106 protein-coding genes, 2 tRNA genes and 2 pseudogenes (1 of these 110 only partly in view) are annotated in these 111,750 nt (G+C 65.5%); 50 read left to right on the forward strand and 60 right to left on the reverse strand.

The genetic code is table 11. The annotated features are described in order from the left end of the window. Nucleotides 1–752 precede the first annotated feature (752 nt). Nucleotides 753–1,127, forward strand: a complete 375-nt coding sequence (locus MKK50_RS17960; protein WP_499024254.1) for a response regulator — start codon at nucleotides 753–755, stop codon at nucleotides 1,125–1,127. Nucleotides 1,128–1,607: 480 nt separating this feature from the next. On the opposite strand, the gene MKK50_RS17965 is transcribed toward MKK50_RS17960, so the two are convergent. Then, nucleotides 1,608–2,168 carry a recombinase family protein gene (locus MKK50_RS17965; protein WP_499024255.1) on the reverse strand — a complete coding sequence of 187 codons (561 nt, stop codon included), beginning with the start codon at nucleotides 2,166–2,168 and terminating at the stop codon, nucleotides 1,608–1,610. 1,133 nt (nucleotides 2,169–3,301) lie between these two features. Continuing rightward, a complete protein-coding gene (locus tag MKK50_RS17970) occupies nucleotides 3,302–3,541 on the reverse strand; it encodes a hypothetical protein (RefSeq protein WP_499024257.1) in 240 nt (79 codons plus the stop codon). 143 nt (nucleotides 3,542–3,684) lie between these two features. Between MKK50_RS17970 and MKK50_RS17975 the strand changes: the two genes are divergently transcribed. Continuing rightward, nucleotides 3,685–3,879, forward strand: coding sequence for a DUF3606 domain-containing protein (locus tag MKK50_RS17975; RefSeq protein WP_499024258.1), 195 nt, complete (start codon nucleotides 3,685–3,687; stop codon nucleotides 3,877–3,879). Nucleotides 3,880–3,889: 10 nt separating this feature from the next. Here the strand turns inward: MKK50_RS17975 and MKK50_RS17980 are convergent, their stop codons facing one another. From MKK50_RS17980 to MKK50_RS17995, 4 genes are all read right to left on the reverse strand, one after another. Beyond that, a complete protein-coding gene (locus MKK50_RS17980) occupies nucleotides 3,890–5,386 on the reverse strand; it encodes a tyrosine-type recombinase/integrase (protein ID WP_499024259.1) in 1,497 nt (498 codons plus the stop codon). Between the two features lie 257 nt (nucleotides 5,387–5,643). Beyond that, nucleotides 5,644–5,868: a hypothetical protein gene (locus MKK50_RS17985; protein ID WP_499024261.1), complete on the reverse strand. Its 225-nt coding sequence runs from the start codon at nucleotides 5,866–5,868 to the stop codon at nucleotides 5,644–5,646. A 671-nt stretch (nucleotides 5,869–6,539) separates the two neighbouring features. Continuing rightward, the gene (locus MKK50_RS17990) at nucleotides 6,540–6,725 is read right to left on the reverse strand and encodes a hypothetical protein (RefSeq protein ID WP_499024262.1); all 186 of its coding nucleotides are present in this window, start codon (nucleotides 6,723–6,725) and stop codon (nucleotides 6,540–6,542) included. A gap of 129 nt (nucleotides 6,726–6,854) precedes the next feature. Next, nucleotides 6,855–7,121: a PC4/YdbC family ssDNA-binding protein gene (locus tag MKK50_RS17995; protein ID WP_499024263.1), complete on the reverse strand. Its 267-nt coding sequence runs from the start codon at nucleotides 7,119–7,121 to the stop codon at nucleotides 6,855–6,857. Between the two features lie 75 nt (nucleotides 7,122–7,196). On the opposite strand from MKK50_RS17995, the gene MKK50_RS18000 reads away from it, so the two are divergent. The 3 genes from MKK50_RS18000 to MKK50_RS18010 all read left to right on the forward strand — a co-directional run bounded on the left by MKK50_RS18000 (nucleotide 7,197) and on the right by MKK50_RS18010 (nucleotide 9,098). After that, the gene (locus MKK50_RS18000; RefSeq protein WP_499024264.1) at nucleotides 7,197–7,541 is read left to right on the forward strand and encodes a hypothetical protein; all 345 of its coding nucleotides are present in this window, start codon (nucleotides 7,197–7,199) and stop codon (nucleotides 7,539–7,541) included. 8 nt (nucleotides 7,542–7,549) lie between these two features. Further along, on the forward strand, nucleotides 7,550–7,789 hold the full coding sequence (locus tag MKK50_RS18005) for a hypothetical protein (protein WP_499024265.1): 240 nt from the start codon (nucleotides 7,550–7,552) through the stop codon (nucleotides 7,787–7,789). Between the two features lie 181 nt (nucleotides 7,790–7,970). Then, on the forward strand, nucleotides 7,971–9,098 hold the full coding sequence (locus MKK50_RS18010) for a hypothetical protein (RefSeq protein ID WP_499024266.1): 1,128 nt from the start codon (nucleotides 7,971–7,973) through the stop codon (nucleotides 9,096–9,098). 307 nt (nucleotides 9,099–9,405) lie between these two features. Here the strand turns inward: MKK50_RS18010 and MKK50_RS18015 are convergent, their stop codons facing one another. Continuing rightward, entirely contained in the window at nucleotides 9,406–9,732 is a 327-nt protein-coding gene (locus tag MKK50_RS18015) for an HGGxSTG domain-containing protein (protein WP_499024267.1), read from the reverse strand. 47 nt (nucleotides 9,733–9,779) lie between these two features. Beyond that, nucleotides 9,780–10,829, reverse strand: coding sequence for a site-specific integrase (locus MKK50_RS18020; protein ID WP_499024268.1), 1,050 nt, complete (start codon nucleotides 10,827–10,829; stop codon nucleotides 9,780–9,782). A 395-nt stretch (nucleotides 10,830–11,224) separates the two neighbouring features. On the opposite strand from MKK50_RS18020, the gene MKK50_RS18025 reads away from it, so the two are divergent. After that, nucleotides 11,225–11,995, forward strand: coding sequence for an AbiU2 domain-containing protein (locus tag MKK50_RS18025; RefSeq protein WP_499024269.1), 771 nt, complete (start codon nucleotides 11,225–11,227; stop codon nucleotides 11,993–11,995). 36 nt (nucleotides 11,996–12,031) lie between these two features. Here MKK50_RS18025 and MKK50_RS18030 read toward each other — a convergent pair whose 3' ends face one another. The 10 genes from MKK50_RS18030 to MKK50_RS18075 all read right to left on the reverse strand — a co-directional run bounded on the left by MKK50_RS18030 (nucleotide 12,032) and on the right by MKK50_RS18075 (nucleotide 16,514). Then, entirely contained in the window at nucleotides 12,032–12,199 is a 168-nt protein-coding gene (locus MKK50_RS18030; RefSeq protein WP_499024271.1) for a hypothetical protein, read from the reverse strand. 278 nt (nucleotides 12,200–12,477) lie between these two features. After that, nucleotides 12,478–12,723 (reverse strand): hypothetical protein, encoded by a 246-nt coding sequence (locus MKK50_RS18035; protein WP_499024273.1) that lies wholly within the window; start codon nucleotides 12,721–12,723, stop codon nucleotides 12,478–12,480. 121 nt (nucleotides 12,724–12,844) lie between these two features. Next, nucleotides 12,845–13,150: a hypothetical protein gene (locus MKK50_RS18040; protein WP_499024274.1), complete on the reverse strand. Its 306-nt coding sequence runs from the start codon at nucleotides 13,148–13,150 to the stop codon at nucleotides 12,845–12,847. Between the two features lie 59 nt (nucleotides 13,151–13,209). Then, nucleotides 13,210–13,857 (reverse strand): nucleotide-binding protein, encoded by a 648-nt coding sequence (locus MKK50_RS18045; protein WP_499024275.1) that lies wholly within the window; start codon nucleotides 13,855–13,857, stop codon nucleotides 13,210–13,212. Nucleotides 13,858–13,919: 62 nt separating this feature from the next. After that, the gene (locus tag MKK50_RS18050; protein WP_499024276.1) at nucleotides 13,920–14,057 is read right to left on the reverse strand and encodes a hypothetical protein; all 138 of its coding nucleotides are present in this window, start codon (nucleotides 14,055–14,057) and stop codon (nucleotides 13,920–13,922) included. Continuing rightward, entirely contained in the window at nucleotides 14,048–14,371 is a 324-nt protein-coding gene (locus MKK50_RS18055) for a hypothetical protein (RefSeq protein WP_499024278.1), read from the reverse strand. Before MKK50_RS18055 ends, MKK50_RS18050 begins: the two co-directional genes overlap by 10 nt. After that, on the reverse strand, nucleotides 14,362–15,099 hold the full coding sequence (locus tag MKK50_RS18060; protein ID WP_499024279.1) for a hypothetical protein: 738 nt from the start codon (nucleotides 15,097–15,099) through the stop codon (nucleotides 14,362–14,364). Before MKK50_RS18060 ends, MKK50_RS18055 begins: the two co-directional genes overlap by 10 nt. Next, nucleotides 15,096–15,503 (reverse strand): hypothetical protein, encoded by a 408-nt coding sequence (locus tag MKK50_RS18065; RefSeq protein ID WP_499024281.1) that lies wholly within the window; start codon nucleotides 15,501–15,503, stop codon nucleotides 15,096–15,098. The genes MKK50_RS18060 and MKK50_RS18065 overlap by 4 nt, the downstream gene beginning before the upstream one ends. Before the next feature lie 70 nt (nucleotides 15,504–15,573). Continuing rightward, nucleotides 15,574–16,107 (reverse strand): hypothetical protein, encoded by a 534-nt coding sequence (locus MKK50_RS18070; protein WP_499024282.1) that lies wholly within the window; start codon nucleotides 16,105–16,107, stop codon nucleotides 15,574–15,576. A gap of 104 nt (nucleotides 16,108–16,211) precedes the next feature. Beyond that, a complete protein-coding gene (locus tag MKK50_RS18075) occupies nucleotides 16,212–16,514 on the reverse strand; it encodes a hypothetical protein (RefSeq protein ID WP_499024284.1) in 303 nt (100 codons plus the stop codon). Nucleotides 16,515–16,908: 394 nt separating this feature from the next. Between MKK50_RS18075 and MKK50_RS18080 the strand changes: the two genes are divergently transcribed. The 7 genes from MKK50_RS18080 to MKK50_RS18110 all read left to right on the forward strand — a co-directional run bounded on the left by MKK50_RS18080 (nucleotide 16,909) and on the right by MKK50_RS18110 (nucleotide 21,391). Continuing rightward, the gene (locus MKK50_RS18080; protein WP_499024286.1) at nucleotides 16,909–17,199 is read left to right on the forward strand and encodes a hypothetical protein; all 291 of its coding nucleotides are present in this window, start codon (nucleotides 16,909–16,911) and stop codon (nucleotides 17,197–17,199) included. Beyond that, nucleotides 17,196–18,014 (forward strand): GNAT family N-acetyltransferase, encoded by an 819-nt coding sequence (locus MKK50_RS18085; RefSeq protein WP_499024287.1) that lies wholly within the window; start codon nucleotides 17,196–17,198, stop codon nucleotides 18,012–18,014. The genes MKK50_RS18080 and MKK50_RS18085 overlap by 4 nt, the downstream gene beginning before the upstream one ends. Further along, nucleotides 18,014–18,208: a helix-turn-helix transcriptional regulator gene (locus MKK50_RS18090; RefSeq protein WP_499024288.1), complete on the forward strand. Its 195-nt coding sequence runs from the start codon at nucleotides 18,014–18,016 to the stop codon at nucleotides 18,206–18,208. Before MKK50_RS18085 ends, MKK50_RS18090 begins: the two co-directional genes overlap by 1 nt. Nucleotides 18,209–18,308: 100 nt before the next feature. Beyond that, nucleotides 18,309–18,551: a hypothetical protein gene (locus MKK50_RS18095; RefSeq protein ID WP_499024290.1), complete on the forward strand. Its 243-nt coding sequence runs from the start codon at nucleotides 18,309–18,311 to the stop codon at nucleotides 18,549–18,551. Between the two features lie 1,383 nt (nucleotides 18,552–19,934). Beyond that, nucleotides 19,935–20,201, forward strand: a complete 267-nt coding sequence (locus MKK50_RS18100) for a helix-turn-helix domain-containing protein (RefSeq protein ID WP_499024292.1) — start codon at nucleotides 19,935–19,937, stop codon at nucleotides 20,199–20,201. Nucleotides 20,202–20,356: 155 nt separating this feature from the next. Next, nucleotides 20,357–20,608, forward strand: coding sequence for a 3',5'-cyclic-nucleotide phosphodiesterase (locus tag MKK50_RS18105; RefSeq protein WP_499024293.1), 252 nt, complete (start codon nucleotides 20,357–20,359; stop codon nucleotides 20,606–20,608). Between the two features lie 369 nt (nucleotides 20,609–20,977). After that, complete coding sequence (locus tag MKK50_RS18110) at nucleotides 20,978–21,391, forward strand: DUF1236 domain-containing protein (protein WP_499024294.1); 414 nt, start codon at nucleotides 20,978–20,980, stop codon at nucleotides 21,389–21,391. Nucleotides 21,392–21,676: 285 nt separating this feature from the next. On the opposite strand, the gene MKK50_RS18115 is transcribed toward MKK50_RS18110, so the two are convergent. Then, the gene (locus MKK50_RS18115; RefSeq protein ID WP_499024296.1) at nucleotides 21,677–23,317 is read right to left on the reverse strand and encodes a methyl-accepting chemotaxis protein; all 1,641 of its coding nucleotides are present in this window, start codon (nucleotides 23,315–23,317) and stop codon (nucleotides 21,677–21,679) included. A 509-nt stretch (nucleotides 23,318–23,826) separates the two neighbouring features. Here MKK50_RS18115 and MKK50_RS18120 point away from each other — a divergent pair. Further along, nucleotides 23,827–24,090, forward strand: a complete 264-nt coding sequence (locus MKK50_RS18120) for a hypothetical protein (protein ID WP_499024298.1) — start codon at nucleotides 23,827–23,829, stop codon at nucleotides 24,088–24,090. Between the two features lie 95 nt (nucleotides 24,091–24,185). Here MKK50_RS18120 and MKK50_RS18125 read toward each other — a convergent pair whose 3' ends face one another. Further along, the gene (locus MKK50_RS18125; protein WP_499024299.1) at nucleotides 24,186–24,308 is read right to left on the reverse strand and encodes a hypothetical protein; all 123 of its coding nucleotides are present in this window, start codon (nucleotides 24,306–24,308) and stop codon (nucleotides 24,186–24,188) included. Between the two features lie 142 nt (nucleotides 24,309–24,450). Here MKK50_RS18125 and MKK50_RS18130 point away from each other — a divergent pair, with 142 nt between their 5' ends. Next, nucleotides 24,451–24,705, forward strand: a complete 255-nt coding sequence (locus MKK50_RS18130) for a hypothetical protein (RefSeq protein ID WP_499024300.1) — start codon at nucleotides 24,451–24,453, stop codon at nucleotides 24,703–24,705. A gap of 218 nt (nucleotides 24,706–24,923) precedes the next feature. Here the strand turns inward: MKK50_RS18130 and MKK50_RS18135 are convergent, their stop codons facing one another. From MKK50_RS18135 to MKK50_RS18145, 3 genes are all read right to left on the reverse strand, one after another. Continuing rightward, on the reverse strand, nucleotides 24,924–25,313 hold the full coding sequence (locus MKK50_RS18135) for a hypothetical protein (protein ID WP_499024302.1): 390 nt from the start codon (nucleotides 25,311–25,313) through the stop codon (nucleotides 24,924–24,926). Between the two features lie 133 nt (nucleotides 25,314–25,446). Then, nucleotides 25,447–25,665, reverse strand: coding sequence for a hypothetical protein (locus tag MKK50_RS18140; protein WP_499024303.1), 219 nt, complete (start codon nucleotides 25,663–25,665; stop codon nucleotides 25,447–25,449). 11 nt (nucleotides 25,666–25,676) lie between these two features. Beyond that, nucleotides 25,677–25,931: a hypothetical protein gene (locus MKK50_RS18145; protein WP_499024305.1), complete on the reverse strand. Its 255-nt coding sequence runs from the start codon at nucleotides 25,929–25,931 to the stop codon at nucleotides 25,677–25,679. A 139-nt stretch (nucleotides 25,932–26,070) separates the two neighbouring features. Between MKK50_RS18145 and MKK50_RS18150 the strand changes: the two genes are divergently transcribed. Next, complete coding sequence (locus tag MKK50_RS18150) at nucleotides 26,071–26,526, forward strand: LexA family protein (RefSeq protein WP_499024307.1); 456 nt, start codon at nucleotides 26,071–26,073, stop codon at nucleotides 26,524–26,526. Then, nucleotides 26,523–27,941 carry a Y-family DNA polymerase gene (locus MKK50_RS18155; RefSeq protein WP_499024309.1) on the forward strand — a complete coding sequence of 473 codons (1,419 nt, stop codon included), beginning with the start codon at nucleotides 26,523–26,525 and terminating at the stop codon, nucleotides 27,939–27,941. The genes MKK50_RS18150 and MKK50_RS18155 overlap by 4 nt, the downstream gene beginning before the upstream one ends. On the opposite strand, the gene MKK50_RS18160 is transcribed toward MKK50_RS18155, so the two are convergent. Then, nucleotides 27,890–28,768, reverse strand: a complete 879-nt coding sequence (locus tag MKK50_RS18160; protein ID WP_499024311.1) for an SDR family oxidoreductase — start codon at nucleotides 28,766–28,768, stop codon at nucleotides 27,890–27,892. The two genes, MKK50_RS18155 and MKK50_RS18160, sit on opposite strands and share 52 nt — an antisense overlap. Nucleotides 28,769–29,014: 246 nt before the next feature. On the opposite strand from MKK50_RS18160, the gene MKK50_RS18165 reads away from it, so the two are divergent. The 4 genes from MKK50_RS18165 (at nucleotide 29,015) to MKK50_RS18180 (ending at nucleotide 33,115) form a co-directional block, all read left to right on the forward strand. Continuing rightward, nucleotides 29,015–29,911, forward strand: coding sequence for a LysR family transcriptional regulator (locus MKK50_RS18165; protein ID WP_499024314.1), 897 nt, complete (start codon nucleotides 29,015–29,017; stop codon nucleotides 29,909–29,911). Between the two features lie 102 nt (nucleotides 29,912–30,013). Then, nucleotides 30,014–31,099: a carbon-nitrogen hydrolase family protein gene (locus tag MKK50_RS18170; RefSeq protein WP_499024315.1), complete on the forward strand. Its 1,086-nt coding sequence runs from the start codon at nucleotides 30,014–30,016 to the stop codon at nucleotides 31,097–31,099. A 139-nt stretch (nucleotides 31,100–31,238) separates the two neighbouring features. Beyond that, a complete protein-coding gene (locus MKK50_RS18175; protein ID WP_499024316.1) occupies nucleotides 31,239–31,535 on the forward strand; it encodes a DUF485 domain-containing protein in 297 nt (98 codons plus the stop codon). Nucleotides 31,536–31,546: 11 nt separating this feature from the next. After that, nucleotides 31,547–33,115, forward strand: a complete 1,569-nt coding sequence (locus MKK50_RS18180; RefSeq protein ID WP_499024318.1) for a sodium:solute symporter family transporter — start codon at nucleotides 31,547–31,549, stop codon at nucleotides 33,113–33,115. Nucleotides 33,116–33,200: 85 nt separating this feature from the next. Here MKK50_RS18180 and MKK50_RS18185 read toward each other — a convergent pair whose 3' ends face one another. Next, a complete protein-coding gene (locus MKK50_RS18185; protein WP_499024320.1) occupies nucleotides 33,201–33,905 on the reverse strand; it encodes a DJ-1/PfpI family protein in 705 nt (234 codons plus the stop codon). 50 nt (nucleotides 33,906–33,955) lie between these two features. Here MKK50_RS18185 and MKK50_RS18190 point away from each other — a divergent pair, with 50 nt between their 5' ends. Beyond that, the gene (locus MKK50_RS18190; protein ID WP_499024322.1) at nucleotides 33,956–34,981 is read left to right on the forward strand and encodes a GlxA family transcriptional regulator; all 1,026 of its coding nucleotides are present in this window, start codon (nucleotides 33,956–33,958) and stop codon (nucleotides 34,979–34,981) included. 189 nt (nucleotides 34,982–35,170) lie between these two features. Here the strand turns inward: MKK50_RS18190 and MKK50_RS18195 are convergent. Further along, nucleotides 35,171–35,480 (reverse strand): annotated as a pseudogene (locus tag MKK50_RS18195) (hypothetical protein); the annotation flags it as partial. Between the two features lie 308 nt (nucleotides 35,481–35,788). Here MKK50_RS18195 and MKK50_RS18200 point away from each other — a divergent pair. Further along, entirely contained in the window at nucleotides 35,789–36,754 is a 966-nt protein-coding gene (locus tag MKK50_RS18200; protein ID WP_499024323.1) for a hypothetical protein, read from the forward strand. Between the two features lie 224 nt (nucleotides 36,755–36,978). Here the strand turns inward: MKK50_RS18200 and MKK50_RS18205 are convergent, their stop codons facing one another. Both MKK50_RS18205 and MKK50_RS18210 read right to left on the reverse strand, forming a co-directional pair. Next, on the reverse strand, nucleotides 36,979–37,452 hold the full coding sequence (locus MKK50_RS18205; RefSeq protein WP_499024325.1) for a hypothetical protein: 474 nt from the start codon (nucleotides 37,450–37,452) through the stop codon (nucleotides 36,979–36,981). Beyond that, the gene (locus MKK50_RS18210; RefSeq protein ID WP_152276472.1) at nucleotides 37,439–37,681 is read right to left on the reverse strand and encodes a hypothetical protein; all 243 of its coding nucleotides are present in this window, start codon (nucleotides 37,679–37,681) and stop codon (nucleotides 37,439–37,441) included. The genes MKK50_RS18205 and MKK50_RS18210 overlap by 14 nt, the downstream gene beginning before the upstream one ends. A 305-nt stretch (nucleotides 37,682–37,986) precedes the next feature. Between MKK50_RS18210 and MKK50_RS18215 the strand changes: the two genes are divergently transcribed. Next, a complete protein-coding gene (locus MKK50_RS18215) occupies nucleotides 37,987–38,643 on the forward strand; it encodes an SOS response-associated peptidase (RefSeq protein WP_499024328.1) in 657 nt (218 codons plus the stop codon). Between the two features lie 39 nt (nucleotides 38,644–38,682). Continuing rightward, a complete protein-coding gene (locus MKK50_RS18220; protein WP_499024330.1) occupies nucleotides 38,683–39,312 on the forward strand; it encodes a hypothetical protein in 630 nt (209 codons plus the stop codon). 69 nt (nucleotides 39,313–39,381) lie between these two features. Here the strand turns inward: MKK50_RS18220 and MKK50_RS18225 are convergent, their stop codons facing one another. From MKK50_RS18225 to MKK50_RS18270, 10 genes are all read right to left on the reverse strand, one after another. Next, entirely contained in the window at nucleotides 39,382–39,879 is a 498-nt protein-coding gene (locus MKK50_RS18225; protein ID WP_499024332.1) for a hypothetical protein, read from the reverse strand. A 505-nt stretch (nucleotides 39,880–40,384) separates the two neighbouring features. Next, nucleotides 40,385–41,218, reverse strand: coding sequence for a hypothetical protein (locus MKK50_RS18230; RefSeq protein ID WP_499024334.1), 834 nt, complete (start codon nucleotides 41,216–41,218; stop codon nucleotides 40,385–40,387). Further along, entirely contained in the window at nucleotides 41,218–41,880 is a 663-nt protein-coding gene (locus MKK50_RS18235; protein ID WP_499024336.1) for a Gp138 family membrane-puncturing spike protein, read from the reverse strand. Before MKK50_RS18235 ends, MKK50_RS18230 begins: the two co-directional genes overlap by 1 nt. A 24-nt stretch (nucleotides 41,881–41,904) precedes the next feature. After that, nucleotides 41,905–42,675, reverse strand: coding sequence for a phage baseplate protein (locus MKK50_RS18240; protein ID WP_499024338.1), 771 nt, complete (start codon nucleotides 42,673–42,675; stop codon nucleotides 41,905–41,907). Then, entirely contained in the window at nucleotides 42,675–43,274 is a 600-nt protein-coding gene (locus tag MKK50_RS18245; RefSeq protein ID WP_499024340.1) for a DUF6889 family protein, read from the reverse strand. The genes MKK50_RS18240 and MKK50_RS18245 overlap by 1 nt, the downstream gene beginning before the upstream one ends. Then, a complete protein-coding gene (locus MKK50_RS18250) occupies nucleotides 43,274–45,121 on the reverse strand; it encodes a phage tail tip lysozyme (protein WP_499024344.1) in 1,848 nt (615 codons plus the stop codon). Before MKK50_RS18250 ends, MKK50_RS18245 begins: the two co-directional genes overlap by 1 nt. Before the next feature lie 121 nt (nucleotides 45,122–45,242). Next, complete coding sequence (locus MKK50_RS18255; protein WP_499024347.1) at nucleotides 45,243–46,178, reverse strand: phage protein; 936 nt, start codon at nucleotides 46,176–46,178, stop codon at nucleotides 45,243–45,245. Further along, nucleotides 46,178–46,738: a phage tail assembly chaperone gene (locus MKK50_RS18260; protein ID WP_499024350.1), complete on the reverse strand. Its 561-nt coding sequence runs from the start codon at nucleotides 46,736–46,738 to the stop codon at nucleotides 46,178–46,180. The genes MKK50_RS18255 and MKK50_RS18260 overlap by 1 nt, the downstream gene beginning before the upstream one ends. After that, nucleotides 46,722–47,054, reverse strand: a complete 333-nt coding sequence (locus MKK50_RS18265; protein WP_499024353.1) for a phage baseplate plug family protein — start codon at nucleotides 47,052–47,054, stop codon at nucleotides 46,722–46,724. Before MKK50_RS18265 ends, MKK50_RS18260 begins: the two co-directional genes overlap by 17 nt. Before the next feature lie 320 nt (nucleotides 47,055–47,374). Next, nucleotides 47,375–47,881 (reverse strand): Arc family DNA-binding protein, encoded by a 507-nt coding sequence (locus MKK50_RS18270; RefSeq protein ID WP_499024355.1) that lies wholly within the window; start codon nucleotides 47,879–47,881, stop codon nucleotides 47,375–47,377. A 127-nt stretch (nucleotides 47,882–48,008) separates the two neighbouring features. Between MKK50_RS18270 and MKK50_RS18275 the strand changes: the two genes are divergently transcribed. The 7 genes and pseudogenes from MKK50_RS18275 to MKK50_RS18305 form a co-directional block, all read left to right on the forward strand. Continuing rightward, nucleotides 48,009–48,227, forward strand: coding sequence for an excisionase family DNA-binding protein (locus MKK50_RS18275; protein ID WP_499024357.1), 219 nt, complete (start codon nucleotides 48,009–48,011; stop codon nucleotides 48,225–48,227). Between the two features lie 290 nt (nucleotides 48,228–48,517). Continuing rightward, nucleotides 48,518–48,748, forward strand: a complete 231-nt coding sequence (locus MKK50_RS18280; RefSeq protein ID WP_499024360.1) for a hypothetical protein — start codon at nucleotides 48,518–48,520, stop codon at nucleotides 48,746–48,748. Continuing rightward, nucleotides 48,745–50,142 carry a replicative DNA helicase gene (locus MKK50_RS18285; RefSeq protein ID WP_499024362.1) on the forward strand — a complete coding sequence of 466 codons (1,398 nt, stop codon included), beginning with the start codon at nucleotides 48,745–48,747 and terminating at the stop codon, nucleotides 50,140–50,142. The genes MKK50_RS18280 and MKK50_RS18285 overlap by 4 nt, the downstream gene beginning before the upstream one ends. After that, nucleotides 50,139–51,056, forward strand: a complete 918-nt coding sequence (locus MKK50_RS18290) for a DUF1376 domain-containing protein (RefSeq protein ID WP_499024364.1) — start codon at nucleotides 50,139–50,141, stop codon at nucleotides 51,054–51,056. Before MKK50_RS18285 ends, MKK50_RS18290 begins: the two co-directional genes overlap by 4 nt. Further along, nucleotides 51,053–52,249, forward strand: coding sequence for a winged helix-turn-helix domain-containing protein (locus MKK50_RS18295; protein ID WP_499024366.1), 1,197 nt, complete (start codon nucleotides 51,053–51,055; stop codon nucleotides 52,247–52,249). Before MKK50_RS18290 ends, MKK50_RS18295 begins: the two co-directional genes overlap by 4 nt. Beyond that, nucleotides 52,246–52,518: a helix-turn-helix transcriptional regulator gene (locus MKK50_RS18300; RefSeq protein ID WP_499024368.1), complete on the forward strand. Its 273-nt coding sequence runs from the start codon at nucleotides 52,246–52,248 to the stop codon at nucleotides 52,516–52,518. Before MKK50_RS18295 ends, MKK50_RS18300 begins: the two co-directional genes overlap by 4 nt. 140 nt (nucleotides 52,519–52,658) lie before the next feature. Continuing rightward, nucleotides 52,659–53,546: pseudogene (locus tag MKK50_RS18305) on the forward strand (tyrosine-type recombinase/integrase); the annotation flags it as partial. 152 nt (nucleotides 53,547–53,698) lie between these two features. Here the strand turns inward: MKK50_RS18305 and MKK50_RS18310 are convergent. Together MKK50_RS18310 and leuC are read right to left on the reverse strand one after the other, a co-directional pair. Continuing rightward, nucleotides 53,699–53,783, reverse strand: a tRNA-Leu gene (locus MKK50_RS18310). Between the two features lie 151 nt (nucleotides 53,784–53,934). Further along, the gene (gene leuC, locus MKK50_RS18315; protein WP_253369307.1) at nucleotides 53,935–55,344 is read right to left on the reverse strand and encodes a 3-isopropylmalate dehydratase large subunit; all 1,410 of its coding nucleotides are present in this window, start codon (nucleotides 55,342–55,344) and stop codon (nucleotides 53,935–53,937) included. A gap of 274 nt (nucleotides 55,345–55,618) precedes the next feature. Between leuC and MKK50_RS18320 the strand changes: the two genes are divergently transcribed. Together MKK50_RS18320 and MKK50_RS18325 are read left to right on the forward strand one after the other, a co-directional pair. Then, nucleotides 55,619–56,593: a 2-hydroxyacid dehydrogenase gene (locus tag MKK50_RS18320; RefSeq protein WP_499024371.1), complete on the forward strand. Its 975-nt coding sequence runs from the start codon at nucleotides 55,619–55,621 to the stop codon at nucleotides 56,591–56,593. Further along, entirely contained in the window at nucleotides 56,590–57,486 is an 897-nt protein-coding gene (locus MKK50_RS18325; RefSeq protein ID WP_499024373.1) for an AprI/Inh family metalloprotease inhibitor, read from the forward strand. The genes MKK50_RS18320 and MKK50_RS18325 overlap by 4 nt, the downstream gene beginning before the upstream one ends. 63 nt (nucleotides 57,487–57,549) lie before the next feature. Here MKK50_RS18325 and MKK50_RS18330 read toward each other — a convergent pair whose 3' ends face one another. Together MKK50_RS18330 and MKK50_RS18335 are read right to left on the reverse strand one after the other, a co-directional pair. After that, nucleotides 57,550–58,302: a sulfite exporter TauE/SafE family protein gene (locus tag MKK50_RS18330; protein WP_499024376.1), complete on the reverse strand. Its 753-nt coding sequence runs from the start codon at nucleotides 58,300–58,302 to the stop codon at nucleotides 57,550–57,552. A gap of 44 nt (nucleotides 58,303–58,346) precedes the next feature. Beyond that, complete coding sequence (locus MKK50_RS18335) at nucleotides 58,347–58,595, reverse strand: hypothetical protein (protein WP_499024378.1); 249 nt, start codon at nucleotides 58,593–58,595, stop codon at nucleotides 58,347–58,349. Nucleotides 58,596–58,768: 173 nt separating this feature from the next. Between MKK50_RS18335 and MKK50_RS18340 the strand changes: the two genes are divergently transcribed. Further along, nucleotides 58,769–59,731, forward strand: a complete 963-nt coding sequence (locus tag MKK50_RS18340) for a LysR substrate-binding domain-containing protein (RefSeq protein ID WP_499024381.1) — start codon at nucleotides 58,769–58,771, stop codon at nucleotides 59,729–59,731. A 346-nt stretch (nucleotides 59,732–60,077) separates the two neighbouring features. On the opposite strand, the gene MKK50_RS18345 is transcribed toward MKK50_RS18340, so the two are convergent. Next, a complete protein-coding gene (locus tag MKK50_RS18345; protein ID WP_499024383.1) occupies nucleotides 60,078–60,740 on the reverse strand; it encodes an ankyrin repeat domain-containing protein in 663 nt (220 codons plus the stop codon). Between the two features lie 855 nt (nucleotides 60,741–61,595). Here MKK50_RS18345 and MKK50_RS18350 point away from each other — a divergent pair. The 6 genes from MKK50_RS18350 to MKK50_RS18375 all read left to right on the forward strand — a co-directional run bounded on the left by MKK50_RS18350 (nucleotide 61,596) and on the right by MKK50_RS18375 (nucleotide 77,077). Further along, nucleotides 61,596–65,552 carry a protein kinase domain-containing protein gene (locus MKK50_RS18350; protein ID WP_499025111.1) on the forward strand — a complete coding sequence of 1,319 codons (3,957 nt, stop codon included), beginning with the start codon at nucleotides 61,596–61,598 and terminating at the stop codon, nucleotides 65,550–65,552. Then, on the forward strand, nucleotides 65,552–67,378 hold the full coding sequence (locus tag MKK50_RS18355) for a methylation-associated defense system protein MAD7 family protein (protein WP_499024385.1): 1,827 nt from the start codon (nucleotides 65,552–65,554) through the stop codon (nucleotides 67,376–67,378). The genes MKK50_RS18350 and MKK50_RS18355 overlap by 1 nt, the downstream gene beginning before the upstream one ends. Beyond that, nucleotides 67,375–72,363 carry an ATP-binding protein gene (locus MKK50_RS18360; protein WP_499024387.1) on the forward strand — a complete coding sequence of 1,663 codons (4,989 nt, stop codon included), beginning with the start codon at nucleotides 67,375–67,377 and terminating at the stop codon, nucleotides 72,361–72,363. The genes MKK50_RS18355 and MKK50_RS18360 overlap by 4 nt, the downstream gene beginning before the upstream one ends. Before the next feature lie 467 nt (nucleotides 72,364–72,830). Further along, nucleotides 72,831–74,942: an AAA family ATPase gene (locus MKK50_RS18365; RefSeq protein ID WP_499024389.1), complete on the forward strand. Its 2,112-nt coding sequence runs from the start codon at nucleotides 72,831–72,833 to the stop codon at nucleotides 74,940–74,942. Then, complete coding sequence (locus tag MKK50_RS18370) at nucleotides 74,939–75,835, forward strand: HNH endonuclease family protein (protein ID WP_499024392.1); 897 nt, start codon at nucleotides 74,939–74,941, stop codon at nucleotides 75,833–75,835. Before MKK50_RS18365 ends, MKK50_RS18370 begins: the two co-directional genes overlap by 4 nt. Before the next feature lie 414 nt (nucleotides 75,836–76,249). After that, entirely contained in the window at nucleotides 76,250–77,077 is an 828-nt protein-coding gene (locus tag MKK50_RS18375) for a hypothetical protein (RefSeq protein WP_499024395.1), read from the forward strand. 397 nt (nucleotides 77,078–77,474) lie between these two features. On the opposite strand, the gene MKK50_RS18380 is transcribed toward MKK50_RS18375, so the two are convergent. From MKK50_RS18380 to MKK50_RS18400, 5 genes are all read right to left on the reverse strand, one after another. Next, entirely contained in the window at nucleotides 77,475–77,678 is a 204-nt protein-coding gene (locus MKK50_RS18380; protein ID WP_499024398.1) for a MerR family transcriptional regulator, read from the reverse strand. Between the two features lie 74 nt (nucleotides 77,679–77,752). Beyond that, entirely contained in the window at nucleotides 77,753–78,481 is a 729-nt protein-coding gene (locus MKK50_RS18385; protein WP_499024400.1) for a hypothetical protein, read from the reverse strand. Nucleotides 78,482–78,606: 125 nt separating this feature from the next. After that, the gene (locus tag MKK50_RS18390) at nucleotides 78,607–79,440 is read right to left on the reverse strand and encodes an ArdC family protein (protein ID WP_499025113.1); all 834 of its coding nucleotides are present in this window, start codon (nucleotides 79,438–79,440) and stop codon (nucleotides 78,607–78,609) included. Nucleotides 79,441–79,810: 370 nt separating this feature from the next. Beyond that, nucleotides 79,811–80,311 (reverse strand): hypothetical protein, encoded by a 501-nt coding sequence (locus MKK50_RS18395; RefSeq protein ID WP_499024402.1) that lies wholly within the window; start codon nucleotides 80,309–80,311, stop codon nucleotides 79,811–79,813. A gap of 455 nt (nucleotides 80,312–80,766) precedes the next feature. Beyond that, nucleotides 80,767–81,981, reverse strand: coding sequence for a PGN_0703 family putative restriction endonuclease (locus tag MKK50_RS18400; RefSeq protein ID WP_499024404.1), 1,215 nt, complete (start codon nucleotides 81,979–81,981; stop codon nucleotides 80,767–80,769). A 642-nt stretch (nucleotides 81,982–82,623) separates the two neighbouring features. Between MKK50_RS18400 and MKK50_RS18405 the strand changes: the two genes are divergently transcribed. The 3 genes from MKK50_RS18405 to MKK50_RS18415 all read left to right on the forward strand — a co-directional run bounded on the left by MKK50_RS18405 (nucleotide 82,624) and on the right by MKK50_RS18415 (nucleotide 94,106). Next, nucleotides 82,624–87,150 carry an NACHT domain-containing protein gene (locus MKK50_RS18405; protein ID WP_499024406.1) on the forward strand — a complete coding sequence of 1,509 codons (4,527 nt, stop codon included), beginning with the start codon at nucleotides 82,624–82,626 and terminating at the stop codon, nucleotides 87,148–87,150. A gap of 367 nt (nucleotides 87,151–87,517) precedes the next feature. Continuing rightward, a complete protein-coding gene (locus MKK50_RS18410) occupies nucleotides 87,518–92,416 on the forward strand; it encodes a P-loop NTPase family protein (RefSeq protein WP_499024408.1) in 4,899 nt (1,632 codons plus the stop codon). A 37-nt stretch (nucleotides 92,417–92,453) separates the two neighbouring features. Continuing rightward, nucleotides 92,454–94,106, forward strand: coding sequence for an LA2681 family HEPN domain-containing protein (locus MKK50_RS18415; protein WP_499024411.1), 1,653 nt, complete (start codon nucleotides 92,454–92,456; stop codon nucleotides 94,104–94,106). Between the two features lie 904 nt (nucleotides 94,107–95,010). Here MKK50_RS18415 and MKK50_RS18420 read toward each other — a convergent pair. From MKK50_RS18420 to MKK50_RS18440, 5 genes are all read right to left on the reverse strand, one after another. Continuing rightward, complete coding sequence (locus MKK50_RS18420) at nucleotides 95,011–95,715, reverse strand: hypothetical protein (protein WP_499024414.1); 705 nt, start codon at nucleotides 95,713–95,715, stop codon at nucleotides 95,011–95,013. Nucleotides 95,716–95,732: 17 nt separating this feature from the next. After that, the gene (locus MKK50_RS18425; protein ID WP_499024416.1) at nucleotides 95,733–96,122 is read right to left on the reverse strand and encodes a hypothetical protein; all 390 of its coding nucleotides are present in this window, start codon (nucleotides 96,120–96,122) and stop codon (nucleotides 95,733–95,735) included. A gap of 77 nt (nucleotides 96,123–96,199) precedes the next feature. Beyond that, nucleotides 96,200–96,685, reverse strand: coding sequence for a hypothetical protein (locus MKK50_RS18430; RefSeq protein WP_499024418.1), 486 nt, complete (start codon nucleotides 96,683–96,685; stop codon nucleotides 96,200–96,202). 77 nt (nucleotides 96,686–96,762) lie between these two features. Continuing rightward, entirely contained in the window at nucleotides 96,763–97,224 is a 462-nt protein-coding gene (locus tag MKK50_RS18435) for a hypothetical protein (RefSeq protein WP_499024420.1), read from the reverse strand. Nucleotides 97,225–97,339: 115 nt separating this feature from the next. Further along, nucleotides 97,340–98,371, reverse strand: a complete 1,032-nt coding sequence (locus tag MKK50_RS18440; protein WP_499024423.1) for a hypothetical protein — start codon at nucleotides 98,369–98,371, stop codon at nucleotides 97,340–97,342. A gap of 124 nt (nucleotides 98,372–98,495) precedes the next feature. Between MKK50_RS18440 and MKK50_RS18445 the strand changes: the two genes are divergently transcribed. Then, nucleotides 98,496–98,735 carry a helix-turn-helix domain-containing protein gene (locus MKK50_RS18445; RefSeq protein WP_499024425.1) on the forward strand — a complete coding sequence of 80 codons (240 nt, stop codon included), beginning with the start codon at nucleotides 98,496–98,498 and terminating at the stop codon, nucleotides 98,733–98,735. Between the two features lie 46 nt (nucleotides 98,736–98,781). Here the strand turns inward: MKK50_RS18445 and MKK50_RS18450 are convergent, their stop codons facing one another. From MKK50_RS18450 to MKK50_RS18475, 6 genes are all read right to left on the reverse strand, one after another. Next, entirely contained in the window at nucleotides 98,782–100,533 is a 1,752-nt protein-coding gene (locus MKK50_RS18450; protein WP_499024427.1) for a DUF6538 domain-containing protein, read from the reverse strand. A gap of 115 nt (nucleotides 100,534–100,648) precedes the next feature. Beyond that, nucleotides 100,649–100,722: transfer RNA gene (locus tag MKK50_RS18455), tRNA-Gln, on the reverse strand. 224 nt (nucleotides 100,723–100,946) lie between these two features. After that, nucleotides 100,947–102,134, reverse strand: coding sequence for a glycosyltransferase family protein (locus tag MKK50_RS18460; RefSeq protein WP_499024429.1), 1,188 nt, complete (start codon nucleotides 102,132–102,134; stop codon nucleotides 100,947–100,949). Nucleotides 102,135–102,315: 181 nt separating this feature from the next. Beyond that, a complete protein-coding gene (locus MKK50_RS18465; RefSeq protein WP_253369393.1) occupies nucleotides 102,316–103,134 on the reverse strand; it encodes a glycosyltransferase family 2 protein in 819 nt (272 codons plus the stop codon). Between the two features lie 94 nt (nucleotides 103,135–103,228). Further along, entirely contained in the window at nucleotides 103,229–103,990 is a 762-nt protein-coding gene (locus MKK50_RS18470; protein ID WP_253369395.1) for a LuxR C-terminal-related transcriptional regulator, read from the reverse strand. 193 nt (nucleotides 103,991–104,183) lie between these two features. Beyond that, entirely contained in the window at nucleotides 104,184–104,834 is a 651-nt protein-coding gene (locus MKK50_RS18475; protein ID WP_499024434.1) for a response regulator transcription factor, read from the reverse strand. 691 nt (nucleotides 104,835–105,525) lie between these two features. On the opposite strand from MKK50_RS18475, the gene MKK50_RS18480 reads away from it, so the two are divergent. After that, nucleotides 105,526–106,740 carry a sensor histidine kinase gene (locus MKK50_RS18480; protein ID WP_499024436.1) on the forward strand — a complete coding sequence of 405 codons (1,215 nt, stop codon included), beginning with the start codon at nucleotides 105,526–105,528 and terminating at the stop codon, nucleotides 106,738–106,740. 1 nt (nucleotide 106,741) lies between these two features. Next, complete coding sequence (locus tag MKK50_RS18485) at nucleotides 106,742–107,452, forward strand: response regulator (protein WP_499024439.1); 711 nt, start codon at nucleotides 106,742–106,744, stop codon at nucleotides 107,450–107,452. Between the two features lie 394 nt (nucleotides 107,453–107,846). Here the strand turns inward: MKK50_RS18485 and MKK50_RS18490 are convergent, their stop codons facing one another. Next, entirely contained in the window at nucleotides 107,847–108,407 is a 561-nt protein-coding gene (locus MKK50_RS18490) for a TetR/AcrR family transcriptional regulator (RefSeq protein ID WP_253369402.1), read from the reverse strand. Nucleotides 108,408–108,627: 220 nt separating this feature from the next. Here MKK50_RS18490 and MKK50_RS18495 point away from each other — a divergent pair, with 220 nt between their 5' ends. The 3 genes in view from MKK50_RS18495 to MKK50_RS18505 are tightly spaced (at most 56 nt apart) and all read left to right on the forward strand, a layout consistent with a single transcriptional unit that may run on beyond the window. Further along, nucleotides 108,628–109,791, forward strand: coding sequence for an efflux RND transporter periplasmic adaptor subunit (locus tag MKK50_RS18495; protein WP_499024441.1), 1,164 nt, complete (start codon nucleotides 108,628–108,630; stop codon nucleotides 109,789–109,791). Further along, entirely contained in the window at nucleotides 109,788–110,939 is a 1,152-nt protein-coding gene (locus MKK50_RS18500) for an efflux RND transporter periplasmic adaptor subunit (RefSeq protein ID WP_499024442.1), read from the forward strand. Before MKK50_RS18495 ends, MKK50_RS18500 begins: the two co-directional genes overlap by 4 nt. A 56-nt stretch (nucleotides 110,940–110,995) precedes the next feature. Continuing rightward, a protein-coding gene (locus MKK50_RS18505) for an efflux RND transporter permease subunit (RefSeq protein WP_499024444.1) crosses the window boundary here: on the forward strand, nucleotides 110,996–111,750 show its beginning. Its footprint extends 2,308 nt past the window's final position; 755 of the gene's 3,063 nt are visible here — the first part of the coding sequence; it begins with the start codon at nucleotides 110,996–110,998; its stop codon lies off the right edge, out of view.

A 111,750-nucleotide genomic window follows, 5' to 3' on the forward strand; every position in this document is an offset into this window, starting at 1 on the left:
CGACCCTGCGAGACCAGAACATCCACTTGGCGCAGCTTGGCAACAATCTCTTCAGCCGTATGCTTCTTCCGTCCCATGAAACATCCTCCACATGGCTCGAAGCCATACCTCAGGGAGGACCACTTTTCAGGAGGCAGGCCATTCCGGCGTGCCCAAGTGCCCGTCCAAGGTCCGTGTCCAAGACCCGCGGAGCATCTTCGATTGTATCGCGCCGTACGACGCCCCTGAGAAGTAAGCCGTGGAAGCACCTGGGCAGGCTCGCGGTTGGGGACGGCTACCAGCGCAGAGCGCTCATCACGCCAACAACCCCGAAGATCATCAGGACCGCGACGCCTCGGGCGAGAAGCTGGAACCCCAGGCGGCGCCTAAAGCTGTCGCTACGGTAGGTCGGTAATAGCCGCTGAGCCGCAAGGGTGGCGACCACACAAAGAGCAACGACGAGCCCGATAGACAAGAGTTTCATTTGATAGACTGTGCAATCCGGTGGCGTAAGTCTTCCTAGCCTGTTTACAGCCAAGCCGCCACGCTCAGGTCACGCGGACTACCAGATGCCTCGCCTCGCGCAGTCTTATGTACTGGTGGGTGTCCTGAAATTCCAGGAGACCCTCCGCGGCTCCCCGCGCGACCGCCGGAACGCATCGTCCTGCCCCCCTGTTCTCTCCCCGAAATGGCGCGCTCACAGCCGCTCCGCCGTAGGGTCGATTGGGATGGACATGGTTGGAGGAAGCGCGAGCAAGCCAGTCGCGGTGGTCGTGGACGACGACTTCCTCATCCGTATGGACGTCGCCAGCACCCTCGAAGATGCCGGCTTTGACACGCTCGAAGCCTGTGACGGCGACAAAGCCATAGACCTCTTAGCGGACGTCTACGAGCGCGTGGAGGTGCTGTTCACGGACGTCCAGATGCCGGGCAGTCGAGACGGCCTCGCCCTGGCCCGTGAGGTGTCTAGGCGGTGGCCGAACATTGGCATCGTGGTCGCATCTGGGACCAGACGTCCGGGGCCGGATGAGTTGCCCGAGAGTGCAACGTTCATCGGCAAGCCGTTCAGCGCGGAAACCGTCCAAGAGCACCTCTGCAAGGTGCTGCCTAACGAGCGCCGGCCGGAACCTCTCCGCAACCGGCCATAGCGCGGGAACCTGTGCCAGCTCTCAAACGCGAACTGGCTCTGGCCCGAAGTGCGCCATGAACCTCAGGCCATCCCACAGGTCGATCCCAGCGCCCCGCTTCATCGCCGTGGTGAGGGAAATCGCTTCGTCATCATTGCGAGCCGCTAACGGCCCGCTCGCCACCACCCTGCCGTCATCGGTCAACGTGATTGTGCGGTAGGCGGTTGGCTCCTCAGTCGCGATGGGAGGATGCACGACAAGGGACATATTGATGCTCCTTTCCAAGCAGGCGGGAGACACGTCTCTTTCTGCCGCTGGCTCCCATGGTTGTGACCAGCGGTGCCAGCAACCTACGCCTTTCGCTGTGAGAGGCCACTACTTGGATTAGGCGAACGGTGGCCTTTCGCTGCTTCTCAATGGCGCACTGGCGGCCTTCAACGCGGGCGTGAGGCTTGCCGCTCAGTTCCTCTCCGCGGGCCTGTAGCGCCCTCCCAAGCCCCTCTACGCGGCAGGGACGGCCGGGTTCAGCGCCCGATGCACGGACCCCTTCCCGATGCCCAGCTTCGCCGCGATGGCACCCATGCTCATGCCCTGGTCGGCAAGCGCCTTGATCTCCTCTGAGCGTGCCCGAACGGTCGGCTTCCGGCCCTTGTAGGCGCCCTCTGCCTTGGCCTTCGCGATGCCCTCGCGCTGGCGCTCCAGCATCATCTCACGTTCGAACTGAGCCACCCCGCCCAGCACGTTGAGCATCAGCTTGCCGGTGGGCGTCGTGGTGTCCACGCCCAGGTCCAGGATGCGGAGGGCCACACCTTTGGCCTCCAGGGTCTCGATGATCTTCCCCAGGTGGACGACGCTACGGGCGAGGCGGTCCAGCTTCGTGACCACGAGAACGTCCCCGTGACGGGCGAACTCAAGGGCCGCTTCGAGCTGCTTCCGAGGGGCCACGGAAGAGACCTGTTCCTTGAACAGCTTCTCGCATCCCTGGGCGGTCAGGTCCCGGAGCTGGGCCTCGAAGCCGGCGTCTTGGTCCAGCGTGGAGGTGCGGGCGTATCCGATGAGCATGAGGGTCGTTCCGGGTCCAAGCGTTCCACTAGGTTCCTAGACATATGACCATTAGCCGTTCCGAAACGCAAGACCATTCTTTTGGAACCTCTCCGTTGATCCGCTGGAACGTTCCGCTGGAGCAAGGTCTATTGGAACGCTGGGACCGCACAGTATCGTCATGGTGCCGGCATCAGATAGACGTGATAATCGGCGCTCTCGACAAGCATCCCGCGGCTCGGCATGGAGGGAAGCAAGGTGTCTCGACAGAGACCCAAGCTCTCTCCCTCAGGATCAACACGTTGCGCAACCGCGTCCGGCGGACATTCACCGTCGAAGCCAAGTCGAGTGGCACAGCCCGCTACGTCTCCATTCCCTCCAAGCAGCCCCGAGTGCCACGAAAGCGGGACGGACAGCCTGAAGTGGAAACCTTGTGGCCCTCGCTCGATGGTGTCGCTCCCGCCTCACAGGACCTCGCTAAGGCCGCCCCGGAGCATCGCCGCATCCTGCCGAGCCTCCTCATAGCGGAGGTGCATGAGTCCGAACCGGAGGCCGCTGTTGATCCTGAGGAGCTTCCTCGCGTTCACCGGGTCCCATCCCCCATCGCCCCAGCCGAGAGCGCTCCACGTCGCCGCGGCAGGCCCCGGAAGGTGCCAGCCCAGGAAGCCGTTGAGGTGGGCGGTGAGGTGGTCGAGCAAGCGGCCCCGCAGCCTGCACAGCTCGTGGTAGAGACAGCCCCCATCATCGTCAGTCGGCGCCGACCGGATAGGGCTGGGAGCGAGAAGCTACGCCTCGGAGAGCGGTGGAAGCGGCGCCTGCCCATGGCGTGCTGGTAGGCCGGCAAGGGCCGTAGGGCGCCCCTCCGTGCTACGGCTCGGGTCTCGTGAGGGGATGAGCCGGGCCACTCTCCGCGGGCGCTCACGTGCCGCTGAACGCGCCTGTGCGGGCGTGCTCGATGCCGCGGGTGGGCGCGTGCCTGGGCGGGCGGAGGCGGGCACCCCAGGGGGCACGGGGGGATTTCCGCGCGTGCCGATTGATCGATGCCCTCTCAGATTTTTGCTCGAAATATTTTGGGGGTTTTCTACGGGGCGCATACGAAAACGCCCGCACTCTCGCACGGGCGCATCGCAGTCATTCTACGGGGAACCGGGCTTCTAACGGTTCTTGTCCTTCGTGGTGCGGCTGTCCTGGGTCTTGTTGCCATCGGCAGCGGGGTTCGCACCGGGAATTGAGGAGTTCGGGGTTGATCCGGCCTTGTCACCCGACTTCATCTTATCGGCTTCCTTCGCGGGGGATGCGCTGTTCTCGGGGGTTGATGAGCCACTCTGCGCAGCGGCTGAGCCGGCGAGCGCCATAGTCAAAGCCGCGGCGGCAATAAGAGCTGTCGAACGCATCCGTTTCTCCAAAGATGATTGCTCACCTACAACTCAGCGCCCCATCGAAGTTTCCGGGGAAATTTACGGCTATGCTTTTAATATACCCATATTGATTTTGCGCATTGCAATCAGTCCGATGACCCAAAGTCACTCTCTACCGTTTGCATCTTCTGACAGACCCACGTGCATCGGAGCGGCGGTTTCATCTACGAGGACCGCTCGACCTCAGCGAACGCAAAGCCGTCGAGTTCTGGATGAAGCGATGGGGCGTCACTCAGGACCAGCTCACCGCCGCACACCGAAAGGTCGGCCGCATGACCAAGGACATCGACGCTGAGCTGGGCAAGAAGCGGTAGGCGACCAGCGTCAGTGAGGCACCGGAATGCGCGCAATGGCATCCCTCATTGTCGCGAGCGTGACCGTCCCATAAGCCTTCGCGACGCTGTCCGGGGCGTGCCCCACGATGGCATCTGCCACGCTGTCGTTGATCCCCGCCGCGCGCGCGAGGGTCTTAAAGCGGTGCCTCCAGGCATGTGACGGGTCCTTCCGGTTCGCGCGGCCGGTCTCCAACCCCAACTCCTTGACCCAGCTCGCAACGTTCTTCGCCACGATCTTATGGGACGGCTTCTTCGCGTCCGCCTTGCGCCGCTCAGCGTTGAAGAAGAGGGGGCCTTCGCGATCCCCGACGAAGGCCATGAAACCGGCTTCGAGCACGGCCGGATGCAGCGGCACGGTGCGCTCTGAGCCGGCATTCTTCACGGACCCAGCCTCCGCCGTGATGCGGACAGCCGGGATGCCGTCCTTCGTGATGACGTCTTCGCCCCGAAGCTGAGCCATCTCTCCGACTCGTGCGCCTGTCGTCGCGCAGAGGAGGGGGAGCCAACGAATGGCGGGGCGATTCTCCTGTGCAGCGGCGTTCAGGATGGCCGCTGCCTCAGCATCATCGAAGCCTTGCATCCGGTCCTGGAGGCGGACCTTGAAGGCCACCGCAACGCCTGCCGCGGGGTTGGACGAGACGCGGACGTTCTTCGCGCCCCACTCGAAGGCAACTCGGAGGGCCGCAAGCTTGCTGTCGTTGATGGTCTTTGGTGAGCCGCCCGCGGCAACTAGGGCGTCCTTCCAGCGGACCACATCGGCCTTCGTTACCTGCCCAGCATCGTCCTTGCCCAGGAAGGCGAGGAAGCTCTCACAGTGCTTGCGCCACTGGTCCACGGTGCTCTGAGACGGCTTTCGCTCTCTCGCCCAGCCATCGAAGAGGTCCAACAGATTGACGCTGGAAGGGGCCTTGGTCGCCTCCGGAAAGGCAGGGAAGCGGCCCGCCTCAGGGTCCTGGGAATAGTCCCCTTCGGCCCGCCTGAGGTTGAGGAGCGAGGCTTGTCGGTCCGCGGACAGGAGTTGCTCCAGAAGGCGAGCACGGCTCTCCGCGTCGATGATGAGGCCACGGCGAGACAGGAAGCCGTCAGCCACGGGCCCCAGCAACTCCTCCAAACTCTTGCGACGTCGCTCCGCTTCGCCCACTCCAATCTTGAGTCCAGCCCGGCCAAAGCCGAACTTACCGAACTCGGCTTGGAGGTTCTGAGCTTCCCGAATGGCCCACCCTTCAACGGGACCGGGGTCATCCTCCACGCGCTCAACAAGCGTCCGGTACGCCTCGCCAGCGAGCGCTACGGCCTCCTTGTGGGTGAGCCTCCGGGGGCCCTCCCGCACGGAGCGCCAGACGGCTTCGAAATAGGCCACAGCGACCGCCTGCCTCTCGCGCGCCTCTCGCGGGTCACGGGTGCGGAGCGACGTACGGATGTCCTTGCGGCCGGGCGTGATGAGAATGTCCGCAGACTCGTCGCCCACGGGGATGGCGAGTCGCATTCCAACTGCGCGCCCCGCGATGTCAGCGGGGATGCGTTGGACGAGCTGATGGAATGTGGAGCCGGGACGCTTCATTGGACGGGGCATCTGGAGAGGCATGTTGCACGTCGCTGTTGTACAGCGAGGCAATCCCAAACCCATTCAAAATCAGATGCTTATTGCGGCTCAGTGGCTTAGCCAGCTGATGGTGCCCAGGAAAGGGGCGCCCAAGATGAGCAAGATCAATGACTTGCTCGAATGTGGGACACGAGTTCATCTCACCGGATCATTACGCTTTTCTGCGTAGTGTCCCACGGCCTGAGAGCCAGGGAGGGAAGGGTGGACGGCTCGCCATTGCGGTCGCAAAGCAGGCGATAGCTCTCGACCCCCTCTGGGCTCAGCAGCTCGCCCCACTCGGTTATAAGCACGACGCACCACGCCTGCCACTTCTCGCCTGGCAGGACGGCGCCGAAGATCTTCGGATCCTCCAGCGCCTCCTGCACGCTGCACAGTCGGTTCGGTGTTCGGTCGCCAGTTCGTCACCCGACAGCCTACCAGGACGGAGCTCCAATGCGGGACCGGATTGCGGACGCTCGTGCATCTCACCCAACTGGCTCCACGGGCGATGCTCGTGCTGAGGCGGCCGGAGCCGTCGCCCCACCCTTCAAGGCGCAGGTCGACGGGGCGGTCGCACGGGGCGGTTTTCACCGATTGCCAGGATGGCACAGGATCAGGCATGCGCAGCGTTCTCTGGGTGCAGCAGGGCGGGTGACAGGATGGCGGATTGGATCGTAGCGCATGCGACCGCGCCGAACATCGGGGCTGTGGCTGGCGGCGCTTCGGCCCTCGCGTGGCTGTGGTCCGCTTTGATCAGCGCGAAGGACGGCGTGACGTGGCTTAGCAGGCCGCCAACTGACGTTGCCCGCGCTATGCGTATGCGCTCGGCACTGAACGCCGTTGCCGCGTTGTTTTCGGCAATTGCGGCTGGATGCGCGGCGTGGACGCTTTGGCACCCGTGAGATGCCGGCCAAGGCAGACATGATCCGCCACGAGGTTGAGCGGCGTCGGCATCAGGTAGAACGGCACCAGGGCGGTGTTGCTGTCGAGGTGGCGCTGCTTGCTCGACCCACTCGGCCTCACGCTCGGGCCGGGTCTCGACGATCACCACGTCCTGCTACTGCCGGGCGGCTCGGGCGCAGGACTCGCCGTAGAGCGCGGCGAGCGGGGCGCCGGCCACCACGAGCGCCAACCGGCAGCGGGCGAAGTAGCGCCGCAGTGACCGCACGTGAAAGGCGCCCGGTCCGAGCGCTGCCGCCATGTCGTCCCCGATGACCACGATGTGCGGCCGGTCGACGGGCACGACGAACCGCTCGCGGCCCTGGCCCACCGCCGGACGATGAGCCGGCTCGCTGCCGGCATGTCGTCCCAGGGGAAGGTGTGATCCTCGACGATCGCCTGCGCGATCTCGGCCGCGGGATCGGATGCCATGTCAGGCCGCCGGCCGGCGAGGCTCGGCGGCATCAAGCAGCCCCTCGGCTTCGGCCGCGCGCACCGCCTCGGCAAGCGCCTCGTGCAGCTCGGGCAGCGGGTCGACGCGGAAGTTCAGCCCGTCGTTGCCGGGCCGCATCGTGCCGTCCTCGGCCTTGAACCAGACGCGAAGGCTGGCGATCTGCCGGCCCTCGTATTCCTGCAGGCCGATGCGTATCTCCTGGCGCGCGTTCTTGCGAACGGACGCGACGGTGCGCTGCTCGGGCATGGTGGAATTCTCCGGTGAGCGGGTGCAGAACGGCGGTGCGGGCTTGGTGTCCTGCGGCGGACAGAGGCGGTCAGGATGGCGATCCCGGATTTTATGCAGGAGTGGGTCGACGCGATCCGGCTCAGCATTCAGAGCACCGACGGCATGGCGGCGCAGATGATCTACAGCAACGCGGAAGGTAATCTGACCAATATTCGGGGATACGTCCGCAATCCGACCGATATCGACGAGTTGGGCAGCGAAGTCCTGCAGAGTGCGCTTAACTTCGCCGTCAAGTATGAGCAGAATTGGAAGCGCGGCGATAGGGACGCCGCCGAGGTGCGGGATGCGCGGCGCGCTGCCCTCGACGCGATTGATGCCCTCGATGAGAGGCTGAAGACGGTGGAGCTCTCCGGAAGGGCTTCGGCGCTCGGCTACTAACGATCGCCTTGCCCTACGTCTTCGAGGTGCCGGCAGGGCCCGAGCAGGATGAGATTACCGAGCACATCCGCAGCGGCGCCCGTAGGGTTCGTCCGCAGGCCGAAGTCTCGATCCATCCCGGCGCGATGGGATTGCGCCGGGTTGTGGTCCGCTGCGACAAGCCGGAGGACGAGAAGGCGATCGCCACTCTGATAAAGTCGATGTTCGTGCCGCACTCGGCAACGATGAAGGGTGGATCGACGCCTTGACGTTGGCGTCACTGCGCCGAGCGTCTTTCTGCGATGTCGTCTGCGCGCTGGATCTCGCTCGCGATACGAAAGCCGCGCTCAATCTCGTCGGCCGAGATGTCCGGCCAGACGTTTGCACTGCTCGCATGCGGCGCAAGTTGCGGTGAAACTGCCCTGTCCGACTCGGAGCAGGACGAACGCCGTGGCCGACACAAGCTTCATCATCACCCGTGAGGATCTGTACCGCCGGGTCTGGGAGGTCCCTTTCAAGCAGTTGGTCGAAGAGCTCGGGACAACCTATGCCGATCTGCGGCGCATCGCTGAGACGATGGGGGTGCCGCGGCCGGCAAGTGGGTACTGGAAGAAGCATGCTGCCGGCATTGCAGGTGAGCGTCCACCGCTTCCAGAGCCGACAGCCGGACAACCTGTCTCGATGAAGGTCGAACGTGTTGACCTTGCTCGGAAGGCGAGCCGTGACCAGTGGCAAGCTATGGAGCGCTTACTGGGAGACCTGAGGGTCCCGGAGAAGCTGATCCGCCCACATCCCCTGGTCGCCTCCTGGATCGCGGCCCGACGTAGACAAGAGAGGCACCTTCCCCGGCAGAACACCGCTTCTACCTCCCTCTATCAGCCCAACGGTGCCGATGGGCGGCGGCATCGCATTCTGCAAGCGCTGCTCCCCGCCCTGGAGCGGCAGGGTGCAAAGATCGTCGGCGAGTACGACGAGGGGGTCATTGAGGCCCGATTTGTCGGGACAACCATCGCCTTTCGGCTACGAGAAAAGCTTAAGCAAGTCCGGCGGCCACTGAGCGAGGACGAGTTGCGCCACGGATGGGGGACCGAAAAAAACTACCACATCGAACTGCATCCCACCGGCCTGCTCTCCTGCAAGATTGAGACCTACACGAGGATCGGATGGCGCGCGTGGGAGGACGATCGTGGTGGCGCCTTGGAAGGGCGATTGGTCGAGATCGCGGGAACCATCCTCATGGCCCGCGACAGTCAAATAGATGCTGCTCGAGAAGCGCGCATACAGCACGAGCAGCAGATGGAGCGGGAGCGGCAGCAGGCAGCCGCCGCAGAGGCAAGACAGCGCGAGGAAAACCGGTGGGGGACCTTCGTGGAACTGGCTCGGCGATCAGAAGAGGCAGAGCAGTTGCGAGCCTTCCTGAAGCGTCTGGAGTCGATGGCCCCGCCAGGCGAGCAACTGTTCGGGGATCGCACTGTCGCGGACTGGCTGTCCTGGGCCTATGAGCGTCTCCATCGTAACGATCCTTTGGCCAACGGTAGTGGCGAGGTCTTCGTTAAATTGGCCCGGGGCACGCTCTGACGTCTGACGGCAGCGCTCCTTGAGCCTGCTTATGGCTGGTCATCAGGGCAAAACGCTAGCAGGCGACGCCTGATGATATCCACGTGCGGCTTCGTGAAACGTAAGCCTGCACCCTCTCATTTCCGCTCATTTTTGCTCACCCCGCCGTTCATTTCTATTCATCCGGCTGGGCTCGCACTTGGCGCGGCTTCGGACGCAGTTCGGTTGAAACCGGTCGCCGCGCTATGGCGAGGCGCCGTATCCGAGCGGATTCACCCTCAAATTGAGCGGAATCACTCACAGATTGATCGCAGATGAGCGGGGGCGATCAGCCGAGATGTGGCGCTTTCCGGTTCGACCTTCGAGCCCATGGCCTCTTCCGGCAGATCCTCAGGAAAGCTTTCGCCTCGCGCTCGAACGCGATGGCCTCGTTTGTCCGCATTCCGTGCTGATAGGCTCCGTTGCGCTCACCGGTCGGTGCGCCGCTGCCCTTGGCGCCTCCATGCATCCGGCATCGGGCCTTGCCCTTCACGGCGGGGGATTGGCACTCGAACCCGGCTCGCGTCCTGGCGCAGCATCGCGGCGCCGACCGAAAGAATGAAGGCTGACGGTCTACCCCAGTGCAAGGGGTTGGTGCTGGATATGGCGATTTCATCAGGAAAACTCCCCTCCCCACAATCCCGGCCGACAGGCTCGACGCCGCTATAGAAACCCGCCGCCCGCATGATCCTTGAAGGCGTTCGCTCGGCGGATGTACCCGACGACGGTGCGGGGATCGCGGTGTCCCGACACATCCATGATGCGGGCCATGTCAGCGCCGCGCTCGGCCGCGGTCGTGATGAAGCCTGATCGTAGGGAGTGCGCCCCGAACAGCGCCGGGTCGAGGCCTGCAGCCTGAAGGTGGCGCTTCACGATGTCGGAGACGGCTTGCGTGGTCAGGCGGGGGCCAATGCCGGAATCCTCGGCATTGGCACGCACCCTCCCCGACCGCGACACCGGCCGGAACAGTGGTCCCTCGTAAATCTCGGCCGCATCAAGCCACTCCCGCAGCAGCGCCACCGGCCGAATGAACCGCCCATGCGGAATGGCCTTCTCAATGCCCTGCCCCTCTTGGTCGGTCTTCGAACGACGCAGTGTCACCCGCAGGCCATCGGGATGCTCGGCGAGGTCCGCCACGTCGAGCGCTACCAGCTCGGAGCGCCGGAACGCACCCGCGAAGCCGAGAGCGAGCAGTGCGCGATCACGCTTGCCAGCCAGCGTGTCCGGGGTCCGCATCAACATCGCCGCGACGATCTCGGCCGTGGCTGCCGCCTTCCGCTTCGGCGCAGCGCCAACCCGCCGGCGGATGCCTTTCATAGCCGCTCGCACAGACTCGTTGATGGTTGGGTCCGGTGCCCCAACGAGCTTATGCGCGTACCTGATCGCGGCACAGCGCCGGCCGATGGTCGAGGCGGCCCGTCCGGCCTCCGCCTCTGCGACAAGGAAGGCGGCCACGGCCTCGGGGCTTGCCGGCAGGGATCGGAAGCCGTACCGGCCGCACCAACTTTGAAAGACCAAAGCGTCCCCCATGTAGGCCTTCAGGGTCGCGTCGGCTTTGCTAGCGCGCTGGTATGCCTGGACGATCGCGGCGACCTCAACGGGCAGGCTGTCGGCCGAACGCGAAATGCTCGACTCCCCGTGGATTGTCTCGACGGTGGGTACAGGCTCCGCTGGCACGCCAGCCGTGGCGGCTCTAGCCTTCCGGGTCGGCATGCGCTCCCCCATCCCGGCCGAAACGTATCGCCAAGGTATCGTGCCAGCCGGAAAGTGCCTCAATGCCGCGCATCCGCATCCGCGCTTCGACGCTGGCAAGCACCCGCTGCCAATGCTCGGCCGAGATCGCGGAAGGCGGCGCGTCGAGCCCAAGATTGCGCGCGGCCTGGATCGCGGTTTCGCTCCACTCTTGAGATAGGCTAAGACTATCGTTGGAAGCGCTTGCGATAGTTCCTCGCGAACGCTAAAGCTTTCGAGAATGGCATTTATCGCAAGTTATGGCAGTTCCATCTTTTCCACAAGGCAGGATGGCCGGGTTACCGGTATCCCGGAGTACCTGAGTTCAGGATCAGACTGGTTTGTGGGTTAGCTCAGCCCGCGCTACGCCACGTCCCATGCCTCGGTTCCCTGACAACCTGACCAACGAGCGCCGCATCGAGATTGCTCAACAGCGAGCCGATCGGTTCATCGATCATGTCCGCGACCTCGCCAGCGTGCACGAGGCCAACAAGATCGTCGTCTACTCGAAGGCACTCTCCAGCCAAGTTCCCCAATCGCACGCGGCGTCGGCCTTCAATCAGATGCAGAGAAGCATGCTGATGTTCGAGCTGGTCCGCCTCTGTGCGATGTGGGACCCATGCCGCGAGGATCGGGAGAGCGCCCCAACCATCGCGGACCTGATCGATAAGCCGGAGATCATCCGGAAGATCGTAGATGATCGGCACAGCAGGTACGCGAACGAGCCGGAGCCCTTCGACTGCAGTCCGACCAGCGATCCGCTCATTCAGAAGGCGCAGGACGAATGGTGGGAGAAGGATCGGCAGGAGCGGGCTGATTTTGAAGCTAACCGGACACGCGAGCAACTGACTGAAGCGTTGGACCGGATCGCCAAGATGCGGGCGAGCCCCATCCTGAAGTCCATGCGCGATTTCCGGGATGAAAACATCGCTCATAACCTCGACCCCAACCGCTCATCGGCGGGCGGCCAGCGGCCTCGTTACGGTGATGAGCGTCCTCTCCTGCGAGAGACGGTTAAGGTCGCCGACCTCCTCCACCGAGGGCTCAACGACACTCACTTCTTCTGGCTTGATGCGCGCCGCCAAGCCCGGCGGGATGCACGCGCGCTCTGGCTCCGGTGCCGGTTCGACATCGATCCAAACGAGTAGAAGCCCAGGCTTCCTGAATTTCAGGGATGCCTGCAATCAGGAGGGTCGGCGGACATCGACCGGCAGATGATCGAAGCCGGCAACGATCGAAGCGTAGAAGCGATGGAGGCCGTCGTAGACGACGAACGGGTAGAGTTGCGGGCAGCCGTCCAACGGCGTCACCGGCAAGAGGATCACCGGGTCGATTTCATCCCCGGCAACCATTCTCTCCAAGACGCGAACGAACCGATGCTGCGCCATGCCTCGCCAATCCAGGGGGGTGGTGAGGTTACGACGAGGTGGCTGAATGTCGGCGAGCGGTACAAGGGCGGCTGGTCCTGCGGGATGATAGCCGCGACCGGGCAGCGGCCGGCTGTACGAGGAGAGCGCTCCGAGCCAATCGCTGGGGACGTCAAACTCGCACGGATAGTGCGGCATCGCGAACCGTATAGTGCTCTCCTTATGTTAGTAATGTCTATGGCTCTAGCCGAGTCCGGTCGATCTTAGGCTACTTCCTCTTCCATTTTCCCTGCTTTGTGATCTTGGATGAAGGCTTCGATGTCATTGCGAATTTGAGCATGGGAACGATCATCCTCCAGGTCAAACATCGTTGCCTGAAAAATTAACATTGTTTGCAGGACCTCAGACGGGATTTGGTCAAAGTGAACCGCTAATGCCGCACCCAAGCGGAGCACGGTTTCTCGATCGGACTCGTTGCCCGGGAAGGGGCGCTGCTTAACGACAGGCATTCGCATTCTCCCTGTTGAGCACCGAGCATATGCCAGCATGATGGGTCGTGCGAGGGATCGGAAGCGAATGGAGGGGGCGGCCTAGCTCGGATTTCGAACTGAGCCGCTATTCATGATGCCGTTATTTCACCGGCTGACGCCGCTCAACCACGGGCGGCTTGCGGTGCTTCGTCAGCACGTCGTTGAACGCCTCGACCATCAGGGTCTCTAGCGGCACATCGAGATCCTGCGCGAGCCGGGTCATCTCCAGCCAGCCGGCCCGGTTCACGCGGACCTGCATCGTCTTGATGTCGGAGGGGCCGGGGGCCGGGGCGGCGCGCTCGGGCTGGGCTTCGACCTGGCTCTCCGGCTCGGACGACGACGCGGCGGCTGGGACCGGTTTCCGCTCAACGAGGTTCGACAGACTCGGGCGCTTCGGGGGTGCCATGATTCGCGGCTCTCAGGTTTGCAGGAATTCGGGAAGGCAGGGTGCGCGGTATGCCGCGTCTACGGCTTGCGGGGGAACTCGCGAGCCAAATTGGTGACGGCCAACCACATGGCCGCGATCTCGGTCGAGGCGCGGCTGTCGGGGTCGTACTCGTTCACCGCCTGCCCAGTGATGAGGGCGTGCGACAGGCTCGCACGCTGGGACACCTGCCCAGGCAGCACGGGCGCGCCCATCTCGGTCAGTACGGATCGAGCCTCCGCGACGATGGCGGTCTCGGCCTCGCGCGTGATAGGCGGCGCGGCATTGATGACGCACGCGATCGGCGCCTTGAGGCTGCGGGCCATTGCAAGCGTCGCCGCGACGGCGTCGAGGTCGAACGGTCCTGGCCGGACCGGAATGACCGTCACTGTCGCCCGCGACATAAGAGAGGCAGTCAGGGCCGCGTTGTGCGGCGGGCTATCAATTACGGCCCAGGTAATCCCCTCATCTGCCGCGGCGTCGAGGATGCCGGCGATGCTGTTCGCGTCGGCCTTGGCGAGGATCGGCGTCTCGGCCTCGCGGCGGCGATGCCGGAACGCGAGCGAGCCCTGCGGATCCGCGTCGATCAGCAGCGTCGGCCCGTCCCGCTCGGCCAACGCGCCGAAGTGGGCCGCAAGCGTGCTCTTACCGCTGCCACCCTTCTGCGTGGCGATGAGGATCACATGCATTGCGGAGGGCCCGAATCACGGGAAGGCGGGAGCGCGGCGCGCAGGGATGCCGCAGTCCCGGCTTACCTGTCGAGGGCGGGCAGGACACACAGGAGCCGCTCCCCGAAGGCGAAGTAGGCCAGAACCGCAGTGGTCACGAGATGGCCGAGCAGTCCCCCGTGGCAGGATGCGGTTAAGAGATGGCCAGGGTTCAGCCGCATAGCGTGCCCTCCTCGGCCATCTCGCAGTAGCGGGCGACAAGGGCGCAGCGGTGCGCGTTGGCGCCCTCGATCATCGCGTGCCGGACCATGGCCGCGGTGACGGTCGGGTCGCCGTCGAAAGCGGCGCGCAACACCGCCTCCCAAAGCTTCTCCGCCTCGGCCGCCCGCGCCTGCGCGCGCTCGGCCTCCTTCTTGATTGCGGCGATGCACCGCCGGAGCCGGGCAATCTCCATGTCCGGCCGGGCCGCCGCCCGCCGCACCTTCGACAGCCTCGTGACGGCCTTGCCGTTGTCGGTGATGAGGGTCAGGCGCATGGCAACAAGTCCTCGTCCTTCATTCCCGCTACCGCCAGGATCGCGCGGGCGAGCACGCCGCCCTCTAGTTCCTCATCGTCGGCTTCGACGTGAAGCCGCTGGACGAACCGAGCCAGGGCCGCGAGGCCGGCGAGCGTACGCGGCGCCATGCCCCGGATTTCTTCCTCCAAGGCGACCATCCGACCACCCGCTTGAGCGACACGCTCAGCCGCTGCGGTGTAGCCGCTGGCTCGTTCCACCTCGGCGATTTCTTCCTGCCAGCGGTCCCAGGCCGCCACGATCTCATTGGTTCGCGCCTGCCGCTCGGGCCACGCCACCTTCTTCGTGACGTGCGTTGCGCCGGAATGCGCCTTGTCGCCCGGTCCGACCGGCACGTTCCGCACCCGCATCTGCTGACCGCGCAGCTCAGTCTCAGCGCGCCCTCTGACCCAGAACCAGACCTGCCCATCGGACCGCGTGGTCGCCTCCCAGATGAGCTTCAGATCGTGGTCGTTCTCGCGCCAGAGGAGCGCGGCCGGCATCTCCGGCCTCTCCGGATCGATCGCGGCGGCGGCATCGGCCGCAGAAAGATACTCGCGGCCGATGGCTTCATGCTTGGCGGTGAGGGCAAAGAGTTCGGCGTCGGGGTGCGGCCCGGCGAGAGAGGAGGCCGCACCGAGCGGCGCGGCGGCGGAGAAGGCCGCGCCGCCCACGAGGATGCCGCGACGGGAAAGCGGGAGGGTGTTCATCGACCGCCCTCCCGCCAATCGTGACCGACTGCGCTCAAAACAAGCGCGGCGCGAGTTGATGGGGCGTGTGCGGGAGGCTGACGGAAGCGGTCGGGATCGGTCGCGCGATCCGCGATCGTCCAGTTTTCCCGACACCATTCACGGCGCCATGCCTGTGCGTCAGGCATGACGTGCGGATGACTGAGTCGCTGGGGATGCGTCAGCGGCTCCATCTCGATCAGCGTCTCGCCGTACTCAGTCGCGAGCCAGTCGCGGTAGCGGTACATCAGGGCGAGGGTGACAGGCTCAGCTACTGCGGACGGGCTGCCGATCAGCGTAACGCCGCCCCCGATGAGGGGGAGCGAGACGAGGCCGCGGAGGAAGCCGCGACGACTCGGGGAAGGTGCATGGGGGGATCTGGACACGGACAGCGCTCCGCTTTTCAGGATTGAAGGGAAGCCGGCTCGCCGAAATCGCGGGATGCCGGCGGACGAGTCAGAGGAAGGTGGCGAAGCTGGTCAGGCCGATGCCGCCGACGATCAGGACAAGGGCAGCCAGCGTTTCGCCGAGATGAGAGAGGCCGCGTCCAAAATGGACGGGGGTCGAAGCGGCGACGGGCCTGAGGCTGATGACCGGGCCGATGAGGCGGCCAGACGGCAAAGCGATCGGGAGGCGCTGGGCCCGCTCCACGCCAAGGCAGAGCGACAGGTCTGTCTCACGGGCCTCGGCGATGGCCCAGGCATTCGGGCCGCCGACGACCTCGTGCGCGTCGGCGTTCACCGCCTCCTCAGTCAGCCACCAGCGAAGGTGACGGATCAGGCAGAGCGCGCCGGCCCGCGTGGCGCAGGGCGTGGCGAGCAGGGCGTGCAGCGCTTCGTAGGTCTCGGCGTCGGCGGCAAGGCTGGCATCGCCTTCGGGGGCAACCTGAAAGACGGACCACGCCTCGCTGTGGCGATCAATCGCCGCGAAGATCGGGTTGGCGTTGTACGGCACGGTCTCGGCGTCAGGGTGAATGGTCAGGGCGCGCATCATCGTTCGGGCTCCGGTGAGGGCTCGTGAGGGAAGCGGGATCGAAGGGGTTGAGGAGGGCCGGCGTTGCGGCTTGCAGGTCTCCCGGCTTCGCGGGATGCCGGTTAGTGAGCGGCGCGGGCGCGGGTGGTGCGAGCAGCCTGCCAAGCAGCCTTGAGCGAGACCGACATCGCGACGGGCCAGGTCGAGCCGTAGGAAAGCTGATGTGCCTTCGCGGCGGCGGCAGCTGCGGTCATGATGCCGGCGCGGTCGAACGAGCCGTCGGCCTTCACGAGCGCGACCTTACCGAACCGGACCATGCCCTCGACGCGGCCGCGGGCCCCGAGGAAGCCGGCCGGAACCTGGATGCGGTCGGCGCGGAGGCCCTGAAGGGCGTTGGACCAGGAGAGGGAGCGGCGGGCGGACATTGAGGCTTGGCCTGCTGAGGGTTTCGCGTTACATCTGAGGTGTAAAGGGCGACCCTAGAGGTGTCAACACCTCAGCGGCAATTTATTACCCCTGAGGTGCAATCTTGCTTACAGCCGAACAGTTGCGCGCCGCACGAGCGCTGATCCGGTGGGATCAGTCGGATATCGCGTCGCGAGCTGGCGTTTCGCCCGAAACGATCAAGCGACTTGAACGAATGGATGGGCCTTTGCTCGCAACGAAGGCGGCGACGCTGCAGGCGTTGCGGAGCGCCTTTGAGGCAGCGGGCGTCGAGTTCATCCCTGCCAACGGCGGCGGTCCTGGTGTCCGCCTACGGCACGCGGGAAGCCCCGCATCCGCCATGAGCGGTCATGATCAGGGTAATGGGTAAGCGCCATGTCAGAGTTGACCATTCGCATGCACTATCTCGACTGTCACGGATTTGTGCAGGAAAGCGACGAGGACTACGATCTATCCAATTTCGCCGGCTTTTTACCTGCTGTCGGCGACGCAATCCTCGCGCCTGGGGTGCCGCAAGGGCTTGATCGAGCCGAACCTGCCAACCGCGAGATGCTGACGGTTGTGGAGCGGGTGTTCAATCCTCGTGACTTGCAGCACTACGTCGCTCTGGTCTGCAAGAGCCGCCCCGCGAACGAGGGTGACCGCGAACTGCTTCCCCCAGCATGAGCGCGACCCCATCGCCCGAGCCGAAATTCCGAGCCGCCACTGCCAGAGACCTTGCTGCTATTGAGGCGTGGCTACGCGAGGAGCGGGAGCAAACGGGTGGAGGGTTCTTCTGCAACTGGAACATCATCGCGAGTCTCTTCGACAGGCAGGAGATGTTCGTTGTCGACGTCGCCGGCGATCCGGTCGCCTTCCTGGTGAACGACGGCGTCGCTCACATCATCGCCGAGGTACGACCGGATCAGCGAGGCCGAGGCTATGGACGGGTGATCGCCGAGGCGATGACGGAGCAATCGAAGGCGAGGGGACTAAGCGTCATCGAAATCGACTGTGCGCCCGAGACCTCGGTATCGTTTTGGGCGAAGATGGGCTTCACCGTAGTTCGGTCGCGCCGTGGCATGGGCGGCGGGGTCTATGCGTATAGGGAGATCCCTCGGCCGCTGGTGCTGGGCCAAGGAACACGGGTCTCCTTCGCGGTACGGTTCTACGATGAGGAGGCTCACCACTACGGCCGCGAGCCATTCCGCGCCTATCAGGGAGAAGGTGAGGCGCGCGGCAGTCGGCGCGTGGCACTCCCAGAAAGGGCGATCTGCTTCGGCCCGGAGACACAGTACCTTCTCGATTGCTACGCCGAAGTCGAGGTTGATGGTCAGTTGCTGTTCCGGGACAAGACGAAACGCCAAGAGGCAATTGCCCTCGGCGTACAATGCGATGACGGGGGCACGCCGTTCATCGAGATGATCCTCCTGCCAGATGGGGCCGCAGAAGCCTTGGGGTCAGGGCTCAAGAGCCGGCGTAAGCCGAGGGGCACAGGTTGATGGAGCCACCCGATCCAACACGGTTTGTAGTTCGCTTTCCTGATGTTGCCCGCGAGCTCGGCATTTCACCAACTACACTGCGGCGGCTCTGCAAGAACGGAGAGGGTCCGCCCCTAATCCGTCTCAGCGAGCGGCTCCTCGGGGTTCGGCGGGGGGGGGAGCTTGATGCCTGGATCGAGACCCGCAAAGTGTGACTACGATGACGGGCAAAGAGATCGACGCCATGCTCCAGTCCGTCTTCAAGACCCGACCGGTGAAGTGGCACTCTGCTTTGATGGCAGCTGAGGGGTTTTGATGCCCGACGATGAACTGACCAACGATCCGGCATTCGCCCGTGCCCGCCAGACGGCGGCGGCACTTGTCGCGCTGGTCGGCTCTGGGAGGAACGCCGAACCTGAGAAGGCTGCCGAGTTCCTTACACGAGGCATCCTGATGTCGTGGGCTCAGAATGGCGGCCTGTCGGGGGCGAGCACCGACCGCCTGAAGACGGTCTCGGATCGCGGACTGGCTGGCCGTGGCGCCGAGCGGTCTCACTGACGCTGCCATGGTGGCGGGCACCCTGATCTTGGCCTGAGCCGAGCGACGTGCGACGATCGCCGGATGGATGACGGTGCTGTTATCGTGACCGTGCGAGCCGAGCGCATCGGCGAGGGGCTTCTGCCTTGGGGATGGACGATCTACCGAGGAGCTTCGACGGAGCCGGTCAGGCGGTCGGGGCCGCGCTTCGCGACGAGCTTCGAGGCGATAGACGCAGGCAACAATGCCGCTGCGCCGTATCGGCGTCAGGCTCGTCGAGGTACGCCAAGTCCGCAAGGTTGGACCTGATGGCCCATTGCTGAGGGGCTAGCCGGTGGCGTGAACGCCCTCGCTGAGCCACAAGATCATCCCGAAGCCCTTCGGAACCGCGGAGGCCAGCGCGGCCAGCCTGCGCAATCTTCTTGACCCAACGGGCGAGTCCCCCCAAAGCGCTACAGGTTGCGAGACGAGTGCCCAGATGGGCCGTCCCGGCACCTACCCTGTCCAAAACCGACCCAACCAGACCGCGCACCCGCAGGCCGAGACCGGGTGTTCGTCGCCTATGGCGATGGGGCACTCGGCTATCGGCGTCCGCGGGGCGTTCAGCGGTTGCCCTTCCTATTTGGATAGGAAGGCGATTCGCCGCCTGTCGACCGCAACCAGCCCGCCCTCTCCCGAGGCGCGGGCTTTTTACGTCTGGAGTCCCATGACCATCTTCGACATCACCCACGTTGAGGCCATCGCCTACCTCCACGCGGCGACGAAATTCATTCGTGCCACCACGGACCTTTTGAAGCTGCTGCGGGAGGGCCGAAAGGCAGCGCTGCCTCCCAAGCGTCGCGCGCCTGGCCAAGAGGGTAGGGCGAGCCAAGGCAGAACCGGTCAGCTTCTCTTAACTCGCCGTGCCGAACCTAGTACCGGATTGCCCCGGCGCCCCTCAGGTGACCGACGAAAGCGATAGCGGCACAGAGCAGCGGCCAACGCTTGAGATTGCTGAAATGCCGCAGACTCGATACGTGTGCGCCACCGACCTCGTTGCGGAGTTCGGCTTCACGGAACGGCACTGGATCCGCATGGCAGCGGCCGGCCGTGTACCTGGCGCTCGACAGCCGTTCGGACCCCGATCGCGCTGGGTCTTCGACCTAGACGCCCTGAGGGTCTGGTGGGGCTCTTCCGAGAAACAGGAGCGGCCTGCCTGGTCGGCGCCGCCACGCCTAAAACAACCCTCGCGCGGCAGTCCCAAGCCTTGGACTGGTCGCATCGACTTGAAGAAGTCGCGTAGCGCGGTGATGGCGATCCATGCGCAGAACCAGAAGCGAAGGCCGTGAACCTTCCCCTCCAAACTCTGTGCTCAGATAGGGCTCCATCATGCCATCAACCTGCTCTTGCAGGCGCCGCAGCCCGGTGTTCGTGCCGCTCGCTTATCGAATCGAGGATGCAGCCGCTGCCATCGGCATCAGCCGATCGACGCTGTTCGAGCACATCAAGGAGGGCCGAATCCCGTCGCGGAAAATTGGCGTCAGCACCGTCATCCGTCACTGCGATCTGGAGGCCTTTCTCGATGCCGCGCCGTTCTCTGCTGCTACGGAGGACGCATATCGCCGCCGCAAAACCGAGACGCACGGGTCAGAGGTAAGTTCACGCTCAGCTAACGCACTTCGGCCATCTTGAGCGAGAGCCGCGTTGCGTATCGGCTCCCCGTCGTGTGGACACGACACGCCCCGCCAGCCCGTGAGCAGATCGGGCGGCGGGGCTGCTACATTCGAGGAACGATCCCAGCCTGTCGCTCATTCCTGCCCGTCCACGTCGGGCTCAGGAAGCATTCTATGCCTCGCCTCGCTACCCTCGGATTGCTGCTTGCAGCATCATTCGTCGTCGCCTCGGCATCTGCCGCACCGGAGAGCAAGCGCGGCAACCCGGATCTTAAGAAATACTGCACGGGCGATGCTTTGAATCTCTGCGCGGGCATCGACTCCGACAGCCCCGAGATGGACGCTTGCTTCAAGAAGCGTCGCACCGAGCTATCCGAAAACTGCCGCCGCGCCATCACTGTCTACGAAGCGCAGGGCGGCAAGTGATCGGACATAGCATGCGTAAGGTCGTTCTCGCGACCATCATCGCCGCCGCCATGTTGGGAGGTGCATTTGCGCAGACTCAACCTCCTATCCAAAGCCCAGAGGACGCGACTTGTCGTAATGATGCGAGGGATCGCCTGCTCGGCGCTCCCAACCCCAAAGGTTTGTCTCCCTTTGACCTCGGCGCAGAACTATATCACGAGTGCATGAAGCGGCTCGGCGCCCAAGGAGCTGAGGCGACAAAGCCCAGGGGTTGATTGGAGAGGTGTCTCTTGGGGACACCGTCCGATGTCACAGTCCATTAACCCTGCCTCGCCGATCATCCGAACTCGACCGCATGAATGGGTGGGTCGTGCTGCTGGGTATCATTCAATGTGCACCAAACTCACTACGATCCTCATGACAGTAGTGGCCAGCATGAGCGTCTCCGCTTACGCGCAGGGGCTCCAGCGCGGCGTGCAGGAAGGCGCCTCGCGTGGGGAGGAGATGGCCGGTCCCCTGGGGGCTGTGGTTGGCGGAGCGATCGGTGCGGCCGTCGGGACCGCGAACGGCATTCTCGGCATCGATCGCCGTGAGCGCTTCCGCATCTACGCTCGGGCTGAGCGCCGCCCGTCTTTCATCTACCGTGGTCCGGTCCGCGTGGGCACCATTCTGCCGGACGAGGGTCCGGTTTACTACGACGTACCCCGCGAGTTCGAACTGGCCGGCTACAACTACACCATCGTGAACGAGCATCCGGTACTCGTCGAACCGGGCACTCGCCGCGTCGTCGAAGTGATCAATTGATACGGCCACGATGCCGGGACGAGGGTGACGCCGTATGTACGTGCACCTTCTTTCAAGCTCCCGTGGCCGTTCTCTTTCCAACCCTCGAACCTTTTCTGCCGAATCCTAAGCTTGCTCAGTCCTTCGGCTTGTCAGCACTCTTGTCGCCACCCGGCAGGTCAGCCTCCTGGCCCGGACGCTCTTCAGGCTCGCCGCCGCATGTCCGCTTCCGCTCGTAGATGGGGCGGAAGCGGACGTTCGACGCAAAATTGATTTACTGCGCACGCCAGCGGAGATGGGGGTGGGTCAGGCTGCCCGAACAGTGGCGAGGAAACGAGCGACCTCGGCGCCGAGATGCTCGGACTGCCGCGACAGCTCCGAGGCAGACGACAGAACCTGAGTGGCCGCCGCGCCCGTCTCCTCCGACGCCTGAGCCACCCCGGCAATGTTGCCTGTCACCTCGTTCGTCCCTGCCGAGGCTTGCGCGACATTGCGCACGATCTCCTGCGTGGCCGCACTCTGCTGCTCTACTGCCGCCGCGATCGAGGATGCCACGCTGTCGATTTCCCGGATCCGACTAGTGATCCCGCCGATCGCCGTCACCGCCTGCTCGGTCACCCCCTGGACCTCACCGATCTGGCGCGCGATCTCCTCGGTCGCCTTGGCGGTCTGCTCGGCCAGCGCCTTGACCTCTGTCGCCACCACCGCGAAGCCCCGCCCCGCAGCCCCTGCGCGCGCCGCCTCGATCGTGGCATTGAGCGCCAGAAGGTTTGTCTGCCCGGCGATCCCTGAGATCATGCCGACCATGTCGCCAATCCGGGCAGCGTTCTGGCTGAGCGCCTGAACAAGGTGCGCGGTCTGGTCAGCCTCACCCACCGCCGCTTGCGCAAGGCCTGCCGAGCCGGAGACTTGTCGGCCGATCTCCTGCACTGACGAGCCCAGCTCCTCGGCGGCCGCGGCGACCGTGTTGACGTTCGTCGAAGCTTCCTCGGCAGCGGCCGCCACGCTCGTGGACTGCGCGGCCGTCTCCTGGGCGGTGGCGGTCATCTGCTGCGCGGTGGCCTGGAGCTCGGTGGCGGAGGACGAGACCATGCCGACGATGCCGCCGACCGCGTGCTCAAAGCCGTCGGCGAGTTCGATCATAGTGCGCTTGCGCTCCGCGGCAGCGGCAGCATCGGCGCGGCGCTTAACCTCGGCCTCCTCGGCCGCCTTGCGAGCAACCATGACTTTGATGCCTTCGACTGCTTTGCCGACGGCGCCGATCTCGTCGCCGCGGCCAGCCTCTTTGATTTCGGCGTCGATCTCGCCCTGGGCCATCCGCCGGAGCACGCCCACGAGGGCACTGAGCGGCCGCGTGATGCCGAAAACCACGACCAAGGCCGAAAGCGCCATGGCGCTGAGAAGCCCGGCCAAAGAAGCGCCAATCAGGACCGTTTTAGCCGTCGCGACAGCTTGCTCGGCATTGTCGCGGGCTTGCCGCAACTCAGCATTCAGCCGTTCGACGCGACCTTGGACAAATTCTCGCATTTTGGTGCGCGCGGCGGAGGCTTCGATCAGCAGGACCTTGGCAGCTGCGTCGTTATCGTTCCTGAGGCCGAGGGCATTTGATTTATCCAGAGCGCCAAAAAACTCCGTGAGGATAGCCTGGAGGGACTGGTTGGTGGCTTTCCGCTCTGGCGTGTCGGCCATTGCAATCAGTGTATTCGCAGCCTCGCGCGAGGCTTTCACTGACGCGTCGTAGCGAGTTCGATAGGCTGACATCTCCTGCTCACGCGTCTCAAGAATAATATTCCGCGCCAGGATAGCAGCGTCGTTGGTATTGACCTGGATGCTCAAGATCCGTTCGAGCCGAACGGCCTGCACATCGACGATTTCGCGCATCTGCCCCGCGAGAAGATTGAGCCCGCCGATGGCATAAGCTATCAATCCCGCAGCGACGGCAGCCATGATTAAGAGTGGAACAACCGACTTAATCAGTATCTTAGAGTTTCGCAGCATAGAACTACCAAGGGCCTCGTTGAACTATCTTAGGTTAACATGGGATGATTGAAAATTTGTTAAAAATCAAATTACAGATTAACTTGAGCGACAATACTAATATCGTGATTATCAGGACGTTTTGTGAATAGCTATGTTCTTTAAGATATATATTATATCTGTGATTTCTTGCGGGCACCCCTAACATACGCTGTTCAACGTAAAAGGACAGGCCTTTTGGAATGGTATGGGGCCAGCAATCCATGACAGCAAAGGCAGCTTGCTATGCCCAAGCTACATCGGAGTTTGGTGGCGGACTGGGCCGCTTCCATCCGGAGGGGCGGCGCCAGGGTGAAAGGCGTCGGGCGGCCAGACAGTCCCGGCACATCGAAACAGGATGTGCTGTTAGACGCTATGCAACATATAATTGATTATGCAGTCTCGTTACCTCGGCGAATCCCCGCCGCCGGAGGCGCAACATGGTCAGCACCAATCCGACAGCGAACGTGGAAAGCGATCTCCCGACCGATCGGTGTGAGCGCGCCCTCGCCGAGGCGATCGGCGGTCTCGAAATCATCCGCGATGAAGGGCCCGCGGCCGATCCGGCCTATCCGATCCACGGAGGGATTGAGGCGCACGAAGCATGGGGCTTCGACTCGGCCGCGCACGAGCGCGCGGAGACCGCTCGGGGCACACTGGCGAACGTAGAGGCGATCATGGCGGGTAAGCCAGTGTCAGCCTGAGCGACGCGCATCGCTGCCGTCGAGTTATGTCCGATTTCCGCTAAACCCGCTCAATCTCAGCCCCGCCCGGCTCGCCGCGGCGGGGCTTTTGCGTTTCAGGCCCCGCGTTCTGCCGCGGCCATCCGCTTGCGCACGGCACACCACAGCCGCTCTTCCTCGCCATCCGCCGCCGCGATCAAGCGCCGCCGCGCCTCATGGTCGGCGTACTGCAGGAACATCTCGGCCAGCGCGGCTGCGTGTAGCTCGACTATGCCGGCGAGATGGTGCCCTGCTGAAGTGACACGCCGGTTTTGAACTCGCTCAAAGCGACTGCGGCATCGGCGCCTGCGAACCGGAGCGAGACCGACAGGTTGATCGCGCATGAGCACACCTGATCCGACCGCAGCCTCCACCAGCACCACCCAGGTGATCGATGCACGCCGCCGAGAGATGGCGGTGGAGCACATCCTATTCGGCGCCCTACGCCATCTTGCGGGCCGCCACCCCGAGATGATCGACGAACTCGAGGCCAGCCTTCCACATCTCTGGGACCGATCAGAGGGTACGGCGCGCGACGACGAGGCGGTGCGGGAGATTGCCCGGCGCTTCATCGCGAGCCTGCGAGCCGAGGCATAACAATCTGACAGGCGGTATGGGTGCGGTTTGCGCCCGATGCTCTGGAAATTCGCCGCGTGGTGCCCGCCATCCACCGGCTGGATCCTCGCGCGCGTGGCCTCCGAAGACGCGGCCCTCAAGCTCGCGCGCCTGCTGAACCTGAGATAGATCGCGCTCCACCATCATCGTTCTATTCAGCCCCACCCCCCGCCGCGCGGGGCTTTTCGTTCCGGGGCACCTCACTGCAGAGGCTGCCCGATGAACTCGGGAACGCCGGGGGCGCGGTAGAATTGCCTCTGCTCCGGGCACCAGCGCGCGGCGCCAATATTCCTGGCCTGAGAGGAGATCTCATTGCGAGCGGAAGCGACCGTCCTACGAACAGGCGCCTCGCCGAAGCGCTCAATTCCGTCTTGGAGGAAGGCTCGCTCCATCGCTGCGATCATCTTGCGGTCTAAGAGGTAGAACGGCCCGCAGACAGGTTCCACGAGGCCAATGCGTGCGATTGCTCGGGCAGTTTGGTTCAGCAAGTACTCTGGTGTCTGAGCCTGCCCGCCTTCCGGGAAAAGCAGCCATAGCGCCAACAGCACCGCCCATTGGCGAGGGTGGCAGGGGGTGCGGAGAGTAGCCATGCTAGCAACCTATCGCGCAGATTGCCGCGTCGCCACTGCCTCGCTATTCGTTCCCGATCTCACCCCCATCACCCCGCCGCCGCGGGCATCCGCTTCCGCACCTCGGCGATGCGGTCGTCATCGCCGACGCCGGTCACGTCCAGTCCTGATCGTCGGCGAGAAACCAAGCCGCCAGGAACTCGGCTCCGTGCTCCCGCAACTTGGCCCGCCCCATGAACTGGCCGTCCTGATCTTCGATGCGCCACATGCCGGGATGCTCATCGCAGGCAACCACGCACCCCGCCATCTCGTGATCGACCACGACCGTGAAGCGGCCCGGCGCGCTGCCGTCCTTGAGGCTGTAGGTCTGCACCGGGCCTCTCCTCAGGCCGCCTGCAGCGTTTCAGCGAAGTCCTCCGGCACCTCGCCAAACTGACCGAGGATCGTCGCGCTCTCGAGTTCGCCCGTCTCGTCGTCGGCCACTATCTGCAAGGCGGCCGTCCCCGGCATCCGCGTGGCCATCGCCTCGGCCCGCTTCAACGCCCCGCTGCCAGACGCCGACACCTGCCGATCGCAAGGAATGAGCCGCTTCCGCTTCAACACGAAGGCCTGCACGAGGAAGGTCGTCCGCATCGTCATCGCTGATACCCTCACCAAGCCCCAGTCGGGCGTTGTCCACGTTTTCCACAGGGCAGCACGGTCACGTTTATGCTCACGTTGACCCGGAACCGTCGGGCTGCTTGTTCTCTTTTCGTTCTATCACGGGAGAGGGTACGGCGTGAGCCTGTTTCGGGTCGACGAACTACCGGACCAAGGCTTCTCCACCGTTCGCGTACCGCTGATGGGGCCGTCGCTGTGCGCGGGCTTCCCATCGCCGGCCGACGACTTCGTCGAAAACGCCCTGGAGTTGCCGCGCTGGCTCGTGCCGAACCCGCCCGCCACCTTCCTCTGGCGCATCGCGGGCGATTCGATGCGTGACGCCGGGATCTTCGATGGAGATCTCGCCTGCGTCGATCGTAGCCTCAAGCCTGGGCATGGCAGCGTCGTCGTCGCAGCGGTCGACGGCGAGATGTCGATCAAGCGCATGGTGGTCGAGGGCAACACGGCTCGGCTCTCCTTCGACAACGCCGATCTGCCGGTCTACGCGCTGGAGGAGTTGGCCGAGGTCGATGTCTGGGGCGTGGTGCGCTTCACGATCCGCTGGCACGTCGCGCGCGCCGGACAGGGGCGATGAGTGGCGCTGAGGCGCGCCTGCGCGATCGGATCGGCGGCGGGCGGGCACTCGCCCTCATCGACGGCAACAGCTTCTACTGCTCGTGCGAGCGCGTGTTCGACGCCAAGCTCGCCCGCGTTCCGGTGATCGTGCTGAGCAACAACGATGGATGCGCCATCGCCCGTACCGCCGAGGCCAAAGCGCTCGGGATCAAGATGGGCGCGCCCTACTTCAAGATCCGCGGGCTCTGCGAGGCCCAGGGCGTGCGCGTGTTCTCCTCGAACTATACCCTCTACGGAGACATGTCGGCGCGCATCAACGCGATCTACCGCGACGCGACGCCCGACGTGGAGGTCTACTCGATCGACGAGAGCTTCCTCGACCTGACCGGCTTCGTCCGCCGGGATCGCGTCGCGCTCGCCCGAGAGATCCGCGCCACGGTGCGAGCCTGGACCGGCATCCCGACCTGCGTCGGCATCGGCCCGACCAAGACGCTCGCCAAGCTCGCCAACCACATCGCCAAGACCGTGCCCGAACTTGACGGCGTGTGCGACCTGACCGAGCCAACGGCGTACGAGCACTGGCTCTGCCGGATCCATGTCGGCGAGCTGTGGGGCGTCGGTCGCGCCTCGCTGCCAAAGCTGGAGGCGATGGGCATCGACACCGTAGCGGACCTGCGCGACATCGACCCGCGGCCAGTGCGCAAGGCGCTGACGGTGGTGGGCGAGCGCATGATCTACGAACTGCGCGGCCTGTCCTGCCTCGGGCTCGACCTCGTGCCAGCGCGGCGCAAGGGCTGCGCGGTGACCCGCTCGTTCTCTGGACGGGTGACGGAGCGGGCCGAGCTGGAGCAGGCGGTTGCCGCACACGCGACGCGGCTGGGCGAGAAGCTACGACGCGAAGGTCTCGGCACGGATCACATCACGGTCTTCTACCACACGAGCGAGCACGACCGCGGCGAGCCCATGCGCTCCGTCTCGACGGTGGTGAGGCTGCCGGAAGCGACGAACGACACGCTGGCGCTGATTCCGGCGGCGCTGCACGGCGTGGCTCGCACCTGGCGCGAGCAGGGCAGCCCGTCTTGGCGCTACTCGAAGGCCGGCGTGGTGACGGTCGATCTCGTGCCGCTGGCGGTGTCGCAGCGGGCGCTGATCGGCCGGCTCGATCGGGAGCGCTCGACGCGGCTCATGGGCGCGATGGATGCCTGCAACGCCCGCTTCGGCCGCGGTAGCGTGGTGCCGGCGCGGGCCGGACTGGCGCAGCAGCGACGCGCCTGGACGACGAAGTTCGAGATGCGTACGCCGCGCTACACCACGCAGGTGGACGAGTTGCCGATCGCTTCGGCGGATGCGTCTCGACTTTCGCTGCCCCTCAAAGCAGCCCGTCAGTACATCGGCGTGCCGCCGGTGACGGGCACGAGCGCACCCGACATGTAGCTGCCCTCGCGTGAAGCGAGCAGCACGTAGGCTGGGGCAAGCTCCGCCGGTTGCCCGGCCCGGCCGAGGGGCGTGTCAGCCCCCAGCTTCTCGATCTGCTCCGGGCTTTTCGCGATCGGCTGGATCGGCGTCCAAATCGGGCCGGGCGCCACGCAGTTCACCCGGATACCCTTCGGCGCCAACAGGTTCGACAGACCGATGGTTAGGCTCGCGATGGCGCCCTTGGTCGCGGCGTAGATCAGCATCGTGCTGTCGGCGACCTTGGCCTGCTGGCTCGTCGAGTTGACGATGGCCGAGCCGGGTTTCATGTGCGGCACCGCGGCCTGAGCGAGATAGTACATCGCGAAGACGTTGGCGCGGAACGCACCTTCGAGGTCGGTCGAGGTCACGTCCTCAAGCCCCTCGTTGATGGTCTGCGCCGCCGCGTTGTTGACCAAGATGTCGATGCGACCGAGTTCAGCCACGGTCCGCGCGACGAGTGCGCGGCAGTGACCCTCGTCGCGCAGGTCGCCCGGCAGCAGCAGGACACGACGCCCGGCCTGCTCGACCCAGCGCGCCGTTTCCTCGGCGTCCGACTGCTCAGCCTCTAAATAGGAGATCGCCACGTCGGCGCCTTCGCGGGCATAGGCGATGGCGACAGCGCGGCCGATACCGGAATCCCCGCCCGTGATCAGAGCGACCTGATCGGTCAGAAGCCCCTTACCGACGTAGCTCGTTTCCCCGTGGTCGGGGGCCGGTGTCATCTTCGACGTGAGACCCGGCCGCTCCTGTTGCTGCTCACCGGGGAAAGGCGGACGGGCACCGGCTTCGCGGGGATCGATCGTCATCGGGCATCCTCTTGCGGTGTCCGGTAACGTGTCGGGTGAGAGATGGTCGCCGCGACAGAATGGTTTCAGGATGTGCAGCCCCGCTGCCCTGACCAAGAGCCAGCGCCTATTCGAAGCGGCGGTCGATCTCACCAGCAATCGGCCTTTCTGATGCGCGGTTGCTCGCAGGCCGTTGACGACGGGACGCTTTATGCATCCCTTCGACAACGCCCCCCGTACGGATCGTGCTACCGTTCAGAGCACTGCATGTTCGATTGGAACGATCTCACCTTCTTCCTTGAACTCGCTCGTCACGGACGACTGATGCCGGCCGCGCGCCGGCTCAAGGTCGACAACACCACGGTCAGCCGCCGCATCGCCGAACTGGAGCGGGGGCTCGACACGAAGCTGTTCCAACGCTGCTCCGACGGCTTCCTGCTCACCGAGGCCGGGCACAAGCTCTTCGTGATCGCGGAGATCATCGAACAGAAGATGCTGTCCGTGCCGGAAACCCTCGGTCTTTCGGACGGGGCGGAGCCGACGGGGCGGGTGCGGGTCGCTAGCATGGAGGGCATCGCCGCGTTCTACCTGTCGGCCCGGTTCGCCGAACTCGCCGCCGCCATGCCGGGGATCGTGGTCGAACTCGTTACCGAGCGGCACTTGATCAACCTGACCAAGCGCGAGGCCGACATCTCGGTCTCCTTCGTGCCGCCCCAGGGCCCGCGCCTCAAGGTCCGCCGGGTCGGTGCGTTCCGTCTGGCGCTGTTCGGCTCGGAACACTACCTCACCGCGCGTGGCCGGCCGGGAACGCGCGCCGCGCTTCAGGACCACGACTTCGTGGACTACATCGACGACCTCGTGGCGATCGAGCCGGTGCATTGGCTGCTCGAAGTCCTGAGACCGAGCAATGTGGTGTTCCGGTCCACCAGCATGGCCGCGCAGCAGACCGCCGTCGCCGCGGGGGCCGGACTGGCCCTGCTGCCGCTTTTTTCAGCCAAGACCAATCCGACGCTCGTTCCTGTCCTGCCCGACGAGATCGTGGTGCGCCGCGACCTCTATCTCGCTGTCCACGAAGACATCGAGCATGCCGGCCGGGTCCGCGCGGTGACCCGCTTCCTGTCGGAGCTGTTCACGCGTGAGGCAGAGTACTTGAACCAATTCTGAGCACGCCCCGGCAGGATTGCAGCGGGTCTTGCGAATTTTTCGCCTTCGCGCCGTCGGCGGTCTCTGTTGCAAATGCGGCATCCCGAGTCTGGAGCCGCGCCGATGTCCGTCCCGTATCCGAAGTTCAAGGCGGCTGCCTGCCACGTCGCCCCGGTCTTCCTCGACAGCACCGCCTCTGCCGAGAAGGCGGTTGCGCTGATCGGCGAGGCGGCCCGCGCCGGCGCCGGCCTCGTGGTTTTCCCCGAGAGCTACATGCCGGGCTTCCCCCTCTGGGCGGCCCTGCGCGCGCCGATCCACAACCACGACCTGTTCAAGCGCCTCGCCGCCGAGTCCATGCGCCTCGACGGGCCGGAGATCGGCCTCGTGCGCGACGCCGCCCGGCGCCACGGCGTGCTCGTCTCTCTCGGCTTCAGCGAGAGCACCGAGGCCAGCGTCGGATGCCTGTGGAACGCCAACGTATTGATCGGCCGCGACGGCGGGATCCTCAATCATCACCGCAAGCTGGTGCCGACCTTCTACGAGAAGCTGGTCTGGGCCAACGGCGACGCCCGCGGCCTGCGGGTGACGCCCACCGAGATCGGCCGGGTCGGCATGCTGATCTGCGGCGAGAACACCAATCCCCTGGCCCGCTACGCGCTGATGGCGCAGGGTGAGCAGGTCCACATCTCGACCTACCCGCCGGCCTGGCCGACCCGGCCGCCGGGGGAGAGCGCCGCCTACGATCTCGCGCGGGCGATCGAGATCCGCGCCGGGGCGCACGCCTTCGAGGCCAAGGTGTTCAACATCGTCTGCTCCGCCGTGCTCGACGGGGCGGCCCGGGCGATCCTCTGCGACGGCGACGCCGCCATCGCCGACATCGTCGAGCGGACGCCCGCGGGCGTCTCCATGGTTCTCGACCCCGCCGGCGCGCATCTGGTGGCGCCGCATCAGGGCGAGGAGACCATCGTCTACGCGGAGATCGACGTGGCGGCCTGCGTCGAGCCCAAGCAGTTCCACGACGTCGTCGGCTACTACAACCGGTTCGACATCTTCCGCCTCACCGTCGATCGCGCGCCGCGGGAGCCGATCAACTTCGAGGCGGCCGTCCGGCCGGCGGGTCCTGCCGCCGAGGACGAGCGCGCCGAGGGGTTCGGCTTCGACGCCACCGCGTATCGGAGCGAGCCGCCGCCGCGCCGCGCGGGCCATTGATGCGGTGCCCTCGGGCGCCTGATTTTCGCGTCGATCCTGAGGCCGGCCGCCGGCTTCCGGACCGATGCCCCGCCGGTTTCGGAGGCTTCGGCCCCCGGGAGGTGTTCGCCAGACCCCACGCCACGGACGGAGGTGCAGCATGCTTTCACCCGACAGAGTCACCCCTCACTCGGAGGGCGAGGCGATCGCACGGCTGTCGCGAACGCGCGCTCGCATCGCGGTCGCGCTGAGCCTCGTGATGATCGCGATGTATTTCGGCTTCATGACGATGTTCGCCTTCGCCAAGCCGACGATGGGCACCATTCTGGCGCCGGGCCTGTCGCTCTGCATCCTGCTCGGGGCGGGCGTCATTGTCGGCTCGTTCGTCCTCTGCCTCGTCTACGTCGTCTGGGCGAACCGCTTCTACGACCCGGCCGTGCGCCGCATCATGAACTGAGGAGCGGGATCATGCAGGCCGCCAACAACCCCCTCGCCGTCACCTTCTTCTTCGTCTTCATGGCGCTGACGCTCGGCATCACCTACTGGGCCGCGCGGCGCACGCGCACCACCGAGCAGTTCTTCGCCGCCGGAGGACAGATCACCGCCTGGCAGAACGGCTGGGCGCTCGCGGGCGACTTCCTCAGCGCCGCCGCGCTCCTCGGCATCGCCGGCATCATTACCTCGAACGGCTTCGACGGGCTGATCTACTCGATCGGCTTCCTCGTCGGCTGGCCGATCATCTCGTTCCTGATCGTCGAGCCGCTGCGCAACCTCGGCAAATTCACCTTCGCCGACGTCGTCGCCTACCGCCTGCGGCAGCGCCCGGTGCGCATGGCCGCCGCCATCGGCACCCTGACCGTGATCCTGCTCTACCTGATCGCGCAGATGGTCGCGACGGGCTCGCTGATCAAACTTCTCTTTGGCCTGCCCTACACCGCCTCCGTCATCGTGGTCGGCACCGCGATGCTCATCTACGTCATCTTCGGCGGCATGCTCGCCACCACCTGGGTCCAAGTGATCAAGGCGGTGCTCCTCTCGCTGGGCGGCCTCGTCCTGGCGCTGCTCGTGCTTGCCCATTTCGACATGAACCCGCTCACCTTGTTCTCGGCGGCGGCCGAGAAGTACGGCGAGCGCGTACTCCAGCCGGGCTCCAAGGTCGCGGGAAGCGGGTGGGACGCGATCTCGCTCGGCGTCGGGCTGATGTTCGGCACGGCGGCCCTGCCGCACATCCTGATGCGCGCCTTCACCGTACCGGACGTGAAAGAGGCGCGGATGTCGATCCTCTACGCCACCGGCATCATCGGCTCGTTCCACCTCCTCGTCTTCGTCATCGGCTTCGGCGCGATGGTCCTCGTCGGGCCGGAGGTCGTGACGAAGGCCGGCGGCGGCGGCAACATGGCGGCTCCGCTGCTCGCCCTCACGGTCGGCGGCAACGGCTTCTTCGGCTTCATCTGCGCCGTCGCCTTCGCCACCATGCTGGCGGTCGTCGCTGGGCTCACCCTCTCAGGCGTCGCCACGGTCTGCCACGACCTCTGGGTCAACGTGGTGCGCCACGGCGTGGCGCCGGAGCGCGAGCAACTCGCGGTGGCCCGGATCGCCACGGTCGCCATCGCGGTCCTGGCGGTGGCGCTCGGGATCGTGTTCGAGGGGCAGAACGTCGCCTTCATGGCAGGGCTCGCCTTCGCCGTCGCCGCGGCCGCCAACTTCCCGGCCCTCCTGCTGGCGATCACCTGGAAGCGGTTCACGACCGTAGGCGCCGTCGCCAGCATCCTGGTCGGGACCTTCGCCTCGCTCCTACTGATCAGCCTCTCGCCGACGATCCAAGTAGACGTGCTGGGGCGCAGCCTCGCGGAGGTGTCGCAGGCATGGTGGTTCGTCCCGATGAAGAACCCGGCCCTCATCAGCATGCCGCTGTCCTTCCTCGTCGCGATCGCCGTCTCGCTCGTGACCGTGGAGGCGGGTGCCGAGGGCACGTTCCGCGAGATGCGCCGACGCATCATGTTCGGCGCGCAGCGGGAGGCTTACGCGGGTCGCTGATCCCGGTCTCGGGATCTGGCGACGGGACGGGGCGTCGAAGGGCGCCCCGTCCAGCTTCGTTCCAAAGCCTAGCCCCGTGAGCCACTCAAAGCGCGATACCGAGCCGGGCGGCGGCGCGTCGGGCGGTGGCAGTGCGGCGCTCCGTGATCGCCGACACCGAGGCGCGGGCCCGTTCGAGGATGGCGGGCGGTGCCCGCTCCGGTATGCCGCTGTCGAAGGGCGGTTCAGGCGCGTAGGCCATATAGAGCTGGATTGCCTGTGCGGTGTCTGCGCCGCGCAACTCCGCCGCAAGCCGCAGGGCGCCGTCGATCCCCGCGGTGACGCCCGCCGCGAACACCCAGCCGCCATCGACGACGACCCGCTGATCGACGGGGATCGCGCCGAAATACGGCAGCAGATCGAACGAGGCCCAGTGGGTCGTAGCGCGGCGGCCCCTGAGGAGGCCCGCGGCGCCGCAGAGCAGCGCCCCCGTGCAGACCGAGAACACGCTGTGCGCTCCGGCCGCCTGATCCCGGAGCCAGCCGAGGACGGCCTCCTCCTCCATCAGCGCCTCCTGGCCGAAGCCGCCGGGGACGTGCAGCACGTCGAGCTGTGGCGCCTCTGCGAGACTTGCGTCCGGCGTCAGCCGCAGGCCGCGCACGTCGCGGACGGGTTCGGTCGTCTTGGCGTAGAGGCGGCAGGTCGCGTTGGGGATGCGCGACAGCACCTCGAACGGACCGGTGAGATCGATCTGATCGATGCCCTCGAATAGGAGCGAGCCGATCTGCAGGTGTTTGTCGGGCGGGATCATGGAGGCCTCCGGTGGACAAGAGGAGGCTAGCGCGGCAGGCTCTGGCGCGAATGCCAAATGACCCTCGTATCCCGCCAACCCAGCCGCGGATCGTAGAGTTGCTTGCCTTTCCGGGCGTGCAGTTACTCGACGTCACTGGGCCGCTTCAGGTCTTCGCCTCCGCCAACGAGCACGTTGCGCGGAGCGGCAGCGCGCCGCCCTACCGGCTGCGCGTCATCGCAAAGGGGGGCGGTGCCGTTGCCTCCTCCGCCGGCCTCGCGCTCGCGGCGGAGCCGCTGACGCCGCCGAGCGAGTCGGTCGATACCTTGGTCGTCGCTGGCGGCCCCGGCGTCGATGCGGCAGCCGGCGATCCCGACCTGGTCGCGTGGCTGCGTCGGCGCGTACAGGCCGCGCGACGGGCTGCCTCCGTCTGCACCGGTGCCTTCCTCCTGGCCGCCTCGGGTCTCCTCGACGGCCGGCGGGCCGTCACCCACTGGTCCTACTGCGACGCCTTCGCCCGACGCTTCCCGGCGGTGCGGGTGGAGGCCGATCCGATCTTCCTATGCGATGGATCGGTCTGGACCTCCGCGGGGGTGACCGCCGGCATCGACCTCGCCCTTGCGTTCGTCGAGGCGGATCTCGGCCGCGAGGCGGCTCTGGCCGTGGCGCGCTACCTCGTCGTCTTCCTCAAGCGTCCCGGCGGGCAGGCGCAATTCAGCGCCGGCCTGTTGCTGCAGACGGCCGGCGAACGTTTTGAGGCGCTGCATCACTGGATGCGAGCCCATCTCGGCGCCGACCTGTCGCTCGCGGCCCTGGCCGCTCAGGCCGGCATGAGTGAGCGCAGCTTCAGCCGGCACTACGTCGAGCAGACCGGGCTCACGCCGGCCCGCGCCGTCGAGCGCCTAAGGATTGAGACGGCGGGTCAGATGCTAGCGGAGACCCGCCAGCCGGTGAAGCGGATCGCGCAACGTTGCGGGTTCGGATCCGAGGAGACCATGCGCCGGAGTTTCTTGCGTCTGCTCGGAAGCACGCCGCAGGACTATCGCTCGCGATTCGGTGCCGATCCGAAGCCGGGCGGGCGCACCCCGTCTCTCTGACGACAGGGGCACGGCCCCTACGCCTCGGCCCACGACGCCGCTCCCGATCGCGCTGGTCGTCGAATACCGCGACAGTTCAGGCGATCGACAAGGCACGCGCGCCGGTATGGCCGGCGAGGTCCGGCAGATCTTCGCTCAGCCTTCGCTGCGGCGAAAGCGAATAGCCATTCTTCGTCCGCGAAGTAGGGCGCCGAACGGGATACTATCCGCGGTGATGCCGATCGCCTTGTGCCCTCCCGTCACCATCGCCCCGCACCAATCCACGCGCAGCGTGCCGTGCTCGGGGTGGACACCGAAGAGCTGCGGCGCCGTCCAGCCCAGGCGCACGGCCTCAACACCGAAGCGCTCGATGAAGTCGGTGCACGCCTCGTGGACGCTCGCCCAAGCGGTGGGGGTTGAGATAGCGGCAGGGCGACGAGGTCGGCCGGAGCCTGCCGAAGGCGTTGCGCCATTCGACGGCCTGGGGCGGGAGCGTATCGGAACCGAGTTCGGAGAGGATGGACGCTGCCGGCTGATGGCGGGGCCGACGGCATAGGGGCGCAAGCTTACCTCGGCCTTGCCGATCGCAGGCACTCGATTAGGAACGTCTCTTTGACCCATGATGCCGCTTCCGCAAACCCTTTTCGACGAAGCTGCAGCACGCCTTCCGCTCTTCGATGGCTTGCCTGATGAGGTGACCGCACGTCTCCGGTCGGTGGCTGCTGACGGTGGCGCAGACGGCTACTCCGTGCCCAAACTAATCGCCGTGTCCAGCACTGACTGATTTTCGCATCTTGAACCCCCCAACATACTGGAGGGTGCTTCGAGATGATGCCTCGCAATCCAATTGAGGCCGATTGGCTCATTCGTTCCGCCGAAGAAGAGGCCGCGCGCGCTGAGCGCTGGGCTGCCGTAGCGCAGCAGCAGATGGCCTACCAAGCTGCCATGGCGAAAGCGCATACGGCCGACGCCGCCGGGCTCCGAGCGCTTTGGACCTTCGTACCCCTGTCCACACCCGGATCGGTCGATCAGTCGAATCGTCCCGAGCCCGCGGTGGTCATTGACGTGCCTGCGCCCGAGCCGATCGAGCCGCCCCGATGCCAGTTCTGCGGGAAGCCGACACGGATCTGGCAGGGGAAGCCGCAAAGGTTCTGTTCCTTCCCGAAGACGGCCATTGGCTACTCGTGCGCCCATCGGTGGCGTGATCACCGCGACGCAAAGATCAGGAAGAAAGCGAGGGCGGAGGCGCAGAGGGAGAGGGAGAGGGCAGAGATCCAGGCCGTCAATCTGCCGGATATCGCCTGCTCCGAGGTCGTGCCGATTACCTCAGAGGCACCAACATGCCAGCAATGCGGCAAGCCCACACGCATCTGGAAAGGCAAGCCACAAAAATTCTGCTCGCCACCCGCCGGTCGCCGTGTCTCGCCCTGCGCATCAGCCTTCAATCTCCGGGCTCGCCGAGCGAAAACCACCCGGAGCCCGGCACAACGCGTGCGCCGGGCGAGGAAGCAGCCTGAACCGGTTCGCCCAACCGGATCGGTTCTGGTGACGGCCTCTCCGCGGGCGGACGGTCATGACCTCCTGACGACGGTAACGCGCGCGGTCTCGGCGAGCCTGCCCGATGATCTGCGATCGGAGATCATCAGCGAGACGGTCGTGCTCATGCTCGAGGGGGCGAAGCTCGCAGATGCCATAGCCGAAGCCTCGAAAAGCGTCCGCAGGAACGCCGCTTCGCTTCGCTACACTAAACCGATCGACGATTGCTTTTGGCTGGCGGCGGAGCCGTCGGACTGAGGTGAGGGCCTACGGCGGCCATGCGGCCGCTTACGACTGATGCTGGAAGCGCGGCGGGGCAAAAGGCGGCGCCTCCAGTTCTGGCGTACCGGTCCGCGCCGCACGGGATGACTCTACCGGCGCGGCCGACCAGCATTCGCTCGGAGTTCTGCCGCGGCTGCGCTTAGCGATGTGCCGAGAGAGGTACGGGATCAGATGCCGTTCTAAAATTGCCCGGCGGGCAATCAAACATCGAGAGATTTATCAGGAGACGGCTCCTTTTGCCGATTGCCGCCGGGCAGCATGCCAACGGTCCAGGACAGATCCTGAGTTTTTCCGGTGAAAATTGCAGAGGCGATCGCAGCGATGGCCACGCAGACCAGGAAAAAGGCGATGCCTGAAAGGAAGCCGGAAAAGATGGTTACGGCAGCCGCGCATATGACCGTTACGATACAGGCGGATGCGGTGGCGATCGCACCTACATTGTAACGATCGCGCTCGTACCTCACCGCCTCACTGGATGCCCTAACGATTTCCCCAGCGACAGCAGGATCGAGCTGAACGATCCGCTCAAGGGCGCTCAGATTCGACGGGTTGATGTGCAAGTTTTGCGCGTTGACCTGCACATTGATGTTGGTTTCGGGATGGGGCCCGAAGCGCGCGGCTGGCCCACTAGGAGCAGGCGGCAACGAGTTATCGCCGTCGTCAGCTCCGCTCACCCTGCAGCACCTTCGCAATTGCGCCGTTCATATTGATCGTGCGCGCAATCGCGCTATCGAGATCGCCTCGGTCGCCGTGACCGCGCAGCAAATTAACTGCGCGCATTAGGCCGCGCATCGAAATTACATCGACCACTCCCGCCCGCGCCGGGTCGGGCATTTTCACGCGCACAACCGTTTCCTCGTTTTCAGCATCAGGTGCCAAGCGATCCTGCTCGTCAGCCAGCAAGGGATTTCTCCATTCGCCGTCCCGTTAATGGCCCGCCTCGACGCAACGCAGCGGTGCTAGCATATTTCGCGTTAACTGCCATTAACAAGGAGCCGATGGCTTCAGGCCGCATTCCTGCGCCGAAAGAATGAGCGAGAAGGTTTACCGCGTGCAGGCTACGCCCGCTGGCCCAGGCGAACCAACATCGTGCGCCCTGGCCTTACGGGACGTGCAAATTGCGGCCGAACAGCGGGCCATTCAAAGTGCTTGGTTGAGTCCCAGCCAAAGGTCGCGCCCACCTGACTAGGTCGGCTATCATTCCGGCCATGTGCAACCTCTACGCCCTCACTAAGAGCCAGGACGAGATCAGGCGCCTTTTCGAGGTTGAGACCGACCGGACCGGCAACCTGCCGCCGCTGCCCGGCATTTTCCCCAACACGGCCGCGCCGATTGTTCACGTCGTGGACGGTGAGCGCACCCTCTCGATGTACCGTTGGGGCATGCCCTCACCAGCCTTCGCGCTGAAGGGCAAGAAGACCGATCCAGGCGTCACGAACGTGCGCAACACGGCTTCCCCGCATTGGCGTCGCTGGCTCGGCCCGGAGCATCGCTGCCTCGCGCCCCTGACGAGCTTCTCCGAAAACGAAGCGCTGCCCGACGGATCGCATCCGCCGGTCTGGTTCGCGCTCGCGGAGGATCGGCCGCTGGCCTGCTTCGCTGGCATCAAGACCGAGGGCTGGACCTCGGTGCGCAAGGTGAAGGACGGCGGGACGACGGATGACCTCTACGCCTTCCTGACCACCGAGCCGAATGCCGAGGTCGGTGCAGTGCATCCGAAGGCAATGCCGGTGATCCTAACGACCGATGAAGAGCGGGAGGTATGGGTGCGGGCGCCTTGGTCCGAGGCGAAGGCGCTTCAGCGCCCGCTGCAGGACGGGTCGCTGATGGTCGTGGGGCGCGGCTCGAAGCACGATGAGGGCTGATGGCGGACCCTGCCAAGGCGAAAACGACCCAACCAAGGCATGAAAAAGCTCCAGCCCACGCTGTTCTATGAGATCTCCGCGCATCTGCCGCTCTTTGACGGCTTGCCAGAAGAAGCTATCGACCGCCTCGGTGCCGGCGGCTACGGACGTGGACTGCTGACGGCCTCGCTTCGGGCTCGACTGCGCAAGGCCGGTTTCACCGACATGGCAGCGCTGGCGCTGGCAACGCCGGTTGAGCTCATGGCGGTGCGGAAGATTGGCCAGGTACGGATTGAGGCGATCCGAGCTCACTTGCTGGGCGAGATCGCGCGGCTCGTCCCAGGCGCAAGGGTCGACCACAACAAGGATACAACCGACAAGCGGCGCCTGGACCGGCTGCGCGCCATGCCGGGCGGACGGTTCGGCTGGGCCGGCGAGACCTGCGCCGAGCTGGCGTTGCGTCGGTGCGTCGATATCAGGGCTGAACTCGATCTCTCTGCGGCCGACCTCGACTCGATCGTCGCCGCTCTCACCCTGGCGCTGCTGCCGGAACGGCCACGGGCGCTATCTGTTTCGGCTGCGTCCGAAACTGATGCAGTGCGGGACACAAGGAGTGCACGACAGCGCGCCGGGCTGCTGCGGGAACGAGACCGCGAATGGGACGAGGCTGCGCCCGGCCGCTCCGGTTGAAATGGGCCGAGGCCAAGCGCCTTGACCGGCATTAGCGGCCGGGGGGCTCGGCAGGCAAGTCCGCGACCGTCAGCGCTTGGGTCGAACTTCGTGCGTCACCGCGTCGTAAAGCTCCTGCGTGTCGATCAGGGGCTTTGTGCTGCTGTTTCCGCGCGAGCGCCGGGCCTTTACGGTCGAGGCAGCCAGCGGTGTGAACCCGCCCGACCGCATCTCCTTCTGGACTGCATCGGCCCCAATCGCGCCAGCATCCTCCAAGGCGTCGTGTATCGCCGTGCTGGCCGTCTTGAGCGAGGCGGTATCCTTGAGGGCCGCAACCGCGCCCGCGCGGAGCCGGGCAATCATCGCTGACTTCGCTCGGTCCATTCCAGGGCCGAGGAACGGGCGGGACGGCAGGTTCGTCGCCGGGTCGCCCGCCTCCATCACGTAGCCAATGGCCGCGTTCGACAGATCGCTGCCTGCGTGCGACGGTCCGCCCTCGGGGATGCCAACGATTACCTCCTCCCGCGAAAGGGCAAGGATTGCCTTCAGCAGCAGGGGCACGTCATCCTGAACGACTTTAACGGACATGGGCCGCACCTAAAATCTCGCCGGCGCTTCTCGACAACGCGTGGGGGCATCCCAAGTTTTTGGGGATGCGCGCCGCCTTCACCCTCACAGCCGCCTTGATCCTCGCACCGCTCGCCGCGTTAGCCGAGCCGTCACGCTGCCTGATCGAGGTGGATGGAGAACCATATGTTCTCGGGCGGTGTAACGTCGACACCGCTGAGGAGGGTCGGTCGGTTTCAATCGGTGGCGGCCCACGTAAGGTAGCGTCACCGTTCTTTGCCGACGTATCAATGGGCGATGACGGGAAGTGGCTCGCCTCTTGGAGCAAAGAGCCCGGATCAACACATGCGCACGCAGCCCTCGGCGAGATGATCAAGCGGGGCGCATGCTGGACCAATGATCGGGCAAAGCTCTGTGCGTGGCCGATGTCTGCGAAGGGGCCTAGCGCCGGTATGATGAACACCCGCCCGCGCTAAACCCGCGCTGCCGCATCACGCCCCCCCGCCGATTTTTTTGAGAAGTGCACTCAGGACCGACAACGGCTGGCCGACATCGGTATGCACTCCCGCCCCGGCCCCGAGAGAGACCTGCACGACCACGTCCATCGCGGCCCGCGCCTGCGGCTGCACCAGCGTGGCGAGCACGCCCTGAACCGGCGTCGGCTCGGCCCAACTCGGCACCGCCAGCGCGCCGCCGACCGCCGAAGCGATCCCGAGCATCGGCGCCGCGGCCTGCCCCTTGGTAATGGCGTCGGCGCTGTCGGCCACGATGGCGCGCAGCGTGTCCGCGTGCTGTCGGAGGTCGCAGCGGCAGCATCCGGATCCAGTGCGCCCGATATGGACTGCTGCACGGTGTCGTCGATCAGCGCCTGCGTCTCGGCGAGCGTCGGAGCGCTGGTGACCGGTCCGGCGGCGCGGGCGTAGCTCATGGCCGGCGGCGCGCCGTCACCGAGCATCCCGGCCATGTTCCCGTGCGCTACGAGGTCGAAGAAACCCTGAGGATCGGCGCCGAGGCCGGAGAGGTGATCGCCCGCAGCCTTCAGCGCGCCGACGGCCTCGCCAATCCCGCCTGCGCCCGACAACGCATTCACGAGCCCGGCCCCGGCCCCGCCGAGCGCCGCCTGTACCTGCGCGACGGCACCCTGCACCTGCGCCTGGACCTGGCCGGCAATGGCCGCGACCGGGTTCTGCATGATGCTCGACAGGTTCCCGTCCTGCATCACCTGCGACAGCAGCCCGCCGATCCCGCCAAGTCCCATGCTCTTGGTCACCGGCAGCTTCTCGGCGATCACCGACCCGGCCTTGGCGAGCGGCGAGCCGGCGATGAGCCCGAGGGCCTGAGAGAGTCCGAATCCGGCCATCAGCAGTTCAGCAGCACCTTGGTGGCGAGCGAGGAGACCGCGCCGTCCACGACGACGTGGCTCGATCCACCCTTGGACGCCGCGACGCCCTTGCCCGTGACGGCGAGCAGCGCGCCCTTGAGCGCGGACATGACGCCGCCCGAACTCACGTTGTGGACCGCCTGCTCGCGAGCATGGGTGACGCCCTCGTCGGACCAATCGCTTACCGTCTTGTGGTCGTCGGTGCGGGTCTGGGCAGAGTCGGCGCTAATGTTCTTCAGGTCGCGCGGCTTCGAGCGGATGCCGGGGATGAACATAGGGTCCGAGAGATCGTTCTGCCGACCGTCGACTTGAGACTGTGTCCCGCCCAGCTCGCGCCAGTTGGCGAACGACCGCGAGGAGAAGATCGCTATACCCTCGTCGTCGCTCTTGATCGGAAAGGTCGAGGTCTTGCCGCCGCCACTGGCGAACTGGACGGGGGCCTCGAGGTCGGGGAAGTCGATCAGCTTCGTCGTCCCGTCGGGCAGGATCTGCGTGGCCTTGATCGTCGGCCGGATCAAGACCGTCTTGCCATCGCTGTCCTTCAGCACGCGCACCGGTAGGGCGAACTGCATGTCCGACATATGCGACTCGACCGCGATCCGCAGTGCTTCTTCCAAGTCGAGGCTTTCCAAGGCGCCCATGGCCACCCTCCGTGTTGTTCCTGCTCAGATCGTCGGTGCGGCGGGCGAGGCCCCTTCAAAGGAGAGCGTTCCTGCGAATGCACCGGGGCCGTAGCTGCCGAAGAGCCCGAGGTTTCCGGGCAGTTGGCTGGGCGCGAGCCCCGTCAGTCCTGTCGCCGATCCTCCGGGAAGGATCGTTCCGTCCCCGAACTGGAAATCTCCCGTGCCGGCGTCGGCCCCGGAGGGGAGAAGCCCCAGCGAGTCGGGTCGCCCCGTGAAGCCGTCGTAGGGCTGTAGCTGCTTCGTGCCGGAGTCCGTCGTAGCGGCGGTGGCCTCGGGCTGCGCCTGCTTCGACTGATCGGCGGCCGGCTTCGCATCATTCTGGCTGCTTGCGGATCGGCTCAGCGTCGTCGTCAGGATGACTTCTCGCATTCCCACTACGACCATCAGAGCGTGCTCGCTCTGCCGATCGGTGATGACGTCCAGCCCCGAAATCAGCATGTTCCTGTATCGGCGCTTGCCCGTGTAGACCGTGAAGGGCCGGCGCGAGGCCTGGAGCGCGAGCAATGCCTGATAGACGGCTTGGACGTAGCCCACGGCGCCGGCAGAGCTGTTGGAGAACCCGCACCGCATCTGAAGGGCTGCGGGCCGCTTGTATGCGTGATCGGTGATGGACGCCCCGATCTCGACCGGAAACTCAGTGACGATCAGCTCGTCCCGGTGCAACTCCTCAATGATCACATCGGGAATGATGCCGCCGAGCGATCGGTTGGGCGGGGAGATCAGCGCGTACGTCAACTCTCCAAGCAGGCTCATCAGTGCTTCTCCTGCGAGGCGGCGCGCGCGCGGTTCTCATTCTCGACGCGGACGGAAATCGACTCGTTCATCAGGGCGATGTGGCTGAGGTCGAGCGTCCCATCTAAAAGGCTCTCGAACCGGCACATACCCGACTCGACGGGCCGCAGCAGCCACGACTTACCGCCAGGGAGCTCGACGACGCTGAAGGAGAGCGAGCGGGATGCCTCGCTCTGCACATCGAACCGTTCTCGAGTGAGGTAGGGCTGAAGGTTCTCCGCGATGACGCGCGCGATGAGGCCGAGGAGCCGCGCGGCGCCGATGTCATCGAATAGAAGGTCGGCCGCCTCTACATCCCATACCGGCCGCCACTCGCCATCGGCGCCTTGGCGCGCCATTCCAGGCAGGCAGAGTGCGCACAGCCGCTCGGTCGTGCCCTCGTCCAAGGCTTCCACTGCTGTGGTGATGAGCCCGACCTGATCGAGCGCCCCTCGCGCCCTACCGCTGCGAACCCTCTCCGAGATCTGAGAGAGGAGGTTCAGGCATTCAAACTGGTCGAAGGCGTTGAGCGCGGCGCCGCGGTAGGCGTGCTCTCCGAAATTGAAGCGGATCGCGCGCATCAGGCGACAGACCGCCTGAGGTTCCGCACGAGGTCGCTCGTCCGGTATCCCTGTACCTCGCCGATGCGATCCGCAACCCGCCTGCCGTCATCCATGCCAGCGACTGAAATGGCCCCCTGATTGACCGTGATCGAGGTGCTGGACTGGCTGTTGCTAGCCGGCGGCGCGCTCGGCTGCATCAGGCCGGGCATGTTGCCGTTCACGGCCCCCTTGAGACCGCCAGGCAGGATGTCGTCGGCCGTGAGCCTTGGGGCCTGAGGCTTATCGGTTTCTGGGGCAGGGCGCCCGCGAAACTGCTTCTCCCAGAAATTGGCTCGTTGGCCGCGGCGGAGAGCTTCTCCCTCCTTATCCAGCGGGCGCTCAAAGTGACGGGTGCCGAGCGCAGCCGCCTCATCCGCCTTCGCGCCCATAATGCGCTTCCACGCGCGCGCGGCCTGCGCGTCGCCCCCCTGGAACTCCCAATAGGCCCCGCGGAGCTGATCCAAGTGGGTGCCGTTCGAAATGTCGATGCCGAGGGCGCGCTGAATGGCGGCCCGGCGGTCAGGGTGGTGTTGAAAGGCGCCATGAGCCCGTCTGCCGTCGCCCCGCGCCCGCGGATTGAAGTGGCTCTCCCCCTCCTCCATCGCAACGAGACCGGCAGCCGCCTCGTGCGGCACGCCCTTGCTCCTCCAAAAATTGTAGCTCTCCAAGGCTCCGGAGGCGCCGCCGCCTGTCCCGCCGATGTCCTCTCCCGACGTGGCAGTTGACCCGCTGTTGCCACTCGTCGCGGACGCAGGCTCACCGCCGAGCCACGTGGGCATGTTCTTCTTCCACCAACGCTTACCAGCGCCGCCGCGGCTGTTCAGTTCCTCGTCGGCCTTCCGCCGGGCCGGATCGGAGTCGAGGGCGCCCTTGTACTCCTCCGGCGTCATGTGCCCGCCACCGGAGGCGGCAAGTCCGGCGATCACCGGCAGGCCGAGAGTGCGCAGCAGTCCGGTCCAACCCTTGCCGAGCATCCCGAAGGCGCCGAGGAGCTTAGTCAGCCACGTCCCGACCACGAAGGCCGCGAACACCTCCAAGGCGGTCTTGAGCTTTTCCACGTCGGCGGTGAACTCGCCCGTCTTCTCATCCACCTTGCCGAGGCTACCCAGCAGCGCGTCTAGGAACCTCTGCGTCCGCTCATCGGTCGCGAGCTTGATGAAGGCTTCCGCGAGCTGCAGGGCGACCTGCGCCAGCTTCGAGACGATGCCGGCGATCTTGTCCCCGTTCGTGTCGACAAACTCCATGAACCGCTTGAAGGCGTTGTTCTGCTCGTTGAACAGTCGCGACGCGATCTTGGCGCCGAGCACTTCGAGGCTGGAGCCGATGCTGCGGAACGTCGTCTGAAGCGCGTTGGCGTCGGCGGCGGCCTTATCCGGATCGAGCCCGGCCTTGCGCAGCTTGTCCCGGTATTCGGTGGTGAATTTGTCCACGCCCTGGATCAGCGCTCGGCCGGTCGCGTCGTCGATCCCGAACATCTCCAGATAGAGATGCTTCGCCTCTTGCGACTGGCTCCGCAGGGCACGACCGAACTCCTGCATCAGCTCGGTGGCGTCGCGGCGCAGCCCCTGCGCATTGCGGGTGCGGATGCCGAGCCGCTCCAGAACCTCGTAATAGCCGCGGTTATTACGCAGCGTGCGGGCAAAGTTCTCCATTGAGGAGTTAGCCGCGCTCGCGTTCGAGCCCATCTGCGACAGCCCGTAGGACAACGCCTTGATGTTGGCGGCCGAGGCCCCCATCCGCTGCGCGCTGTAGTAGAGCTGATCGAACCCGCCCGAGACCTTCGCCGCCCAGACGTTGATGCTGAGGAAGGCCGATTGAACCGCCACGCCGAGGGCGGCGACCGTGCGGGTCGTCCGGCCGATTGACGCCTCGAAGTTCTGGAACGCGGCGTGATCGACCCGGGCACCGAGGGAGATTACGAACGCCTTCAGGACATCGGACATCGCATCACCTCGGCACGTACTGCAGCAGGTTCTCGGGGGTGAAGCCGCTTCCGTCCGCCGCGAGGCACGTCATCTCATTGAACCAGGGCGCGGCTGGGCCACCGTGTGTGTCGCCGATCCGGTTCAGGACGATCACCTTGTAGATGCCGTCGGACGCGATGCTCGGGAGCTTCGATTCCGTGACCGGGCCGCCGACGGTCAGGTCCGGCGTGGCGCGCTGGATCGAGGCGTTGTTCAGCCGGATGAGCTTGTTCGGCCCCATGCGGGGATCCAGCAGAGACCGCACGACGATGCCGCCGGGCGTCTGCGTCGGCAGGCCGATCAGCCCGGTCTCCGAGTTCAGGGGCAGCGGCCCGTTGGGAAGCGGCTTGTTCTTCTCGACGATGGTCAGCTCGCCGTTTTGAATGGACCATTGCGTGCCCGTCGCCACCGCCAGCCGGCGCAGGATCTCCCGCGAGTTGCCAAACAGCACCCGCGGACCGTTCATCTTGGTCGGGGGCAACGGGCAGATGTAGCCGAGCCTGACACCGAGCGCCTTCATGGGCGCGAAGGCAGCATCCACCTGATCCCGATAGGTGTGCCCGGCCGGCAGGGAACGGCTCACCACGGCGTGGTTGTACGCTTTGTCCCCGTCTCCGCAGAAGATGTCCAACCGTTTATCGACGGGGTTCTCTTGGCCGAAGCGGGCGAACTTGATGTTGCCCTGGAAGACGACGCCCGAGTTAGCCTCGTAGCCGGCCCTCAGGGTGACGTCGGTGAACTGCTTGTCGATGAACTTGTTCGCCGTCTGGCGGCTCACGTTGTAGATGCTGATCTCCGCGACGTTCGGGCGTTGTGTCGTCGTCTGCTCCACGACGAAGGTGACGCGCAGGCGGGACAGGTCGAGTTCCCCGCCGCCGCCCGAGACCGTCAAGCCAATGTCGCGGATGTACTGCAGCACTACGTGGCGCCCCCGGCCCCACCGTCGAAGCCCGGCAGGCCGAGGTTCGGCAGATCATCCATCAATTCGTTGAACGTGGCGGCGAGGACGTGCCCGGCGATCGAGAGGATTTCCCCGGCCGTCAGATCCGCCGCCGGGTTGCCGGCATGCCCCGGGACCACCTCCCAAGCCCGCCGCGGCTCGCCGAAGCGGCCGACGAACTGGCATTGGCTCAAGCAAGCCTCCAAAACGTGGTTGGTGTCTGCATCGGACAGTTCGGCCAGTGCCTCGACTAGGGGCTCGAACGATACGGAGGTTCGTGCGGGGGACTCCATTGCGGCGATCTCCCGGGCGGCCCGCAGCGCATCCTCGGGGTTGGCAGGGTCGAACTTCACCGCTGAGGTTTTGTCCGCGATGTCGTCCCCCCTGCCGGCGCGCATGGTCTGAACGGCCAAGAGGACCGGTGCGAGGCGTCGCGCGACGTGTATCACCGAGAGCGGCTTCATGCGCCGCGCGGTCACCTTCATTCCGCCGACGGCGAACGTGCTCGAGCCGGTCAGTTGCTCAGGCGAAATCGGCATCGGATCCACCCTTCACGAAGATCAGGCTGGCATCGGCGAGGTTGGAGAAGCCCGGCGGCTCGCCGTCGAGGGTCTTGACGTAGAGGCCCGCCCCCGTGCCGCCGATGTCGAGGTGCTGGTGCTGGGCAAGGAGGTTCTGCGCCGGCAGAAGTGGGGTGCCGCATAGGATCGGTGTGCCCGCCGCGTCCGCGATGTCGAGCGTCCAACCGCCCTCGTCGGCATCGTTGAAGATCAGCCTCAACGTATAGGTCACACCCTGAAGCGTGATCTGAAACCGTTCGGGACGGCCGTTCAGTGGGATGGTGTATAGGGGCAACTAAGTGTCTCCTGATTGATCGGAGATGGCCAAGCGCTTGCCTTGCTGCGCTGTTACGGCTCCCCGAAGCTGCTTGCGGGTGAAATCCGAAAGGCTCATCCCGGCGCGCTCGGCTCCGCGGCACAGCGCGGCACGAAGCTCATCGTCTACACGGATGTAGAGATGAGACGACATGGGCGGGCCGGTGCGTGGAGCCGGAATCATGCTCAAGCAATAACACGAAGCGATTTTCATGTCTTGCTTTGTATTGCTACGTCAAATTGCTATATATTCATTGAACGTATTTAGATGTGCGACAACGTGCTTGTAAGTACGGTATTTTACGACAATTTTTTGTCAGTTGATCGAAGCATTTTCAGATCCTTGGCCAGCCCCTGAAGGAAGCGCTTCGTCCCGCTTTGCAACGCATCCTCAATTCGAGCCATCTTGTCGGGGCTGTCGTACCACTTCGTTTCATCCTGGACGATTTCATCGACCGCGCGTTGGATGCGCCCAAAGTGTAGGGCGAAGGCTAACGCGGCATCGTGCCCATCCTCCCCGCCCCATACACGCAACAGCAGGTTCTTGCTGGCCGCCTCCGATTGCCTGACTGCGGCTTCGGCGGCGGCGCTGGCGGCAGCCTGGATTACGCTCGGCATTTCCACCGATTGAACGACACGGTGTTCGAGCTCTTCGCTGAGGGATCGCCCGTTCGCCTCTGCGGCCTCCCACACCTTGGCGTGAACCGGCTCCGACAAGCGGAACATCAAACTTAGCCTCTTGGCCTTGTTCGCTTTGCGGCGACCGCTCTTCGTGCTGCCGGTTGTTGGCTCGGGCTTGTCAGACACGTGCGCACCGCTCCTTCCGGCCAACTACGGCCTTATCCGCTGTAGTTCTATAAAACAGCCTTGACCTACGCCGTCAACCGGACCCATAACGTATGCGCTGTAATTCTACCGCGTTTTTGGAGGTCCAATGGACAGCGACATCCTGAAGGTTCTGACCCTTGCGGCCGTCGATGTCCGCGTCGCGGGGCGCGTGCTGGGGCTTGGAAGGGACGCCACCTATCGCGCCGTCCACGATGGTTCGCTCCCGACGGTCAAGGTCGGCGGGCGCTACCGCGTCCCGACTGCGAAGCTTCGTGAAATGCTGGCGCTTCCGCCCGCTCCGCCCCCGGCGTCGATCGCGGCCTGAGGGCTTCCGCCGCTGGCGGGTTGATGCCCGCCGGCATCTGCAACGCCTTGAGCGAACAAAAAACGGCCCCACACGAGGGTCGCTCGCCGGGGCCGTAAAGGTCAATTCTGCATGACCAGATGTAGTCGAAACGGCCCGCGTCGGCAATCCATCCCGACACTTCCGCCTGATCTTCCTTCAACCGAGAGTTTGCGGGTCAAGCGCGTGCTCGGCCGCGTCCGCAGTCCGGCGCTGGCCGCCGTCATCGCGGCGCATGCTTTCGCGAGGCCAGAGCATTGGGGAGGCGACCGATGAGCGCCCCCCGCACCGTTGCCACTCTGCGCAAGAACGGAACGCAGGAGATCCGCGTCACCGTCGCTGCGCAGGCGGGCTACAGCTTCGTTGATGTGCGCGTGTTCGAGGCCGCCCCTAGGAGCCGGGGCGAGCCGAAGGCCACGAAGTCCGGCGTGTGCATCGTCAGTGGCCAACTCCCCGCACTGATCGAGGCCCTGCAGGCTGCCGAGAGGGAGATGTCGCGATGACGGCCGCCCCGATCGGGCCGCACGACATCGACTCCGAACAGGCCCTGCTCGGCGCCGTCATCCTCAACGGTGAAGCCATCGACAAGGCTCGCCAGTACGTCCGGCCCGAAGACTTCCTTGAGGAGGTCCACGGGCAAATCTTCGAGGCAATGTGCGTCCGGCGCGATGCCGGGGAGCCGATCGACCGCCGGATGATGCTCGCGGTGCTGGGCAATGCCGATCTGGGCGGCACGAGCGTCAGCGCCTATCTCGCACGGCTCGTGGCTGAGGCGACGACTGTTATCAACGCGCCCGGCTACGCCCGCGCCATCGCACACGCCGCACGAATGCGGAAGGTCCTGGCGACCGCGCAAGAAGCCGCATCCGCGATGATGGACGGCTCGATACGCGACCCGTCGGCCCACGCTGCCCACATGATCGAGGCCCTGGACGAGATCGCGAGCGCCGGCCTCGCCGAGCACGCGCGCCGCATCACGCTCGGGCAGGGCATGTCGGGCGTTCTGGATCGGATCGACGAAGCGCGCGCCGGTCGGGTGCAGCCTGGCGCCCCGTTCGGTGTGCCCGCCCTCGACCGGAAGACCCTCGGCATGCGGCCGGGCCAGTTCATCGTGCTCGCCGGCCGGCCGGGCATGGGCAAGACCACCGCAGCGCTGCACTTTGCGCTGACCGGCGCCCGACGGTCCGGCCCCATCGCGTTCTTCAGCTTGGAGATGGACGGCAACGAGCTGTCCGAGCGGATGCTGTCGGCCCTCGCCTACGACCCGCGCGCACGGGAGCCGATCAGCTACCGCGCCATCGCCGAGGCCAAAGGCCTGTCCGACGAGGCGCTGTTTCGCCTGCACGACGCGCAGCGCGACGGCGCCGACATTCCGCTCTGGATCGAACAGCAGGCCGGACTGACGCTGGCGCAGATCGCCGCCAGGGCGCGACAGATGCGACTGAAGGCCGAGCGCCTAGGGCAACCGCTTGCGGCCGTGGTCGTGGACCACATCGGCCTCGTGCGCCCGTCCAAGCGCTACAGCGGCAACCGGGTGCAGGAGATGACGGAGATCTCCTCCGGGCTGAAAGGCCTCGCCAAAGAGCTTGGCGTGCCGGTGCTCGGCCTCTGTCAGCTCAATCGCTCTGTTGAGACGCGCGAGGACAAGCGGCCGGTCCTGTCGGACCTTCGCGATTCCGGCTCCATCGAGCAGGACGCCGATGTCGTGCTCAGCCTTTACCGGGAGGCCTACTACCTCGAGCGCAAGACCGACCCGACCGACGACGAAATCAACCGCCTCGCCCGGTCGATGAACCTGCTCGAGATCGAGATCCTGAAGCAGCGCGGCGGGCCGACAGCCCGCATCGAATGCTTCTGCGACGTCGCCTGCAACGTGCTGGCGGAGGCGTACCTTTGAGCCCGCTGCCGACACTGCCGCTCTTGGTTGATCGGTTCATCGCCGACACCACGCACATGGCCGTGGAGGAGGTGGGCGCGCACATTCGCCTGCTCATGTTCGCATGGCGCTCGCCCGGATGCTGCCTGCCGAACAACGATGCCCGGCTCGCCCGGATGCTCGGCTTGACCGCCAAGCGCTGGGCTTCGCTGAAACCCGGCGTGATGGCTCTATGGCAGCTCAATTCAGAGGGCAATTACACCCACAATCAGTTGACGCGAGAGCACCAATTCGTCTCGGCAAAAGTCGAGGGGAAGCGTGCCGCGGGGAAGCTTGGTGGCCGCCCTAAATCATTGAAATTGCAGGATACAACCAAAGCATCCGGTTCTGAAATTGGAAAGCAAACTGAAAGCAAATCAAAAGCACCTACACCTACACCTACAGAATCCCCCTTACCCCCTTCCGGGGGAGAGCCCGAGGGCTTTGCCGAATTCCGATCGGCCTATCCGGCCCGAAACGCCACGTTCCCAACGACGCTGGCACGAAAGCGCTGGCTCGAGGCGCTAAAGCGGGGGACTAGGCCGGAGGAGATCATCGCAGGGGCGAAAGCTTACGCCGCAGAGCAGCGACGCATCGGCAAGGTCGGCACCGAGTACGTGAAGACGGCCGACTCGTGGCTGTACAAGCAGATCTGGCGCGACTTCACCGAAGCTGCGCCGCCCAAGCCCGCCGCTCAGGCTGCGCCACCCGTCGCCGACGACACGTGGCGTGACCGGGTGAAGGTCTGGCGCGCCCGCGGCGGCCACTGGCCCTGGCGCCCGAGCGCCCCGCCCGACGATCCCCGGACGCTCGTGCCGCAGCACATTCTCGCCGAGTTCGGTATGGGCCCGCGGTACGCTGGCCAGGGCCCGGCATCGACGGGAGCGGGCCGATGACCGCTGATCTCTCCACCTTCGCCAAGGTGCGCGCCCTCCACGACAGCGCGACCAGCCCGGGCGAGAAGGCTGCCGCCGCCGGCCGAATGAAAGCACTTGCCACGAAGGTCGGCATGACCGTCACCGAGGCGGTGTCCAAGTTGGACGCACCGATGGCGCCCCCGGCGGCTCCCCGCAGCATCTTCGAGGATCTCTTCAACACCCCAGAGTTTCGTGCGCAGCGTGCTGAACGCCAGCGTGAACATGCCGATCGCCGCGCCGCTGCCCTGGCCGAGTACGGCAGCGAGGATGCGGTGTGGGAGCCTGGCGACCGCGAGCAGGCGCTTGAGGCTGCTTGCCACCCCGTTATCGTCTGCAAGCCAATCATCAACGGCGAGATGGACACCCTGCAAGGCTGGGACGGCGGCAGGTGGGCTCAGCTGCCGCCTGCGGCACAGGCTGCCGTCTCCAGCGCCTATGCGCCTCCCGCGTCGGTGTGCGAGGCCTGGGCCGAGTTCCGGTACTGGGAAAAGATCGCTGACGACCGCGTGGCCTTCTCCGAGCACCACGATCACGATGTGAGGGTGCGGGGCCGACTCAGCTTCATTGAGCACCTGCTGGACACCATGCCGGCTCGGTCGATGGGCGATCTCCGGGCGCGCCTCGACTGGATGCAGCACCTGCATGATCGCGGCTGGAACCGCGGCGACCCGGAAGACGGCGAGCTACTGGCCGCGCTCCGCGCCGACACCGAGCGGATGGGCGCGCGGCTGCGGGAGCAGGATGCGGCCGATGTCCAAAATGGACAGGGCAAGGATGGGGTGGCGAATTTGCACCCCACCGATGGCCAGGGGCCGGCACCGGGTGCGGACCCTTTGACCTCCCCCGATCCGGGGACGTCAAATTCAGGCGTCCAAATTGAACAGGAGCAAGGGGGTCGCGATCCGATACCCCCTTCGCCCGCCGGGCCGGAGTTTTACGAGGAAGTCGTAAAACCCACCTCGGGCTCGGCTGCCGTCCAATCTGGACGGGCCGAGGGGTACTCAGATTGTGAGTACCCCTCCCGCCGCACCAACGCGGACAAGCGCCGCGACGTGCTGGCGCTCCTGAATGTGGGCGTGGCCCATAATTCCCCGCTCACGAATCGCGAGATCGCCCGCCGAGCTGGCGTCTCCCCCACCACCGTCGGCGCCATCCGCAGGAGGCTCGCATGATCGCGCGCGATCGCCGCCTCGCCGACTTGCTGCCGGTATCGCTTCCACCGCGGGGCCTCTCGCGCGTCGAATCGGCCGCCTATGTCGGTGTGTCGGCCTCCCTGTTCGACATGATGGTGAAGGATGGCCGCATGCCGCCGCCGAAGCGGATCAATGCCCGCACCGTCTGGGACCGGCTCAGGCTTGACGCCGCGTTCGCCGCACTGCCCGATGGGGACGATGGCGAAGGCACCCCACGTAACGACGAATGGGGAGACCTCGCAGTATGAGCAACGAGGCCGACATGCCGGGGCGGCTCCCGCGGTACTGCGTCGAGGACGTGGATCGGCACGGCAACGTGCGGGTCTATCTGCGCCGTAAGGGCTGGCCGAAGGTGCGCCTGCCCGGTGTGCCGTGGACCGAACCGTTCATGGAGGCATACCGGGCGGCGCTCGAAGGCACGCTCGAGGAGCAGCCGAGGGACCGGCACGCGACGCTGTCCGACACGTGGAAGTGGCTCTGCCAGCAGTACGTGGCCTCGGCCAAGTTCAAGACGCTCGACCCGGTGACGCAGCGGCGGCGGCGCGCACTGCTCGAAGCCACCTACGACGAGCCGACCAAGCCGAACGCGAAAAGCGTCTTCGCCGACTTTCCCTTGGCACGCCTGACGCCGGCCGCGATCCGGATCCTGCGCGACCGCAAGGCCGATGTGCCCGACGGAGCGAACAACACGATCAAGGCGATCCGGGCGACGTTCAAATGGGCGGTGCACCCCGAGGTCGCGCTCGCCTCGCACAACCCGGCACGCGACGTGACCTACATCGCGACGGCCTCAGAGGGCTTCCACACATGGAGCGTCAACGAGGTAACGCGATTCATCGAGCGCCATCCACTCGGCAGCCGCGCCTATCTCGCCCTATGCCTTCTGCTCTTCGCCGGCGGCCGCCGCTCCGACGCCGTGCTCTTCGGGCGCCAGCACCTGCAGGGTGCGTGGCTGCGCTATACCCAGCACAAGGGTCGCAACGCCAAGCCGATGACGCTGGAGGTGCCGGTGCTACCGGCCCTGCGTGCCGCCATCGAAGCCTGCCCGAGCCAGAACCTCACCTTCCTCGTGACCGAGCGCGGCAGGCCGTTCACGTCGAATGGATTCGGGAACTGGTTCAAGGACCGCTGCCGCGAGGCCGGTCTGCCGCATTGCTCCGCCCACGGCCTGCGTAAGGCCGGCGCGACACTGGCCGCCGAGAATGGCGCGACCGAGCGGCAGCTCATGGCGATGTTCGGTTGGCGGACGTCGAAGATGGCCGAGCACTACACCCGCAAGGCCGAGCAGAAGCGGCTCGCCGGGGGCGCCATGCACCTGATCGACTTCGATCGGAAGGGGGAGGGGAGTGCCCCACTTTTCCCGGTCAGAAGAACCGGTGGGACTATCAGCGGAGAAACCGCAATGAAATCAATGGTGATTTCAGCGATTGGTGCCCAGGAAAGGACTCGAACCTTCACCTCTTGCAAGACTGGTACCTGAAACCAGCGCGTCTACCAATTCCGCCACCTGGGCGCCGGACCGTTGCCGGTCGGCGATGGGGTTCGTTTAGGGGGCGGCGGCGAAGGCGTCAATCGCTGTTTCGCCGCCGCCGGTCAAAAATCCCGAAGAGGGGGATTCGCGCGGCGCGGGGGCAACACGCCCGTGCCGCGCGTCGGGGCGCGGCTCAGCCGCGCCACTCGCGGATGTCGACGAAGCGGCCCGCCACCGCCGCCGCCGCCGCCATCGCCGGGGAGACGAGGTGAGTGCGGCCGCGCGGGCCCTGGCGGCCCTCGAAGTTGCGGTTCGAGGTCGAGGCACAGCGCTCGCCCGGCCGCAGCTTGTCCGGGTTCATGCCGAGGCACATCGAGCAACCGGGCTCGCGCCAGTCGAAGCCGGCATCCTTCAGGATGCGGTCGATCCCCTCGGCTTCGGCCTGCGCCTTCACGAGGCCGGAGCCCGGCACCACCATCGCCGAGACGCCGTCATGCACCTTGCGGCCCTCGACCATCTTGGCGACGATCCGCAGATCCTCGATGCGGCCGTTGGTGCAGGAGCCGATGAACACCCGGTCGAGGGTGACGTCGGTCATCCGCGTGCCCGGCGTCAGGCCCATATAGGCCAGCGCCTTCTCCTTGGACTGGCGCTTGTTCTCATCCGCGATCTGGGCCGGATCGGGCACCGTGCCGAGGATCGAGACGATGTCCTCCGGAGACGTGCCCCACGAGACCAGCGGGGGGAGGTTCGCGGCGTCGAGACGGATCTCGCGGTCGAAATGCGCGCCCTCGTCGGTGGCCAGGCTCTCCCAGTAGCGGCGGGCGGCGTCGAACGCGGCACCCTTCGGCGCCTTCGGACGGCCGTTGACGTAGGCGTAGGTGGTCTCGTCGGGGGCGACCATGCCGGCGCGCGCGCCGCCCTCGATCGACATGTTGCAGATCGTCATCCGGCCCTCCATCGAGAGGGCGCGGATCGCCTCGCCGGCATATTCGATGACGTGGCCGGTGCCGCCGGCGGTGCCGATCTCGCCGATGATGGCGAGCACGATGTCCTTGGCGCTGACGCCCCGCGGCAAGGTGCCGTCGACCGTCACCCGCATGTTCTTGGCCTTGCGCTGGATCAGCGTCTGCGTGGCGAGGACGTGCTCGACCTCCGAGGTGCCGATGCCGTGGGCGAGCGCCCCGAAGGCGCCGTGGGTCGAGGTGTGGGAATCGCCGCACACGATCGTCTGGCCCGGCAGGGTGAAGCCCTGCTCCGGCCCGATGATGTGGACGATGCCCTGACGCTGGTCGAGGGCGTCGTAGAACTCGATGCCGAAGTCGCGCACGTTCTCGGCGAGCGCCTCGAGCTGCGTGCGGCTCTCGGGATCCTCGATGCCCTTGGAGCGGTCCGAGGTCTGGACGTTGTGATCGACCACCGCCAGTGTCTTGTGCGGCGCGCGCACCCCGCGGCCGGCGACGCGAAGCCCCTCGAACGCCTGGGGGCTCGTCACCTCGTGCACGAGGTGGCGGTCGATGTAGAGGAGGGCGGAGCCATCCGGCTCGACATCGACGACGTGGTCGTCCCAGATCTTGTCGTAGAGGGTGCGCGGCGCGGTCATGGTGCAGCTATTCTGACGGGTTGAAGGCTCCATCGCGGAAAACGCCTCGACCGGGCCGCGGGAAACCATGCGGCCGGATCGTGGGGAGTATCCGGAAGACCTCTTGTTTAATGCTCCTCGGGCGATTTCGGAAGGGTGGCCGCGCACATGCGGCGCGCATGACACTTTTGCGGCCCACTCGCCCCACCGGCTGGACCGGCACGCGCCGCAGCGATACTCCCGGCCACTCCTTTGTTGATTTCTTCTTTGCCGACCTCTGGGAGTCCGTAAGCCGGTGCCACCAGCCGAGACGCCCGACATCCTCCTGATCCGGCAGACCCGCCCCGATGTGGCCGAACGGCTCGCCGAGCGTTTCCGCCTGCACCGCCTGGAGGAGGCGCCCGACCGCGAGGCCTTCCTCGACGCGGTGGGGCCACGCATCCGGGGGCTCGCGGTGGGTGCCATGTGCCCGATCGATGCGGGGCTGTTCGACCGGCTGCCGCAGCTCGAGATCGTGGCGAGCTTCGGCGTCGGCTACGACACGATCGACGCGGTCGAGGCGCATCGCCGCGGCATCGTCGTCACGCACACGCCGGACGTGCTCTCCGACGAGGTGGCCGATCTCGCGCTGGGCCTCCTGCTCGCCACCCTCCGCCAGATCCCGCAGGCCGACCGCTACCTGCGCGCCGGGCGCTGGCGGGAGGGCAGCTTCCCGCTCACCACGAGCCTGCGGGGGCGCCGGGTCGGCATCCTCGGGCTCGGGCGGATCGGGCGGGCGATCGCCCAGCGGCTCGAAGGGTTCGGCGTGCGGATCGCCTATCACGGGCGCACGCCGCAGGCGGATGTCGCCTATACCTATCACGGCAGCCTGCTCGGGCTGGCGCAGGCGGTCGACACGCTGATCGTCGCCGCCCCCGGGGGCCTCGACACGAACGGGATCGTCGATGCCGGGGTGCTGGCCGCGCTCGGGCCTGACGGCATCGTCGTCAACATCGCCCGCGGCAGCGTCATCGACGAGGCGGCGCTGATCGCCGCGCTGCAAGCTGGGACGATCCTCGGGGCGGGGCTCGACGTGTTCGCGAACGAACCGCAAGTGCCGCAGGCGCTGATTGATCTCGATCGAACCGTGCTGCTGCCGCATGTCGGCTCGGGCTCGCACCACACCCGTGCGGCGATGGGCCGGCTGCTCATCGACAACCTGTTTTCGTGGTTCGATGGCAAGGGGCCGGTGACGCCCGTGCCGGAAACGCCCTGGAAGGGCCAGCGATGAGGGGCCCGACGATGACGCGCATGGCACGGGCAGGCGTTTTGACCGCAGCGTTGGTCGCCGCCCTGGCCGCCCTGCCGCCGAGTGCGGCCCGGGCGCAGGAGAGCCCACCCGCCGCGGAGCCCGCGCCCCCGGCCATGCCGGCTGAGGGAGGAGCCGGCGCACCCGCCGGGCTCGCGACCCTGCCCGAGACCCTGGCAGGAGCGGCAGGCACCTGGGATCTGTCCCTGGAGGGCGGGCGGCGGCGCTGCGTGCTGACGCTGGCCATGGAGACCGGCCCGAGCGGGCGCGCGGCGCGCTTTCCCGCCGGCTGCCGCCGGGCTCTGCCGCTCATGGCCGGCATCGGCGGCTGGCTGTTCACGGGCGAGGGCCTGCGCCTCGTGGATCGGAACCTGCGGCCGGTGCTGGCCTTCGCCAAGAACCCGGACGGGATGAGCCTCGGGGCCACCGCCGAGAACGGCGAGCGCTACAACCTCGTGCCGCTGCAGATCGCGGCGATGCTGCCGCCCGCCCCCGGCGCGGCCACCGTCACGCCTGCGGCGAATGCGGTGGGGAGCGACGCGCCCGCCTCGGCCGCCGTGCCGGAGAAGCCGGCGGAGGGCCCGGCTCCGGGCCTCTACGCTCTCGATCGTGCCGAGCAGAAGGATGTCTGCCGCCTCGAATTCGCGCTGCCCCTCGAGGCCGGCAAGGACACCGCCCCCGTGCGGGTGCTGCCGGATTGCCGCGACAGCGGGATCACGGTGTTCGATCCTGTGAGCTGGCGCTTCGCCAACGGACATCTGACGCTGAAGGCGCGACGCGGCCACGCGGTGAGCCTCGTGGCGACCGGGGAGGGACGCTGGCGCCGCGACCCCGAGATCGGCGTGCCCCTGGTGCTCCGGAAGGTCGAGCCGTAGGGCATCGTCCCGAAAGGTGGGCGCCGGCTTTCGGGGTAAAGACGATGCTCTTGGTCGCGCCGCTCAGAACAGCGGCCGCAGGGCGAGGTGGAGCCCGAGGCCCAGCAATCCGACGAAGAAGCAGCGGCGGAACACACGCTCGCTGACGCGCCCCCGCACCCAGCCGCCGAGCGCCATCCCGAGCAGGGCAGGGACGAGGGCGATGAGGGAGGTGCCCGCAACGCTGAGCGAGAGGGCGCCGCCCCCGGCCAGGGCGATGGCGAGTGCGACAGTGGAGACGGTGAAGGAGAGCCCCAGCGCCTGGATCAGGTCGTCCTTGGACAGGCCCAGCGCCCCGAGATAGGGCGCGGAGGGGAACGAGGAGACGGCGGTGGCCGCCGTCACTAGGCCCGTCGCCGCGCCGATGATGGGCCCGAGCCAGCGCTCCATACCCGGCGGAACGTGGAGCCGCAGGGCGGCAAGACCGATCACGGCGTAGGCGATCAAAGCGAGGCCGAGGAAGACCGTGGCTTCCGCGCCGTAATTCCCGTGAAGGATCCCCGCCGCGACCAGCGTGCCGACGACGCTCGCCGCCAGCATCGGCCAGAGCCGGCGCAGCAGCGTGCCGAAGCGCGGGCCCGCGGCGAGCTGCCAGACATTGGTGACGAAGGCCGGCACGACGAGCAGGGCCGCGGCCTGGACCGGCGCCATGACGAGGCTCAACAGGCCCATGGCGACGGGTGGCAGGCCGAGCCCGACCATGCCCTTGACGAAGCCCGCAAGCAGGAAGGCCGACGCCGCCACGGCGAGGGGGAGGAGGTCCATGGAAAACGTCATGAGCACGTTCTGATCGGGGGAGGGGGCAAGAGCGGCGGTCAGGGTCAGTCGTGGAGTTGCATGTCGCGCAGGACCGCCTGCCGCGCGGCCTCCGCCTCAGTCTCCTTCGCGGAGAGCGGCGTGGCGGCAGGCTTGGGCCGGGCGACCGCGACCGGCGGCACGGCGGTGCAGGTACGCGGGCCGGCATCGGAGCGAGCGATGGCAACCAGCGCGGTGAACCCCGCGAGGAGAAGGGCCGCCGTTTCGAGCCGGGCGTTGCCCCAGCGGGTCGTCGTCTGTGCGTCACGTGCCATGAGCCGATTTTCGCAGCGCGACGGCGCGCGACAATGCGGAACTGGCCCGTATCAGCCTTCGGCTGAGCCGAAGCCCTTGCCGCGTGATGCGGCCTCGCCGACGATGCTCTGGCTTTTTGTTTCTGCATCGTCTTCTTCCGAAAAGCGGCGGCCACCTTTCGGGACGATGCTCCATGCGCTTCGATCTGACCGACCTGCGCCTGTTCCTTCATGTCGTCGAGGCGGAGAGCATCACCCGTGGCGCCGAGCGGGCCGGGCTGGCGCTCGCCTCGGCGAGCGAGCGCATCCGCGGCATGGAGTCGGATGGCGGCGTGCCGCTGCTGGAGCGCCATGCCCGCGGGGTACGGCCGACACCCGCGGGCCTCGCCGTGGTGCATCACGCCCGGCTCGTGCTCGGCCAGCTCGAACAGATGCGTGGCGAACTCGGCCAGTACGCAAGGGGCCTGCGCGGCCATGTGAGACTGCTGTCGATCACCGCAGCGGTCGCCGCCTTCCTGCCTGATGCCCTGTCCGGCTTCCTTGCGGCCCATCCCAGCGTCGACATCGATCTCGAGGAGCGCACAAGCCGCGAGACCGTCGATGCCCTGGCCGGCGGGCTTGCCGATATCGGCATCGTTGCCGATACGACCGATCTTGGCGCACTCGAAACCCGGCCGCTCCATCTCGACCGGATCGTGCTCGCCGTGCCGGCGGGCCATGCCCTGGCGCAGCGCAGCGGCGTCGCGTTCCGGGAGGTGCTGGACGAGCCTCTGGTCGGCCTCAGCCATGGCCGGGCGCTGCAGGCGCATCTGGCGACCCACGCCGCCCGCGCCGGCCGTCCGTTCAAGCTCCGGGTGCGCCTGAACGGGCTCGATGCGGTCTGCCGCATGGTCGAGCGCGGCGTCGGCGTGGCGATCGTGCCCGAGGCGGCAGCGCGGCGCGCGGCCGAGACGCTGGCAATCCGCGCGATCCCGATTGACGAGCCCTGGACCGTACGCCGCCTCAGGCTCTGCGCCCGCAGCTTCGCAGCGCTCCCGCCGCACGCCCGCCAACTCGCCGAGCACTTGGTCGCGCATCTCGGCGCGACCGACGATACCGGCTCCGAAAGGACAAGTCGTTTCGCGGGTCCAGGGCAGAGCCCTGCCGGACATCGGTGATCGACGCGTCAGCGGCCGAAATCAGGCGAAGCACTCGACCGATACGGGATGCCGCGGAACGCCCTGCTTCTCGAAGCAGGACAGGTTCTCGATGATGGTCGCCGCAATCGCCGCCGGCGCCTCGCGCTGTGAAGAAGGCTTGATGTCCGGTCACGTGACGTTCGGGGAGGTCAGCAGGCGTGCGACGGCATCGTTCCGGATGATCTGGTTCGACAGATCCTCGAAGAAGAGACCAGCCGCGTGAATTTCCAAGCCGCCTCGAACGGGGAGGAAGCCGACCGAGAGATCGGCGCACTCACCCGGCTTCGCGGAACCCGGGCGCTTTTCGGCAGGCCCCGATGCCTCGCTAGACGAAGCCTTCCTCGACCAAACGACTTCCCTTCGAGGTGATCTCATGTCGCTGCCCGGAGCCGCCGACGACGCGGCACCAACTCTCCGCAACGAGCACGGCCTCTACGCCGTCCGAAAGGAGGCGATAGGCAAAACCGCCATACATGCCGGGCACAGCAAACCAGATCGGTTCGTCGCCCTGAAGTTCAAGCAGCGGTCCCAGTTCCGGAAGGCGGAGGCCGGACTTGCGAACGAGGTCGTCGGCCCGGCCACGGATCACGGCGTGGAAATGTGTCTGGATTGTCGCAAGGACACCCGTCGGCACGCGGCGGAGCAGGATTGGACGCAGGATCTCGACGGCGCGCGCGTGGCCGCAACGCTCTGCGACATCGACGGGCCGCTCACCGCGCGCGTTCTGGAGCATCCGCCAGGCCCGTAATCGGATCAGCTCCTCGAGGATACTCGGTGGCGCGTTCCCATGTGCGGCCTGGTGGAGGGGCGCGAACAGTGAGAGACCACCGGGCCGCGTCGTATTCACGAGTTCGGGGTGGTCGCGCAGCAGAGTCAGCACCGTCGCCCAGTCATAGGCCTTGGCCGCATCCGCCAGCCGATGCCGTTCGGCTGCACTCCCCGCGTTCAGCACACCATCAGTTGTCACGCCGTCCCAGACCAACGACATGCGGCTTCCCCTCGTCAGAGGTTGTCTTCGTGCTGATTGAGTAGGAACACGCAATTGCGCCGTTTCGGAAGGTCACGACCGAGACGTCCCTAGCGCCGCCTGCGAGAACCGAGACATCCGCGCGAGCGACCTAAATCGGTCGGCCCCATAGGCCGACACTCCGCTCCTTCGCCGTCCATCGGACAGGCTTTGCAGCAGCGGATCGTAGCGACAGGACCACCACGCAGAGCGACTGCATGAGAGGCTTAACAAGCTGGATGACTCGGGAGCTTAATTGGCTGGGGGACCTGGATCCTGCCCTTCACGACAGCCCCAAATTTTCCTCAATAACATCAGTTGGTTAGCTTCTCATCCGCCAGGGGATTTGTAGCAGGATCGTGTGTCAGTCGGCAACCTCCATCCGGAAGCCGAAGAGTTTGGCGTAAGCGGCTGGGGCAGCTTTCGACCCTCCTCGGGCCTTAGGAAGGTCTGCTTACCGGCAGTATGATCGACGCCGAATGACTGGGTCTGGCCGTTTTCGGCTTGGCAGCCTCCGAGCAGGCAGATGCGAAAAGCGGATGTCCGTTCACCTCACACCCGAAGCAGCGACGACTCACAAGCGGACATCCGCGATCGGTTCGCACCTTCTCAGAACGGACGCCCATTTACATTACCTCGGCAGCCTGAACTAGTCAGATGTGAAGTATTTATTGCGATCAGATGCTGCAAAATCTGCCCTTTAGCGACAGGTACGGTGTGCAACGCAAGCGATCAAGAGGGTCATGACCTGACCCAGTTTGATCGCTAGCCATTGCACCGTACATCACTCTAGGTATATTCACTGTTGAGAATGGGGGGGGTCGGTACTTGCGCGTCGTGCATCTGCCCTGCGGGCTGTTCGCAAATGCGAGCGAGGCGAAGGCATTGCACGCTGTGGACCAGGCGATCAGGCGCGTCGGTCGCGAAGGGACCGCCTACGTCCTGACGAACCTCACGCACCCGAATTTGCACGGCCAAGCCGACGAGATCGACATGGTGGTGATCGGGCCCAGCGGCTCGGTGGTGATCGAGGTGAAGCACTGGGACGGGTCGGCACTGAAGCGTCATCGGGACATAGACGCCGCTGCCGAGCTCATCGTCGCCAAGGCGAAGCGCATCGCGGGCCGCCTCAAGGTCGCCGAGCCCAGCGTCGGATTCGTTCCCGCGGCTTTCCTCTTCACGCGCGAGGCGGGGTCGCTGAAGCGGAACGGGCAACAGGCCCAACACGCCTTCGGCGTCAGGGCCTACTCACTTAAGGATCTCGACGCACTGATTGCCGATGCGACGGCGCCCGGGCGGGCAGACCCAGGCCGATTGGCCGCCGCGCTTGCGCCCCGCCAGGCCGCGACCGATCCGGCACGCCCGAAGCGCCTGGCCCGGTTCGACGGCCTCCAGCTCCTCACCCCGGAGCACGAGCGCTTCGCCCGGGTCTACGCCGCCCGCGACCCCTGGAACGGCGATCGGGTAAACGTGCATCTCTACGACCTGTCTGCTGCGCCCGACGGCGAGACCGCCGAGCGCACTGAACGGCGCGCCCGCCGCGAGTTCGACGTCGTCCGCAAGTTCCAGAAGTCTCCCCACCTCCCCGGTCTGGTGGACAGCTGGCAGGCGCTCCCCAACTATGCGGGCGAGGTGTATTTTTTCAGTCTCGCGGATAGCTCCGCGCCATCTGTCGCCGAGCTCGTCAGGTCGGGAGCCTGGTCGCCCGGGCGCCGCCACGACTTCGTCAGGCGCGCCTTCGCCGCGCTCGCCGAATTCGCTAAGGGAAGCGAGCCCGGCGATCCTCCACTCGTACACCGGGCCCTCGACAACCACTGCATCCGCATTAGAGCCGACGGGACGCCGCTCTTCGCAGGTTGGCGCTGGGCCCGGCTCGCGCCGGCGCAGACCGTCAGCGGCGATGCGGCAGACGATATCGGCGCTTATGCCGCGCCCGAGGTGACGAGCGGAGGCCTCGCGGCGGCCACGCCGGCTTCCGACGTCTTCAGCTTGTGCAAGGTTCTCCTGGAAGCGTCTTGCGACAACGACGAGATGGCCGAGCTCCTTAAGATGGGTCTCGCGCACGATCCTTCAGCACGTCCGACCGCACTAGAGTTCGTCGATTTTCTTACCGAGGCGGCAGCACCTGTGACGGAGCCGGCTCCAGATGCTTCGCCGTCTCCCGCATTCTGGGATGAGGGTCACGTCGCCGAATGGAAGGGAGACCGTTACCGGGTACTGTCCGTACTCGGACAGGGCGGTGCAGGTCGCACGTTCAAGCTCGAGCAGTTGGACAGGAACGACGAGCCGATCGGCACCTATGTCGGAAAGGTCGTTTTCAACGCGGAGCTCGGCCCAGCATCGCTGGACGCATATCGACGGCTGCGCCCGCTTACCCAGCACGAGGGCCTGTCGAACGTCCTTGCGTGCAGCAGCGAGTGGCGGCCTTCCGAGCTGATGGCTCTACTGCGCTGGGTCCAGGGCGCCCCACTCGACTCTTGGCGAGGAGACCTCGACTTCCTCGCCGACCAGGCTGGCGACGAGGGCGTCGAAGCGCTTGCGCTTCGCTGGTTCGCCAGCCTATGCAACGCGCTTAACGTTCTCCATGCCCAGGGATGGCTGCATGGCGACGTGAGTCCGTCGAACATCCTAGTCGACGAGAACCGAGTCGTCCTGATCGACTACGATCTCGCGGGCGCCTCGGGGAGCGTGCCCGCCTCCCCCGGCACCGCCCTCTATGCGTCGCCCGAGCGCCGCGAAGGTAAGCCCGCCCTCGCCAGGGACGATCTCTACGGCCTAGCGGCCACCTTCTACCACGTTCTCACCGACCGGGCGCCGCCCGCCGCCGTCGGACCGAGCGGTCTACCCTGGTTCGCCGAAGAGCGGACCAAGTGGCCGACGGTAACTGCCCTCCTCGACAAGGCCATCGCACAGGACCCAGAGATGCGGTTCCGCGATGCTGCGGACGCCTTGCGCTGGCTTCTGGCCAGGGAGACAGCCAGCGGCAGCACGGCGCCCGCACCGCCCTTTCCCGAGCTCGAAGCCGGTCCCTTGCGGCCTAATGTCGTCGATCGGGTGAAGGATATACTCAGCGCCTATCCGGGCTCCCGCTTCGGTAATGCGGAGACGCGCGGCCTCGATACGGCCTTCGCCTTCGACACCTATGTCCGCACGGCGCTCGATACAGCGCTGCCCGAAGCGATCCGCTCGGGGCGGGTGTCGCTCGCGATCCTCTGCGGGAACGCGGGCGACGGCAAGACGGCGTTCCTCCAGAACCTGGTCCGCTCGCTCGGCGAAGAGCCAGCCCCGTCGAGCCAACGGGTCTGGGAAGGTCGGCTGTCGGGACGGCCGGCTAAGATCAACCTCGACGGGGCCGCTAGTTGGAATGGCCGCTCCGCGAACGAGCTGCTCGACGAGCTCTTCGGTCCCTTTCTTGACGGACCGATTGAGAACGCGCCGGTCCATCTGGTTGCGGTTAATGACGGCCGGCTCATGGAATGGATTGACCACGCCGAAGCGATTAGGGGCGGTCCGACCCCGCTTACAGCCGCCTTGATGGACGCGATCGGCGACCGGGGCGACCACCTACCCGAGCATGTACGGCTCGTCGAGCTTAACAAGCGATCGCTCGTGGGCGGCATTCGTTTCGACCTCGGCACGATCTCGACCGACTTCGTGGACAGCTTGATCGATCGCCTCGTAGGCGGCGAGCAGGCGTCCGACATCTGGCGGCCGTGCCGCACCTGTACTGCGCGAGAGCGGTGCCCCATGCGACGATCCGCGGAAATGATGGGTGCCAGCGACGACGTGCATGTCCGCGCGCGAGGAAACCTACTCAAGGGTCGACTTACCGAAGCGCTGCAGGCCGTGCACCTTAGGAACGAAGTGCATGTCACCGCGCGTGAACTGAAGGCGACGATCAGCTATGTCCTGTTCGGGCTACACGCCTGCGAGGACTTGCACCGCTTGCCGGATCTCGATCTACATGATCCGGCGGACCAAGCGTTCGATCCCGACTCGCCCAAGCGTCAGGGCGAACTCCTGCGCGAACTCACCCGTCTGGATCCGGCGCTCCACGTCAACGCACGCGTGGATCGCTATCTCGTGGCCCATGGCGCGCCCGATCCGGCTCACGGAGCCCAACGCTTTCGCGACGGGACCGGTCGGCCGTTGCCATTGCGCCAAGCGCGGCGCCGCGCCTTCTTCGCCTGGTCTGCCGATCAGGTGAAGGCGATTGGCGGCGACGAGTTCGCCCTGAGCCTGCGCGACGGTCGCCATTCGACAGCGTTCCGATGTTTCCCGCTGCTGGCGCCGAAGGAACAGGAGGCATTGAAGGCACGGCTGTGCGCCGGCCTGTCGCGTTTGGAGGCACTTCCCGATCCAGCCTATCGCGACGCCGAAATCGTACCGATCAGGATCGTACCGCGCACGCCCACCGAAACCGCTTTCTGGGTTGAGAAGCCGCTGGTGCGCTTCGGGCTCGCGCCCGAACGCTTCCAATCGGTAGAAGGGCTAGAGACGCTGCATCGCTACCTCGTCCTTAGCTACGACATGACGCACGGAGCGCCGGAGGAGCTGATCGTCTCACTGGAGCTGTATACCCTGTTGATGGAACTCGCCGATGGCGTACAGATTCTGGACGCTTTCTCGGACGACATCTTCGCCAACCTGAGCGTGTTCACGCGCCGCCTCGCCCAGGAGGACGAGCGCACGCTGCGCGCCTGGAGCCCAGCCGTCGGCGACGCGGTGCACCGGCTGAGCGTCGAGCAGGATCGCGAACGCCAAACCGTCGTCCTCTCCGAAGGCATCGCGTGATGGCCGCGGATCCGAAAAAGGTTATTGAGGACGTACTTGGCGGCCACATGACGTCGCAGATCTGGACAAGCACTTACCAGCCGGTCTTCCCTTTCACGCCTCAGGACTTCTCGGTCGGCGCACTCTTGCCCATGATCCTCTACCTGTTCCGATGGGGCCATCGGCGCGGAAAAGGACGCTTTGCCGACGCATTCGGCGCAGGAGCTCCGCCGACGATCCGATCGGTCGTGGCCCGCCTCGCGCAGGAAGAAACCATCAGGGGTTTCGAAAGCGACACTGCAAAGGCGATCCTCGGCGACTTTCTACTCACGTCCACGCTCGAAAACAGACGGCATTCCGAGTTGCACGATGAGCAGGTCCAAAGGTGCTTCGCTAATCACTATCTCGCATCCTGGATCGACCTGCCGATCTCGGCCGCCAATCTGCGCGGTGTTCCCGAGATGATCACGGCTCTCCTGAGCGGCCAAAAGGAGGGTGCCCAGATCGAGCCGTTTGCTGGCTCGGGCAAGTATCCGGTGGGGACACGGGTCGAGGAAAATGCGCTCCTAACGGCGCTCGGTCCGGGTATCATCACCTCTGGTCCGCGCAAGAGCGATCTGCGCTCCGACGAACTGGACGAGGCAACGCCCCTGCCGCTCGATCAGCTCGTTACGGTCCGTCTCGCCCAAATCTGCGGAGAAGCACCCAGCAAAGCCGTCGGCAAGGGCAATCCTGGACCTATTCCCAATCAGCGCCCCATCGCCGCCAAGGCGAGCGAAGACTTCCGCGAAGACCTTCTGACCTTCCTTGACTGCTACGCGCGCGAAGATGCCTGTCCGCGTTCGGCCCTACTGACGATGCTTGAAGCCGCCATGGCGGTTGGCCTCACAACGATCGTCACTTCCACCGTCGACATCCTGACACGCTGGGGAACGGACGGCGTCGTGCCTGCGCGCGACGCGGCCATGCCCTTTCCGCTGCTCGTCGACTGCTCGAATGGGGCGGACGTCGGGCTCCGCGACGCCTCGGAGGTGTCCAGCGGCCTTCTTCGGCAGGGGCTCAATCGCCTGCCCGCCATTCTGATGTACGCGCGCCTGATCGACTTCTTTGTGCGCAACGAGTCCGACATCCCGGCGAAATCGCTGCCGGCCAGCGTTCCGGACGGAACGGACTGGCTCAATCTGCTGGGCAGCTTCCTCAACGGGTCGCACGACGAAGCCCGCGACGCCGAAAAGCATTTCCGCTCTCTCACGCGCAAGTTGCGGGCCGCTGCGGAGGTGGAGGAGGAGAGCGGGCTTACCAGTCTGCTCGGCGAGGAAGGCGATGTGGAAAGCCATGGCCAGTTTCTGGCCGAGGTGCTCAGCACATCCTTCACGATGACCGCCAACCGAGGCGTCGAGCGACTGAATGGCTTCCTATCGTCAGCACTGATGACCGATGAAGTGAATGGCCTCGCCAGACGTCGCAAGGTGACCCTGAACCGGACGCGAAGCAAGGGCCAGAAGAAAACCGGTGATGCCCTGTCAATCGTGCTCACCAACTCCGTGCTCGAATATCTCGTCCATCGGCACCTTCGCCGCAGGGGTAAGGGAAGGAAGTTTCAACCGCTCTCCTATCCCGACTTCCTGCGCATCCTACGGGAGCGGCATGGCTTGTTCGTCGACCGCTCGCCCCCGAACATGCAAGTTCCCAACGAGCTGCTGCAGAACAACCGGCGCGTGCTGGAGAGACGGCTTCGCGATTTAGGCCTCCTGTCGGGCGTGAATGACGCGGAACGGATGAAGAAGCTGAAACCGCGCTACGGCAGACCGGAAGAGCGCTTCACCTCTGTGATGGAGCCGGCATGATCGGTCCGCGGCATGCCAGCCTCCTGGCCGAGGCATTGGGCAAACTCCTCGGCGACCCGGCGGACGGTACCGTCGCCTTCGTGCGCTGTCTCCCATCCGAGCATATCGACGCGCTGATCGCGTCCGTTTCATTCGCAATACCGGGCTGGACCATCGCGGCCGTGGTTGATGCGGTCGGCGTACGGCGGATCACCGCCGATCAGGCCGTCGAACAGCGCGAGGACAAGTCCGGGGCGGCATTGCTCCTGATCGACCCGTCTCGCGCCGGCGCCGGACTGGACGGCATCTACAGCGCCGGCCGGGAGATTAGCGAAGCGGAAATGTTCGACAAGGCGCTCGAGCTCGCCCGCAAGCCGTTCTGGGGACGCATGCAATTCCTCGACGCGGCCGTGCGTCGCGCCGAGAAGCTCGGCCGGCGCCGCCGGCTGCCCCCCTGGTCGCGTTTCGACTTCACCGTGACCGCGGCGAACGAGGGTGCAGGCCGGGCGCTGGGAAAGCTGGGGCTCTGGCCCGTCGCGTGCGAGGGCGCGCCAACCAACGCACAGCTCGATATGTCGGCCGACCTCGCGGACCGCCTCCTCTACGCAGGCGACTTTCGGTCCGTGCCAGAACGGGTCCGCTCGCTGCTACTCGACAACGCGTCAGTCCAGGAACCCAAGCTGGAACGGCTGCTGCGTTCGCTGGCCGGAAAAAGCCCCGAATCGGCGGCGGCCGCGATTGTGGAAGAGCCCGACCTCTGGCTCGGACCACTGACGCCTGGCTTTGCCAGCCAAAACCTGCGGCATCTCGCGCTGGTGCCGTGGCGAGACAACAAGAACGCGCTGCTCAAATGGTCCGGCCTGACCCGACCGGAAGCGGCGGACCAAATCCCCCGTCTCGTGCTTGACCGCGACGCGGCCGCGAAGGACCGTGCGCAGATAGTAATCCGGTGGACGACGGAGCCAGACAACCTTCCCGTCGGAGCCGTGGATTATCGCGTCACAATCACCGCCGGCGAGGATGTACTGGTCGAACTCATCCTTCCGCATCGCGACAAGCCCCAGCAGCAGGTCGCGATCGGCAGGGCGAGCTTCGAAGATCTCGAAGGTAATGAGAAATTCGAGGCTGTCGTCACGGTCGCAGCGGTTGGCGTTGAGGACGTCGCGCCGGTGCTGAGTGAGCCGTTTTCTCTCGAGTTCGGCTCGGCGGTCAAAGACCTGTCGGCCGCGTCGGGTCAGCTCGTCCGGACGTTTGTCGAAGGTGCAATCGGCGCGCCGGACCGGACGCGGTTCGAGGAGCTGACCGCCTCGCCGAACCCTGCCGAGGACAAGAAGGGCTTCATCAACTGGACGGGAGAGGTCGCCTCGCGGGGCACGCGTGTCTTTCGCCCGCCGCTGCTGCGGGAGATGGAAGAGGCTTGGCGGCGAGCGGGGGGCCCTGTTGGCCGCTGGGTTCAGGTCGTACGCGCCGACGGCTCACCTGTCGGCGCGCTAGAATTCGTGCCTCTCGACGCCGGCAAGGACCCGCTCCTGGATAGGGTGCGCGAGGCATGCCGCAAGCTCGCGAGCGAGATGGGCCCGGCCGGGCTCCTCGGCCGAGTCGTGACCACTGGCTGGTCTGCTGCCGACAGCTATGTCAATGCCTGGGAGAAAGCGCTCGAGGCCGGCGATCCGGCGCTGGCCCTGCATGGAACAATCGAGGTACGCAACCAAGCGGGCGCCGTCATCGGACTGCTCGTTACGCCGGTCCACCCGACGCGGTTCGCCTGGCTGGCGCTCTACGATCAGGTCGTGGCGCATGCGCGGTACAAACAGGACCTCTCGCCATCGGCTGCAATCAACGCCGCGAAGCCGATCGACTCTGCCAACTTTCCCTTCGCCCTTCCCGGTAGCGGTGGGACCAGGGGCTACATCTTCGCCGACGTGCTCGGTTTCCATGTGGCTGCGATGGCCGTCGAGGGAGAAGCCGAGCCGAAGGCGGCCATCGCCCTGCTTGCGGCCTGCCTTGGAGGCGGCGGTCGTGATGTCGCCTCGTCGGCCGACGACGAGAACGCGACTGCGATCGGGCGTGAGATCCGGCACTATCTGGACTGCTACGGTGGTTCGGTAGATGCGCGTCCCGACGTGCTTAGCCTCCAGGCATGGCGCGCGGGCGACGGGCAGACGGTCGCGCGTGCGCTGGGCCAGGCACTGCGGGCGCAGGGAGATTGGGACGAGGAGGAGGGCGAGACTGCTCCCTTGTGCTTCACGCTGAACCTCTTCCATGCTGCCAATTCGGTCGCATCAGGCCGGTTTCTCACTACAGTTGGGCAGCGACGTCGCTCCGGCGGTCAGGTGCTCGACGGCCTTGACCGGTGGATGACAGACACGGCGGTGCGACGCGGCGGCGTTCTCGTTCCGCGACTGCGCTGGGCGAAACGGCCCGAGCCCGATCTGAACGACGATGCGGGATGGCGCGGCGCTGGTACCACGCATCTCAGCCTCGCCTTCGACCTTTTCTCTTCCCGGCTAGAGACAGCGCCCTCGGCGTCGCTCGGAGAGGCGCGCCCTCTTCATGGCTGGGGTCTCATGCGCGCGATCGAGCGCGTTGCGGACGGGACTGAGCTCTGCTGGACGAGCTTCGCCCCGCCCGAGCAGCTGGGCGAATCCGCACCCGAGGCGAAAACCGCCGGCGATCGGCTCCGCCGCGTGGATCGCGCTATAGCGCGGGCGACGGCGCGGGCGCTGGGCGGTGGCACGGAGGCCTGGCCGGTTCTGCGGACCCGTCTCTCGATGCAAGATCGTATGCGCCTCGAGCGCCTGCATGCGCGGAGCGACTGGGTCATCACTTTGGACCGCTACGCGGTGCTCGACTATCTCGACGCGCCCCGGCGTAACAACGAGGTCTACGAGCGCTTCGTGATCGATGCCGTGCCCGACCGCGCCGATCTCACCGCGATGCAGCTCGTTACGTCCACCTCCAACCTGGACGCCGTACGCGACCTCGTGGACCTGGCACTGGCCGACATGGGCCTGAGCGGCAGCGAGCGGAACAGCCGGTTCCTCGTGGGGCACCTGAAAGCGCTGAGCGGACGGCTCGCGATCCGGCTGGCCGATGGGGGTACGCGCACCGGCGAGCTCATTGCTCTGGCGCTGATGCACGCGAACTGCGTCGCGGCGCAGGGACAGGTCGAAACCTGGCTGGGACTGGACCAAGCCTTGCTGATCCCGGTCGACGAGATCGTGAGCCACGCACCAATCGTGACCATGGCTGCGGCCGACGGCGAGCCTGCGATGCGCGCGGACTTCATCCACGTCAGCGCGCCGGCTCGGGGGCCACTCGAGTTTCGCTTCGTTGAGGTGAAGTATCGGCAGCATCTGCGCACCGCACGGCAGCCCGACCTGCTGGCGCACATGGTCGCGCAGACGGGCGAACTGAGGCGCCGCTGGCATGCGTGGTTCTTCAGCGAGGATCTTGCGCCGTTAGAGCGCGTCGTCCGCCGCTCACAGCTCGCCAAGCTGCTCCGCTTCTACGTCGAAAGAGCGACTCGGCATCGCCTCACCGAACATGGACATGCCCGGCTTTCGAGCGAGATCGATCAGGTCCTGTTAAAGGAGAGCTACCGGCCCGGCGAGGTTGACGAGCCGGACGTCGGCTATGTCTTCTGCCCTGAACACCGGACCGGTTCGGCCGAGCCGCTGTACGTCGACGGTAGCGACGAGGCGCGGCTTTGGCTGTTCGGTCCTTCGATGCTGCCTGATGAAGCGTCGCCGAATGGCGGCGGGCCGGGTGACGAGGCTGCTCGGCGCTTCCCGCCGCCCACCGCGGAGTGCGACGACACGCCTCCGATTCCGAGCCCCGCCCCGTTCGGGGGGAAAACGGGAGGGGATCCGGCGATGGATGCTGTAAGCATCGTAGCCGACCCAAGTACGGCGCTCGAGGGCGCGACCGAAAGTCTGCCGGTTCAACCGGCGGGGGGGGGCGCCCCACCCAGGTCAGACAGCACGGTCAAAATCGGGCTAGGCGAGTCCCTGGCCGGCGCGCCGGTCGTCTGGGAGCTGTCGATCCGATCGAACCCGCATCTCATGGTCGTCGGCCTGCCCGGGATGGGAAAGACCACCGCGCTGATCAACATCTGCAAGCAATTGACCGCAGCGGGAATCGCCCCCATTATTTTCTCCTACCACGACGACATCGACGAGAAGCTCGCGGCCGCGATCGGACCGATGCGCACCGTCGACTTCGACGGGCTCGGCTTCAATCCGCTCCGCGTGCACGCTCCTGGCCCGACCGCTCATATCGACGTCGCGGGGACACTTCGCGACATTTTCGCCTCTATTTTCCCCGATCTGGGCGAGATCCAGCTCGAGGAGCTCCGGGCCGCCATCCGCCAGAGCTACGATGACCTGGGCTGGGGTCGTCGCGACTCGGAGCGTCCTGCCCCGCCTGCGTTCAGGACCTTTCTCGACATCCTGCGCTCGCGCCCGAAGCCCAACCAGAACCTGCTCGCCAGGCTTCAGGAGCTCGACGACTACGGCTTCTTCAATTGCGGCGAAGACGATGCGGGACTGTTGGCGGATGCGCGGCCGACCTTGGTGCGCGTCCATCTGAGCACCAACGACATCCTTCAGCGCGCATTCGCAGGCTTCGTGCTCTACAGCGTCTACAAGGACATGTTCCGTCGCGGCGTACAGGAATGCCTTACCCACGCCGTGATATTCGACGAGGCTCATCGTGCCGCCAAGCTAAAGCTGATCCCGCGCTTAGCGAAGGAGTGCCGCAAGTACGGCTTGGCATTGGGACTGGCGTCGCAGGGCGTACGCGATTTTGACCCCGCGCTGTTCGAGGCGATCGCGAGCTATCTGGTCCTGAGAGTCACCGAAGCGGATGCGCGCACGATCGCCCGGAACATTGGTCCCACCGCCGATCAGGGGCGCACCGCCGACCGAATGAAGGCGCTGGAGCCATATACAGCGTTTTTTAGCGCCGGCAGTGTCAGACCGACGATAGTGCGGTTGGCCGGCTGATCGCAGGCCGCGAGTGGAACGCCCCGGCGGCACAAAGTCATCGAAAATGCTTGAGCCTGCGGTCCCCTTCAACCTCAGACCGCTTACTGCCTTCAACATCCACACACCGGTCGTTCCGCTATTTAGCAGTGGCATCCCTCAACAGCCCCTTGAAGAACGGCGGCTGCGGGATCGGCTATCGGTTCGCCGAACGACCGCAATCGGGCGCTTGTCGGAACGTCCGCTTCCTGGCTGCGGGTCAACTTCTGCAGTCCCCCAAGGCACCCCCAGCTAGGGCCCGCGTTCAGGCCATTTGATGAAGCAGAGACGCATAACCGGTACAGGTGGCTTGCGGAAAGGCAGCTGTTAAGGGTGTCGTCTGCACGCGGAGACGTGTTCAGAACAGGGCGGTTCAGATAGGAACCCAGGCAACGGCTCGGCAGAGGCGTGTCTTCGGTTACGCTATGATCGAGAGAGGTAGCAGAGCGATGCAGGTCATCGATCGTCGGCGCGTCGCGCAGCCGGCCATTCTGCGGTCGCCGATGGCGGAAGAATACCGCGTTAACGTCGCGGAATACCTCAATCGAGAGAGCCGAGAGGAGCGCCCGCCCCGTCCGCCAAACTCAATCTTCGAGGAAAGCAAGTTTCGCCACTCCCTCGAGCGTCTGTTTGGTAACAACTGTGCCTATTGCGGTGTCCAAGTCGGCACATCCGGTACGACGGATCAATTCCGTCCAGCTCACGGGGCAGAGGGGACGAACGGCGAAGTGGCGTTCCAGCACTACTGTTGGCTCGCACTCGACTGGACTAACCTCTACCTCGCCTGTGCGGACTGCATCCGGGAAAAGCGCAATTACTTCCCGGCCAGCCCGCGGGGACCAGCGCGTGCCACTGTCGCCCAGTTGCGTCAACTGGAACAAGACACTCTGCTGGACCCATGCTGGGATGCCCCCTCGGAGCACTTGCGGATTACCCGCGGGGGAGAACTAGTAGGATCTACGTTGAGGGGCAATCTCACCATCGACGTCCTCGACCTAAACCGCAGCGACCTCGTGCGCAGACGTGCACAGGTGGTAAGAAATCTTGTCTCACCCTCCACACCACTGGCCGAGAAGATCGAGGCCCTTCTTCCAAACGCGCCGTTCTCTGGCGCCGCGTGGCTTGCTCTGGTTGAGCGATTGCCACGAAATGTTCGTCGGATCAGGCGTCCTCACTCCACGAGCCGGCACACCATCCGACGCTTGGTAGTTCTCGCCTTCTCGGGCGGGGACGATTTCGATGACTTCGATTATATTTCCCGCGAGCGGGATCGGAGGCGGTATGTCCGACAGGTGCGCGTCAGGAACTTTCGTGGACTGAAGGAAGCGGTGCTCGATTTTCCCAGGCTCGATCTTAAGGGCCGAAAGGGTGGTGGCTCCGTAGTGGTCCTCGGCGATAACGGAGTTGGGAAGACCTCTCTGTTGCAGGCAACGGCACTCGGGTGCCTCGGGCCGATCCACGCTGAAGAGGCGGGCATCGAGCCTCACTGGTGCCTTGCGGATGGTGAGGAGCAAGGAGAGGTCGAGGTCACCTTCTGGGGGACTGAGCGCACAAACATCGTCCACTTTAACAACTGGTCGGAGAGATTCGAGGGTCAGGCAACGGTCCCCGTGATGGTGCTAGGCTATGGCGCTTACCGATTGGCGGCCCGTCGCCCGGTCAGCCAGGCCGGCCGCAGCTACGATCACAGAGTCCGCAGTCTTTTCTCCGAGCGACAGCTCGTGAATGGCGCTTTCGGACTACGGCAGCATTTAAGATCCGTGGATGGACAACCTAACATTGATCGATTAGAAGATGCAACGCGTGCGTTAAACGCAGTTTTACAGGGGCGAGCGAAGGCTCATCTCGACTCAGACAGCCGCCTGATCATAGACGACAACGGCAGAGCTCAGCCACTCGATGAGCTGAGCTCTGGATTCAAAAGTGTACTAGCAATCACTGCCGACATCATGGATGTTATGTACGAGGTTTGGAGCGGAATGACCTCTGCCCAAGCCTTCATATTGGTTGATGAGATCGACGCTCATCTTCATCCCTCATGGCGCCTAGCGATCGTCGAGGCGCTGCGGGACACCTTTCCGCTGGCGCAGTTTTTGATGACAACGCACGATCCACTGCCGCTACGCGGGCTCACGGATGGAGAGATCGCCATCCTCAACCGTGACGAGGATGGGATTTCCCTAAACAAGCCCCTTGTGGAAGGGCTGGGCGGCATGAGTGTCGATCAGATGCTGACGTCTGACTTGTTCGGTCTTGAGACGACGCTGGATGCAGACACAGCGGATCGTTTGGCTCGATATTACTCACTGCTATCAAGACCAAATCTAGCGTCCGCCGAGCACCAATCGCTCCGAGCGGCAGCGGAAGCACTTCCCCCTCAGGTACCACTCGGCGACAGCCCGCGCGAACGTCTGATGTACCGCATAGCCGATGCCTATCTGGCCCGGCACCGCGGATCCAGGTCAGAGAATTTCAGCGATGAAACGATCAGCGAGCTGGTCGATCTTTTCGAGGCTGCAGAGCGCGAGATGCGCGATCAAGACGACCAGCTCAACGGATGATTCTGCGATCTCGCGGCCTAGTTGCCTGCCCTGCCGTTCTTGCAGATGTCGGCTCTTCAGCTGCCGTCGAGCGGCTGCGTGCGAACACCTATTACACGAAGGTCCCGACTCCAACCGAGAATATGAAGTTTAGTGTCTATGCACATGACGAGGTAAAGGAGAAGCTGGGTCTTCTGTTTAGCTACAAGTGCGCCTACTGCGAAGGCGACTTCGGCGCGGTGATGCCGATGGACATCGAGCATTTCCGGCCCAAGGGGGGAGTTATCGAGCCGACCGGCGCCCTTCGTTTTCCCGGCTACTGGTGGCGGGCTTCGATGTGGGAGAACCTGCTCCCTTCCTGTATCGACTGCAATCGGAGCAGGTGGCAAAAGGTCGGGGCGAGAAAATTCAAGCGCGGCAAAGAAAATCTGTTTCCATTGCTTGGTGGATTTCCGCCGGCGATTGATGAAGCAGGCGTTGCCGCGGAGCAGCCACTGCTGATAAACCCCGCCGAGGATCAGCCAGACGATCACCTGCGGCACGTCTATATGGCACTGCCAGGCGGGCGGAAGGAAAGCATCGTGCAACCGGCTGTCGATGCTGCGGGCGCCGAGGATCCGAAAGGGCGGGCGTCTATCGACACCTTCGGATTGAACCGCGACAGACTAGCTGTTTCACGACGAAAGACGATAGAGAGGATGATTGCCGCCATTGATAACGTTGAAACCTTGTTTCAATGGGCCGATGCCGAAGCGGACCTGACAAAGGCGAACGTGATGCGCGCCAAAGGACGGCTCGCGATCCGGCAGCTCGCCAAAAGCTTTCTGCATTGGAAGAACCCCTACTCAGCCGCATGCCGAACCTACTATCGCAAGTGGCTTGAAGACTTCCGCGGTCATGTCAAACATCTATAACGCGTCAATTTATAAGATTATTTATGCAGCGATCCCATTAGTTTGCTTTATTTTCTTAATCTGCGAGGGCGCGGATTGCCAGCATTATCAGCAAGTTTAAATTAAAATCAGTATGGCTGCTTCGGGGAGAAGGCCATAGTTCGGTTGCTACCCAATGCGTACCTCGGAAGCAGCGGTTGATGGACGCGTGGGCGAGGTAGTGTGAAGTACAAACTGAAGCTGCGGGCCTGTCATCCGCCGCAGCTTGAGAAACAAAGTTATACAATTTAAAGTTTAAAAATTGGAAGATCATACTGTCTATGAATGCATTAATGCAGATTCGTTACGGCCAAGCTGCGCGTTTTGATGGCTGCCTCGTATATGCTTAAGGCTTGGGACCTCGCCCGAGCGAACGCTACGGACGGAGTGCTCGCCATGAGCCATCAGCCAACCCACGACCAGTTCCTCTACGGTACCGCTCTCGAAAGTGGGATGATCCCGGACGCGTGTGCCTGCGGGGCCACGTCGAAGCTCTACATCTCCCGCAAGGAGGTGATCGAGACCTGGCACTTAATCAACTACGCAAATTATTGCGGCTACCAGCTGAATGTCGAGCTGACCATAAACTGGGCGGCGATGGGCTACACGACGTGGGTGGAGATCGACGCTGCGTACAGCGGCCTGATGGATCTTATGCTCAAGCACATCAAGGGCTGCAAAGATCGCTTCGGGCAACCGGTGCCGTTCCTCCAGTACACCGTGTTCGAGAACGGTATGATCGTTGGTGCTCACTCGCACACTGGGCTCCACCTGCCACGCAAGGACTTCGTGGAGTTCCGTCGCTGGCTCGACAAATGCATCGCGCGGATGAACAAGACGGGTGCAAAGGGTGTGCACGAATGTCCGGTGCCACGACACGAGCCGACGACATCGCAGTGGAAGACGTTCAGCTATGCCATGAAGGGTATGAATCCATGCCTGACCATCGCTGACATGTGTGGCGATTTTTGGCGTCCGGGACTGACCGCGAACTACCTGCTGGGCATCAAGCAGCAATACACTGGATATATTCCGTTCCGCCGGGTACGGCGATCGCACTGGATGTCCATGCGTAAGCTGCGCGCCGCGGGCTATGTCCCCTCGGTGAACATCTGGATGACTACGTCGAGTGAGCGTTACTCGGATGTCGAGTATCGGCGCGGGGAGCGTGATCGTATGCTCGCGGCGTACCAAGCGTCCTTCGGCTGGAAGCCGGACTTCTGAGGACGGTGATGCTGCTCTGATTGAGGTGGCGATCGAAGGTGCCGCGTGGCAGATGGCACCTTCGATTTTGCATTTTTCGCAGACTGGATGCGGGGAAATCGAAATCGAGGCTGAAATCCAGCGCAGTGGCAGTGGGTTGCGACTGGAGAAATGGCTATTGCGTCTGGTGCCAGCCAGTTTGGGTCCGTGTCAGTAAGGGCGATGAATGGCGGTCCAGGGCATGATTGGGTGCGCACTGGACAGGTAGGCGTCCACGGCGGTGGTAGAGGTCGTGCTGGTCGTAGGGGTGGTCGGGGGGCAGGTCTGCCTGCCCAGGCTACCAACTGTGCCGGCTGGTCGTAGTCGTAAGGGGGTATTGTTCATGTAGCCCAGGTGTTCCATGTGTGACACGCCGGGGCTACGCAGCGTTTCCGGCGTCCCCATCGGGCAGGTTCGTGAGCCAAGCGCGAGCCGCATCCATGGTGATGAGCGTGCGCCGGCCGACCTTCTTGATACGAAGGCGGCCGGCTTCGATCTCCTTGTATGCCAGGGAACGGCCAATCCCGGCCCAGCGGCAGAAGTCCTCGATCGACATCGCGCCGTACTGTTCCGTGGTGTTCATCGCCGTCCTCCGTCCGTGGCGGCGGCGATATATTTGGGCCTGGGGCTGATTGAGCAGATCCAGGCCCAGCAGGTCTAGTTGGTTGCGCGGGACGCATTGCCGATCAGCTGTCGAAGCCGACGGAGAAGGCGGATTTTCTGGCGTATGCTTGCAGGATCATCCCAGAAGTTCTCGGCTGAGCACCAGGCGATGACTTGCAGGAAGGCTGCCCAGTTCCGATCGATCAGGAGGCGGATGAACGGCCCCAGCTCGCACCAGACCACGGGAAGCACCTCGCGCGGCGCGTTAGTGTGCGTTGCTGCGATGACAGTGTCGATGTGGCTCTGAAACGCGACAAGCCGGTCGTCTCCGCGCTCGGCCTGCTCTTTCATCGCGAAGAACGAATTCTCCAGCGCCTCGCCCTCGCAGTCGGTCAAGTTCATCGCCGCCAGGATGCTGCACCGGACAAGCAGGCGGTAGGCGATGCGTCGGGTCGCCGGGTCAGGTGCGGTCGAGGCGATCGTCGCGGCGGCTCGGAGCGTGAGTACATCGGTCTCGATGCCCCGGTACCGCCGCTCCAGTTTGCGGTTCTCCCGCTCTCGACTCGCCAGGAAGGCAGGATCTGTGAACGGGCTAGGGATGTGATGTTCGATCGGCAGAGTTGATGGCACGTCCGGCCTCCGGATACACGTGACAGGTACGGCCGGCTGGATGCGGCCGGGCGCGATATACGGGTTGGGCCATCGAGTCTGCTGAGCTGGCAGCGCACGGAGACCATCCTCTCGATCATCGAGCGCGGCTTCGACCCGCACGAAGTCGAGCATCCTTGCGTTAGGGCCCACGGGTCGGCTCCGTGATGGTGGTAGCGGGCTGGGTGCGTCGAGCACGGTGCTCATGCTGCGTCCGCTCACACGGTGTCCGCGGTGGCTAGACTCGCTTGGAACCATGCCTACGCCGCCTCCGGCGTCGGTGCGTAGGAGACGCTTGCCTCGTCCTGTGTCCCCGGAGCCTCCTGGCGTCTCGGTTGTAGTGCGGTGAGGTAGTTGGCGGCGCGCGAGCCCTGGGAGGCGGCGGTGGCCAGCGCTCGCGGATCGGCGCGTAGCAGCGGCAGCCAGGAGGCGCAGTAGGCGGCGTGGTCCGGATGCGGCGTGCGCGCGAGCCCGAGATCGGCCAGCAAGAAGGCGGCGCCGAGTTCGGCGATCAGTTCCTCGGCGGCGTAGGCGCGGCGTCCAAAGCGGCCGGTGAGGTCGCGGGCGAGGCGGTGGGAGGCACCCGTCCAGTGCACGAGTTCGTGCGCCAGCGTACCAGCGTAGCCCTCAGCTGTGCGGAAAGCGCCCCGCGGCGGCATCTGGATCGTGTCGGTGGCCGGCACGTAGCAGGCACGGTTGCCGCCGGTCTGGATGGTGGCACCGGTGGCCGTGACGAAGTTGTCGAAGGTAGGTTGCGGGGCGGGCGGTGGTCCTGTCGGGGCAGTCGCCTGGGGCGCGGCGTCGACCTGGGCGATGTTGAACACGGTCGAGGCGCGGGCGACGACGCGGGCTGCGGTCGTGTCGTTGTCGGCGCCGTTCCCGTGCGCCGTGTCCGCTCGGTCGGCGGTTGGCAGGTCCTTGTAGAACAGCACCAGCGTGCCGCGCTCGGCCTTGCGGACCTGCGCGCCGAGTGCCGCCCACTGGCGGTAGGTCGCCCAGCGGGCGTCGGTGTAGCCTTGGGCTTGGGCCGCGCACCACAGCGCCAGGATGTTGAGGCCGCGGTAGCGCTTGCCCGTGAGCGCGTTGCGCGGCAGCGGGTCGGCGCCATGCCAGGGGGGCGTCCAGCTGTCGGGGTCCGTGGTGTCGAGCTGCTACAGGATGGTGGCGGTGATGCGCTCGTGCAGGTCGGCGGGCATGGCCGGGTGGACTCCGTTGCGGCCGCGACGAAGGGGGCGGCCTCGGGAGCGGGTTTCCCGGATCGGGGTGGTGAACCGCACAGCAAAAGGGCGGCGCTGTGCGGTGGGCCGAGGGGCAGCTCGCGGGATGCGCCCAAGGCGGCTTGTCGGCAGAACGCCCGTGGTCAGGGGCGCCAAGTTTCAAATACTTGGCGGCGCGCGGATCGGTGCGAGAAGGGCGATGTATCCACTCGGGCGGGCCCGCTCGTGTGCAGTGCTTTGCTCAGAATCAAACCGTCGCCTGCTCCTCCAGCTGGCGGAGGCAGTGGTCGGCGAGGCCCCCCAGTGTGCCCGCGATGTCATGGGGCCACCAGGGTTCGCGTACGAACCGGAAGGAGACGATCACGCGAGTGCCGACCACCAGTCCCGGCTGGAGGAAAGGGTTCAAGTCGATGGTCAACGCAAAGGTCTGCGCTCTACGAACATCGAGGACGGTCTCATCCTCCTCAATCTCGGCTGTGAAACGCCAAGCCGAGAGGTGTTGAGTTCTGAGGAGCCGGCGCTCGGTGATGCCGCTGTGTGGGCAATGCAGCGTTATCGCGCCGCGACCGTCGGGGACTGGATCGGGGTCGATTGTGATTGGGGGTGGTCGTCGCCGATCTGCCGCCGACGGCGTGAACAAGCTTAAGTGACGCAGGATCCGCGCGAGATGGTGCGGGGCGGCATTGATGCGGCGGCTTATCGTGAGCGCGGCGATGAAGCGGCTGTGATCGTCGTGGTCGAAATGCATGAAGAGGCGCCCTGTAGTAGGGACGCCGCACCGGGTGCTGTAGCAGAGATTTTGGTAAGGGCGCAGGATTAGTGGCACCTGCTGTGAGCAGGCACGAAAGTACAGATGAGGTAAGTCGTGTCTGCTACAGGGCTCCGGCGCGGCGCCGTCGATCGACGTTCCCTGGTCTAAACTACAGGCGCCGGCTCTGATAGATTACACCTCCGCACGAGCCGCATGGAACCATCAAGTCTTCCTACTCGTAGCTGGATCACGCGGGGTGTGCGCTGGCCTCGCTGTACGAACCAAGCGGTTCGTCCGCGGTCGGTAGTCTGTGTGTCGGCGTCGCGCATCTTCGGCGGCGGTGGCGCGGCCTAACATGGAAGGCCCGGCGCGGTGATCGACTGCGCCGGGGATGAAGTGGTGGCGTGCGGTCGCCCGTTGGGAGCGGGGTGGGCGAACCGCAGCGCAGTGTATCAGGCGGCGCGGGCCACCCGCTCGACGAAGCGTCGGCTGGCGTGCGGCTGGCGGCGTCGCACCGGCCGCGTCGGGCTCGCCGGTATGCCGGTCGTGGTCGGTGCCGAGGGTGTCACGGCGGGGAGCGGCGCTATCCGAAGCGCTGGCATGGCCGCGAGTTCGAGTTCGCCGTCGACGAGCCAGAAGTCGGTGTAACGGCGGTGCAGCGCGCGGGCGTGGTCCGGGAGGCCGGCTGCCGCTATCGCCACGAACGCATGCTCCAGCGTCAGGGGGACGAACGGGATCGGGCCGGCCTGCGGGTCGGTGAGTTGGCGGGTGTATGCCGTGGCCGCGGCGTGCGCGAGTTGGTTGTGCGTGGGGGCAATGAAGGCCAGCGTCGCCGTGTCCGCGAGACCGGCCGTGAGCATGGCGCTCGCGAGACAGTGCTGGCGGTAGATCTGAAGGCAGGTGGGGCCGGTGAGGGTCGGGTCGTCCGGATCCACGAACAGGTCGGGCTTGGTGCGGGCGATCTGCGCATGTCGCGGGTGGGGTGGCGGCGCGTGCTCGTGGCCCGCCTCGCTATATTTGACCTCGATGGCGACGATGGCGCGGGCGCCGGTCGCGTCCCGACCGCGCAGGACGATGTCGAAGGCGGTGCGGTCGGCGGTGAAGCGGGGGTCGCCTCGCCCCGGCGAGTGCTCGAACAGGATGTCGGTGACCTCGGTCAGAGTCCCGGGTAGCAGTTCGGCGACGAACCGGGTGGCGAGTGCGAGGTCGCGGGCGAGTGGGCCGAACAGGTTGAAGGCCAACGGCTGTGAGGACAGCAGGTTGGTCTTCAGCCGGTCGACGTCGTAGGCAGCGCCCGGCTCGCGGTACGCCAGGGCCCGGGTGACCACCGGGACGATGTCCGTATGAAGGAAGTTGCTGCCGAGTGCCCCGGCCGCGGTCGAGATACGTGAGCCGAGACGGCGTGGACGGTGCGGTTCGCGGCAGTCGAAGTAGGTGCCGATCGCCAGGCCGCGGTCCTCGCGCCAGAGCGCCTGCATGAAGCGGGCGGCGGCCTTGAAGCGGTGGTCGGCGGGAACGAAGACGCAGTGTCGGCGACGGGCGGTCTCGGGGATGAGGGGCACGCGGTCGATCAGGCCGAGGTCGCTAGGGTCGAGGATCGTGTGGCCGGCGGTTGCAAGGGGGGCGGGCTCGTCGGCGGCGGGCGGCAGGGGGGCGGTGATATCCATCGTGCGGATCCTGGGTCACGGCCGCGGTGGTGCGGCTGGACTGGGTTCCCGGAGGAGGCCGCGGGATGAACGACGAAGGGGACGACGCGGCGTGGCTCCCGACCACACCAGCAGTGCGCATGACCGTAATCCGTCTGATACTTCGGCGTGGTGGCCGGTCGAGGTGCAGGTCCACCAGGAGGCGGTCGCAGCCATCGTCGTCCACGTCGGCGGCGGTACGGCAGGCACGCCGGCGGGTGTCGGCGTAGGGGTGGTAGGCGCAGGTAGTGTACCACCGCCGCCACCCGGCTGGCTGCGTGCGCCTCGTCCGTGGTCTGGCTGATGTTTTCGCGAAGATAGCGGGTCGGACAGCCGGGGCGCACTCGCTGCGCTGCGTCAAAGCGCCGTCGCTCGTTTTGAGATGCTCCATGAGCAGAAGTTGACTCGTCGCCGGGTGGTGGACCGCAAACAACTCGGGCGCCGTCCCGTCCAGTGGTGAGCGCGCTTCTGCGCCAGTCGGCCGCAGAACTTGATGGCGGTCTCTCGAATCGGCGCCCACAACGCGGCGAACCGTGCCAGGATGTCCAGCTGGAATGAGAAATTGGTAATTTCGGACGAGCAGTCCTCCCGCTATACCCTAACGTCGAGTGCTTCAGCGTGCCAATGTCGTCTCCCGAGATCGATTTCCGAGCCATCCGTCCGCACCACGGCAGTCGGCACACTGGTTTCGAGGAAGTCGTCTGCCAGCTAGCAGCGCTAGACACACTGGCCGGCATGCCCTTCCATCGGAAGGGGATCGGCGCGGATGCAGGCCTAGAATGTTACCGCGTCGAGCGTGACGGCTCGGAGACGGGCTGGCAAGCGAAGTACTTCTTCGAGTTTGGAAGCGGAGAGGCGGGGCAGCTTACAGAGTCCTTCAACAATGCCGTCGATAAGCATCCTACGCTCGCGCGCTTCATCGTCTGCCTTCCGTTCGACTTTTCCGACGGACGTGTAGGCAAGCGGAAATCGGAGCGCGATCGCTGGGACGACTGGAAAGCGGCGCGAAAGGTGTCAATCGCCCCACGTGTCGTTGAGATCGAACTCTGGGGCAGCTTCCAGCTCACGGAGCGGTTGTCGCGTAACGATCCACTCCATGTGGGACGTCGTACCTACTGGTTCGACATCCCACACTTCAGCATCGAATGGATGCGGGATCGCTTTGCGATCACGCGCGCGGCGCTCGGCCGACGATACTCGCCTGAACTCAACGTCGAGCTACCCATCCGCCAGAGTCTGGTGGCGTTTGCGCGCGATCCCGATTTCGTCCGCACGCTTCTCGATCTAGCTGACGGTATCGACGAGGCACGGCACCGTGCGATCGACCGCATTCGCGCCGTCCTCGGTGCGCCGTATGACAACCTGTTGGCATCGCTCCGCGATGAGGTGGCGGCTGTCTCTTCATCCATACGAACAGCTCCGCTCGGCCCGACTGACGCTGTGCCGCTCGTCACTTGGCGAACTTTGGCATCTGCCGCGATCGCGACGCTCATCCGCTGCTCGACCGCAATGTGGGACGCGCGCCATCAGCCCGGCGGCGAAGGAGAAGCTGCGCGCAGCGGCATACACATAGCCGAACGTCTGCGCGAAGTCCTTGACCGCGTGGTCGAGGCGACCGCGGCCGAAGGAACTAGATTGGCCAATACGCGGCGCCTGCTACTGACCGGCGAGGCCGGGGTCGGGAAGTCGCATCTGCTCGCCGATGTGGCGGAACATCATATCAGGCGTGGCTTTCCCGCGGTGCTCGCGCTCGGCGCGGCGTTCGGGGATGCCGATCCCTGGCGGCAGATGGCCGATCAATTAGGCCTCACCGGCACGCCGCCGGACGCGATTCTGGGTGCCCTCGATGCCGCCGCCGAGGCCGCCGGGGCGCGGGCGCTTGTGATGGTGGACGCGCTCAACGAGCGCAACGGCGTCGCGGTCTGGTCCGAACGCATCGCCGCGTTCCTCGCCACAGCCGACCGCTTCGCGCACGTCGCGGTACTAGCCTCGTGCCGCACGACCTTCGTTCCATACATAGTACGCGACCTTGACGAGGCCGCGTTGCCGCAGCTCGCGCATCCTGGCTTCGCTGGAAAGGCGGCTGAAGCCGCGCGACGTTACCTCGACCACCGCGGGATCGTGCGCATGGCCGCCCCACATCTCGCTCCCGAATTCGAGAACCCGCTGTTCTTGCGTACTTGCTGCGACATGCTGGAGCGCCGCGGCGAGCGCGAGCTACCGCGCGGTATCGCCGGCGTCTCCAGCATCTTCGATTTCTACTTCGGGGCAGTGGTTGACACCCTCAACCGCCGCATGGGCCTGGAGCCCCGACTAAAGCGCGTCGAGCGTGCGCTCGATGAGTTGACGGAAGCGATGGTCGCGGCGGCAAGCGGCTACCTCCCTATCGAAAAGGCAATCTCTATTCTTGAGGCTATCCACCCGTCCGCCGGACGCACCGAGCAAAGCCTGTGGTCTCAGTTGGAGAGCGAAGGGGTGCTGGCGGTTGAGCCGATGCGGGAGGACGGTATCATCGTCGAGTTGGTACGGTTCACCTTCGAGCGGATGAGCGACCATCGCATCGCCCAGCGCTTGCTCGACACTCACGTCGGGCGGGGCGATCCCGAAGCCGCTTTCAGGTCCGGTGGGTCGCTCGCTTCATACGTGGTCGGCACGGATGCCTATCGCTTCGCCGGCATAGCTGAGGCTTTAGCCGTCCAACTGCCGGAGCGATACGGAGTCGAGTTGATCGACGTCGTCGAGGACAGGCATGCGCGGTGGGAACTCGTGCACGGCTTCCAGCTGAGTCTCTTGTGGCGTAGCCAGGACGTTTTCACCGAACGCACCATGGAGTTGGTTAGCATTTGGGCTGATGCGATCGGGGGCGACGCGGTTCTCGAGACCAAACTCTCCATCGCCACTGAACCTAACAACCGCTTCAATGCCAACGACCTTCACCGCCGGCTCCGATCGCTATCACTTCCTGAACGTGACCTTCGATGGTCGACCCGGGCCACGAGCCTAGCCGAGGAGGGAGATGGTGCGATCCAGACGTTGATTGAATGGGTCCTTGCCAACGGATTGAGCGAAATCGAACCGGGGCGTGCGCAATTGGCCGGGATCACCCTCGCCTGGCTGACCAGTCTGAGCCATCGGTGGGTCCGCGACATGGCGACTAAGGCGCTCGCCACGCTGCTCGTCGATCGTCGCGATCTTGCTGCATCACTGATCCGCTCGTTCGCCGACGTCGGGGATCCCTACGTTGTGGACCGCGTACTCGCTGCCTCCTACGGCGCGGCGACGCGCTGCATTGGCAACGATGGCCTTGCCGAACTCGCTCGGACAGCCTTCGCGGCAGTGTTCGCCCGCGATCCGATACCGGTTCACGCACTGGTTCGCGACCACGCGCGCGGCATCGTCGAACTTGCAGCCTATCGAGGCGTCCTGCCGGACGACGTCCCACTCGACCGTGTCCGCCCACCCTACCTTCGCGGACTGCCGCTCGAGGAGGTCGGAGAGGAGACGATCGATGGCTATCTTGAGGACTATGGTAAGAACCGCTTCCGAGATCAAATCTGTAGTTCCGCGGTCGAAGACGGCGACTTCGCACGCTACGAGATCGATTCGCTGGCCGGCCGCTTCTTGTTACTTTCTCGTGAGGAACATGGCCGTTCAATGCGCGAAATATACGAGGAATGGCGCACGAAGGCCGTCATGCCCTTTCCCGGGCGCCAAGCTGCGCTCGACCGCGTGATCGAGGTAGCTGGGCGACTAAATAGTATACCTAACAGATTTGATCTATGGACTCCTAGCTCGGGCGCGGATGGGGATGTCGATGCTCGCCCCGCCTTAGAGGTTGAACGCGACGCCGCGATTGCTAAGCTTGAAGTCCTACTAACAAAAGAGGAGTTACTGGAGTTCGAGATCCGCGCGGCTGGCTTCCTGCGAGGTCGCATGTGGGACGAGCAGGCAGCGGCTTGGCACCCGACCTATGCTGGAATGTCGGCTCGCCGTTGGGTCGCCTGGCGCGCGCACGAACTCGGCTGGAATCCAGAGCGTTTCTCAAATTTCGACCGCTGGATGCCAAGCGGCGGACGCATGGAACACCGAATCGAGCGAATTGGTAAAAAGTATCAGTGGATTGCCCTCCATGAGTTAACCGGCCGGCTGTCGGACATTGCTCTCATCGCCGGTAGTTTCCGAGATGATCCCGTGCCTTATCGCGGGCCTTGGCAAATCAGCGCGCGCGAGATGGACCCAACCGTCCTCGTCACCCGAACTAAGGAGTCCGCCTCAGACCGACAATCGGCGACTTGGTGGTCGCCGCACGTGTCGCGCTGGCGCGAAGATCCACCAGAGGCACGCATTGCTTGGATGGAAGACGAGACGCGAGATCTACCCGACCCTGTGTCGCAGATTGACGTCGCAGACGCAGACGGCCGACGCTGGCTGGTGCTCGACACGACTGTCAGCCGCAATCAATGGTGTATGGTCGAAGGTGAGCGCGTGATCCACCGCATGACCTGGCATAAGGTCAAGTCGATGCTCGTTGCCCGGGGCGACGCAAATCGTTTGGAAGCGTGGCTCGCTCGATCGGATCGCGACCGTAGGGAGCCGACCGAAGTCGAGATACCCAGAGGCGGCTATCTCGGCGAATATCCGTGGCACCCGGCCTTCGCTAGCGTCGATAGTCTCACCCATCTTGGCAACGGGGACACTGTGCCAGTCGAGGCGACTGTTGCCGATTGGTACATCGAGCGTTCGGGTCACGACTACTCAATCGAGGAAAGCCTGAAGTTCACGGTTCCGGCACCCGCGCTGATACGAGGGCTTGGCCTTCGGTTGGTGGAAGGCCGTTCTTTGGCCTACTCCGATGCTGCTGGTCGCATCGTCTTCAAGGATCCTTCAGCCGTTGAACCCGGATTCAGCGCGGCCGTCGTTGATCATGATGCGATGCGGGCTTTCCTTGAGGCGGGGACTTCAGAAATTGTCTGGACTTTCACCGGCGAGAAGAGTGCCTACGGAGGAAGACCCCATAACAGCAGCTGGGGCGGGGAGCTGAACTACTGGGGTATCTACCGATTCGACGGTCACACGGTCCGCGGCGCGCTGAATTTTAAGCGTCGTCACGCGAGCCGTGGACAACTCGCAGAATTCCTAAACAATCCATAGTGTCATACTATCTCAGCTGCGCCTGCTCTGTTGTCATGAGCGCTACGCGTCAATGCCAACGGCCTCCTGATTTGTAGCGGCGTTGTGTCATCTGCGCCGATCCCGGTCTAGAAGCTGTTGCCGACCGGTGAGAGGCGCCTCGCACCGGTCGGTGGGGGCTCGACCCGCGACGCGGCGTGGCTAACCAGCCTGGGCTTCAAGGTGGCCGCCGGGCGGCCTGCGGTTGAGGTTACTCGCCGTAGTACTGAAAAATGGGCTGAGGCCGATCGCTTAATGCCGCATCGGGTTGTGATGTCGGTGGCATGCCCAGTAAGGGCCGTGTTTTTACGGAGCGCACTTGTCTAGCAAAGCTTCACCGAAACTTAGAATGCGCGCCGGTGGCCGCGCGACCGAAGCTGGCATGGATTTCCAGGCCGAGGTCGGCACCTGGCTTGCCGCTCATCTGCTGGCGCGGATGCCTGTCGGCGGGCGCTTCGGCCTCGCCAACACCGCCTTGCCAGTATCGATCCAGCTTGAGACTGGAGACGGGCTCGACGACATTCGTCTGGATCAGGACGACGCCAGCCGCATCGACCTTCAGAGCAAAACCAGCGCCGGGCTAGATACCAGTCCCACAAGCCCACTCGGCAAGACAATCAGCCAGCTCGTTGCCTTCATGATCAACGCCCGCGCCGCCGGAGTCGCTTTCGATCCGACGAAAGCGCGAGCAGTCCTCGCGGTTGCCGTCAATGCGCCGCGCACGCTCGACGCACTGGAGCGGGGATGCCGTGCGTTCGATCTTGGTGGCAGCTGGACAACGACCAAGGCCGGACGGTCTTCAGTAGAGCGCGACGCGCTTAATCTATTTCAGACGCATGCGCAGACTGCATGGGCGACGCATTCAGCCACGCCGCCGACCGAGGTCGAACTGGCGATTATGGCGCGGGTGTTCCGCATCGTGCGCTTCTCGATGAACGAGGGCGAGGACAATTGGCGCGAAGCGTCGCGCCTGCTCGGTTCACGGCTCTACGGTGCCGAAGCCGCTGGCGACGCGCCTTTGCGCGGGTTGAAAGGCATCATCCGCGGCATGATCGGCAGCGGCGCGCCTGCGGATCGCGCTGGCCTGCTGCAAGAGCTTCGCAGGCTCGGCCACAATGACATCGGCGCCGCCGACTACACCGCCGATCTGGAGTGCCTATCGACCGCGACCGAGGCCGAGCTTGCGCGTCTCGCCGGACACACGTGCCTGCCGATCGCCGGCGGCATCCCGATCGCGCGGGCCAGCGACGGACCGCTTGGCGCCGCGGTCGATACAGGCTCGCTGATCGTCATTGGCGAGCCGGGCGCCGGTAAGACCGGTGCGCTGGTCGCGCTGGCTCAGGCGTACCGCGCGACGGGCGATACGGTGGTGTTTCTCTCGGTCGACCGCTTTCCAGGCGTCGCCATTGCCGCCAATCTCCAGTCTGAGCTGGGATTGACGCATCCGCTGAGCGAGGTGCTCGCCGCGGCGCCCGGCGCTGGGCGCAAGCTGCTCATCATTGATGCGCTCGATGCCGCGCGTGGCGGCCCGGCGGAAGGCGTCTTCGCCCAGCTGATTGAGATGCTGGGAGCCTCAGCGCCGAACTGGACCGTCATCGCTTCGATCCGCACGTTCGACCTACGCAACGGTCGGCGGTTCCGCGACGCCATGCCCGGTTCGCCGCCGGATTCGGCCTATGCGGAGTCGGGTCTTGCCACCGTGCGGCATTTCCAAGTGCCGCGGCTTGTGGACGAAGATCTTGACGCCGCCGGCGTCGCCTCCGCCGATCTGGGCGCATTGCTTGCCGCCGCGCCCGGCCAGCTGCGCGACCTGCTGCGCAATGTCTTCAATCTCTCGCTTACCGCGCAACTGCTCGCCGATGGCGCCAGCCCCGACAGCATCCGAACCGTTGCCACCCAGTCCGACCTGATCGACGCCTATGAGGATCACCGGCTCGCCGGCACACCGGCGCATCAGGCCGCGGCCGCGACGGTCGGCGCGATGGTTGTGCGGCGCCGGCTCGCAGTGCGCAAGGTCGTCGTCGGGCATGATCAGCTCGATGCGGTCATTCAGACCGGCGTGCTCGCCGAGGCTAGCGATCTCGTCAGCTTCTCTCATCATGTGCTGTTCGACCATGTCGCCGGCCGATTCTTCCTCGAGTGGGACGATCCCGCGCGGCTCATTCCGCAGCTCGGCGGCGACAGCTCGATCGCGCTTATGCTCGCGCCCGCGCTGCGCTTCGCGATTGAGCGGCTGTGGCGCCAGGACGTTGAGGGCAAGGCGCAGGTCTGGCGCTTGGTTGCCGACATCTACGCCAATCCGGCGGTCGATCCGGTGCTCGCCAATGTCGCGCTGCGCACCGCTATCGAGCGCGTGGCAATGCTGACCAATATCGCAGGGCTGGTCGAGCTGATCGCAGCTCGCCCCAATGACGAGGCGCTGGCAACGATGCTCTCGCGGCTCGCCCGCTTCGTCGGCCTGGCGGGTGATGCTGCCGGCAGCATCGTGCCGGACGAAGCGCTCGCCTGGGCGACGGTCGCCGACGCCGCGATCAGGACAGGCTCGCGCGACCTTTCCGACGCGACACGCTTCCTGCTCCACACCTTGTTCGACAAGAGCGACATTGTCGAACCCGCACTGCTCGACGTCTTTGGCCGCGCCGCGCGTGCGCTACTCGCCTTTGCTTGGGCCGCCGATCCGCCGATGCAGCAGACGGCAGCAAATGCGATCCGCTTCGTCGGCAAGAGCTTTGCGTCCGATCCGGCTGCGTCGCGAACGCTCCTCGACCGGATGCTCCGCGATCCGCATTTCTCGACCCATGCCGACAAGGAAGCGATCTGGCTTTCCGAGCAGATTATGCCGATCGCGAGAGCCGACGCCAATTTCGCGATCGAGATCTACAGCGTGCTTTACTCGCGCGACATCACCGACAACAGCACCTCGTTCATGGGCGGGCAGGCGAGCCGAATCATGCCACTCTCGTCCAACCGCAGCCAGGATTACCGTCACTGCCGCTACAATCTGGGGCGGCGAGTCACGCGCCTACTTGAGCTGTCGGTGCTACTCGGCACGCGCGCGATCGTAGAGGCATCGCTCGGTGTCACCGATCGCGCGATGCCCTTGGGCAACTACCGCAAACAGGTCGTCGTGCCGGGCCGGGCTCCGTTCGATCTGCTCGGCCGCGATCATGAGTATAAATCCTGGGATGACACCGAGGATCGCCACGGCACACAGGACGACGATGTGCTTGCACAGCTCGTCGCACATCTGCGCAGCTGCTCGCCTGCCGCCTTCGCCGACACGGTCGATGCGGCCGCAACCGGCTATGCCGGGCCGGCGGTGTGGACTCGAATCCTCGGCGTTGGCGCCGAGCGCGTCGGCGAGGTCGCCGATCTACTGTGGCCGTTCGCATGCAACATCACGATCCTGGCGCATGGCGACATCGTACGCGATGCCGTTCGCTTCTTAGCCGCGGTCTACCCGTCGCGATTGCTTTCCAGGCGGGCGGCATTCGAGAACGAAGCGCTCCGGGGCGGTCTATTTGCGGATGAAACCGAGCAGCGATGGCGTCGCCGCACGCTCAGCCGCTTCCTGTCGCTGGTCGATGCGGACGCGATCGCGACCGATCCTATGCGTGCGCTGCGCGAGGAACTAGTGGCGGCGGACGAACTGACCGGCAATCCGCCGACGCGGTCGGTGTCGGTGCACTGGGGACCGTCGCGCGGGGTCACGCGCAGCCTGCTCGCTGACGAAGGCATCGATGTCGAGGAAGGCGTGGACGCGCAGATGTTGTCCCGGTCCGAGGCGCTCTACGAGAAAGTAGAGGCCACACCCGCAAGCAGTGGCGGGATGGCGCTCGCCGAGCTCTGGGCGAAAGTGTCGGCGACGATTGCATTCTATGACGCTCAAGTCGACGCGCTGCATGAGAAGGTCGAGCAGCCGGTCTGGGGGCATGTCAGTAATGCTGTTGAACGCATCGCCAGTGCGAAGGCCTATGCGCCCGGGGTCGAGGGCATGCCGCCGATCGAGGAACTGCTCGAAGTGTTGCGGCGGCTTTGGGCGAGCCGCTTCCCGGAGGCCAGGGAAAAGGACGAAAACTCCAGCCTGAGCTGGGGCAACTGTGAGGTCCGCGTCTATGCGGCCAAAGCCTATGTCTCGCTCGCTGACCGGTTCGGCAAAGATCATGTCGAGATCGTTGACATGTTCGACGCGATCCTCGCCGACCCGGCGCCGCAGGTCCGTCTCCAGGCGTCGCAAAGCCTGCAAGTACTGAGCCGCATCGCACTCGGGAAGATGTGGGCGCTGGCCGAGCACGTCGCGCGCGACGAGCCGCACATAGAGGTACTGAGCGCCTTCCTGCACTATGTCATCTGGCGCTTAACCTGGCACGATGTCGAAAAGTGCAAGGCGATCATCGAGATCGTGCGGGCTCGCTGCGAGGCGGTAGAGCACGACGACAAGCCCAGCCGGGACAAGATAGCCGAACAGCTCGGTGGCCTGACCGCGCAGCTCTGGTGCTGGCAGGAAGAGACGCTCGCGCTCGAATGGCTCAAGACCGGGGCCCGCAGTCCCGCCGCGCACCGCGAGTTTCTTACCTCTTTTCTGTCGATGCTGCGCGGCGCGTTCTACGCCCGCTATGCGAGCGGTGAGCAGCGCGATGCAGGGCTTGCCGATCGCGCGCAGCAAGCGGCGATGGTCATCCTGGAGGCGTGCTCGGCGGCTGCGGAAGCCAGCCATGCCGCGGTGACAGGCGGGACGGTCGAGGGCGCCGAGCGCGATGCCGCCATCGCCACATACAGAGCAGCGGAATCGGCGATCGGCCACCTCATGAACCAGCTCTATTTCGGCTCGGGGGCGCATGCCGACAGTCGCGAGGCGGCGGTCAAACTCATGTCTGCCGACACCATGCACCGGTTCCTTGTCGATTATCGCCCGATGCTCGCTCTACTGGCGGCCTCACGCGAACCCTCGACACACCATCATCTCGTCGAACTCTATGAGTTTCTGATACCCGGTGATCCGGCCGGCGTGTTCAACGCCCTTCACGCGCTGCTGACAGGCCCAGCCGCGCGCGAGGGCTATCATCACGAAAGCCTCGCCGCGCCGGTCATCGTGCGGATGATCACCCGCTATATTGCCGACCACCGCTCGATCTTCGAAGACGACACGCGCCGAGCCGCCCTCGTCGAGATCCTGCGCCTGTTTTCAGACGTGGGATGGTCAGACGCTCTGAAGCTTCTCTACGAACTTCCCGACCTGCTTCGCTAACGATAAGCCGATCTCCCGAATTTCGACGCGTGTGCTCGTGGCGCTGCGTAAGCGACTGATGCCAGGTCATCGCACCGGACATGGACCGCTGGCGAAGGAACGCTGTATGCCGACTTCGGCGGAAATGGAGAAGTTGCGTCAGCGATCGATCGCACAGCTCGATGCCGACGCTGCACTCAACCATATCGCGATCTTAATCGACTCGTCCCTTGACGCACAGTTCCGGCGCGGTGTCGAACGCGCCATCAATCTGCTCGACGAGCTGGCGAAGCGCGAGCTGATGCCCAACCAAGGCGCTCTTATTGAGTATTTCCGCGCGAATGCCTGGAGTGCCAGGGAAGAACTGGCGGGTGAGCGTGGTTCCTGGGACTGGGAGCATGCCGAGCGGGAACAGCAGATCTTGGCGCTATCCCGCGCCGCTGCACACCCCGGCTTTGCCAAGCTCGACGTCAGCCGCCGTTGCCAGGTTCTCACCAATCGCGCCAACCTGCTCAACACCATGGGACGCTTCGTCGACGCGATAGAGGGCTGGGACAGGGCACTGCGGATCATCCCCAATTTTGCGATGGCGCTAGCGAACCGCGGCATGGGCCTCAAACATTATGGCGGGCTGCTGGAGGATGATCGTGAACGTGCGATCCTCCTGCTGCACGCGCATGACGGATTAGCGGCAGCGGTCGCGCCGGATGCTATTTATGAAGGCGATAATCAGGCTGATCTGCGGCAGCAGTTCGCCGCGACCGCCTCCGCATATGCCGCGGCGGTCGATCTAAATCGTGTACGCGCTTTACAGGATCTCGATGGCACGGTTCTCGGGCGCAGTAAGGCCGAGCAAGCCTATCGGCGCTGGTGTCTGGACCGTAGGCTCTTCCTCAGCCCGCTGAACGATCTCGGTCCTTTCACGGCGGCGGCAATCGACGATCTCGTGCTGCCGGCGATCACGGAGTCTTTTGATGACCGGCCCGGCGCCTTTACGCCGCCGCCGGTCATCGGTTTCTTCAATCAAATGAAGCAGGAATATGCCTCGGCACGCTTTATGCTGTACGAGGGCTTAAACAGCACTAAGCTCCATTTCTCGGACCGCGGCGTGCGGTTATTCGATACGCTCGACTACCCGGCGCATTCGTTAGCGACCGAGCGCGTCCGCTCCGCCTACCGCATCGCTTACTCGTTGCTAGACAAGGTGGCGTACCTCGTTGACCATGTCTGGAAGCTCGGCAAAGTCGCCGACCGCATTAACTTCAAAAATGTCTGGATGGCTGAGGGCAAGCCGCGCCTACTGGATCGGTTCAAAATTTATCCAAACTGGCCGTTGCGCGGCCTTTACTGGTTATCGAAGGAGCTGTTCGACAACGAACTCAAGCGTACGACCGGAGCGGACGCCCGAGAGTTGCACGACATCCGCAACGCGCTCGAGCATAAATATCTGCAGGTCCATGAGGGATGGGCATGGGATCTGATGCTCATCTCGCCCGCGACCAGAGGATTGGGCCTATCGATCAACAGCGATTTGCTCGAAGCCAAAGCACTACGGGTGATGAAGATTGCGAGGTCAGCATTGATTCAATTGGCGCTCGCTATCGGCGTTGAGGAGCGCAACAAAGCCGCGGCGGCGCCAGACCAGCTGATCGGATCGATGCCTCTCTACGGGCTTGAGGAAAGGCGAAAGCGGCGCGATCCTAGCTGGTAATCGCAGCTTCCTGTCCATTGCCGGCTCGAACTATCGCTCAAACGAACTCTACACATCGATCACGCGCTGCCATGGTCGGCGTGGCCGTGCGGTGACCTTTGGAATCTGGTTCCGTCCTCGCGCTGGGTGCACTAGCATGTGAAGCGCGATCGGCTGCCGTCAGCGCTGGTGCTCGCGCGAGCGCCAATCCTAACATGGTGGCGTGCGGCATGGGACGCTGACCCAGGTCTGGCGGAGCGGTTCTGGGCGGAGGCACGGGCAGCGTTGCCGATCGGGGCGGACGCTTCGTTCGATTCCGCGTTCGCGGGTCTCGAGTGGCGACGGCTGCGCGTCAGTCAGGATCAGCAGGCGCCGGAGTGAACGGGTGCGCGCGGCGCCGCACGGCGGCAGGGCGAGGCCGTGAGCGGCTGAACTGCTCGCGTGGCTCGCCGACGGTGGCGGAGCAGATTTGGGATCGGGGAGGGCTCACCAAGGCATCGATCCGTCGGGCCGAGCTGGATGTCGTTGGCCACTATCGAGGCCGCGTGTCGGCAAAACCGACCCGTCGAGAGGTGCCAAGTTTCAAACCCTTGGCGCGGTCGAGATTGGCGGAAAACCTGCGATGGTCCGGGTCGGGTGGTCTCGGTGCTGAGGTCAGCCGGGCTGAGAGCTCAAGAGCGCCAAGCCGTAGGGGCATGGCGGCAGAGTTGCCCTAGCCGAGGGGGCACTCATCCACCTGTCGGTGGTACGCTGGCGCCCACTAGCGGGGGGCGCCGTAGGCGGCAGGGGGCTGCTGGTCGAGCTTGTCTGCCGCCGGCCCGGGTGATTTTCGCTGTGATGTAGTCGTTGCGACCGGCGCGAAACAGCCCTGGACGCGGTCGCCCTACGCAGCGATGCGGAGCTGTCGTGTTGGACGGCCGCGCCCTCAGCGCTCCCCGCTGTCCGTGGCCTTCGCCCGTTGTAGCTGCCAGACCGGCACGCGGTCCGGATCAAGCCGGGCGCGCCGCTCCGCCATGAACCGGCTGAATGAGAACGTCGTCGACAAGACCGCGTCGCCGATCGCTAACCGCAACCGCCGCTGGCTGCTCTGCTCGACGTCGTCAGTCTCGCGCAACAGGGTCTGCACACGGTGGAGGTCGACCGTGCCGCCCGCGATCAGCGCGCTGGCATTCATGGCATGGTCGAGAATCTCAGTACGGCACCACTGCCAGAGCAGGTGCTCCGCGCTCGCCAGCCGCGCTGGCACGCCGAACCACGGATGGATAATCGCGTCGGCCAGCAGCCCCGCCTCGGTCGCGCCGGTGCAGGGCCGCAGCGTCAGCTCGATGGGCCGTCGGCACCGGTCCGGGTCCATGTGCGCCACGAACCCGGCCCGCGTCGCCCGCATGAGCTCCGCGGCGTAATCGCCCCCGTCCGGGTCGAGGTCGGCGACGATCTCGATGTCTCCGACGAAGCGGGCTTGCTCGTGCAGGGTCAGGGCGATGCGGCCGACCACGGCGTAGGGGAGTCCGGCCGCGTCGAGCCGTCCGACGATGTCGCGAAAGATTGCCGGCAGCATCCCCGGCGTTGGGTTGTCCGGGTTGGTGACATCGACCAGCAGCGCCTCGATGTCGGCCGAGCTGCCGCCCATCCTGCGTGTCCTCCGGGTCAGGCGAGCGTGCGGTAGTGCGCGTCCGAGCACACCGTGTGTGTCTGCCCGGTCAGGCCGAACAGTCGGACGAGTTCGGCAACCGTCTCAGGCCGCTGCAAACGCCGGTCGGCGTAGAGGGTGAACAGCGCCGGCCCGCGCATATACACCACTCGCCCGCGCGGAAACGCCTCGTACTCGTGGCTCGCGATGGCCGGTGGCAGACCACCGCGGCGCAGAGCGGTGGCGCCGAGGCTGCGCCATGCCTCCCAGACCTCGTGGTGCCCGCGCGGGTGGGTGAGGCAGTCGCCGTAGGCTTCCGCCTGCGCCAAAGTCGTGCGGTCGGTAACCAGCACCGTGCGTCCGCCGTCGGGCACGCCCCAGAAGATACCGATGCTCGGTAGGGGCATTTCGCCAAGAGGGCTGCTGGACTCTGAAGGGGCGGTATCCGTGCCGTGAGTGCTCCTGCTCATCGCGTTCGCTCCCGTCAGAACACGAACTTCCAGTCGATTCGCTTCATGGGAGCACCTGCATCGGTCAGCGCCGCCGAGCACATCACCACGATGTCCTGCTTGATCGGCGTGGCGCCCGCTCGCACAGGATTAGGCTTGACCATGAAGCACAGGCCCGTAGCTGGCCAATGCCGCTGCTGGTCGGGGGCGCCAACGGTCATCAGCGTCACATGCGTTAGGCGCAGCGCGTAGCCGTAGGCGCTCTCCATGTCGGGTGTCTGGGCAGTCGCGAAGTTGATCACCATCTCCGGCTTGGTCTGGGCCGCACGATAGCCGGTGACGAAACTGACCTCGCCTTTGCCGTCATCGACGAGGCGGAAGTCGTGGTTGCAGGAGGCGGGCTTTCCGTCGAGCTTGAGTTCGAGGCAACCGCCGGACTTGATTTCATCGACCGGCGGGTTCGCCTGGGCCGGGTGGGCGGCCAGCAGCAGCAGGCAGAGCGGCAGCGTCGCGCGCAGCATGAGGGTGATCCGTCGAAAAGAGAGGAGGGGGAAGCCGGACGGTCCAGGCACCGAGTCGCCCAACCGGTGCGGAAAGGTTAGCGGCGGGTCAGCGCGCCAGCGAAGGCGCAGGACGTCCCGTGGAAGTCACCGCAGCCCTGCGCTTCCATCCGCACACGTTTACGGTCAGAACCGAGGCGCAGTGTCAGAGTACAGATCTCCTCCGAGCCGCTCTCCTTGCGGGTCAACATCAGCACCCCGGCGCCACCGGGCTTGGCAAGACCGCGCAGCTCGCCGGTGCATTCATTCGGAATCGCCGTCTCGGCAACGACGAAGTGGGTGCCGCTGCCGTCACCCAGCTCAAACACCTGCAGATCGAGCCGTCCCTCGCCGCGGCCTTGGTAACGCCCTTCAAAGGGCGAGTCGGCCTGAGCCGGTATCGCGGTGACGGCGAGCGCGACCAGTACGCCGAAACGCAGGGCAGTCGTGGCGGCATGCATGTGCCGGCCAACGCGTGGCCTGCAGCCGATCGAGGTGGGCTGACGGGCCGAGAGGGACATGACGAAGGGTCTCGCGGAAGCTCCGGCGGAGCCGAGGATAGGTATTCCCGTTCCTCACCCCGCGAATTTACCGCCGGCTGCAGATTCCCGCTGCGGCCGGCGGTCGCACCCTGGGTTAGACTGCCTCGGATGACAGATCCTTCGGGCGGCGAAAGGCAGCCGTGCCTTTGCCTGACCGGCCGACCGCGTAGACTCGCAGACCGTGCTGGCTTCTCAGGCTCTCGGTGATCGTCCCGACCGTGACACCCCTCTGGTCCGCGTCGAAGCCGAACAGGACGAGGCGCGGCTCGGGGTCGACCCGCAGCCGGCGTGCGCCGGAGGCCACCTCAGCCACGAGCGGGTCGCGCAGCGGCAGCGCAGCCACGTCGAGGCCGCGGGCCAGCCGCACCGTGCGGCGCAGCGTGTCGAGGCGGACGAGGTCGCGGCACAAGGCGGGGTAACTCGTAGCGAGGCGGTCGGCCTCGTGCTTCAGCGTGGCACGGTAGCGTTCGACCTGCCCCACGATGGCTGGGGTCGATCTTGAGCGCAGGGCAGGGTTTGTCGCGAGCTTTGCCTCATGGAAGACGAGCCACGCCTCATCGGCCACGCCCCGCTCCTCCAAGCTCGCTACGTCGAGCCGATCCTGCCGCGTTGGGGCCACACCCGCGTCCGCGTCAGGGAACTGGAGTACGGCGTCCACCTCCGCTTGCGCTCCATCAGGCTCGGCCGCGATGTCGAGGGGGGCCCCGGTGAGTGAGACCTCGACATCGACGACGTTCGGGCTGGCCTGCACCAGCGCGTGCACACCCGTCTTCTCCAGACCGGCGAGCGGCGTTGCGGCCCGCTTCATTTCTGCCAGTGTCGCCAGTCCTTCATAGCGAGTCCAGAAGGCTGCAGCCGGATCGAGACCGAAGCCGCCATCCGCGGCGAGGCGGGTCATGACCTGGCGCTGGCGCACACCCACGTGGTCGCGGTGGCCGTAACTGAGCACGAGCGCGAGAAGATCACCGCCGCCGGTCAGTCCGTCGATCGCCGGATGGCGGCTCGTGTCGTCGGGGGCCCCGTCCAGCGGCAGGTTGAGGTCGAGAAGCAGTCTGGCCCCATCGTGCTCCAGCTCGACGCAGGTGCCGCCGATCTCGCGCATGCCGCGGTGGATGCGCACACGCATCGTGACCCTGTGCCCCTTACGGTCTCCCGCCGCGTCACGAGCTTGGCTTTAACATGTGGCTATAGCCAGTGGTTAGATAGCCCGTGCTGGCCGCTGATCCTGGCCTATGAAGGGTCGGGCATTGGTGGCGCGGAACCTGCGCCGGGTGCGTGTGGCGCAGGGCTTGAGTCAGGAGCGGCTGGCGGCCGACGCGGGCGTGGACCGGGCGTATCTCGGCGGGTTGGAGCGGCAGGCGGAGAACCCGACGGTCGACCTGCTCGACAAGGTCGCCGAGGCACTGACCGTACCGCTAGGGGAGCTGTTCGTGGCGCCCGCCGAGGGTGAGGCACCACCCGCGCCGCTCAGAGGCGGGCGACGGCGCTGATGGTCTCCGCAAACCCCGATTGCTGGAGGATCTTTCGCTCGGCGGCTTAACTCGAGACGTTGGTGTAGAGGCGCGAGAGATCCACCCCGATTGCGATCGTTTCGATGGCGGTTTGCAATTGCGGCAGAGTCGAACGCTTGGTGTATCGCGCTGTTTCGCCTGCCGTCGCGTGGCCCGTGACGTGGTCGATCACCGCCGGCACCACGCCCGCTTGGTGCATCAGCGTCGTCGCGGTGTGCCGGAACGAGTGAAAGTCGAGGCCGACGCGGTAGACCCCGACGTCGCGGCGGTAGCGGGTGAACCATTTGGTGAAGGCGTGGCCGAGCCTTGCATCCGCTCCGCCCGGTTCGAGGCCGGGGAAGATCCGTTGTTGCTTGATGCGCCGGTGCTTCTCGACGTGCGCGAGGAAGCCGAGGCGGATCAGCTCGGAATGAATCGGCACGCGGCGCACTGCGGTCGCATTCTTCACCTTGCGTGGGGGCCGATCATTGATGTCGATGAACCAGACGTCCTCGTCCTGTCGGATATCCTCGACGTGCAGCTGGCAGATTTCCTCCTGACGCATGCCGGAGAACACGGCGATCAGCGGCAGCCAGAACTTCTCGTCGCGCAGGATGAGGGAGCCGGGCGTGGTGCGTCGAGCCGCCGAGGTGCAGCCCATCCAGATTGGGGTCGCGAACAGGCGGGCAAGCTCGGCCCGCTCCCACATGTCGCGCTGCTCACTGGCCTTTCGGCTGTTGGCAAAGCGGAAACCGGCGAAAATATTGGCGGCCGCCTCGTCCTTCGCCACGGCTGCGGTCCAAAGTGCGGACAGCGCCGAGAAGTGCCGCTTGACCGTCTTCTGCGTGATGAGTGGCGCGCGGTTCACGGTTGGCAACGCGTTGGATGCGGCTAGGATCTCCTCGACGGTGAGGTCACGGTAGCGCGGGTGCTTGCCGTAATCGTTTGGCAGCCGTTCGATGCGTTCTCGGAAGCGGCCGGCGTCCTTGCGAGAGTAGGCGGAGAGTGGCCGGTCCCCGCAGACGTCCACAAACAGCCGAAAGGTCGCGCTGGCCTGGGATGCTGTCTGTCGGTCCCAGGCACCTGTAGCAACCTGCGTGGCGCGGAAGGCCGTTCCCACGATCGATAGGGGATCGACGCCTTGCTGGACTGTTCGAGGTTCGGGCTCGACCGCAGCAGGAGCGGCCATCGGCGGGACGGACGACCCTGAGGCCAGCGCATCCAGCTGTATTTTGAGCAGGCGGTCGCGGGGCTCGAAGTTGAAATCGCCCTGATATTGCGCTCGGATGGCCTCAGCGACGTCGATGCCGGCCCGCAGCATGGCCTGTCGCGCCTGAGCGAGATCCGTCGGGCTGAGATCAGTGACCGCGAAGCCCTGCTTGCGTAGCATCTGCTCGGTGACGAAGCCGGCTTCCTCCAGTCTGTTACAGGCGAGCGCGTCGCGGTTGCGCACAGCCATCATCTCGTACTGCAAGACCCGGCGCTCGCGCACCTCGTTCGGGATGGCACCGTGCGCGAGGCGTCCTCGGTTCTCACCGTCGAGGATGAGACCGTAGAAATCCTGTACGAGGCGGGCGAGTTGGGCGTCGGTCAGCATCGGCATCGCACGGAGGGCCGAGAAAAGGCTCTCCGAGGCAACGTATAGCTGACACGCTCTCAGCTTGGCAGTGCGGGCATCGGAAGTCGCGAGGCTGCGCACCAGCTCGCGCCGTCCGATGCGCTTACGCAGGTCGTCGGGGATGCCGCGCCGGAAGTGAAAGACCGTCCCTCGCAGGACGAAATTGGATCGTGCCGACACTCCGCTCCTTCGCCGTTACTCGAACGGGCTTTGTAGCAGCGGATTGTAGCAACCGGCTCACTCCGCAGGGCGGCTGCGCGAGAAGCTCAACTAACTGAATGACTTAGAAATTTAGTGGCTGGGGGACCTGGATTCGAACCAGGACTAGCGGAGTCAGAGTCCGCGGTTCTACCGTTAAACTATCCCCCACCGGAGCCCTCACCGGTCCCGTTAAGAACGGTCCGGATTCAGGCAGGAAAACGTTTGCCGCAATCCCGCGCTCGGTGCTGGCGTCAGATAGGCTGTGACGGGCGTCGCGTCAACATGGATGCGCGCGCGATCGTGCGGGTGAGGCTCAACGGCCACGGTTGCCGGAGCCTGCCGGGTCTCGGGAGCGGCTGGCGGCGGCGTCCGCGCGCTCGGAAGCCACCCGTTCAGTTCAGGGAAGGCTGCCGGTGGCCGGCCTTGGCCGCGACGAGCGCCTCCGTCGGCGATAGGGCCGCCGCCCGCGTGGACGGGCCCAGCGCCAGCGTCTCGGCGATCACGTAGCGGGCCAGCGCGTCGAAGGTGTAGACTCGTTCGACCAGCGCCTGAGCTGCCGATGTCATCCGGTCGACGCCCGTGTCGTCCGTGCGCAGCAGGTGGTCGAGGGCGCGTTCCAGATCCTCCTGCGGGTCGAGATAGAACCCCTCGCGGCCGTGCAGGAAAGGCTTGATGCCGGTCAGCGGGCGGGTGTCGAAGATCGGCACGCTGCCCAGCGCTGCGACCTCGTAGTGCCGGTAGCAATCCCAGCCGACGCCGCTCGGCGACAGGCAGAACCGGCTCCGGGTGATCGCCTCGGCGAAGGCTTCCGGGCTCAAGCGGTGCGTCGGCGCGTGGATGCGCCAGCCGCGGGCCGTCAATCGGGGCAGGACGCCGCTCAAGGCCTCGCGGAAGGCGATCCCCTGCGCCGAGCCGACGTAGAACAGGTCGTAGCTGCGCGCGGAGGCCGGGATCGGGGCTTTCAATGCCGTGGCCCCGATTCCGAGGGCGAAGGGGCGCAGCTTGGCCCGCAGGGCGAGGCAGGCGGGATCCTGGCGGGCATGGCCGGCGCAGGCGCCGCGGGGCAGCACCGTCTCAAGGGTATTCCACGGATTGGCGGCCAACTCGCGTTTGAAGAACAGGTCGCAACGCCGGAGGAAGGCGCGGTCGCGTGGGTGGATCGTGAGATGGTCGGTCACATCGAGGACCGCGAGCCGGACGCGGGGGCCGCGGGCGGCGAACAGGACGAGGCCGCGGAAGGCGAGCCCGATCAGGCTCAAGGCCGCATGGACGGGATAGGCGCGCCCGGCGCTGTTGACCGGGCCGACACAACGGGCAACGACGATGTCGTAGTCTTGGACGAGGCAGGCGCGAGCGATGCCGGCCACCCGCCGAACCAGCTTCAGCATCCGCAGGGGCATGCTGCCGGAACGCGGTGCGCGGGTCCGCACGTCGGCCCAGCGCAGCCGCGTATCGAGGAAGGTCGTGCGCTCGGGGAAGGCGGCGGTCACGAGCGGCATCAGCCCGAATTCGAGAATCCGCGGAGGGCCCGGGAGGCCATCCGACGCCACGTGGCGGGCGCGGTCGGTCAGCGTCTCCATGGCGGCTCCCTTGGTGGCTCCATGGCGGCTTCGGGGTCAGCCTTGCGGCGCTCGCCCCGCGCTGGGACCGTGCCACCGGATCCGCTCGAACGGAGCGGTCTCCACCTCATAACGCCCGCGCGATGTCCGAGCCGGCGCCCACTGTCACGGCAACAGGATCGCGAGGGCATCGGCTCGGACCTTAGAAATGGGCGTGGGGCTGAAGCTTCAGCCGGCTGCGGCCGAGATCGAGCTGCTTACTGATGAGCCAATCCGGGTTGCGGGCGTTGAAGTAGCCTTTCAGCGCATAGCGCCAGAACAGCTCTTCCGCGCGGGAGGACGGCCCGTGCACCCCCTTCACCTGGGCGACCTCGCCCAGCGCCCGTGCCTTATGGGCGAGGTTGGCGCTGTTGTTCTGGCCGGTGCGGCGGAAGCAGGCGACCGGCCGGCCGACGCGGGCATAGGGTTCCTGCGCCAGCGCACGGCAGAACATCTCGTAGTCGCCGCAATCCCTGAACGCGTAGTTGAACCCGCCGAGTTCGGCATAGAAGTCCCGCGCGATGTAAGTCGCCATATGCATGACCGGGTTCCAGCCAAGGCACACGAGCATGCGCGGCGTCATCCAGTTGGGCGGGGCGGCCAACCCGCCCAGGCCCCGGCCGCGCCCGTCGATCCAGCGGATCCCGCCGACGACCCAGCGCCGGCGGTTGCCTTTGTAGGCCTCGACCACGGCCTCCAGGCCGCCTTCGAGCAGCACGTCATCCGCGCCCAGGAAGCCGAGCAGCTCGCCCGAGGCGGCGAAGGAGCCCTTGTTGATCGCGTCGAAGATGCCGCGATCCTTGCCCTGGAGCACGGTGGCGCCCAGGCTTTGGGCGAGTTCGACGGTTCCGTCGGTGCTGCCCGCATCGACGATCACATGCTCGACCTCGATGCCGTTGCGGGCGCTGGCCCGCGAGGATTCGATGCATTCGCGCAAGTATTCAACGCCGTTCAGCGTCGGGGTGACCACGGACACCTTCATGGCCGGCTTCCTCGTCTTTTGGCTTGCGATCGCGTTCGGGATCACGCGTTTTCGGGGATAGGCGGCGCCGGGCCCTCTGGGCGCCGCGCGATCGTCAGGCGACGGCCGCCAGGGCGCCGGAGAAGCTGTCGCGGCCGGCCACGAGGGGGAGGGGCGGTACGAGGCCGCCGAACCGCTCGGCGGGGGCACAGCCATTGGTGACGATGCCCTTGTTCATCGCCCAGACCGCCGCCTGCGTCCGATTCTTCACCCGGACCTTGCGCAGGATCGCCTTGACGTGAACCTTGACCGTGGCCTCCGCGATGTCGAGGTTGCGGGCAATGACTTTGTTGGACTCTCCCAGAGCCAGCCCTTCGAGGATGTTGACCTCGCGGCTCGACAGGCTGGCGAGCGAGGTGCCGTCTGCCCTCTGCAGCCCGGTCAGGGCGGCGACCGGGCCGGGCGTGCGCACCGGGTCGAAGGCCAGGCACAAACGCCCAAGGAAGCTCACCGGCAGCACCGCGCAATCGGCGATCACCACTTCCAGGGTCTTGAGGAGGTCGGCCGGGGAGACGTCCTCGGTCAGATAGGCCGAAGCGCCGAGTTGAAGGCTGCGCAGCATCAGCCCCTCGGTGTCGCGCAGCGCGAGCGCCACGATCTTGACCTCGGGCAGCGCCTCGGCGACCTGCCCGACGATGCCCGCAGCCTCCTCATCGATGACGACGAGCGCCAAATGCGCCGCCTTGAGGTCGGACAGGTGAAGCGCCGGGCTGGCCGCGACCTGCCGCACCACGAAACGGGTGCCGGACAGAAGCGCGATCAGGCTTTCCCGGACCATACGGTTGTCACTGACAATGAGCGTATCGATATGTTCCATCGGAGTTACTCCCCTGATCTCCTGAAAACCTCCCGCGCCGGATCACCCTGTCCGCCAGATTCTGTTCGGGCCGTTCAAACGCACATATTGTGCGTCGCAGAATGGTTAGGCACAAATTAACTAGACCGAATGGGAGGTGTCCTGTCATGTCAGAAAAAACTTGGACAACTCAGCGCGGACTATCCAGTTCGTACTAGATTTTGCCCTTGAGGATTGTCGGCGCGAGCAACGCAGCCTCGGTTCGATTTCTGACGCCGAGCATCCGGATCACGGCGGAGACGTGAATTTTCACGGTCGCCTCGGCGATACTCAGCGCGATCGCGATCTCTCGATTGGATAACCCCTTGCCGATCAGCGCCAGAACTTCGCGCTGGCGCAGGGTCAACCCGAACGTTCGCACGCCGCGCTCCGGTTGCCGCAGCGCGGCCACGGCCTCCGGCGGCTTTACGGCCAGAATCGCACTGGGTGCGTAGAGCCGGCCGTCGAGCGTGGTTCGAACCGCCTCGAGCATTTCCTCGTGGCTCTGGCGCCGCACGATCAATCCGTGGAAGCCGAGGCTCAGGGCATCCTGGAACAGGTCGGCCGAGGCGTGGGGAACGATGAGCAGGAGGCGTGCGGTGCCGGCCGCTCGCTTCAGGGCTCCGAGATAGGTCGGGTCTCCGGCCGGAAGGAGGCGCGATCCGACGATGACGAGATCCGTTTTCAGTGGCGATCGGAGGCTGTTGATCAGTTCCGATGAATTCGAAACATCAAAGACGATGATTCCACTCACATTTAATTCCAAACTTCTACGCAGCATGGTGCGGAAGTTTCTCTGGTCATCTGCAATGACAATCCGCAACATAATTGAGAATTAACTCCCTAGATTGCGGATCAGCAGGATAAAAATCATTATGTCTCCAAAAAATTCCACCCTGATCATGACGTTCGGTTTTGTGTTCCGTGAATTACAGATTTCGATTGCGACAGGATCGGGACCGACGTCAAATCAAAACAAAATCCTTAATCATAGACAAATCAACAGACTCTCCTGCGACGCAGCAGAGATTTGCCCTTCCAATGCTTAGCATGAAGGCGGCAACCAACAAGTTTCTCTCAAGAGATTACCCGATATTGGCAAATATTATTTTGAATCATCGAATTCAAGGCGAGATCAATCCAGAAAATCCGCGACACACCATCAATTATGAATTGAATACGCCTTTCGGGCTATCAACAATGAGGTATCCGCGAAACACTTTTGTTATATACTGCGTCGCAGCAGAGTCATATCGTACAACCCGACGACGGCCTTGGCGGAATTAATCCGGTGTTTCAACCATAACCCGGATGGATCATGCCAACATGGCAGCGATGGGTAACGGGGCTCCTGACGATGTCAGTAATCGCGGTCGGTGGTGGCGGCTCGATCACGCTGCTGATGTACGGACATCGATGCCGAACGTTCTCGATACGCTTATCGCGCCCTCCCCGGCACCACGGAGCCATATGCGTGGATGCATGGAGCCTGTGACGTGTCGAGGGGGGTCTCGTCGATGGATCAGAGCGTGGCGACGGCGGCCGGCTCAGGCCCGCTGACCGCGGAGGCGGCGCGCGTCCTCGATTCGATCGATGCCCCCGTCCTGGTCGTCGCCCGTGCGGGCAGCATCGCCTACGCCAATGATCCCGCCCGCCTTCTGCTGACGCGGGACGATCCGTCCCGGATCCATCTGACCGGCACCACCCCACGCAACAGCAGGACTTCGCCGACCGACAGCCCCTCGCTTACGGGCAGGGTCTCGACGGTGTTTCTCGCCCGGGCCAGGGCGACGCGGACGCCGCTTCCCGGCGTGATCGCGATCAAGCGGGGAAGCGGGATACGCCGTTACCGCTGCCATGGCTTCCGCCTGAACCGGGAGGGGATCGACCCCCTGGTTCTCCTGCGGCTCCTGCCGACGCCGGAGATGCGGTTCAGCCTGCAGGCGAACGAGGCGGCGATGCTTCGGCGTGAACTCGCCGCGCGCGAGCGCCATCATCGCAGCCAGCAAGAGCTGCTGCGCGAGCGCGACCTCCTGCTGGCCGACCTGCGAAGCACCGCGCAGGCGCGCCTGCGCGCCGAGCGCGACCGGGACGCGGTCCTCGCCCAACTCTACCGGGCGCATCAGGCCGAGCGGGAACGTCTGGCCCGGGAACTCCACGACGAGGCCGGCCAGCAACTCGCATGGCTGAAGCTGCAGCTCGACCGCCTGCGGCGTGCGCCGTCGCCGATGCAGGTCGAGGCGATGCTGAAACAGGTCGATGCGATCTCGGCCAGCCTGCGTCAGGTGGTTCGGGAGCTGCGCCCGGTCACCCTGACCGAACTCGGCCTTATCCTCGCCTTGGGCGGCCTCGTGCGCGAATGGTCCGACCAAAGCGCGATCCCCACCGAATTCCAGCTTTCGGGGACCACGATCCGCCTCACGCCGGAGATCGAAGTGACGATCTTTCGTCTGGTGCAGGAAGCCCTGACCAACGTCGTCAAGCACGCGCCGGGGGCGCGCCACGTTTCCGTGACCCTGCAATACGCCAGCACCGGCGTCACCTTGGCGATCGAGGACGACGGGCCCGGACTCGCGTGCGAGCCGGCGGCCGAGGCGCGTCAGGCGGGGGGCGGGTTCGGGCTCGCTGGCATGCGCGAGCGGCTGACGCTGCTCGGTGGAACGCTCATGATCGAATCGCCTCCCGGCGGTGGGACGACGATTCTGGCGCGATTGCCGCTGACAGGGGGATGATATGCGAACGGCGAAGGAACGGGTCAGGGTCGCTCTAATCGACGACCACCCAATCTTCAGAAGCGGCGTCCGAGGCCTGCTGGGCGAGACGTCCGGCATCGAGGTCGTCGGAGAGGCGAGCGACGGCCGGCATGCCCTGGACCTCGTCCGCAGGACCAATCCCGATGTCGTCGTCATGGACATCACCATGACTGGCATCAGCGGCCTCGCGGTGGCGCGCGCGCTCCGCGAAGCGGGCCTTGCGGTGCACATCGTCTTCCTGACGGTCAACGAAGACCTCGCTTTCGTCGACGAGGCGCTGACCGCCGGGGCCCAGGGCTACGTCCTCAAGCGTTCCGCCGGCACCAGCCTGCTGGAAGCCATCGAAGCGGTCGTCCTGGGCGGCCAGTACGTCGATCCCGAAATGCGCGCGCCGCCAGCGCCGCCCGACCGTACGGAAGCCGGCCCGCCCGCTCCGCATCCCGGCCAGGAGGGCGGCCTCACCGCACGGGAGCGCGAGGTGCTCCGGCTCATCGCCCTCGGCATGACGATGAAGGAGGTCAGCCTCGCCATGTCGATCTCGGCGGCCTCGGTCGATACCTACAAGATCCGCGGCTGCAAGAAGCTCGGTCTCCGGTCCCGCGCCAGCATCGTCCGCTTCGCTCTCGGTCAAGGCTGGCTCGAGGTCGAGAGTGGGCGATTGCTGTCGGATCGACCATCGTCTCTCATGTGAATATTTTGATAAACAGTGTTTTTCCTATGAACTGATCTCATTTCATGATCCGCGCACTCGATCATCCCGTGTTCTTCACCCGGGGCGAAGCGGGCAACCGACATCCTGTCGTCGCTGACAGGCACACGATCGGTCTTCGATCATCGAGAGCCTACCGCTCCTGACGACCGGGGCAGGCGCTTCTTGCGTATCGTCCGGGTTCTTCCCGATCAGAGCCGACCGGCCGCAGCTGCCCGTTTCATCGAAGGCAGCGCACTCGCCCCGGCAGACATCCCCGACCGACTTCCATCAGGGCACAGGTGCAAGAGACGGCGCGTGCCGATGCCGTAACCTTCTACCGCCCGAACCTGCCGAACGGCCCGCAACAAATCCGGCCCATTCTCACCGTGGCAGCTCAGCCGAGTTCCTGCGCCGCACGTTCCAGCGCGCCCAGAAGCGGTTCGATCTGCGCAGGGCTCAGCTCGTGGAAACCGAGGGTGCGGCCCATCACGACCCCGAGCAGCGCGAAGAACAGGGCGGCCCCAACGCCGGTCGGCCCCTCCGTAGCCTCGAACCGGGCGAGGCGCTCGGCCACGAACGCGCGGTAGCCGGCGAGCGCATCGGGATTCTCGGCGGAGGCAAGGAGCAGGGCACGGCTGAACTCGTCCTCCTCACAGTAGCTGCGGCGCAGGTGCTCGATCATGCCGAGCGCGAGCCCCGTCGCGCCCGGCGCCCGCTCGGCCTCGCAGGCGGCGATGCCGGCGCGCAGCTCCTCCAGCTTGCGACCGACGAGGGCGAGGATCAGCGCATCCTTCGAGGCGTAATGGTGCAGCACGCCGCCCTTGCTCAGGCCCGCCTCGGCCGCCACGGCGTCGATGGTGAGCGACCGTGCCCCGCCCCGGCGCAGCACTGCGCCCGCCGCGTCGAGAATCACTCCAGCACGGTCGCCGCGCCGGCTGCGCGTCTTCTGCGACATGATCGCCCCCGATCCCCGCCCCCTGCAAGCGGCATCCCGCGTGCCGTACCAAATCACGGCCGTCGTTCATGTTTCGGGAGACGCCAGGGGCATCTCCCGCACCAACTCAATTAAAAACCGTCTGGACGGTCGGTAAGATAGGCGATAAGCCTGCGCCGCGAAAGCCGTCCTTTCGCGATACGGCTGCACGCCCAGTCCCCGCCGTCCGGAAACTCGGCCGATGTCCTCACGGCTCCGCCCCGCCCTCACCGCGACCGCCCTCACGGCTGCCCTGTCGGTCCTGCTCGCGACCGCGGCCGTTCCGGCGGACGCGCCTGCGGCCTCCGCCATTCCGGAGGCGGAGAACCCTTCCGTCGTGCTGGTGCGGGTCGTGACGGCGACGAAGGGTCCCGTCACCTCGGATGTGGTGCTCACCGGCGACATCCAGGCTCAGGCCCAGACCAACGTCGCCTTCCGCACCAACGGCAAGGTCGCCGAGCGCCGGGTCGAGGTCGGCGATCACGTCACCGCCGATCAGGTGCTCGCGGTGCTGGAGCCGCTGACGCAGAGGGCGAATCTCGACAACGCCCGCGCCGCCCTGGTCTCGGCGGAAGCGCAGCTCACCCAGGCCAAGGTGACCTTCGAGCGCCAGAAGCAGCTCATCAGCGGCGGCTACACCACGCGCCCGTCCTACGACAACGCCGAGCAGCAGTTGCGCACCTCTCAAGCCGCGGTCGATTCGGCCAAGGCGGCGCTCGGTACCGCCGAGGAACAGCTCTCCTATACCGAGCTGCGCGCGGGCGTCTCCGGCATCGTCATGAGCCGCACCTTCGAGGTCGGGCAGGTGGTGCAGGCGGGTCAAGCCGTGATGGTGCTGGCCCAGGACGGCCCGCGCGACGCGGTGTTCAACGTCTACGAGGCGCTGACGGCCAACCCGCCCGGCGACAAGACGATCCACGTCACGCTCCAGTCCGATCCCGCGGCGGCGGCGGCGGGGCATGTGCGCGAAATCTCGCCGACGGTGGATGCGGCCAGCGGCACGGTCCGCGTCAAGGTCGGGTTGGAATCGACCCCGCCCGCGATGACGCTCGGCGCCGTGGTGATCGGCCGGGGCCGCTTCGCTTCGCGCGAGGCCGTGGTGCTGCCCTGGTCGGTGCTCTACCGTTACGACGACCGGCCAGCAGTGTGGATCTACGATTCTGCCGCGGGCACGGTCTCGATCCGGGAGGTCGAGATCGACCGCTACGGCTTCGACGACATCGTCCTGAAGGGCGGCGTCAAGCCCGGCGAAACGGTGGTGGTCGCCGGCATCCCATTCCTGCGCCCCGGCCAGCACGTCGCGCTGGCGACGCAAGACGCTGCGCAAGGCTCCACGAAATCCGCGGCCGGGGAGGGCGGACGATGAGGCGAAGGCTCCTGGTCTGCGCCGTCCTTGCCGGCGCCGCTCCGCTCACCGCCTGCCAGCCGTCGCAGGAGGCGCCCGCACCGCCGCCCGTGCGGCCGGTTCTGACCACGCTGGCACAGCCCACCGACAGCGTGACCTTCGGCCCCTTCACCGGTACGGTCGAGCCGCGCTACCAGTCGCAACTCGGTTTCCAGATCGGCGGCCGGGTGGTGGCGCGCGACGTCACCATCGGCGATGTCGTGAAGAAGGGCCAGCGCCTCGCGGCCCTCGACCCGATCGTCTCGCGGTTCGACCTCAGCCGCGCCGAGGCGGAACTGTCCGATGCCAAGGCCCAGGCCGAGAACGCGACGGCGACCGAGGCGCGCACGCGGCGCCTGATGGAGGGCGGCAACGTCACCCAAGCCCAGCTCGACGCGGCGGTGGCCCGGCGCGACACCGCCCAGGCCCGCCTCGCCCAGGCCGGGGCCAGCCTGCAGAAGGCCCGCGACCAGATCGGCTATACCGAGCTGCACGCCGATTTCGACGGCGTCGTCACCCAGCGACTCGCCGAGATCGGGCAGGTCGTGAGCCCGGGGCAGGGGATCGTGACGCTGGCCCGGCCCGAGACCCGCGAGGCCGTGGTCGACATCCCCGAGACGCTGGCCGGCGCCATGCCGAAGGACGGACTGTTCACAGTGGTGCTCCAGAGCGCGCCCGCGATCACCGCCCGCGGCCGGGTGCGCGAGGTCGCCCCCTTCGCCGAATCCGGCACCCGCACCCGCCGCGTCCGCCTGACCCTGGAGGAGCCCGGCCCCGCCTTTCGGCTCGGTGCGACCATCACCGTCGCGCTGGAGCGCCGCATCGAGCGCCGCTTCGTCCTGCCGGCCACCGCGCTCCTCGACACCGAGGGGCGCCGCTCGGTCTGGATCGTGCCGGAGGCCGAGAGGCGCGGGGACGATAAGGCGAACGGGCAAGACGGTGGCCAAGGGGATGAGCCGGGCGACCGGCACGTCGAGCGCCGCGACGTGACCCTGTACGGGGACGGGCCGGACGGAAACGGGCGCATCGCCGTGCGCACGGGGCTGAAGCCCGGCGAGCGGGTTGTGGTCGCGGGCGCCCATTCCCTGCGCGACGGCCAGACCGTCCGCCTGGCCGACGACCGGAACTGAACCGGCCCCCGACAAGGGATTCGATCCGGCAAGAACTTCTGCAAAGGTTTCCGCGCGTGAAGGACTTCAACCTTTCCGATTGGGCGCTCGGCCACCGTTCGCTGGTCTGGTTCCTGATGCTCGTCTGCCTCGTGGCGGGCGTGATGGCCTATTCGCGCCTCGGTCGGGAGGAGGATCCGCCCTTCGCCATCAAGACCATGGTGGTCCAGGCGAGCTGGCCCGGCGCCACGATCAAGGACACCCTCGATCAGGTCACCGACCGGATCGAAAAGGAACTCCAGCAGATCAACGCGCTCGATTACGTCCGCAGCTACACCACGCCGGGTCAGGCGACGGTGTTCGTGCAGTTCCGCGACACGACGAAGAAGGAAGAGATCCAGCCCGCCTTCTACCAAGTGCGCAAGCGGCTGGGCGACATCGGGCACACCTTCCCGCAAGGCGTGCAGGGCCCGAGCTTCAACGACGAGTTCGGCGACGTCTACGGCAACGTCTACGCCTTCACCGCCGACGGCCTGACCCATCGGCAATTGCGCGACTACGTCGAGGGCGTGCGCACCGAGATCCTGAAGGTGCCCAATATCGGCAAGACCCTGCTGATGGGCGTGCAGGGCGAGACGATCTATCTCGACTTCTCGACCCGCAAGCTCGCGGGCTACGGCATCGATCTCCAGGCCTTGATCAAGGCGCTGCAATCGCAGAACGCGGTGGCCGCCTCCGGCGTGGTCCAGGCGGGGCCGGAGCGGGTGAGCTTGCGGGTGAGCGGCCAGTTCTCCTCCGAGGAGTCGCTGCGCAACGTCAACCTGCGCTTCAA

Origin of the sequence: Methylobacterium sp. J-043, from assembly GCF_022829505.1 — a bacterium.
In the GTDB taxonomy this organism is placed as follows: domain Bacteria; phylum Pseudomonadota; class Alphaproteobacteria; order Rhizobiales; family Beijerinckiaceae; genus Methylobacterium; species Methylobacterium extorquens_A.

What these genes read in the sequence shown, in the direction of transcription:
- MKK50_RS18215 (WP_499024328.1), top strand. Translation starts at nt 37,987, where the DNA reads ATGTGCAACCTCTACGCCCTCACTAAGAGCCAGGACGAGATCAGGCGC.
- MKK50_RS18470 (WP_253369395.1), bottom strand. Translation starts at nt 103,990, where the DNA reads ATGGAACATATCGATACGCTCATTGTCAGTGACAACCGTATGGTCCGG.
- MKK50_RS18170 (WP_499024315.1), top strand. Translation starts at nt 30,014, where the DNA reads ATGTCCGTCCCGTATCCGAAGTTCAAGGCGGCTGCCTGCCACGTCGCC.
- MKK50_RS18000 (WP_499024264.1), top strand. Translation starts at nt 7,197, where the DNA reads ATGGCGATCCCGGATTTTATGCAGGAGTGGGTCGACGCGATCCGGCTC.
- MKK50_RS18085 (WP_499024287.1), top strand. Translation starts at nt 17,196, where the DNA reads ATGAGCGCGACCCCATCGCCCGAGCCGAAATTCCGAGCCGCCACTGCC.
- MKK50_RS18120 (WP_499024298.1), top strand. Translation starts at nt 23,827, where the DNA reads ATGGTCAGCACCAATCCGACAGCGAACGTGGAAAGCGATCTCCCGACC.
- MKK50_RS18025 (WP_499024269.1), top strand. Translation starts at nt 11,225, where the DNA reads ATGCCTCGGTTCCCTGACAACCTGACCAACGAGCGCCGCATCGAGATT.
- MKK50_RS18430 (WP_499024418.1), bottom strand. Translation starts at nt 96,685, where the DNA reads ATGCTGCGCGCGACGCTGCCGCTCTGCCTGCTGCTGCTGGCCGCCCAC.
- MKK50_RS18425 (WP_499024416.1), bottom strand. Translation starts at nt 96,122, where the DNA reads ATGCCCCTACCGAGCATCGGTATCTTCTGGGGCGTGCCCGACGGCGGA.
- MKK50_RS18075 (WP_499024284.1), bottom strand. Translation starts at nt 16,514, where the DNA reads ATGTCCGCCCGCCGCTCCCTCTCCTGGTCCAACGCCCTTCAGGGCCTC.
- MKK50_RS18225 (WP_499024332.1), bottom strand. Translation starts at nt 39,879, where the DNA reads ATGTCCGTTAAAGTCGTTCAGGATGACGTGCCCCTGCTGCTGAAGGCA.
- MKK50_RS18200 (WP_499024323.1), top strand. Translation starts at nt 35,789, where the DNA reads ATGATGCCTCGCAATCCAATTGAGGCCGATTGGCTCATTCGTTCCGCC.
- MKK50_RS18160 (WP_499024311.1), bottom strand. Translation starts at nt 28,768, where the DNA reads ATGACGATCGATCCCCGCGAAGCCGGTGCCCGTCCGCCTTTCCCCGGT.
- MKK50_RS18115 (WP_499024296.1), bottom strand. Translation starts at nt 23,317, where the DNA reads ATGGCTGCCGTCGCTGCGGGATTGATAGCTTATGCCATCGGCGGGCTC.
- MKK50_RS18325 (WP_499024373.1), top strand. Translation starts at nt 56,590, where the DNA reads ATGAGGGGCCCGACGATGACGCGCATGGCACGGGCAGGCGTTTTGACC.
- MKK50_RS18125 (WP_499024299.1), bottom strand. Translation starts at nt 24,308, where the DNA reads ATGTTCCTGCAGTACGCCGACCATGAGGCGCGGCGGCGCTTGATCGCG.
- MKK50_RS18360 (WP_499024387.1), top strand. Translation starts at nt 67,375, where the DNA reads ATGATCGGTCCGCGGCATGCCAGCCTCCTGGCCGAGGCATTGGGCAAA.
- MKK50_RS18460 (WP_499024429.1), bottom strand. Translation starts at nt 102,134, where the DNA reads ATGGAGACGCTGACCGACCGCGCCCGCCACGTGGCGTCGGATGGCCTC.
- MKK50_RS18090 (WP_499024288.1), top strand. Translation starts at nt 18,014, where the DNA reads ATGGAGCCACCCGATCCAACACGGTTTGTAGTTCGCTTTCCTGATGTT.
- MKK50_RS18280 (WP_499024360.1), top strand. Translation starts at nt 48,518, where the DNA reads ATGAGCGCCCCCCGCACCGTTGCCACTCTGCGCAAGAACGGAACGCAG.
- MKK50_RS18155 (WP_499024309.1), top strand. Translation starts at nt 26,523, where the DNA reads ATGAGTGGCGCTGAGGCGCGCCTGCGCGATCGGATCGGCGGCGGGCGG.
- MKK50_RS18145 (WP_499024305.1), bottom strand. Translation starts at nt 25,931, where the DNA reads ATGACGATGCGGACGACCTTCCTCGTGCAGGCCTTCGTGTTGAAGCGG.
- MKK50_RS18105 (WP_499024293.1), top strand. Translation starts at nt 20,357, where the DNA reads ATGCCTCGCCTCGCTACCCTCGGATTGCTGCTTGCAGCATCATTCGTC.
- MKK50_RS18345 (WP_499024383.1), bottom strand. Translation starts at nt 60,740, where the DNA reads ATGTCGTTGGTCTGGGACGGCGTGACAACTGATGGTGTGCTGAACGCG.
- MKK50_RS18070 (WP_499024282.1), bottom strand. Translation starts at nt 16,107, where the DNA reads ATGCGCGCCCTGACCATTCACCCTGACGCCGAGACCGTGCCGTACAAC.
- MKK50_RS18295 (WP_499024366.1), top strand. Translation starts at nt 51,053, where the DNA reads ATGACCGCTGATCTCTCCACCTTCGCCAAGGTGCGCGCCCTCCACGAC.
- MKK50_RS18420 (WP_499024414.1), bottom strand. Translation starts at nt 95,715, where the DNA reads ATGGGCGGCAGCTCGGCCGACATCGAGGCGCTGCTGGTCGATGTCACC.
- MKK50_RS18015 (WP_499024267.1), bottom strand. Translation starts at nt 9,732, where the DNA reads ATGAAATCGCCATATCCAGCACCAACCCCTTGCACTGGGGTAGACCGT.
- MKK50_RS18300 (WP_499024368.1), top strand. Translation starts at nt 52,246, where the DNA reads ATGATCGCGCGCGATCGCCGCCTCGCCGACTTGCTGCCGGTATCGCTT.
- MKK50_RS18260 (WP_499024350.1), bottom strand. Translation starts at nt 46,738, where the DNA reads ATGCCGATTTCGCCTGAGCAACTGACCGGCTCGAGCACGTTCGCCGTC.
- MKK50_RS18485 (WP_499024439.1), top strand. Translation starts at nt 106,742, where the DNA reads ATGCGAACGGCGAAGGAACGGGTCAGGGTCGCTCTAATCGACGACCAC.
- MKK50_RS18365 (WP_499024389.1), top strand. Translation starts at nt 72,831, where the DNA reads ATGCAGGTCATCGATCGTCGGCGCGTCGCGCAGCCGGCCATTCTGCGG.
- MKK50_RS18490 (WP_253369402.1), bottom strand. Translation starts at nt 108,407, where the DNA reads ATGTCGCAGAAGACGCGCAGCCGGCGCGGCGACCGTGCTGGAGTGATT.
- MKK50_RS18175 (WP_499024316.1), top strand. Translation starts at nt 31,239, where the DNA reads ATGCTTTCACCCGACAGAGTCACCCCTCACTCGGAGGGCGAGGCGATC.
- MKK50_RS18180 (WP_499024318.1), top strand. Translation starts at nt 31,547, where the DNA reads ATGCAGGCCGCCAACAACCCCCTCGCCGTCACCTTCTTCTTCGTCTTC.
- MKK50_RS18500 (WP_499024442.1), top strand. Translation starts at nt 109,788, where the DNA reads ATGAGGCGAAGGCTCCTGGTCTGCGCCGTCCTTGCCGGCGCCGCTCCG.
- MKK50_RS18385 (WP_499024400.1), bottom strand. Translation starts at nt 78,481, where the DNA reads ATGCTCGACTTCGTGCGGGTCGAAGCCGCGCTCGATGATCGAGAGGAT.
- MKK50_RS17995 (WP_499024263.1), bottom strand. Translation starts at nt 7,121, where the DNA reads ATGCCCGAGCAGCGCACCGTCGCGTCCGTTCGCAAGAACGCGCGCCAG.
- MKK50_RS18355 (WP_499024385.1), top strand. Translation starts at nt 65,552, where the DNA reads ATGGCCGCGGATCCGAAAAAGGTTATTGAGGACGTACTTGGCGGCCAC.
- MKK50_RS18165 (WP_499024314.1), top strand. Translation starts at nt 29,015, where the DNA reads ATGTTCGATTGGAACGATCTCACCTTCTTCCTTGAACTCGCTCGTCAC.
- MKK50_RS18030 (WP_499024271.1), bottom strand. Translation starts at nt 12,199, where the DNA reads ATGGTTGCCGGGGATGAAATCGACCCGGTGATCCTCTTGCCGGTGACG.
- MKK50_RS18405 (WP_499024406.1), top strand. Translation starts at nt 82,624, where the DNA reads ATGTCGTCTCCCGAGATCGATTTCCGAGCCATCCGTCCGCACCACGGC.
- MKK50_RS18340 (WP_499024381.1), top strand. Translation starts at nt 58,769, where the DNA reads ATGCGCTTCGATCTGACCGACCTGCGCCTGTTCCTTCATGTCGTCGAG.
- MKK50_RS18410 (WP_499024408.1), top strand. Translation starts at nt 87,518, where the DNA reads ATGCGCGCCGGTGGCCGCGCGACCGAAGCTGGCATGGATTTCCAGGCC.
- MKK50_RS18190 (WP_499024322.1), top strand. Translation starts at nt 33,956, where the DNA reads ATGCCAAATGACCCTCGTATCCCGCCAACCCAGCCGCGGATCGTAGAG.
- MKK50_RS18440 (WP_499024423.1), bottom strand. Translation starts at nt 98,371, where the DNA reads ATGCGTGTGCGCATCCACCGCGGCATGCGCGAGATCGGCGGCACCTGC.
- MKK50_RS18040 (WP_499024274.1), bottom strand. Translation starts at nt 13,150, where the DNA reads ATGGCACCCCCGAAGCGCCCGAGTCTGTCGAACCTCGTTGAGCGGAAA.
- MKK50_RS18335 (WP_499024378.1), bottom strand. Translation starts at nt 58,595, where the DNA reads ATGGCACGTGACGCACAGACGACGACCCGCTGGGGCAACGCCCGGCTC.
- MKK50_RS18135 (WP_499024302.1), bottom strand. Translation starts at nt 25,313, where the DNA reads ATGGCTACTCTCCGCACCCCCTGCCACCCTCGCCAATGGGCGGTGCTG.
- MKK50_RS18395 (WP_499024402.1), bottom strand. Translation starts at nt 80,311, where the DNA reads ATGCATTTCGACCACGACGATCACAGCCGCTTCATCGCCGCGCTCACG.
- MKK50_RS18080 (WP_499024286.1), top strand. Translation starts at nt 16,909, where the DNA reads ATGTCAGAGTTGACCATTCGCATGCACTATCTCGACTGTCACGGATTT.
- MKK50_RS18050 (WP_499024276.1), bottom strand. Translation starts at nt 14,057, where the DNA reads ATGCGGCTGAACCCTGGCCATCTCTTAACCGCATCCTGCCACGGGGGA.
- MKK50_RS18185 (WP_499024320.1), bottom strand. Translation starts at nt 33,905, where the DNA reads ATGATCCCGCCCGACAAACACCTGCAGATCGGCTCGCTCCTATTCGAG.
- MKK50_RS17965 (WP_499024255.1), bottom strand. Translation starts at nt 2,168, where the DNA reads ATGCTCATCGGATACGCCCGCACCTCCACGCTGGACCAAGACGCCGGC.
- MKK50_RS17970 (WP_499024257.1), bottom strand. Translation starts at nt 3,541, where the DNA reads ATGCGTTCGACAGCTCTTATTGCCGCCGCGGCTTTGACTATGGCGCTC.
- MKK50_RS18330 (WP_499024376.1), bottom strand. Translation starts at nt 58,302, where the DNA reads ATGACGTTTTCCATGGACCTCCTCCCCCTCGCCGTGGCGGCGTCGGCC.
- MKK50_RS18285 (WP_499024362.1), top strand. Translation starts at nt 48,745, where the DNA reads ATGACGGCCGCCCCGATCGGGCCGCACGACATCGACTCCGAACAGGCC.
- MKK50_RS18230 (WP_499024334.1), bottom strand. Translation starts at nt 41,218, where the DNA reads ATGGCCGGATTCGGACTCTCTCAGGCCCTCGGGCTCATCGCCGGCTCG.
- MKK50_RS18235 (WP_499024336.1), bottom strand. Translation starts at nt 41,880, where the DNA reads ATGGGCGCCTTGGAAAGCCTCGACTTGGAAGAAGCACTGCGGATCGCG.
- MKK50_RS18035 (WP_499024273.1), bottom strand. Translation starts at nt 12,723, where the DNA reads ATGCCTGTCGTTAAGCAGCGCCCCTTCCCGGGCAACGAGTCCGATCGA.
- MKK50_RS18055 (WP_499024278.1), bottom strand. Translation starts at nt 14,371, where the DNA reads ATGCGCCTGACCCTCATCACCGACAACGGCAAGGCCGTCACGAGGCTG.
- MKK50_RS17980 (WP_499024259.1), bottom strand. Translation starts at nt 5,386, where the DNA reads ATGCGACTCGCCATCCCCGTGGGCGACGAGTCTGCGGACATTCTCATC.
- MKK50_RS18245 (WP_499024340.1), bottom strand. Translation starts at nt 43,274, where the DNA reads ATGCGCGCGATCCGCTTCAATTTCGGAGAGCACGCCTACCGCGGCGCC.
- leuC (WP_253369307.1), bottom strand. Translation starts at nt 55,344, where the DNA reads ATGACCGCGCCGCGCACCCTCTACGACAAGATCTGGGACGACCACGTC.
- MKK50_RS18130 (WP_499024300.1), top strand. Translation starts at nt 24,451, where the DNA reads ATGAGCACACCTGATCCGACCGCAGCCTCCACCAGCACCACCCAGGTG.
- MKK50_RS18380 (WP_499024398.1), bottom strand. Translation starts at nt 77,678, where the DNA reads ATGAACACCACGGAACAGTACGGCGCGATGTCGATCGAGGACTTCTGC.
- MKK50_RS18275 (WP_499024357.1), top strand. Translation starts at nt 48,009, where the DNA reads ATGGACAGCGACATCCTGAAGGTTCTGACCCTTGCGGCCGTCGATGTC.
- MKK50_RS18465 (WP_253369393.1), bottom strand. Translation starts at nt 103,134, where the DNA reads ATGAAGGTGTCCGTGGTCACCCCGACGCTGAACGGCGTTGAATACTTG.
- MKK50_RS18375 (WP_499024395.1), top strand. Translation starts at nt 76,250, where the DNA reads ATGAGCCATCAGCCAACCCACGACCAGTTCCTCTACGGTACCGCTCTC.
- MKK50_RS18400 (WP_499024404.1), bottom strand. Translation starts at nt 81,981, where the DNA reads ATGGATATCACCGCCCCCCTGCCGCCCGCCGCCGACGAGCCCGCCCCC.
- MKK50_RS18045 (WP_499024275.1), bottom strand. Translation starts at nt 13,857, where the DNA reads ATGCATGTGATCCTCATCGCCACGCAGAAGGGTGGCAGCGGTAAGAGC.
- MKK50_RS18495 (WP_499024441.1), top strand. Translation starts at nt 108,628, where the DNA reads ATGTCCTCACGGCTCCGCCCCGCCCTCACCGCGACCGCCCTCACGGCT.
- MKK50_RS18060 (WP_499024279.1), bottom strand. Translation starts at nt 15,099, where the DNA reads ATGAACACCCTCCCGCTTTCCCGTCGCGGCATCCTCGTGGGCGGCGCG.
- MKK50_RS18435 (WP_499024420.1), bottom strand. Translation starts at nt 97,224, where the DNA reads ATGTCCCTCTCGGCCCGTCAGCCCACCTCGATCGGCTGCAGGCCACGC.
- MKK50_RS18110 (WP_499024294.1), top strand. Translation starts at nt 20,978, where the DNA reads ATGTGCACCAAACTCACTACGATCCTCATGACAGTAGTGGCCAGCATG.
- MKK50_RS18240 (WP_499024338.1), bottom strand. Translation starts at nt 42,675, where the DNA reads ATGAGCCTGCTTGGAGAGTTGACGTACGCGCTGATCTCCCCGCCCAAC.
- MKK50_RS18480 (WP_499024436.1), top strand. Translation starts at nt 105,526, where the DNA reads ATGGATCAGAGCGTGGCGACGGCGGCCGGCTCAGGCCCGCTGACCGCG.
- MKK50_RS18475 (WP_499024434.1), bottom strand. Translation starts at nt 104,834, where the DNA reads ATGTTGCGGATTGTCATTGCAGATGACCAGAGAAACTTCCGCACCATG.
- MKK50_RS18370 (WP_499024392.1), top strand. Translation starts at nt 74,939, where the DNA reads ATGATTCTGCGATCTCGCGGCCTAGTTGCCTGCCCTGCCGTTCTTGCA.
- MKK50_RS18020 (WP_499024268.1), bottom strand. Translation starts at nt 10,829, where the DNA reads ATGCCGACCCGGAAGGCTAGAGCCGCCACGGCTGGCGTGCCAGCGGAG.
- MKK50_RS18220 (WP_499024330.1), top strand. Translation starts at nt 38,683, where the DNA reads ATGAAAAAGCTCCAGCCCACGCTGTTCTATGAGATCTCCGCGCATCTG.
- MKK50_RS18095 (WP_499024290.1), top strand. Translation starts at nt 18,309, where the DNA reads ATGCCCGACGATGAACTGACCAACGATCCGGCATTCGCCCGTGCCCGC.